The organism is Microbulbifer maximicatervae (SeqCode) (assembly GCF_052468295.1).
The window spans coordinates 2,074,406-2,189,748 of the sequence record NZ_CP174340.1 but is presented as its reverse complement, the minus strand read 5'-3'; the positions used below and the strand labels follow the sequence as shown (position 1 = coordinate 2,189,748).

Here is a 115,343-nt window from a genome sequence, read left to right as displayed (position 1 = left end):
CCGATATGTTTAAAGTCCTTGTTTTCCTTCAGTTTCACGCGGTTCAATTCTGGTATGGGAAGTTTCGCAGCAGCAACTGCTAGCTCTCCATAACTAAAGCTTCTGCCCGACTTTACATGCACAACTTTATGATTCCTGGCTTCCACTTCTCCGACAGGCACTTGCCATGAGTCTGCTGCAGCTTGTTCCAGCATGGTCCGAGCTATTGCCCCCATTTGTCGCATTTTGTCATAATGCTTACGAATACTGCGTGACCCATCGGTATTCTGGCTTCCATAGCGCTTATCGGCTAACCCTTGAATCACAACGACATGTTGCCAATCAGCCTCAAGCTCATCAGCGAGTATCTGAGGTATCCCGGTTCTAATACCTTGGCCCATCTCTGAACGATGACAGGTAAGATAGACTTTATTGTCTTCGCCAACAGCAACAAACAGGTTTAACCTCGGCTCCTTTCCTTGTGCTATGGCCATCGGACTCCAGCTTATCCCACTTGCACCTAAAGCTAAGCCCCCGCCAGTTGCTCCAAATAGTTTAAGTACATCCCGGCGGCTGAAATTTTTTACAGCTGTAAAGCTACTCATTATTAAGTTCTCTTTTTAGCGGTGTCTTGAATAGCAGCTCGAATTCGTGTGTAGGTACCACAACGGCAAATATTTCCAGCCATGGCAGAGTTAATCTCTTCATCACTTGGTGATGGGTTTTGGGTCAATAGCGCGGCAGCAGTCATAAGCTGGCCAGACTGACAATAGCCACATTGTGGAACGTTATTGTCGCTCCATGCTTGCTTCAATTCAGCAAATTGCAGCCCCTCGATGGTAGTTACTTTCTTGCCTTTGGCTTGCGAAACCGTCGTTAAACATGCTCGCGTCGGCGTTCCGTCCAAGTGGATTGTGCAAGCTCCACACAATCCAGCACCGCAACCATATTTAGTGCCTGTTAATCCAAGCAAATCTCTGATTGCCCACAAAAGTGGCATCTCTGGTGCAACATCTAGTGCGTAACTTTCGTCGTTGATGGTTAAGGTTAACTTCTTATCTGACATTACCCGCTCCTTGATAATCCCGCTAGTAATTGCGTATCGGTGGCGAAATCGCTTCTTTTCGTTAACTGGTTATGACTTGGAAATCTGACTATCGCAGAGCTAGTTTTACGGAAGTACTTATGTAAATTGATACTCTCACTAAAAACTGAAAATAAGCCCTAACTGATATTTTCCACAATCATTTGTTGCCATTTTTCTATATCAGCTCTACGATCTATATCTACGGCGACACCCTCGATCTCAACAATTGATAAAGCATCAAGATTAGATTTCTTTTTCAATAAGTGCTTTGCGCCCGTATCGCCTGTGAGAGATGCGAGATCAGTAAAATCTGAGGAGTTAAATACTGCAGGTACGCCAAAACTATTTTGATATTGGGCGCAGCAAGTTTGCCCATATGACTGCCACACAGTAATTAATTTTTGATAATCATCCAAAGTTACGCCTATGTGATCAGCCAAGGCAATTAGCAAACCATCTACCTTAAGGGCCTCGGCTTCGATAACTGCTTCTTTAATAGAGCTTGCAATACCACTTTGCCAGTTAGTGTTAAATCGTCGGTTCACATCGGAAGACAACAAATTAGCCAGCTTCTCTTGATGTGCTCCCAGAACTACCAATAACTCTACTTTTAGCCCGGTTGATGTTTTTGTGTTTAGGCTGGTTAGTTTATCAAGCGTTTGCAACAGCAGAGGCTGACTCTTAATCTTCCCATTTGAGTCAATCACATCTACTGTTGCTTGTAATTTTATACCATTAAATCTACGACTTTCTCCGGCAGCAAGCAATGCTACCAGTATCCGTTTTGAAGGTTGTCTAGCTGTCTCCCGGATAAATTTATTCACGTTGCGACCTTGTCTAGGGGTAACAATCTAGCTTGATGCAATACTCCGTGACATTGAGCCAGGATGCTCAAAGCAATGGACTCAGGTAGCTCACCACCTAATGCTAAACCTGCCGGTGCGGAAAAGACACCATAGAAATCACTTACTTTTATCCCCGCTCTATCAAGAACTTTATCACGTCTATGTGGAGGGCCGAGCAGCGCAACATAGTGTAGCTTCGTTAGGCTTACGGCTTGTAACGCCTTCGCATCCAAGTCCAAGTTGTGGTGCATCACAATCGCCGCATCAAACTGACTCAGCAGCGATGTAGTCAGCTCTGAATAGGGTTTCTTTAGAATATTTGCACCAGGGAAATCGTAATGACGTGCAAAACTTGCGCGTTCATCAATCACCGTAATGTGCCAGCCTAGTTCTTGAGCAATTTTGACTACTGGCTGAGCATCTAACCCCCCACCAAAAACAGCAATATGAAAGCGGGGTAGGCAGGGAATAATTAATCTCGGATGCAGAGTATCTGTTTTTCCATTTTGTAGTGATAGGGTAGCTTTGGTAGTGCTATCAATCTGGTAGCCCATTGCTCCTGGGGCAATAACTCTCGCAACAAGATCTCTTGAATTGGTATTTTGAATAGGTAACTCCAGTTCGTAGAAAGCGGAGTTTCCCGAGTTCAAATATTCTAAAAGGCAATGCAACTGAAGATATTGGTTCCTATGCGTGAGGGGAAATAAAATTAGTTCTACAATGCCACCACAGCCTAATTGATAGCTAGTATCCGACTCATCACTGGCATCGTAAATCACTTTAATCGAAGTATCATACTGAATAGCGCGTTGAGCGTATCGTTTTAAATCGGCCTCTAAGCAACCACCACTGACTAGACCAATACTCTTACCTAGTGGGTGAAACAACATCATCGCTCCCGCCTTACGATAAGCTGAGCCCTGAACTTTGGTGATTACGGCAAGTACCCAATCATCCTCAGGCGATGCCTGCCATTCACTTAATAGGGCTTCAATATGGTGTGACATAACTCTGTGCTCGAATACATGAAAAATGACCTACAAACCTATTTAGAACCCAGTAAACTGTAAAACACCACAATTTAGCGATACTCCAAGAATGTGAATAAAATGCAAGGTCGTTCCCAGAAAATGCGGCAGCTGTACTGTTAAGCGCGATAGTCGGAAATTGATGTGTGCTTTCTTTTAATAATGGGCTGCTTCTATAAGGGTAGAATCTGAGGCGAGGCAGTGGAGTTTTGTCCTAAATGCCCTCTATTCGATAATTTTCTATTTTGGCAGCTTCTGAAATAGTGGTGCCAGCTCACTAGCTTGTTCCGAGTCGAATCAGTAACTTACTTCCTAGTGATACTTTGGGTAAGGAAAGGCTTAGTGCGTAGAGGTTTCTATAATTGATCTTTGGTAGAAGAGTAAAACAAGGCAAAAGGGTTATGGATGTAGAATGGAAAATTACATATTAAGCTGCTAGTGCTGGGAAACCATTGGTTACGTCAATATTTATAAGGTTAACTAAACGTTAGTATTGCAATGCCAGGAAAAATTCGAGATTCATATGAATTATATCGATAGCCGGTCTTGTTTAAGCGATAAGTAGTGTTTGATTCAAAGATTGTAACAGATAAGGTTAGAATGCGGTGAATTTTAAGTCCATTTAGTTGTGTTTTGTGGTGTGCCATATAAAGATAAATTGATAAGGGTGATTATGAATGCCAAGTCGATTCTCAATTTTCTCATCGCAGGTATAATATTATTTGGTGTTTCAATTCTTACTGAAAATAGTGGTATTTTAAAGTATAGAGTATTAAAGGTGTTGGATTGTCTATTTCACCGTATCGTGAAGTTTTTTGGTTTGGATTATGTAGTTGATGGGGAGTAATTGTGAAATGTATACAGAGTTAATTTGTTAAGTCTTGCCTTGTTTTATCGTTCATTTTCTACAGTGCGGTAATTCTGGTACAGAACTATAAAATAGATTATTTGGACATTTTGATTATTGATGGAAAGGTTATCGATGGTTCAGGTAATCCATGGATACAGCAAGACATTGGAGTGGTCGATGACAAGATATTCTTTGTAGGGAATGCTGATAGTCTTAGGAGTAAGACTAAATTAACCATTAATGCTGAAGGATTATATGTTACTCCTGGGTTTATTGGCAGACATAGCCATGCAGATTTCAATGACCCGCAGGGTGAAAAAATGTTACCCCAGATCTTTCAGGGCGTTACCTCGGTAATTGTTGGTGTAGATGGATTCGGAAAAAATGATGTTCTAGAGTAATATCAAATCGCTATGGTTCCCTGAGAATTAGTTTTCTAGAAAAACACATTGCTACTCGCCTATAAATAAATGGTTGGTTAAGGCTGACCCCGAGGGTGAGCCTTGATTGTATTAATTCGGATGTTGATTGGCAGGGTGTTTTCCATATTAGTGGTAATTGGAAAGTCAGGTTTGAATTGGTACATGTAAGTATTTATAGTCTTAAATTATAGTTTGGGCTTTTGCCATATAGTCAGGATTGGCTAATTTAGAAATCCAATCTCAGGTAAGTCAGTCTCCTTGTATGAGAAGTTATTCACCAATATTTATTAGCTATAGCTCCATACGAACAGAGATTTCTCTCAACATAGGCGATAGCTTTGAGCTTTCGCAAAGTCCACTACCTAGCCTTGCAAAGCCTACATCGTCACCTATGTCTCCACTATAGTGTCTGTTTCATCTACTAAGCTCTATACCCCTTTAAAAGAGCATGGTTTTTCATACTTCATTTCGACGGCTTTTTGCTCGCGATATTGGCCGAGTAATGAGATACCTATTCCGGACATAATAATGATACCCCCAATGATTTGAGCGAAGTTGGGAACCTCTTGCAGGATAAGAAAGGCGAAGAAAGTACCGGCTACGGGGGTAATGGCTGTCGCGATTGAGATATCAGCAGAGCTCGCCCCTCCTTGGAGTCCTTTAAACCAGGTGATCTGCCCAAAGACAATAATGATTGCTCCGTATACAAGCATCCACACCCAGAGGAAAGGAGAGAAAAGATCGTCAAAGTGATGGGGGCCAAATACAGAGAGGACAATGACCGAAAAGAGTATCGCTCCCGCAAGCATGCGGAAAGTTGAAAAGACGCCAATAGGGACGCGATCAAGCAGTTTCCGGCTCGCCTGAACGGCAATGACTCCTAAGAGTGTTGCTACAGCGGTTAAAATTTCTCCAGCTTTGGGAAGGTCTTGAAGAAATTGGTTCATGGCTGGATTTCCAAGGTTCAGCATTTTCATACTCATTGGATCTTCCATCGGGGATTGGTGTAGGACAAAAATTGCAATAACACCAACCGTTACCACAAGGGCTCCCACTATTGCGAACCCAGTAGGCCTTTCCCTGAACATCAGATAAGCGAACAAAAGCCCCAAGGGAGCATCTAGAGTTGCAATTAAAACGACATTGGTCACTTCTGTGAGCATCAGAGCAATAAAGAAGAAGGCCGGGGCAAGAACTCCAGACATCAAAATAAGCACGAACATGTAAAACCAGTCTTTGAATGGATATTGCTTTAAGATGCTGAGACGCCAATCTTTCCTATAGATTATTAAAAGAGTGATACCTGCCAAGAGATTTCCAGCGAACAAAAGGTTGCAAAAAGAGATTGGGTTGTTTCCATTAATGGGGTGGCTGGCACCTAACTCCCCGATTTTTGCAACGACTGAGTTGGAGGCAGCAAAAATAAGAATCGAAATCCACAGCCAAAATCTGGTACTTTTTACGGCGTGTTGATTTTCCATCTAGTATCCCTTGAGCGCCATGGTGGGCTGTAATGAGTTTACCTCACCCAAAGCAAAGTACGCCTTTACTATCTGGCCGTTGAGGAGAGGTGATTCTGATCTGGATTAGTTTAGACCAAATCCAATAGTTGTCTGGAAAAGAGAATTTTATTGTATATAAGGATATTGGGGTTTTTATCTAGAATGGGGATGTTGTTAGGTATTATCTTTGTTTTAGCAACTTACTGGATAGGGTGTGTCTGTGCAGTTCATCCAGAGTATATGGAAGTAAGATCTTTACCTACTTTACTAACATTGAAGTTCTATAAGTTCACCATATGGTGAGCTAGATTTCGCATTTTCTGCTCTATTGGCATGTTACTATTAGGTATAAATATAGTGATGATACCTCAGCGCAATGTATCTTTTCGTAGGCAGCCATTCCATTTTTACTTGATCCTGTGAATGCCTAGTTCACTTGCGATTAGATTGTCTAAACTGAATTTTCCAGGACCTGTAATTATTAGCCATATGAATAAAATAATATATAAAACTTGAGGTAAATAGAGAAACCAGCTCATCCAATCTAATGGTCCAATATCTTTAGGGATGACACTTTCTATTTCAACGGTAATAATGGCAACAATCATCACAATAGACAGGACGACGGCGACAAGTGTTGACAGTAGGCCTACCATTAAAAGTAACCCTCCGAAGAACTCCACAGAAGCTAAAAAAAATGCCATAAACTCATGAAATGGAACTCCTATTTCATTCATTAAGTTAATAAGATCTGCATGCCTCTCAGGGATAAATAGCTTATTGTATCCTGATACCGAAAAAAACAATCCCAGTGATACTCGCGTAATTAAAATAGGCAACCACTCCCATCCGGGATTGCCGACAAGTATTTTATTAATTAGAGGAGAGGATTTTGTGAACATCTTTACGCTCCAGTAGGGTGTTTTTTGCGCCTGATATTGGATGGTCTCTATTTTTCATATAGTTACATATTGTTTATATTCCTGAGTTGTATATAAGCAGGATGTAAATGAATAGCTGAATCAGTCATTGTTACTGTACTTTTGTAAATTCTGGAGGGGGTTGAGGATTCACCGATAACAGCTGGTATAGTAGACATCCTCTTATTAACAAGCAAAGATAATGAAAGCGATGCTTTGCATGACAGTAACTCATTCATTCCTCATCCCAAATGAACCATTTGGGTTTGTGCTCATGCCGGAATACCATGCGCTAGCGAGATATTTAAAACAAAAGCTACGATATCCAGATAACTAAAACATATTAGCTTACTTACACGCCAAGGCAAGCGAATTGATACGTGACCATAGTAATTACGCCAAATAGATAGTCCTCGACAATTTGGTTAGCTAACTAACCGTATTTGGTAGGAGCGTAAGATGACTTTCTAGATATTTTATAGCGACATATGACGTTAATACTACCCAAAATTTGTATTTATACCAACTCATTAAGTGCTTTTTCATTCTATTCGTAGTGGCATCTATACCATAAGAGCTTAAGTCCACAGTAATGAGGTATGTGTGTCTTTTGATAGGATATACCTAGAAGATTTTCTTGTTCGGAACAGAGGCTATCAACCTGTAAAAAGTTATAATCTGCAAGCCCGGCTATAGAGTCTTGTATTCATTTGTTATCAAGCTTTTCTGAAGTAGGGTATCATCATGTTGTTAAAGGTGAGTTGGGGTGGAAAGGAATCTGTACATGAGGAAAGCTAGCGGTTTTTCTGGAGTTCTTGACAAGAAGGCAGTTCAACTTGGCTGGATTTTTCATTTGTCAGATGTACATGGCTTCTCTGTCGTCTCACAGTTACGATAACAAAAAAGCTGTAGTTATCACGGCGTTGGCAAACAAGGATTGAGGTAGTATTTAGTTTGGAAGATAGAATTATTGGATCTCTCGTAGGGTTAGCTTGCGGAGATGCTGTAGGTACTACGCTGGAGTTTGAGGTACGAGGTACGTTCGAGCCAATTAAAGATATGGTTGGAGGCGGCCCTTTTAGGCTACAACGTGGAGAATGGACAGATGACACATCTATGGCTCTTTGCCTTGCTCATAGCCTCTTAAGCAAACTCGACTTTGATCCAGAAGACCAAATGAATCGCTACTGTAATTGGTATCAATACGGGTATATGAGTAGTAACGGACGATGTTTTGATATCGGAATTACAGTATCCAAGTCCTTAGAGCAATACCTTCAAACTAGAGACCCATTTTCTGGAAGTATAGATATACGGTCATCTGGGAATGGATCGCTAATGAGGCTGGCACCAATACCTATTTTCTTCAGTAAGAGCGAAGAGCTTTGTATCAAATATGCTGGAGAAAGCTCAAGGACAACACATGGGTCTTATCTTTGCATAAGCTCTTGCCGGATGCTTTCATTGTTGATTTATCGAGCCTTTAGGGCGGGAAGTAAAGATGAAGTTTTTGATGGGTTAGATCCAACTGATTATTGCGAGGAACTTCGATCACTAACCAACAAGGATTTCTCCGCACTTGGCTATAAAGAGATAAATGGCAGTGGATATGTGATAGAGAGTTTGATTGCGGCTGCTTGGTGCTTTTATCATGGAAATAGTTTTCGCGAGTGTATCCTTTTGGCTGCAAATCTCGGTAATGATGCAGATACAACTGCGGCTATTTGCGGGCAGATGGCAGGTGCTTTTTATGGGTACTCCAACATTCCAGTTAATTGGCGAGAGGGGATTGTAATGTCAGCTGAGATAAGAAAGTTGGCGATTGACCTATATCATGCAGGTAGGACCATCTAACCAGGATATAAATCTCGTTTTTTGGCCACTTGTTTGGCTTTCAACGGGTCTGCGATATACTATACGTTATGCTAATGATGGTGGGGTGAGTACGGTAAATACACTTATATGTTGCTACCTAAAAGGGTAGTGGCGCTTCCTTAGAGTTTGGCCCTCTATTCGGCTTGATGCTTTGGATAATCGACTACCCGCTTTCATTCCGTGTAGCTCCTTCCTTCGTGGGGGATGTGAGAATTGAGGGTATAAATGCCTATCTTGACTTGATTGCCATTCGCTTTTAGGAAGAGAAACCTAGTTGTTTATCACTGAAACTCTGGATATGAGTATTCATTCTTTGAAGAATGCCTTGGGAGCTGGTTCTTGTGGACTGAATAAACTGGAGGTGCGGAGGTCGACAGTTTGGTGGCCTTTAGAATTATAGGGAACCGTGATATATAGTCGCTACTTGTGAGTGAACTGTTATATTTTAGAAGTAGATTAAGGAGTATTAATGTGGATGGAAATATCTATGAACAGCCCACATCTGAGCTTGAACGAAACCTAGTATTTTGTAGAGACTGCGGGTCCCAGATTTCAAGAACGGCACCCTCTTGCCCAAGTTGTGTGCGGCTCAGCAGGTAGGCGGGAAAGGAAAGGTGGCTGCAGGGTTGCTGGCTATATTCTTAGGTGGCTTTGGTATTCATCGATTCTATCTAGGGCAGTGGTGGGGATTGTTCTATCTTCTATTCTGCTGGACGGGAATTCCAGGACTAATCTCCTTTATCGAAGGAATTGTGTTCTTATGCACGTCTGACGAGAGGTGGTTAGATAAATATGGGCATAAAAATGGAGGTTCTGCATTAGTTTTAGTGCTTATACTCTTCTTTGTAGTAATACCTGTAATTGGAATCTTAGCTGCGGTTTCAATTCCTGCATATCAAGACTATGTTGAGCGCGTTCAGCTACAACAATTAGAATCTCGTTAGCTTTTAATAACTTAATGACGGTCTCTCTTAGTGAAGTCGTCATTAAGGCTCAATAGGGTTACATAAATAGATTTAGATCTTGGAATTCAAATGTTTTCACGACCTTAAATTCCTATAGGGTTCAACACTTTGGCTCACTCTGGGAGTGGCTCGGTAAAATACAGTTAAGAACAGTATTACATTAAGCATATGGCAGTAAATGTGAAGATCACAACTAGAGATGAACTTGTTGATTTTGTAAATCAAGGCAATAGGGTGAAGTATATCTTTTTCTGGGGGCACCAGGAAAAAGGAAGCCAAGTATCAAAGAGCTGTTTTAGTCAGTGGTATGAGTCAAAGTTCGTAGAAGATGGAAATAGATTTATCACTGCAGAGCATTACATGATGTACCATAAGGCGAAGTTATTTGGTGATGACAGTGCGTGCAAGAAAGTTCTCCTTGCGGGCACTCCTGGAGAGGCTAAGGCAATTGGTCGCGGGGTACTTGGGTTCCAGCAAGAAATATGGAATGAGAAACGATTTGAGATTGTAGTAAATGCTAATCTGGCCAAGTTCTCTCAAAATTCTGAGCTAAAGCAGTTTTTGCTTAATACAGAAGACAGAGTATTAGTTGAGGCTAGTCCAGTAGATAGAATATGGGGGATTGGTCTGGCCCAAGATAATTCTTCATCAGAAAACCCTAACGATTGGAAAGGCCTTAATCTTTTAGGGTTCGCACTTATGGAAGTGAGAGCCAGGCTAGCAGGCTCCTAAAAATGCTTGTGGGTATAGAATAGGCAAAAGTGGATGCCGAGCTGTCAGTACGAGGTAACTCCTCGCATCACACAAATGTATAGTGCCAAAATTAATTTAGTGCTCTAGTTTCTAATTCTTCGCTCAGAGCGGGATATCCAAGTCGTGAACCTCTAAAGCCAAATCACCATAAGAAGTTCACGATAACCAGCCCAAGTAGCTTTAGATCCGTGGCAACCACATTCCCATCGTAGCGGCAAAAATACCAATGGCCATAAACACGGTCAGCGGCACTAGTGTACTGACAAACGCAATCTGGGTACCCTGTGCGGCTCCACGCTTTTGACAGTGAAAATACCATTCCAGCATTGCCAGCGGGAGCAGGTATTGACCGAAGCCCAGTGCATACAGGAATGGCCCGGTAAAAGATTCCCAGTCGACCCCCCAGCCGCCGGTGAGCATTGCCCAACCCATCAAGGCCACGCGGAAGAACCACACCGCACTGGCAGCCATAAATAGGCGCAGGGCCCAACGACGGTGCGCAGCAAAGCGCCTGGCCATCGCGGTACGCACCGCCAGAAAGGCAAACACCAAAATTAGTATGCCGTCCATGGTGATACTGATCTGCGATACCAGATTACCAATAGTGTGCCGTGTCCAGGTCATGTAGAGCCCCGCAATACTCGCGATGACAGCGGTCAGCAGATAGCTGCGTCCCAGCCAGCGGTGGAAGTTAGGGGCATGGCGCCGCACCGAAGGGATCAGCTGAAGTGGACCACCGCCAATGACAATCGCGGCCAATAGCACGTGGCTCACCGAAGCCAGGTTGCCTAATATATCTCCCTCGCGGAAGCCTGCCGGTAGGTGCAGCCCTTTCAAACCATGCACTCCTGATTCGGCAATGGGTGGGTAGAAGACGGCCAGGATATAGGCGAAGAAGATCGCATGGCCGATAGCTGCGATGCAGAACCAGGTTTTTACCGACAGGTTAACTGCCCGCCGGGTGTCGAATGGTCGCGGTAGTGTTTGGCTGAGTGCAGCGTCGTTCATGGGGTTCTCCAGGCGATTATGGTCCGTATTGGGTCTGAATGTGCTTGCCGGACATGTTCTGCTTTTTCAGACCTACGCACATCGGCCGCAGGCAGGAATCGAACTCCCCCAAAAGGTGGAGAGTTTGCCGTATCCATCTCCCCCGAAAGTCCCATGACAGCTGGTTGCCCCTGGTTTAGCATGCGGAAATGAAATCTTCGTCCCTAAATACGCCTGCGCCGAATCCGCCCAATGCCAGCACGGAACTACCCAAACTCCCTATGTGGCGGCCCTTACGTGGGCCGTTTGAGCGATGGCCGCACCTGACCGACTTGTTTATTGTGTTGCTTATGTTCTTGCTGACGCTTCTGATGTGGTCGCGCAACGGCTCCCCCGAAGTGCTATCCATGCAGAGCCTGTGGGATGTTGTTGCTTTCCAGTGTGCATTCGTTGGCTCTTTCGCTCTGTTGTGGCGTCGCACCCACCCTTGGCAGGTACAGGCCGTTATTCTCGGCGCAACAATATTGCTGGAGCTGGGTTTGCCGGCAGATGGCATCGTGGCTATGGCGATTTCGCTGTATAGCCTCGGTCGTTACGAGGCCAATACCCGGGCTAGCTTTTTTGGCGTTATCACGACGCTGGTTTTTGTGGCGCTTGACCAGGGTATTCCGGTTCAGCCAACTGCGGCAGGCACAGTAACGGTGATGCTGGTATGGGCGCTGTGGTATATCGGCCGCCGGCTGCGCTTTCGCGGCGAATATCTGCGCTTGTTGGAAGAGAGGGCCAAGTATTTGGAGCGCGAGCGCAATGCCGAATCCGAGCGCGCAGTTGTAGCCGAGCGCACTCGAATCGCCCGTGAGATGCATGATGTGGTGGCGCACCAAGTGAGTCTTATGACTGTGCAGGCCGGTGCCGCCAGAGCTATCAGCCGCAATAACCCGCAAGCTGCCAATGAGGCTATGGCTTCTGTAGAGGCGGCTGGCCGTCAGGCCATGGCAGAAATGCGTCATTTACTCGGTGTACTGCGACCGACTAATAACGACACTGCGCTCACTCCGCAACCAGAACTCGGCGATTTGCCAGATCTGATTGAAAAGGTCCGACAGGTGTTAACCCAGGTTGACTACGAGGCCAACGGCGCACTGGAGAAAGTGCCAACCAGTGTCGCGCTCGCCGCCTATCGCATTGTTCAGGAATCCCTCACAAACGCCATCAAGCACGTCGGTGCCGCAGTGCGGGTGCAAGTGAGTGTGCGCGCAGACCACGGCACTCTCACAATTCGAGTGCGCGATGATGGAAATACTCACGGCGAGCGGCCCATGAGGGAAATAGCTATTGATGGGCAGCCAGGCGGTGGGCACGGCATCGCGGGAATGCGCGAGCGCGCGGAACTGCTCGGTGGCTATCTGTATGCGGGTGTAGTCGATGGTGGCGGTTTTGAGGTATATGCACAACTACCTACAGGAATGGTGAAAACATAATGTTGCGAGTGATGGTAGTGGACGACCAGGCTTTGGTGCGACGCGGTTTTGCCCTGATTCTGGATAACCAGCCCGATATCGAAGTGGTCGCCGAGGCCGGTACCGGTGTCGAGGCAATTGAAGCCGCGCGAGTGTACCAGCCGGATATCATCCTAATGGATATCCGTATGCCGGAGATGGACGGGCTGGAATCCACAGCGCGCATCCTGGAAGCTAGTGATGCAACTTGCCGTGTCATTATTTTGACTACGTTCGATCCTGATGAATACGTGTTTCGTGCGCTGCGGGCTGGCGCCAGTGGCTTTGTGCTCAAGGATATTCCCCCAGAGGCGCTGGTACAGGCAGTGCGCACCGTAGCAGAGGGCGGTGCCATGCTTGCACCGGGCATCACCCAACGCCTGATTAGCCAGTTCGCACAGAAATTGGGAACAGGTCGCAACCTGGCAAAACGCCTGGAGCGCCTGACCACCCGGGAGCGTGAAGTGTTGGAGGCCATAGCCGCAGGCAAGAGTAATGCAGAGATTGCCGAGACCCTGTTTATTGGCCCAGCTACCGTGAAAACCCACGTTTCCAGTTTGCTGTCAAAATTAGAACTGCGCGATCGTGCGCAGGCAGTCGTATTCGCTTACGAATGTGGCCTAGCCACCGTGGGGGAGCGCGATGTTGGCTTCTAGATCAAAGCCCGCTTTGCAACGCAATGCACTTTATCGCCTTGCCGCCTGTGGCACTGTGGTTCTGGGGCTGTTTCTCTTCCTTGGAGCCCAGGGCCACTTTGTTGCCATCTGGCCTTTGGTAACCAGCGATGGGACTGGTTTAGCCCGTCGTTTGATGTTGATGTTACCCGGTGTGATGCTCGCCGGCACGGCGGTGTTGAACCTCCTGCTTTGTAAACTACTTTGGCAAGAGCGTCGCTATGCCCTCAACGTTACTCTCGCGGGTAATTTACTTACTACGAGCTATTTGTTTTACCTAATGATACACGGGGTTCCCAATCACCCTATTGGTATATTTCTCGCATTGGAGATGTCTTTTGTATTATTGCTCCTAGTAACAAGAACTGGACTGGTATGGCCTGTGTCAGCAGAACCGTCGGTTGAGATGGACATTTAGCAGCACAAGCGCTCGGCGAGTTTCGCTAACATTCAACACCATAAACCTCAAGGTGTTTTAATCAAAAACAACTCCATCGGTTAAAGTGCTTTTGGTGGAGCATCACTTTTTAAGACCCATTTCAAGTAGACTTGAAGCGAACCCTTCCGATAACTTCATGGCTGTTTCGTCGCAGCTCATTTGATAGCTTTCCGAGAAAATTCTCCAGAAGCAACGTATGGCTTCTTTTCAGTTCCAGTTCTGCGACTGAGAGATTTGTTCTAATTTGTAGGTAAACTAGCTCTTTGGGGCGGAGTAGGTGGGCGCGGGATTAGATGATATGAAAGGGCCAGCGGATCAAGTGCTTAATTACCCGAGGGAGGAGAGTGGAAGCAGTTTTGGTGGCTATACTTTATTATGTATAGCAGCTATTTCAATAGCTCGTTAACCTAAACTAGAATCTCTAAAAAATATAGAAAATGGAAAGGGTAGAATTATAGCGGGTCTTGTCCAATGTCTGACTTGAACATCCGTATCAGTTACAGCGGGCTTTTAATTCTCAGAACTTTTTGTGTAATTCGACTTATGAGCTATGAAACTAGATAAAAGCGTGATATATAAGTTTCTGATGGATTAACTATTATACATCGGAGTGTATTTGAGTATCAAGCGAATAAATCTACTTTCTTGTGCTGCTTTTATTTTAGCTGGTTGTAGTACCGGGCCATACTTAAAACCGAGTGCTCCAATAGGATGGCACAGCACCGAAAACCCGGCATGTTATGGGGCTGAAAAAGTACTAGAGTTCAGTCTTCCTGATTACGATTGGCTGATATTTAGAGTCTTGGCCAAACAACCTACAAAGCGCCACCCAGAAGGTACAAAGTTAATTGCCTATGTAAGGCCTGTCTTGTATAGACATCCTGAGTCAAATGGCACTTGGTCATTATTTCCCTCAGAGCAAGAAAAGAAGACTAAAGAGAGCTTAATCGCCGAACGCAAATCCCAACATATCGAGATCTCATTCTCAAGTGCTGTAGCTACTATCATTTTTCTTGATGGTAGTGAATCCCAAGTTGAGCTGCCATTTTTTCAACAGCCATACCAAATACCATCTGATGAGTCTTATGGGTTCTGGGGACCTGAGGTAGTAATATCTCCTGAAAATCTGGAGTATTTTACGGTAAAACTGCCGCCTCTATTTGTAAATGGTGAAGAAGTTACAATCCCGCCAATCGAATTTAAAGTCAGCGAAAGTACATATGTTCCAGTGCTAAATTGTTAAAGAATAGCGCTTGATAAGTAAAAGTAGAAAATTCTCTACACTGCTACCTTGAGGGTAAATAGATATAAGTAATGAGCTTCCAATTTAAAATATTAGTGTTAATTATATTCTTCCTGTTTGGGGGAATTATGGTGTATGTCGACTCCTGAACTATGATAAGGGATGGATTGAATCTATTGAGCAACTAGAGCACTACAAAGACTAAAGTCTGTTACAGTACTATGTCTTCCAGGTATAAAAGCAGCTGTTTACATACCTAATGGATTCCAGCCCAAAAGCTACTGCTTGTGCCATGCTGGGTACACATTGTTTCGCCTGGATAAAGGCTTAATGTTAAGGTTTTGAAAGAGTTCAGAGCTTGATAAATGGAAAAATTCAACGAAAAAACTTTTGTTCTTATTAATCAATTCGCAGGAAAAAGTGACATTTTAGATGCTGCTTTAATAGCTGTAGCAGAGGTCATGCCTTATATTTTTATGCTTGTGATGCTCTATCTATGGTTTGATCCTAGTATAGAAAGAAAAAGGTCCAGCCTGAATTGCGGTTTGTCTGTGATGCTCGGTATGTTAATGAGCTATATTATTTCTATTTTTTATTATAATTCTCGTCCATTTGTAAATAATCTAGGCACGCAATTAGTAGAACATGCGCCTGACTCTTCATTTCCTTCAGACCATACTACGTTTATTTTTTCGATAGCTATAGTGCTTCTATTTAACAAATCAACCAGGTTAATCGGTGCTGTTTTGTGCCTGTTAAGCGTTGTTAGTGGCTTATCCAGAGTTTTTGTTGGTGTTCACTATCCTTTAGATATACTAGGTGCCATTTTGGTAGCAATTTTCTCATCAGTTGTCGTATTTAAAATACAATATAAAACTCAATTCCTTTTAAATTTTTTGGTTAAAAAGTTACCTGGGAAGAGAGTCGGTTAGAACTAAAAGTAGTTGATGCTTCTCTTGCATTTATAATATTTACTTTCTATTTTATATACCATACATTGGGTTAGGGGGCTGTCATTTATAGTGAAGAAATAGAAGTGGAGTTTTCATTGTTCCTCTCGATTAATGGTATGCTGAACTGGATTGATGGAAGCGATGAGATCGTGCGAACCTCAGGTAGGAAATCATAAGGGTTTGTGTTTCTGAAGCTTGGTTAACAGTCGGTTGATATGGATTCCTCCATTTTTTTGGTTTTTAATCCCAGCCGCTTTCCAAGTTAGTACGGCTGAGTGGTACACATAACTTGTTCTTACTTAATTTTAACATCCATAGGGGAGGTCTGCTTTAGCTCCTTAAGAAAGATATGTATCTTACTTGTTTACTCTCAAAGTAAAGAGTGGGCATGTGTAAAAATTGGAGAGGAATAGTTTTTTTGTTGGTAAACATAGGTGCCAACTTAATACGATTCCTTTATCTATCGCTCTTTTTTCTGTAGGGACGAGAAGCTTTAGAATTATAGGTAGGCATGGTATATAGATACTGCTTTTTAGTTAATAGTTGTAAGAGGATCGCATGAATAAGGAATTTCTAGACCACATAATTTCGTATATATATTTCCCGTCTTTAGGAGCGTTGCTGTTAGCTACGCTTTTTGCTCCGATAGGACTGAATGGATTGTCAAAATTCTCTAAATTCGCCCGTTTTTCGGTTGGTGTTTATTTAAGTATCACAATTGCCGCTTGTTCTGCTTTGCTCGCATTTTCATATGGAGGTTGCTTCGAGAACTGTTCTGAGGGCGTAGACGATGAGATTGGTATTTTTATTGCTAGTATAATCAATTTTATAGGTGCAGTATTTGTATTTCGCTTCCTTTCAAAGAACTGGCCTAATAAGCAAAAGCAAGGTGCTGCATAAATGTACTCTGGCTTAAGACATTAGCTGTATAAGGTAAGCTATCGCTGCGTTACTACTTGTGTTTGTGATTCATGTCGCTATTGAACTCATGTATGGTAAATGCTTGCCGTGTTTCTTTTTCAAGTTGTAAGTGGTTTTATAATCCAGCGCTATACTCGCTTCCGGCATATTCGTGCCTATATAGCTGAGATTGGCGTTATTCGGCACAAATTATTCATCTCTTTCGCGAGAATCAACCAATGAGAAACTTAGCCATATTAGTATTTCAAACACTTGACGGAGTAATGCAAGCACCGAGTTTGCCTGAGGAAGATTTTTCAGGTGGCTTTAGTCATGGAGGCTGGGCCAAGGATTATTGGGATGAAGTCATGGAGCAAGTCGGAAGGGAGGCCATGGCGGAACCTTATGATCTGCTATTAGGACGTAATACGTACAATTTATTTGCCACAAGTTTTTCAAATGCCAAACCTGGAAATCCAGCTGCAGACAAACTTAATCAAGCAAAAAAGTATGTCGTAACATCAGGTAGTGATGATCTCACATGGAATAATTCATTCAAGCTAAAGGGGGCAGATGCGGTCGTCGAGATAACCAAAATTAAGAAAATGAATGGGCCTTTACTACAAGTTCATGGAAGTTGGCAGTTGGTGCAGTCACTTCTAAAGCATAACTTGGTAGATGAGCTTAGGCTTTGGACGTTTCCAGTAGTTGTTGGAGAAGGAAAGCGACTGTTCGAAAGTGGTGAAATTTCATCAAAATACAAACTCATCAATTTTGCGAAGTGCCCCTCAGGGGCTTTTATGCATTTTTATAAATCACTAGATGGCAGGGCTATTTAAAGAGCGTTGTTAAATAGAAAACTCACTCATGCGACTCTCCTTACTGAGATTGTTGTTGAAATAAAAGCAATATTATCGAATTTACTGAGAATTTATCAAAATGATTAGGTTATATAACCGTAACGATCTGCCTACTATATTGGATATTTGGTTGCAAGCTTCTATTCAAGCTCATGATTTCATACCTTCAGATTTCTGGGAGGCACAGTTAAGTGATATGAGAGATGTTTACATTCCTACATCGGAGACATATGTTTATGAGATGGAAAGTAAAGCAGTAGGCTTTTACTCACTTAGTGGCGATACGCTTGCAGCTATATTTGTTTCTCCCTCTCTACAGGGAAGAGGAGTAGGCAAACAGCTCCTTAACCATGCAAAGTCAAAAAGAGATAGGCTGATACTTTCTGTTTACAAAGAGAACGTTTCTAGCTATCAGTTTTACTTGTCTCAAGAATTTAAAGTAGTAAAAGAACAAAGAGATGAGCATACTGGTCACCCAGAATACTTAATGAGTACAAAAATATAAAAAGGAGTTCAAGTCGGCTTAGCTTCTGTCGTCTAGCGCGACGTTATGCATAAGGCGAGAATAAGATATCTCAAATATGAAACCTGAAGAGAAGAATTGTATAGAGAAAAGAGTCAGGAATAGGATCATAGAGGTTCTAGAACTTTTCTCAGATGAATTTAGATTTGATGTTGCAATCGCTAACCTTGAGTTCTGGAGTGATTGGTTTGATGCTAATTCAATAATTCAATTTGATAAAGAGGTATTTGTGAGAGAAGAAATTGAATCTTTATTAGCTGTAAATAAATTCTGGGAGAGAGTTCAGCCAGATTCGAAACCGTCCTCTCAAGAGTGGTGTGATCTGCTATTTGAGTCAAAGCATGCTTTAAATATATTTCTCAAACGTGGTAAATTTTATGAGTAATCCTTTTAGTTTATTGTTGCTAACGTCAGTCATACAGCTTACTTAAGGTTAAAGTAATAATACATAAAATATATACTAGCTTTATTCGCTTTGGCAATTTCACTTGATGCCTATTCTACGAGTTGTTGGACATCATTCCATGACAAGGCAGTTTCACGTGAAAGAGGTACTTCTGAAATAGAGTTTGTTGTTGATAGAAGCAGAATAATTTTTATAGGTAGCGCTGAGAGTATTGGAAAAGAAGTAATCGTTGAGGGTAGTGGTAAGGGCGGACATGTTTTAGAAGTAGTCACTTTGTTCGATGTTGAAGAGTCAATAAAGGGAAAAATCGCAGGTAAGAAGCTAGTTACTTCTGGTAATATTTGCTCTTGTAAATATGATTTTGAGGCTGGAGTGAGCTATTTAATCTTTTCTACTGATAGAAAGGGGATCCTGTACCTGGACAGTTGTGTCTAGCAATACTTAGTCTCTAGCCTGGTCTCGACTACATCCTTATATATGACATCTGTTCACAGATGCCTCGTGTTAGCTATTATTTGGTCTCATTTGGTACATTCGCAGATATCTTCACTTTGGACCAGCAGGGAATTGTGCGGCGTGGTTGTATACTATTACTTGATTTCTATTCACTTTCTGCTCTATGACAGATACATTTGTGCCGACTCTTCAGCTTTTACTAGTTCGCTGCTTTGTACCAAAGTATTCGATACCGGATGCTGCTCCAGCATACAATTGATCTTGCTTTGACAGGCAAGCTTGGTACGTATGCAATAGGTGTACCTGGAAGATAGTAAGCGGAGAATAGGGAGGTCCCATTTCGAAATCGCTACTAAGGCGTTTTTGATGGTCGTGATCCGGGCGATTTTATTGTGTGCGATTGGGCAGGCATATTTTGTAATTGTTGATAATCGTGCTATATAAACTCTGCTTTTGAATTTACTATTAGGCGCTCAATCAACTTATGCATGAACTTAAGCAATTAGCAAAGCAGATACTAAAGGAGAGTAAGAACTTACCTTTTTCAGTATATTCCTCATATAGAGAACAAAATATTTTCAGTGTTCCTATTGTTAATCCGACCTTGATATGTGTGCTTGATGGATGCAAAGAGCTGGGTGGTGACAGGCAAAAGAGTTGCTCAACAGGGGAGTTTATATTTTTATCTAATAGCCCTAAAATTGATATGCGAAATATCCCAGGTGATTCAGAATACTTCGCATTGCTTATTGAGTTTGAATACAATGATTTCGATAGATTAACGCTTGCAAGAAACAAAGAAGAAAAATATTTTACGGGAGATATAGATTCTACTTTAGAGTTAGCCCTTCATCAGTTTATGGAGTGGAGTTCTTCCGTTCCTTTTGATCTATGGCATATTCGAAGACAGGAAATATTACAAACACTACTCCATTTGGGATACCAGGAAGTAGCTTCTGTTTTTGAATCGACAAGTGTAAGCCAAAAATCATATAAAATTATCAGTGAAAACCCAGCTGCGGACTTAAGAGTGGATATGTTGGCTTCAAAATTGTCAATGAGTGAGTCAACATTAAGAAGAAAGTTAAATAGCGAAGGTACGAGCATTAAAGTCATTATAGATGACATCAGGCTTGGATTGGGGTTGCACTTACTTCAAACGACTTTTGAGCCAGTAGGCCGTATATCAGAAAGATGTGGCTATAAATCCCAGTCTAGATTTTCAGATAAGTTTAAAAGATCTTTTGGTATAACTCCTATAGAGCTGAGAAAAACACGAGTGAACGTTTGAGGCGAAAGTTTGCCTGTTTTTGATATATTACTCTGAACATAATGCTCCTATGATAAGTAATCATTTTTAATATGTTTGGAGTAAATATGTTTAGCCTAATTAGTAAAATTAAATGTGCCGTCTTTACAGTGCTTATATCCGGCGTAGCCTCTGCAGAATCATTTTTGCTCTCGAGTAATGATATAGATACTGGAAAGTATATGAGTAAAGAGCATGAGTTCCAGGGGTTCGGTTGCACTGGTAATAATATTTCACCCCAATTATCTTGGGCAAATGCCCCAAAGGGGACAGAAGCTTTTGCTGTTTTTGCATATGATCCTGATGCACCAACAGGCAGTGGTTGGTGGCATTGGCAAATTGTAAATATTCCCAAAAATATAAGTTCACTGGAAGCTGGCGCAGGAAACTCAGAAAAAAATCGCACTCCACAAGGTAGTGTACAAATAGTAAATGATTATGGAGTAAGAGGTTATGGTGGTGCTTGCCCACCGAAAGGGCATGGTGCGCATCGGTATCAGTTTACCGTTTTTGCGCTATCAAAGAAACTAGATTTACCAAGCGATGCATCAGGGGCACTAACTGGCTATATAGTTAAGGCTAACTCTTTGGGGGAAAGTACTATTGAAGCTTTATACATGCGGGAGTGACTCTCCAGCAAGCAAATTCAGATGAGGCTTTGGCGGATCTGATCTGTGCGAGAGCGAAATAATCGAAGCTCGTTGTTACTTGTTATCGCATAAAGTTACCTAATTACCACTTATGCTAAGCCAATTTTTAGCAACCTTTCTGGCATCGGTGGTGTCCGAAGAGAGACGTAAATCAATCTTGGAATGAGTGCCGACAAATCAAACCTCCGATTAAAGCGATATTGAAATTCTGCCAAATAGCGCTGTGCATATTTCGGCCTAATAGCATGGTAAGTGCTACGTAGCGCACTCTTTAAATTACCAAGTACTGTATTTACCCAATAGAACTCAGGCTCTTCAACAGAAGCTCGGCCACCACCACAAACAATTTTGTCATGTACACAACCGGCCTCCTTAATGGCATTGAAGCATGGAAGACCATCTGAGATGACTGTGCTGCCACTGCAAAGGTACTTTTTACTCCAGGTTGAAATTTCACTGCTTTTGAAGCCCTTGATAATTGAGAGCTTAATACGGGTTGGGCGTCCCTCCTTGGTTGTTTCAACGGCCGCCACAAAGGGAGTTTTACCCTTGGCTCCGCGCCCGGGCTTGCATCCAGTACGCTCACCACCGAGATAGGCATCATCTAGTTCAATAAAACCGGACAGTTTGTATCGTTGGTCTCGCTCCATCATCACTTGCATGAGTTTCTGCTTCATACGCCATGCTGCGTTGTAAGAGATACCTAGATGTCGAGATAGCTCCATAGAGGAAATGCCCTTCTTATCCTGAGTAATCAGGAAAATACCGAGAAACCAGGTGGTGAGGGGGAGCTTCGTGGAGTCAAAAATTGTACGAGAGGTAATCGATGTCTGACGCCGACAATGGTTACATTGCTTAAGCTTGCGATAAGCGAGGTCGCAATGCTTGTCATGCCCGCAGTGAGGACAACTAAAGCCATCGGGCCAACGCCACTGCGACAGTGCATCGAAGCACTGTTCCTCGCTGCCGTACATTTTGAGGAATTGGGTCAAACTAATACCCTTCTGAAACTGTACCTTGTTGCGAGCCATGGCGTATTCCCTTGCAGATCAACGAGATAGCTGTATTTATATACAGTTACGCATAACTTAGCAAGAGTGGTAATTAGGTAAAGTTAAACCTCTTAAGAAAAAGCTGCACTAGGCCTCCTTTGGTGAGGCTGTTCCCTTAATACTTCATTTATATGTGCAGTAAGATTCTATCCGTTTGATGACGGTGGTGAAGCGTGGATGCCTATCTTTAATTGGCATCCATCCACCAATAGTACTTTGATTGACAGATTGATTCCAAATCTTAGATTTCGTGAGTTCGGATCTCTTAGGTCAGCATATTTTTTTACTGATATGCAATCTATGGGTACAGAATCTTTGAAAGACAAGCTTAGAAGGCGGCTTTTGGAAACGGAGTAGCTGGGTTTACCGGTGTGGATTAGAGGGGGGCTAAAATACCTCAAAAATATGGGTAAAAGCTGTTTCGTTGATTACGCTACGATATGAATATCAAAATTCAATAGATGCTGCTTTACATCTTACTTTGATTATTAGTGCCACCTAGCGGTAGCTTCTTTATCATTTGTCTCTTTTTTTCCGATCAGGCTGATAAGCTTAGGAAATATAGAGAAGTGTGATATATAGGTGTTACTTGTCGATTGATTATTAGATCTTTAAGGTTAGACCATGGAAGTATCACTTCGTCAGATTACCAGGGCTGTCCCATATAAATCAGTCTAAATGGTGGCTGTAATTATCTTGTCCAAGGTTTCATTATCCCAGCCAGCCTTTTTCCGAAGCCTTTTAATGCTCATGTCTTTTTTAAAGCTGGGCTTTGCCGCTTGCAACTGATTGAGTGCCGAATGCCTCAAGATCGCCATGTTTTCTGGTGCATTTCCTGATCTGAAGCGACTATCATCCTCACGAAAAACCACATCTAAAATCCAGTGTAACGAGTTTTCAACACCCCAGTGAGAGCGAATAATATGATTGAGTTCTGCTGAGCACGGCTCTAAACTACTGATATAGTAGCGCGTTTCGCAACTAGTTCGCCCATCTACAGTTCGTTTCGCCTGGACTGCGATAACACTTCTTAGACCGTGCCATTGCTCTTTACCTTCGAGCCAATCAATACTGTTAGTAGAGAGACATTTTCTGGATTCTATTCGGCCTCGGCTCACCTCTTCCACACAATCAGTATCGACATGCTTGTGGTGCTGCATATCGAACAAATTATTAAAATGCGTGGTAATTTGCTGGTGCAGTTTGTCCTGGTTGCCCTTCACAGCAATCACATAATCGCCGCCTCGTTCGATAATTTTCTGAGTGATCGTTTTCTGGCAGCCCATGGCGTCAAGCGTAATAATCGCACCATTAAGATCAAGAATCTCCAGTAACTTCGGTATGGCCGTAATCTCATTCGACTTTTCTTCTACCTTTTGCTGAGCAAGGACAAGTCGCGCCTCGGACGCAAAAGCACTCACCATATGTATAGGAGATCGTTTACTGGCCTGATCGAAGCTGCGCCTTAGCGTCTTGCCATCGATCGCAATCACGTTACCGAGTTCTTGCTGAATACCTTGGACCCACTGCAGAAAGCAGCGCTTAAATTGTTCGGGGTCTAAGCTTGAAATAACACGGCTAAAAGTGTTTTTTGAGGGTATTCCGCTATTTAGCGGGGTGAATCGTTTTAGGTAATCTATCTTAGATTCTGCGAAATCGACAAAATCTCTACAGCTTTCAGCACCACAAATAACACCGCAAAACATGATAAGTAAAATATCGGGCAGGGCGTGCAGCTTGTGCCGATCAACTCGAGGATCTTCCATGTCGTCAAAGTGATGTAAAAGGCTAACGCTATCCATTTTGTCTGAAAAACACTCTATTTATCAAAAAAGATAGCTATTCTAGGTCTATTTTGTTCGTTTTTACACCGATTTATATGGGACAGCCCTGGTCAGATTACCAAACAGAATTATGAAGCAGTATGTGATCTTGATGTTGCATCGGATCAAGAAGATTACATTGCCTGCAATATGTGGTCACTAGTTGAATCGATGTTTAACGAAGGCTATGAAACTCGTGCTATTTACTTGGACAATGAAGCCGTTGGATTTCTAATGTGGGTACAAGAAAGCTTAGAAAAAATCTCAATCTGGCGGTTTATGATTGATCAAAATTACCAACAAAAAGGTATTGGTCGCATAGCTCTGGATCTTGCTTTAGGAGAAATTCGGGACGTCCCGGGACTTCAAGAGATTGAAATTTGTTATAACCCTAATAATCCCGTTGCAAAAGTTTTTTATTCTAGTTTCGGCTTTGTTGAGGTCGGAATGGATGATGATGGAGAAGATATGCTCGCCGTAATTGACTTAACCAAATCTAACGGCAGTCACGAGATGAGAAAAAGAGCAGCTTTTCTGTAAGTGTTTAATAAAATTATAAAACGATAGATTGTAGTTCTATTATTTTTTTCTGATATCGGGTTTACTGAATAGCAGCCTCCAAATCTGGTATATGAGATAATCTTAATGGGGTGGTTTAGTAGGTGATTCTTGGTTACGGAATAGGAAAGGAATTCATATTTGAAGTGCTAAAAGACGTCTTTTAGGTGGTTTTACTACCTAGGCAGCAGCAAAGAATACAGTCGACTCTTGAAAAAATGATTTCACAAGTTTTCTATTTTTCTTGATGCTCTGCAAATCTGCATTTGCACGACTCAGTAGTGTCTCACCTTTTTTCAGCGGCCTCTTTGAAGCCCCTATATTTCTCATATGATTCCAGACCAACTCATCTGGATTTAGGTTTGGTGCATATGGCGGTAAGAACACCATTTCAAGCTTTCCATCCTGTGAATCGACATACTCCAATACCTTTTTCGATTTGTGTACTGGGTGCCCATCAACAATGAGAATCACTGGTCTTTTCTGACTTCTCTGGAAATTTTTGAAGCATTCTACGCACTTTTCTGCCGTGAACTTTCCACTATAAATATGATACCAGAAGCCACCTCTATTCGATAAAGCTGAGATCGCATTGATTGACTGTCTTTGACCACTCGTTTTTACCACTGGAGTTTTTCCTTTTTCTCCCCATGTCCTTTGGAGTGGATCGTCTGATCTGATACTAGCCTCGTCCAGCCAAAATATTTCTGCACCAGTTTTTTTCGCATAAGATTTAATCTTTGGATAGACTTCCTTTACCCATTTATTCACCGCCTTCTCATCTCTCTCGTAAGCTCTTCGTAGAGGCTTTTGTGGCGTCAGGCCCAGTCGATGTAGAAGTGTGCCGACACTAGAAACGCTAAGTTCAATTTTGAATCTCTCAAAAATCAAATCCGATACGATCTGACGTGTCCACAATCCGAAATCAAAGCCATATTGCCTTGGATCGCCACCAATAATCCATCGTTTGACTTCCTCTTCTTCAATAGCTGACAGTTTTCTACCGCGTCCAGGTCTAATTTTTGGAGATAGCGCTTCAATACCTTTCTCCCGAGCAGTCCTTAACCATGGGAAAATAGTTCTGCTCCCCAGCCCTAAGCTACGACTAACCTCCGCCGCAGATTCTCCATCAAATACTCGCTGAACAGCAATTTTACGTATGAGGTGCTGCTCCTCAGTACTAAGTTTTCTGGCATCGTATTTCATGCAGTTTATATTACCAGGGTGTACTGATTATTTCTGCCCCGCTAGTATCATCAGAATATAAGCGCAGCTACCGTTGTTTCTTGGATAGGACGAGTCTTTCCATAACTCGTGGAGCGTCATCATAAGATATAAAGTAGGGCGGTCTCAGGATTATGGATGTCTCAATCTGTATTTTGTATTGAACATTTGTACCAGTTAAAGGCTATTCTTTGCTCCTCTTGATTTTATCTCACTGGACTAGCTTTGGAATTCTAGAGAAGCGTGATATATAGATGCTGTACTTGAATTAACTATTAAGAGTTAATAATTGCCACCTAAGGATTACAAATGACAAAGTACTTGATAGTTATAATTGCGATACTTGTTACAGGTTGCGCTACTGTAGCTACATCTCATCGACCAAGCGATTACTATAAGGCTGGGGGTAATGAAGCGAATAATGAGCCTCTATTTGGCTCCACTGGTGAATCGTTAGGGGATATAGACATAGACCGCATCCTCAACTATGAGTTAAAGCTTCCTGCACAAAATAGAATTGCAATACTCAAGTTGTCCAATGATAGCTACTGGCGCCATTACTCTAATGATTTTACGCAACTAAATGAAACTATTGCTAGGGACTTTGTAGGGCAGTTGAGAGAGTCTGAAAGGGTTTACGATGCTTCATTCTTACCAAGTATGCTCGTTCCAGAGCAACGTACTGTGCCTTATCTTCGAGAAGCTGCTGCACGCTACCAAGCTGATTTACTATTAGCCTACCGTTCAAGTTGCCGTACTTTTGAGAAGTATAAGTTTACCTAATTACCACTTATGCTAAGCCAATTTTTAGCAACCTTTCTGGCATCGGTGGTGTCCGAAGAGAGACGTAAATCAATCTTGGAATGAGTGCCGACAAATCAAACCTCCGATTAAAGCGATATTGAAATTCTGCCAAATAGCGCTGTGCATATTTCGGCCTAATAGCATGGTAAGTGCTACGTAGCGCACTCTTTAAATTACCAAGTACTGTATTTACCCAATAGAACTCAGGCTCTTCAACAGAAGCTCGGCCACCACCACAAACAATTTTGTCATGTACACAACCGGCCTCCTTAATGGCATTGAAGCATGGAAGACCATCTGAGATGACTGTGCTGCCACTGCAAAGGTACTTTTTACTCCAGGTTGAAATTTCACTGCTTTTGAAGCCCTTGATAATTGAGAGCTTAATACGGGTTGGGCGTCCCTCCTTGGTTGTTTCAACGGCCGCCACAAAGGGAGTTTTACCCTTGGCTCCGCGCCCGGGCTTGCATCCAGTACGCTCACCACCGAGATAGGCATCATCTAGTTCAATAAAACCGGACAGTTTGTATCGTTGGTCTCGCTCCATCATCACTTGCATGAGTTTCTGCTTCATACGCCATGCTGCGTTGTAAGAGATACCTAGATGTCGAGATAGCTCCATAGAGGAAATGCCCTTCTTATCCTGAGTAATCAGGAAAATACCGAGAAACCAGGTGGTGAGGGGGAGCTTCGTGGAGTCAAAAATTGTACGAGAGGTAATCGATGTCTGACGCCGACAATGGTTACATTGCTTAAGCTTGCGATAAGCGAGGTCGCAATGCTTGTCATGCCCGCAGTGAGGACAACTAAAGCCATTGGGCCAACGCCACTGCGACAGTGCATCGAAGCACTGTTCCTCGCTGCCGTACATTTTGAGGAATTGGGTCAAACTAATACCCTTCTGAAACTGTACCTTGTTGCGAGCCATGGCGTATTCCCTTGCAGATCAACGAGATAGCTGTATTTATATACAGTTACGCATAACTTAGCAAGAGTGGTAATTAGGTAAGTTTATTGATCCGAATGAAACAAAGGCATACTGTTCAGTGGAAGTAGTCTTACTTGATGTTCGGTCAGGTATAGTGCCATTTACGGTTGTGTCAAGTAACGAGTTCTCTGCCCGCAAAGAACTCGGTGATACTAATTTCAATGAAACCATAAAGAAGGCAGAGATCGCTGCCGTAGCCGAGTCATTAAAGGATTCCGCAACTCAGCTAACGTCATTTTTAAGCAGTATTGGCACACTGGAGCAAGAACTCTAACTACTATATTCAGGTGGCGCCAGCTTCGCACCTGAAATAAAGATTAGGACTTTCGTCGTATACGAGAGCCAAAGGATAATTACTGATGGATAATACACAATCATCACTTAGCCTATATGCGAAGCATCTAGGTGCTGCATACTTAATTTATATCGTTTTAGGGATGCTCAATTCATTACTTGTCAAGAAAGGAATATATGATTTTGGGGCTTTTGCTGAGACAGAGGTGAGATTCAGGTTCGCTCAGATTATAGATATAATTATGTTTATCGCTGTTATTTGGGCATCTTGGGCGCAGTACTTGGTTACAAAAACAATCAACAAAAATGTTGCTTTTTTGGCATTGCTTTTCAGGTTTGGAGAAGGGCTTCTTGGCTTTGTAGCAACAATTATTACATTGACGGTTATAGTAGTTTTAAGAAACCAGGAATATTCGAATACATTTCAAGAAGAGCAGCTACATGCGTTAGCGAGTATATTTGTGAATATGAGTGGTTCGATGTGGGATGTTCTTTTAATCATAATGGGCATAGGCGCTACTATTTTCATGTACTTATTTTACGTTTCAAATTACGTGCCTAGGTGGTTAGTTCTTTGGGGGGCTTTCACGTATATGTCGATGGTGGTTTATGGGTTTTCAAATATTTTGTTACTCGAGCCGCCCCAAATATTGAAACACTTCATGCTTCCAGGTGCGTTTTTTGAAATCACATTTGGCCTATGGCTGTTAATCAAAGGAATTAACATCAAACCTAGTTCAGTCGATGCTCCAGGTTTATACAAAAGTAATGTCTGAGTAAGCACTAATGCATGACCGACAAGGCTGTGCAGTTTTTGTACAGTAATCGTATCTTGTTACCAAGCAAAGTTTAATGTCACCAGAGAGGGTTTGGCTAGGGCCTCCTCTCTTGGGGAACTTGCCTTTAACGTCCCATTGTCTAATATTTAGTCGATTCTGATATGGGCATAGATCTCTTTTCTTTGGACGCGGAGGGGTTTGGGGATGCCAAGCCTAACGTGACTTCTTTTCATCTCTATTGTCTTGACTGAGGCATGCTCTCAAACTGTTAGACGTGCGCCGGTAGTGCTCTTTGGGATTAAGCTATTTGTTTCCTACTGATATTTGAGCGTAGGTGAGTATTCCCGAATGGGAAAGACTGATGAGTTAAGCTTGATGGAGGGATGGGGTACGGGGCGCAGAATAGGAAAAAGCAAATACCAAGCTGCAAGAGACTTGGGAATCCCTCTATTTGCTAACTTCTGTGGGTCATCGGGCTGACTAACTTTTAAGTTATAGGAAAGTGTGATGTTTAGATTGTGCTATTGAACAAACTGCTATCACTTATAGTGTCTAAATACTGGGATTCAGCTTATGTTTCATTTACTGGATCAAGTCCAATGGCTGTATGAAAAACGGACTGCGAATTGCCCTCACTGTGGAGCTGCACACGAGGAGCGTAGATTTGATTGCCATATTTGCGGTACTGATTTCAGCAGCGAAGAAATTGAAACAATGGATGAGCAAAGGATAGCAAATTTCAGGCGTTCGGAAATTTTTGGTTTGCTATTCTTTCCTATATTTATTGCTTTCTTGATTTTATTTTTATTGAATTACCAGTAGCTTGTGATATTAAGTTCACTTAGACTCGTTCCTGGAAAAATTGAGATTCCTATCAGGCAGTCTATTTTTGTTCCGGCTGCTGTTTATTAAAGCTTTGGGTGTTTATAGCAATGGCACAGGTAAGTCGGTCTAAAGCTACGTTGAGATTGATTGGAGATAAATTGCAACCACAAGAGATTTCAGTGCTATTGGGGTGTGAGGGTACAACTATGTACTCCAAAGGTGACTTAAAGGTTGTAAAAAGAAGTGGTAGAGAATATGTGTGTAAAAGTGGGCACTGGTCTTTGGCAGCAAAGGAATGCAAACCTGAAGATTTAGATGGACAAGTGAAGGAAACTCTTGATCGTTTGACAGATAATATTGCCATTTGGGAGGACCTTTCACAAAAATATAGTATTGACCTTTTCTGTGGCATATTTATGGATAAGGGCAATGAGGGTATGAATGTTTCTTCTAAAACACTGTTGGAACTTGGTAGTCGTGGGATAGTGCTTTCACTTGATATTTACGATGGTGCTGATTAGCCCATGCCTAACAAGTGTTTCAAAAATTATGTTTGGCGAGGCATCTTAAGTAGGCCCTATAATTGTAGGGAAAAAGATGGTAATTTCTGAAGAGGTTGTTAAGAGTATCATCAAAGAAACAATGGGTTATGCAAATTATCCATACGATAAAAGTATCAGGCGTGAGTTTTTAATATTGAAAACGTAGTAAATAATAGAGGAAAATAGTTTCAGGAAAGCCGTTGATTTTGTCATGGAGTTTTATAAAAAGTATGACCAGGAAGCTCCGTTTTTGTCCGTTCGCCACTCTTAATTGATCGCTATACAGGGCCCTATTGGGGTAATTAAAATCTAACATCTAATTAAGTTAAGCTCGCACCGAGCGTATGGGCCACCTTCCTTCGTTATAGAACCAATTAGTATCCCCTTGAACTGGCTACTTTTCTTCTCTCCTGATGCGCACGTTGGTCACTTCGCAGTGGAGATGGGGGGGGGACCTGGGGACGCAGATGCCTATCTTTACTTGGTTGCCGTTCATTTTCAGCACTGTGATTAAGATATTCGTACCGATCCCCAGCTTTTTGGCGGTTTTGTGCTCAATATTCAACCTGCTTACTGATAACAAAGCTGGGCTCACGGCTCAATTTTTGTGCGTGGCATAATTGCCGCAGAATTGTTATGGGGTGGTGCTCTAGGGTTAACCTATCTGTTTTTTACTGACACTTAAGCCGCAGATAGGTATTCCTTGAAGGAGAAGTTCGGTGGCGACTGGGGTTGAGCCCAGAGCAAAGAAAGGTGGGTGCTGGCTTCCTAGAATTTAGAGCATCACTCCAAGCATGTTGAATGCACCTTTAATTTGTGACGTTCATTTCATTAGTAAAATTGGCTCCCTTTATTTGTTTAACGCTTCGATTCAACCACTTATTTTGGGCAGGTTATACTTATTTGGTGTGTGTCCAGTATTACTGACAGAATTTACGGAAAAGGTACAGTTGAACAATGTAGTTGTCTTGTGTTATTGATTTAGTACATATCTCTCGTTTGTAGCTAAGGGACTTCTAGCAGTGGGAAGTGCTTCTCAGAAATAACAGGAAACCGATTACATATGATTACACTCTGGCGGTAGATAGCTGCTTGTTTTTTGGCCAAAAAGCAATTTAAGTAAAATTCCACTCTGGCACCAATTTTACAGCCCGCAAAATCTTGCTGCTATGACCGATCGGTCTAAATGTTGACAAAATATAATCGATTTTTAGTGATCTCTCTCAAAATGTACTTAGAATGGTCTCACTGGTAAATTGAGGCGCAAATTACCAGGCAGAATATCTTTATGTGACTCACTTCACAGGAGAAACTGCGTCTACTGAATAAGGATGATCAATGAACTCTTTACCTTCATCAGCTGCCAGCTTGGGACTTAAAACCTTTGGTCAATCTGGTTCTGGTCGTTCGATAGTGGCTAATGACCAGCTCCATCAAATGCTGGAAGGGTTTCAGGAACTCAGCCGTGTCCCTAGTAGTGAGGGGTATCACGCATTAGCGTTGACTAATGCTGTGAACGGGTTGAGAGGCGGGGCTGTACCGGTTAACTCATATTTGAAGAATGGCAGTGCAACTCGCCGCTGTATTGTTGGAGGTGGTTTTGAGATTGAATATGAGTTAATCAATTACTATGGTGGGCCGCAGACTGATGTTGTGATTCTTGATATTCGATTAGTAGAGCAACAAGCAGCAGAGAAACGACGAGCCGCCCTTTGGGGGGTCGATTGGGACGCAGGTGATGATGGCGGGGAGTGGTCCCCAAAGGTTCAGCCAGATATGTGTTTACGCACTAATGGCACTGTAACGGGCAAGGAAGATTCACGGTTAAAAATCGGTGTTAATGGATATTGTGAAAACTTGGCTCATGCGGCAAAAATGATGCCTTCGCATATAACCCGAGGGGATGAAGGGGCGCTTGAAAAATTGAAAGGGAATGGATATACCCTCTTTTACGTTCCTCAGCATGGAGCTCTTAAATCAGGCTGGCGATGTGTGAGAAATTTAGGAAGAAGTTCCACTAGAGAGGATATGGAGGCTGCAAGGATTCTTGCTGGATACATGAAAGAAGCCCATGATAAAGGGTTATATGTAGAGTGGACTAGCCATCGGGGTGGTTCAAAAGTTCTAACAAAGGCAATGGAACAACTTGCGCTACGACAAATAAATCTTGATGGCAAGCAAACAATATTTTTGAGTGATGCTACATCCAGTCACTATTTGGCAGATGACGCACGACGTAAAATTGGAATGAATACTAATGATTCGACATGGTACAAGGCCACTCCGGGTATTGCACAATTGGCTGGTGGATCGGTTATTGGTACAGCAAAACCTGTGATGTCAGTGAATACATTTATAAAGTATACATCGAAGGAAGATCGTACTAATAAACTAATTGATACTGGATATCACACTTTGAAGTTTATCAAAGGGGCTAAAAAAGTGGCAATGGGAGGATTTTCTATTTGCGGAATGGCAACGGCTGCTACAGCTATGGGTATTTCATTCAGTACAGCTAAATTACTTCTTGGAGTAATGACTGTAAAGGGTGTACAGATTGCAGCTGAAACAAGTTTAGCAAGTATTCCTAGTTTAAACGAGGGTTACCATAGTAGTCCAACAGATCCATTCAAGCAGTTGGTTCAGCGAACTCGTCTAAGAAATAGGTAATATTATGAAATTGCTAAAGGACGCTTTTCCGCGAGCTCCCAGTTTTCGTCGAGCAAGAAGAATTGAGAAAAACTTATCCGGCTCTAAACTTACCTTTATGGTCCCTCCTCCAGCGGACCCATTTTCCTCTGCTCAAAAATGGGAGGCAGAGCCAGAGGAGTTTGATATTTTTGAGGCTAATAATTTTTGCCCAATTTCTTACCGTTCGAGTGATAACTTGGACGATAAAATCAAATTTCCAGATATTACGTATCTAAGAGTGTTCTCAAGCTGTTGGGGATTTAAGGGGGTACCCATTATAGGGGGGTATGGTGGCGATATTAGGCTGATTGTCGCTGTTACTTCAGTAGAAGATCTCCCTGTTAATGAGAGTGTATTTGATACAAGAGTGCTGGCAAAAGAAGTATATCGCCGATATGAATTGGGAGATCTTCATAATTTTGACCCGGGTTTGAAAAGTGACCCGTTTGATTTGACTCAATATCGGTGGCCCAGCTACTTGGGGCCAGTTAATTGCCAATGGATAAAGCAGGCTAATAAGAGTTGGTTGTACTTTGAAAGTCAGCCTTTGAGGGATAGATTTGATAGAATCAGTTGGCATGTTGCATTAACAGATAAACATTACTTGAGCTTTAGATTCAATATTACTCGCGCACCCTCGAATACTGGTAATGCATATCGAGTTGCTCAATGCACATCATTGGATAATTATGTTGGCTTTGCGCAGAACATTGTAGATTCTATAAGTTTAGATCTTACTTCTGGTTTGTCTGATCGCCTTAGCCAAGTTCAGGAACAACCCGGAGCTAAAGACAAGCCCATCTTATCTTTTACATCCCAGCAGGTTAATGATGCAAAGTATGTAATGAGAATGTGGAGTGGTTCTGGATACGTAGCTTCTGGAAATGGAATGGGTGAAGATAATAAAGCCTCTGCTGATGAAGTTTCTAGTTTTATGGATAAGCGAATTCAGCCCAGGCCTTTACATAATAGCTATCCTTTGGGGGAAAAAATAGAAGTTGTATCAAGGATTCCCGCAGAACATATTCGTCAACCTTTAATTTATCAAGGATGATGAATTAAATAGCTTTTGTAAGCCATTATAACACTTCTTTAGGTTCCAAGTTGTATTCTGCGGGGTAATACTCCGTAGATGAGCTGCTCTATTATTGCAATATCTTGCCTTGATCGCATTGCTTTGAAGATTAGTTTCATATGAATTTTTTGAAAGATGTTTTCCCTCATGGGCCAAGCTTCCGTAGTGCGAGAAAGATAGAGAAAACTTTATCCGGCTCTAAGCTTTCTTTTATAGTGCCTCCTCCAGCAGATCCATTTTCCTCTATTCAAAAGTGGGAAGTAGAACCTGACGAATTTGATATTTTTGCGGCTGAGAATTTTCGCCCAATTTCATACCGATCGAGTAAGAATTTAGATGATAAAATCAAGTTTCCAGGTGTAACATATTTAAGGATTTTCTCTAGTTGTTGGGGATTTAAGGGCGTGCCTATTATAGGAGGGTACAATGGTAATATTAAGCTGATTGTAGATGTCAATTCAGTTGAAGATCTGCCTGTAAATAAGAGTTTGTTTGATGCAAGGGTATTGGCAAAAGAAGTTTATCGTAAGTACGAGTTAGAAGATCTCCATGATTTCCATAAAGGATTAAAGGATGATCCATTTGATTTAACCCAGTATCGTTGGCCTAACTATTTGGGACCTGTTAATTGTCAGTGGATCAAGCAGGCCAATAAGTGTTGGTTGTACTTTGAAAGTCAGCCCTTGCGAAGAAAGTTTGACAAGCTTAGCTGGTATACCCCGTTGACAGATAAGCATTTTTTAAGTTTTAAGTTTAATATTACACGATCAGCTTCGAATGCCGGTAATGCATACAGAATAAATCAGCGCGTATCATGGAAAAATTACATTAGCTTTGCACAACGTATTGTAGATTCTTTAGATTTGCATCTCACTTCTGATTTGTCTGAACGCCTTGTTCAATTTCAGACGCAGCCTGTAGCTAAAGAAAAGCCTATTTTGTGTTTCTCTTCTAAGCAAGTTAAAGATGCAAAGTATGTGATGAGAATGTGGAGTGATTCGGGATATACAGCTCCAGGTAAAGGGGAGAATGAGGGTCATAGAGCTTCTATTGATGAAGTTTCTAATTTTATCGACAAACGTATTCAGCATAGACCTTTACATAATAGCTATCCTTTGGGGGATAAAATAGAAATTGTGTCAAGAATTTGCACGGAGTATCTTCGTCAACCTTTGATCCATCACGAATAACAAGTTAAGTCCCTGCGGGCTCTCAGATTGAGCTACGCTCCGCAAACAGCTTCTTGGTAGGTCTCTATATCTTTGTGGATACACATCTTGATGTGTGTCACTCTGAAAATAGGTTTTTTATGAGTTTTTTGAAAGACGTTACTACCTGTGGGTCGAAGTTCCGTAGTGGGAGAAGGGTTGAGAACTATTATGATCAAGTCCCATCGGACACCTGTTTAAACACATTTCTCAAATTCGATAAGGGTTACATTACGGTTAGGGAACGGCCGTAGTGGTGGAGAATAGGGAAGTCTGGGCGCCAACCTTCCTATGACAATTTGGTGCTTCACGAGCATTTAGAGAAGCTCGGTTAGGCTAGTTTTGGAGTTGAAGAAGTGATCATTATAAGCTTTATCAGTTGAGTTTAAGCCTACCTAAGAGTGCGCAATGGCTGAAAAATGATCATGGGAATCCTTTTCAGAGTTCTTTATGTTGAATGGGACTAGCTTAAGATGAAGAGGGATTGTTGTGGTCAACTCCAACCGGACACTTCTTCAAGCACATTTCTCAAATTCGATAGGGGCTAGGTCTCCCAGTGTTGTGTGTATTCTGCGTGAGTTGTAATAAGCAATATAGGCTCTTACATCCGCTACCGCATCCTCCCTTGTCGGATAAAGGTTTCCTGTTACCCACTCCCGCTTCAGGCTGCTGAAGAAACGTTCAGTCGGTGCGTTGTCCCAACAATTTCCCTTACGGCTCATTGAACACACCATCCCATGCTGACTCAATAACGTTTGGTAGGTATGGCTGGCATACTGACTGCCACGATCAGAGTGATGCAGGAGACCTTTTGGAGGCGAACGCAAATTGACAGCCATCATCAACGCACGAGTTACCAGGGCCGTTTCCATCTTCCGATCTAGATGCCAACCAATAATCCGGCGCGAATAGAGATCAATCACTACCGCCAAGTACAACCAGCCCTGCGAAGTCCAAATATATGTAATATCAGTCGTCCAAACTTGATTTTTAGCACTCGGTGAGAACTCCCTATTCAGAAGGTTCTCTGCGACCGGTAGGTGATGTTTACTGTCTGTCGTTATTGTAAATCGCTTCTTACGCTTTACTGCCAAGCCTAGCTTTTTCATGAGCTTGCGGACTCGATAGCGCCCGACTTCAAAACCTTCTTTACGTAACAGCTTCATTAACCGACGACTTCCGAGGCTCTGTCTAGATTCTGCAAATAGGGCCTTCAAACGATGGCATAGTTGCCATGTTTGAGCATCTATTGAGCTACTACCACGGCAACACCAATCGTAATAGCCAGTCTTACTTACCTGCATTACCCGGCAGAGCACCCTAACAGGAAAGCTGCCTTGCTGTTTTTCAATAAAGCTGTACTTTATTTCATTTCTTTCGCAAAGAAGGCGCTGGCCTTTTTTAGGATTTCTTTCTCCATCCGCAACTGCTTATTTTCACGTCGTAATCGCTCTAATTCTGCGCGCTCACCTACATCCAACCTTACACCGTCTTCTTCCTGCTTCAGTTCCTTTATCCAGCGTCGCAGGTTATTGGCTGTTGTTCCTACAGCCTCTGCTGCTTTAGAAATTGAATACCCTTGCTCAGAGACTAGCGCTACGGCGTCTTTCTTAAATTCCGGCTTGAAATACCGGCGTGTACCTTTTGTTGTCATACTTCACCTCGCTTGGTAGTTTTACCATCTTAGCGAAGTGTCCGGAAGGATTAGACCACTACAGATTGATGTTTAACGCTTAGATGACCTTATATGTTGCGCTCATCCCTGAGCTTATTATCTATAGACTTTTCAAGCCGGCCGATGTTGCAAAGGAATAGTTAGTTACTCAAGAAGCGCCAATAAATAAAGTAAAAGCTAAAACCTATCATTAGGCATAGGCAGGCATAAGTGTAAACTAGGTACCATCCCTTTAAGTGATGTTCTCTTGGTACCCATTTCCCGTTCATAACAAGAATGTTGAGTAAAGCAAAGATTGGAGCACAAACGAAAGATAGAGTAGTTACAAAGTCGATTAAGTTCTTTAGCTGGTTGGCAAATAGGGAAATAATAAACCAGCTTATGAGGCTTAGTATAATAAGAGTGGATACGTAGACTCTATTTTCGGGAATCTTAATACTACTCGATGACCTCAAGGCACTTCGCCAAACTTGAGGAAACCCATCGGAGACTGCAAAGGTAGTTGAGAAAAGCGCAATAAAGCAGATAATACTGATTGTTAAATGGCTCCAGTCACCTAGAGATTCGGTATAAATATTGATTAGCTGACCAGCAAATATGCCTGCAGATTGAGATAGTTCAATATCTTTCCCAAACATTACTAATGCGCCTAGCCATACAAATACAATAGCTAATATCAAGCTGGTGAAATAACCAACCTTAAAGTCAAATACGAGAGATTTCTTGGCAAAGCCTCTATCCGGTCTCTCCTTTATCCTTCGCTCCGACCAAATAGAGTGCCAAACAGAAACTTCAATTGAAGTTGGCATCCAGCCGACTAAGGCGACAACAAATGCGATGCTCACAGCTGGTGCTATATCAGCTGTTAAATAGGATTTAGAGGGAAGAAGCCCATATTGACTTATTGCGGCAATGAGAGTGATCAAGCTGGCAATAGCCAGAATGAGGACCATCCACTTTAAGCTTTCATTCAGCCATTTAAATTGGCCAGCAATCAATATTGCACATGTAATGACCAAAATGATGGCAGACCACTCTGAAACATTTAAGATATCGCCAAATAAGTTGAGAGCTAAAGCAGCTGTGACAATCGTAACCGCAGCTTGAACAAAGAACATTGTTAGAAATGTCAGAGCCATATAACTATAAAAACCAAGTCGACTGTGTTTTTTATAGCCTTCCAATAAACTCTCGCCGGTGACAGCAGCGTACTCTGGACCGATTTTGAAAAAAGGGTATTTGACTAAATGAGCCAGGAAAATAAAACCAATCAAAGCGAAAGCGTAATCTGCACCTGCGCGAGTTGACTGCACGATATGAGATACGCCAATACTGCTTGCAGCCCAAATGATACCAGGGCCTAGATTTGAGAAAGTACGTTTGAATACATCCATTGAATCAGAACTGCTCGGAATGATTTTGCTCAAAATAGCTCTTAGCCACATCGATAAAGGTTTTAACCTTCAGGGAAAGTTCGCAGCGATGAGGGTAGAGCGCAAAAATAGTTAGTGGCTTTATTGTGAATCTAGGTAGAATCTCAGTGAGATGGCCAGAGTCGACATAAGATTTGACAGAGTAAAAAGGGGCTTGGATTATTCCTTGTCCTTCAGCAGCCGCCTCATTTAATAGCCTCCCATTGTTAGATTGCCAGGCCCAGGGAAGTTTTATTTTTTTTGTTTCTTTTTTGTCTTGAAATAGCCAATGATCCCCTCGAATACTGTGGTTAAAGAAGAGTAATTGATGCTTCTTTAATGACTCTATGCTTTCAGGGAGCCCATTCTTCTCTATGTAAGAGTCACTTGCCCAGAGTGCTAGCTTAGTTTTTGCGATAGATTGGACGATATAGCTAGAGTCTGGCAATTCTGGTGCGATTCTAAAAACGAGATCGATTTTATTGTCGAGTAAATCGAGTGGGTCATTGCTGAGATGAAAATCCAAGAATACCTGAGGGTATAGACTACGGTAATTGGCAATCAATCCTGAAAAATATTGACTGCCTAGCTCTATGCTAGTCGATATCGATAGTCTGCCTCTAGGCTCTTGATTGTATTCTGACATCGCCTGGTCGACGGAGTGGAGTTTTTTTAGTATTGGTGAAACCTGTTTATAGTAATTTTCGCCCGCTTCGGTTATGGATACTTTGCGTGTATTGCGCATCACCAATAGGCAGCCCAGCTCCTCTTCTAACTGCTTAATGTACTTACCGACCATTGCTGCTGAAATGCCGAGCTCGCGAGCAGTAGCTGCAAAATTTTGCTTTTCGCACACTAAACAGTATGCCTCAAGGGCGTGTAACTTGTTCATTGACTCCCCTGATGGCTAATCCGCTTCTCTTCTTACGGTGGGCATTAGCTGGAGTATACAGACAAACATAATAAACAAATAGTTTATACACTATAAACCTAAATTACATTTAAAGTGCATCCTAAATGACGCAAAATTTTGCTAGTAGATTAAAAGTCCCACGGTCTCACATTAGATAAGTACATGAAAATAAAACAAATTTTTATTCTGGCGGTTCTACACATTGCTACCAGCGGCGTTGTATCAGCAGAGGATGGAAAGCTAGAGCAAGTTTTGCTCATTAACGCCAATATAGTGGACGTTAAAGCGCTTAAAGTTGATGAAAACCAGTCGATTCTTATCGAAGGCGATAAGATAAAGAGAATTTCTTCAACGAAAAATATCTCCAAGGTGAGGGGGGCCAGTGTTGTCGATTTAAAAGGGAAGTTTGTAATCCCCGGCTTGATAGATGCGCATGTCCACCATGCGACAGATCCGGATAGCTGGGATAAGTTGTCTATCACTACTGAGCGACTTCGATACCTGCTTCGTGGTGGTGTCACATCTGTGAGAGATATGGGCGGTGATGCACGAGCATTGGCCTACTTAAAACGTCAAGCAGAGGTCGACTCCATCGCTTCGCCAGACATCTACTTTTCAGTCATTATTGGTGGAGAATCCTTCTTCTCGGACCCGAGAACCATTGCCTCAGCTAAAGGGCGTACTCCAGGTCACACAACATGGATGAGAGCGGTAGATCAAAATTCAGATATGGATTCAATAATGCTCCAGGCCATAGGCGCTGGTGCAACAGGCATCAAGATATATGCTGATGTTGAGGCCGAGACGGTGCCATTACTCGCAAGTGCAGCCAAGAAACATGGTTTAAAAGTCTGGTCGCATGCTTATATAGGCCCCTCCAAACCTTTGGATATTGTCAATGCTGGTGTTGAGACTATTTCACATGCCTCAGATATGTCTGCTCAGCTAGTTGATAACTTCAAGGCGTGGCGCAGAAAAACTGCTGAGTTCGATGATTCAACCTGGGAAAAAATGCTGCAAAAGGATAGCTATTTAGACCTTTTTGATGCAATGAAAGAGAAAGGTACAATTTTAGATGCGACGCTTACAGTATTTGAAAGAAGGAATACCTTAAACGAAAAGTACAGGAAACTTGATCAGCTCAGTACACAAATGACACAATTTGCCTATCAAAACGGCATCACTATTGCTGCTGGCACGGATGCATTTAGTGACCTTGAAAATGACACTACACCGATGATTCATCATGAGCTTAAGCTGCTCGTAGATGAAATTGGTATGACACCTCTTGAGGCAATTCAAGCTGCAACTATAAATGCAGCGAAAGTGATAGGGATAGAAGGTTCTGTTGGTAGTATTGAAGAGGGAAAGAAAGCAAATATTGTTGTACTTTCAGAAAGTCCAGAAAAGAATATCGAAAATAGCCAGTCGATAGCTCATGTGGTTAAGAACGGTCGCTTTATTTTTATTGGCGACGATCCACAGTTGCCTTTCTCCTCTTCACGTGAAGTGAATGGAACCATTTGGTTATCTGGGCAGATCGGTAATCATCCTTCAACTTTAACCATGGCAGGTGAAAGTCTGGAAGCTCAGATGCATCAAACAATGAAGAATATTGGCCAAGTTCTCGAAAGCAAAAACCTGGATTTTGACGATGTGGTTAAGTGTACTTTGATGCTCGCTGATATTGATGATTGGCCTGCGGCGAACGAAGTCTACCTCCAGTACTTCAACGGAAAGAAACCTGCGAGGAGTGCTTTTGCTGCGAGCGGCCTGGCACTTGATGCCAAAGCTGAGGTGGAGTGTATAGCTTCACGAAGCGCTGATTAATTCTGGAGTAGGGGACTTATGAACGATATAAATAGAAGAGCACTGATTAAATCTCTAGTATCAGGTAGTGTTGGTTCATACTTGGCTATTAACTCGGGTATATTAAATGCCTTTTCCGGGGTTAACGCAGGTAAAGCAACGTGGAATCCATACAGTTCATCGATTGTAATTGATGGCCTCAGCGGAGCATTCTCACTCAGGGAGCCAGTCTCTGAAGAAGTCCTGGGAATATTCAAGAACTCGGGGATTAGTGCCTTGAATATGACAGTCCCCTATCCAGGTGATGACTACACAGAGACTTTAAAGAAGGTTGAAAAAACCAAATCTATCATCGAGCAGAACTCAAACTACTTGAGCTTAATTCATTCTGCATCAGATATCCTGAAAGCGAAGCAGGAGAGTAAGCTCGGTATCATAATGGGTTTCCAATCAACTGAAATGTTTGATGAGTCACTTTCAGGTATTTCAGAATTCGCCAAAATGGGCGTCAAGATAATGCAGGTATCCTACAATGGGCCCTCTATCCTTGGCAGCGGCGGTCTCGTAAAGGAAGATTCAGGGATAACTTCCCTTGGCAAGAAAGCCATAGAGATCATGGAGGCGGAGAAGGTTTTGATCGACCTCTCGCATTCTGGAAAGAAGACAGTGTCTAGTGCAATCAGTCAATCAAAAAGACCGATTGTGATCTCTCATACTGGCTGCAACGCAATTTATTACCACCCTAGAAATAATGACGATACCGAATTAAAAGCTGCAGCAGACACCGGTGGCTTGGTTGGAATCTATTTAATGCCATTTTTGGAGGGTGGGGAGCATGAAATAAAGGCCGATGTGGTGATAGAACATATACTGCATGCCTATAAAGTATGTGGTGAAGATCATATTGCAATAGGTAGTGACCAAGGCGTAGTACCGGTCAATGATGGCCCTGAGTATCGAGAAAGTATCCGTAAGGAAGTTGAGCGTCGTATTGCGGCTGGAATTTCCGCGCCCGGAGAAACACCAAATCGTCCACCGTTTATTCCTGAACTGAACTCCGAGATGCGGATGGAGCTTATTGCCTATAGGTTAAGCCAAAAAGGAATTCCTGATCGAGTGGTAGAAAAAATAATTGGTAAAAACTGGTTGCGTGTTTTTGCTTCGGTATGGAATTAAAGGAAAGTAAGATTAAATGGATAATTATCTAAGGCTTGATGGCGTTCTAGTTCGATTGGTTGCTTGTGTTACTCTCCTCTTTTCACCTTTGCTTTTTGCTGAAGGACTTAGTACTTATTCCGAATTCCCAAAGAGTTCAAAGACTGAAGTGATTCCTTTCCCGATCGAATTTGCTTCGGATATTACCTTGAATGGTGTTGAAGAGCTTGTGTTTTTGCCTGGCATGTATAAACAAGAAAAAGCGGATTTCTTTAGTTATGCTTTTTCATGGACTCACAAGCCAGAGAAGAACCAAGTTTTTGGGAAGGTCGAAATCCAGGATTTTATAGCCTCCTACTATAGGGGGTTGTACAAGGCCGTCACTCAAGGCAAAGAATATGAGCCGGCTATTACAATTGAGTGGGATGATGGCAAGTATACTGGTCAGATAAAGTGGATTGAGCCATTTGTAACCAAAAAAGAGCAGACCCTCTACTTTAAAGGGAATCAAGTTAACTGTGAAAAAACTGATGAGCTTCGTTGGTACTTTATTGTTTCTCCACAAAATTCCTCTCACCCCGTATGGGTGGAACTCCAGTCGATAAAACCCAAAAACTGTTAGTGATAGAATCCAGTTGCTCTCAACTCGGAAGCCTTACCATTCAACTTAAAATTATCACAAGTCCTAAATCAATCTGTTTGAATAAGTATCAGTCCTGTGCCTGCTACATTAGGTGAGTGTCCAGAATTTCTGTTAACTGTCAGATCAATCCTGAACCACTTCACTTAAAAAGAGGTCATATCCAATCGATATGCTTAGTTTTAGTAGGCACGTATGCTTTCCCAGGCATCTTCAAAACCATTAATAAGCATATAGCCAGAAAGTTTGTTAAAGAGTTAATGGATATTGGCATTGTCCTGTATGTGGTAGTCCTGAGTTAGGATCTCCTGCTTACTTAGAGGATGGTAGTGGCTCTTTTCAGATATGTAGCTGTGGATTTGAGTTTGGTTTCGATGATGAACCATCGGCATCCGGTACAAAAACTGACTCTGTCATTGGTAATTGGGAAGTTAAAAGGCATCGTAAGTTACGATACTTATCTTCCAAGTCCGATCAATATAAAGAACTGCTAACAAATTTAAGATGTATCGGTATTGAGCTAAGCACATAGTAAAAGCATGTATCTCTGCCCCCATCGGGTGATTCCGGCGATGTGTATCTTAACTGGTCCTGCATTTCATCTAAAATAGAAAGTGGGGAAGACCTTTAACGTTTGTGTTCAGTAACTTGAAACGAGCTATGCAGCTTATCGAAGCAATAGTTGAATACATAGGTATATATCACGATATAAATCACCATGACTATCTCAAGCATAAATGCTTCTAGGATAGTCAGATTAAAGCCCCAGGCGATTACTGGCAACGTCAGTACCAACATACCCCCTTCAAACAATAACGCATGCATGGCTCTAACGATAAATGTCTTCTCCGGGTTTTTACGTATATTCAATAAGTACCAGTCAAAAGCTTGATTGAAAACCATATTCCAGACCAGCGCAAACAGTGATAGTCCAGCCGCAAGTACTAGCGATTGGTGTACCTCCAGATCAAACACTGGCACCACCAGTAAGCCACCTGTCAGCAGCAGAAAAAACTCGTAGGAAACCGCATGGAATAAACGATTCTTCAATGATTTAGTCATCAGCCATACTCACTCTGGTTGAGAAAATATGCCTGAATGATATATAGTTATTTTAGGTGGGATAAGTTAGATACTATACCTTAAACAGATAGGTTGGGCGCGTGGCAGTTTCTATTGAGCAACTGGAAGCATTTGTAGCAACCGAGCAGGCTGGCTCGTTCTCAGCGGCTGCACGTAAATGTGGAAAGGCACAGTCGGTAATCAGCTCACTGGTATCGAATCTGGAGGTTGACTTGGGAGTCAATCTATTTGATCGAAGTCAACGATACCCGCGATTGACGGACGCAGGTGAGTCACTGCTGGAACGCGCACGGAATCTTATCGAGCAACGCGAGCGTTTGATGGCGATCGCACAGGGGTTGTCTCTGGATGTCGAGGCCCGGTTGACGTTAGCTATTGCCCAGCATGTGCGGATTAAAAACCTGGGTGGACTCTTTCAAGAGTTTCAGACCAAATATCCAAATGTTCAAATTACGCTCAGAGCGGGAAGTGTTCAGGATGTACAGACCTGGGTCGAACGGGAGGTTGCCCAACTCGGGATTATTACGCAGCAAGAAGATGTGCCCACTGGGTACGATTTCAGAGCCCTGGGCCATCTGAAGCTCACTGGCGTCGCCTGTGCTGAGCACCCGATAGCACAACTTACTGAAGTTACCTGGGAAGACCTGAAACAGTACCGGCAAATCTTATTGCAGGAGTTTGAGATATCCAGCCAAACTCGCTGGCTCGTGTCTCCCGACGTGTGGAGTGTGTCACGTGTCGATGATGCACTTGACCTTGTCAACGCCAATTTGGGCTGGGCAGTATTGCCACTACACGTGGTTGCGAAAGGGATAGCGGCGAAAAAACTGATACAGCTCCCGCTAGTATTTGAGCAGGAGAAAGAGTTGTCACACGGTGTAGATATTATCTGGTCCAGTAAGCGTCCACTGGGTCCCGCTGCCACTGACTTGATGAAGCGGTTGAGCACAGAGGACGCAATACTGAACAAGGATCAGTCGCTATGAAGCGTTTGACAGACCTCGGGCAAAATCTGTGATAGTTGTATCTGGCTTACCTAACACCTGCCAAGTTTTTTGACTCACTGGTTGCTCCTTTAGCTGTTCTACGTAAGTCAGCATATGTTCCATAAATACTGCCTGCTCCTCGGGCAGGCCCATTTCTGCAATGGCCGCGATAGGGCGAACGGCAATTTCTGTTCCCGGAGAGTATGCCTCTACAAATGTTCTGGCCGCCTCTGGTAAAGACATCCCCTCAGTACCCTGAACTGAAAAACTCTGGTTGTAGGCCATCTCATTCCCGATAGCATTACCGATCATCTCTGCCAGATCTGTTGTATTGGTGTAGTAGATAGGGTGGACATGATCGCCGATGATAGAAAATTGGCCGTTCTCGATGAATGTGGGGAAAGAATCCAGGAAGAATGAACAGAAGAAGAATGTGAAATCAATGCCCGAACTTTTAATGGCCTCTATCCCTGGCTTACGGATTACATTGGTTTTGTACTCAAGTCCCTTGTCCGCAAACTCTGGGTGGAGATAATCAATACCAGCAATCTGCATGATGTGTTGCACACCATTGACCTTTGCAGCCTCCACGATATTAATCACACCTTCACGCTCACTATGAAAGGGTAAAGTCGGGTCGAGTGACGTGGTATTCAGGGTGATATAAAGTGTTTTGGTACCAACTAGTGCAGACACCAGGCTCTCTTTATCCGAGATATCTGCTTCGACAAGCTGGATACTCTCTGGGAGGATAGTGCGAGCACTAACCGCGTCCCTCACGATCGCAGTTACCTTTACACCTTTATGATCCAGTTTTTGTGCTACCTGACGACCTAAATGGCCTGTGGCGCCAATAATCGTAATAGTTTTCTGCATGGTTCAACCTTTAAAGCAATGAATGAGGTAGCCCATACTTTGCCCAAGAGATAGAAACTCTTACAGTTATGTACCATCTATCAAACAGATACTACAGCAAGGCTCTCTAGTCCTACTTTTTGTTCATGTTTGATGCGCACGTAGATGTCTCCTCGATAGATGACAAGGGGTTATGGGTGGGAGGCATAACTTAAGATGCTCAAAGAATTGTCGATTTTGCTCCGTTTTTAAGGTATTGATGACAGTTTACTTCTATGAGCACTAAAGTCTTATTCGCTTCTCCATTTGGTGAGTATTCAGAATTATCACGATAAGTAAGACTCTAGTATCAATTTTTAGTCTAGGGATAGAAATACCCTTCGGCTACTCCTTTTTGTCCTTCAGAAGCCACACCTGTAAAGTTGATAATGTTGGATAAGTCAACTAATGATTTTCAAATCTCTAAAAGGAAAGCATGTGAGTCTTTAAACAGAGGTCTGAATTAGTGATATATTCAATAGTTGAGAGACGCCCTTGTGCGACTATTCTCCAAAAAATCGAAAAAAATAAGAGGTAACATGAAAAAGTTAATATTCGGTGTGGTTCTGTCAGCTTTTAGTTTAAATGTATCATTTGCAGATATGTTGGAAGTTGAACAAAAAAATTATGAAACTATTTTGGCAGAAAATATTGATATAGATGAGCCTGGCGTGGCCGTTATTGTTAGTAAAGATGGACGAGTGGTTTTCAAGGGGGCTCGTGGCCTTGCAAACTTAGAGCACAATATACCTTTAACAACTAACAGTATTTTTCGCTTGGGGTCTTTAACTAAGCAGTTTACTGCAGCAGCAATAATGATACTGCAAGAGCAAAATAAACTTTCATTAAAGGATAATATTCACAAATATGTACCGGATTTTCCAACCGAAGGTAATGATGTAACTATTGAGCACCTATTGACTCATACTTCTGGTATTGCAAATTATACTGAAGATGAGGAGATTTTTGCTAAAGAAATACAGGTGCCGACCACCATAGATGATATGTTGATTCGGTTTTCCAAGCACCCAATGAAGTTTAAACCAGGCGAGCAAATGCGTTATTCGAATACGGGCTACGTTCTTCTGGGGAAAATCATCGAAGTTGCTAGTGGGCAGTCATATGCTGATTTTATCAATGAAAATATTTTTAAGAAAATCGGTATGAAATCTAGTCACTATGGTGGATCTAAGATTATTCATAATAGAGCTAATGGCTATGATATGTCGCCCAGTGGTGTAGTTAATGCCATGTATATTGACATGATGTGGCCTCATGCCGCAGGAGCTCTTTTGTCTACTGTGGAAGATCTGAATGTGTGGTTTACAGCACTTCGTAATGGTGTGCTTGTATCAAATGCTAGCTATCAAAAAATGATTGAGCCGTTTAAATTAAGCGATGGCTCAGTATCAAATTATGGTTATGGATTAGGCATCGGAAAGATTAACCAACATGTTATTATTGCACACAGTGGCGGTATTCCTGGTTTTGCTACCGATGCATTTTATATTCCATCAGAAGATCTATATATTGCTGTTTTAAGTAATTTCAGCGGCACTAATCCAAACTTAATTAGTAAGCTTTTGGCAGCTGAAGTGCTTGATATACACGTTCCCAAGTTTGAGCCATTCAAATTAAATGAAAGAAAAGTTAAGAGCTTCTTGGGAGATTACAAGGTGGATGAAAGCACCGTCCGAACCTTATCTATGGAAAATGAAAAAGTTTATTATCAATGGAATGACGGGCCAAAATTTGAAATTATTCCGATGTCTGAGAATAGCTTCTATTTTGAAAACACATTGACTTATATTGTCATTGATGAGGATGAAGAAGGTAAGCAGCTAATGAAATTTTATAGCGATCTTGCTGTATCTCCACAACACGCAACCAAGCTATAGTAGTTTTTTACACCCTTTCTCAGGTGAGTGAAGAGAGGGTGTAGTTATTTCAAAGTAGATCTTAATAACGGAAAGTTTACTTTGGAGGTCTTAGAAATTCTGTGATGGTTCTAGATATCCCAGCAAATGATACCTGAGATCTCCATAGCGACATTATGGTGATATTCAGGAGCTGTCTAATAAGATCTCACCTTGTATTGATGTGAAGCCTCGGAATTACCTGGGGCCGCTTCTCGAATAATCTGAACCAACGCCTTCCGCAGCCTGTATTTTGTACAATTTTGATGCACATATAGATCCTCTTACTAGGATTGAGAGAGGGTTGGGAGTGTATGTATCTATCTTTACTCGATTGCCTTCTACTACCAGTACTCTGATTGGGGCACTTGTTCCAATTCTTGGGTTTGGCTGTTTCAATGCTTTGTGGTTAACCTATTTGCTTCATGTTGATTCCCAGGCCGTGGGTGGTATTCCTTAATGGACGAGTTTGGTAAGTGACGCTTTTCGGATTGAGAAGGTCTGTGGCGGAGCAGAATAGGGGGCTAGTCCCCCGGAGTTAGTGAACCGAATTAACTTGTTGAACTTACATCGTCTTGTTAGTTTCAATACCAATTCTCTCATATGGCTAATGCTGTCCTTCTCGCCACTCTATTAGGTGGGGGGGCAGAATTGTTGACCTTAACTTTGAGGGATAATAGGGATTCCCAACTGCCACGTATGCCGCAGGCAAGTATTTTGTGGTGGCAGGTTTTAATAAGTGATTTTTGTGGATAAATATCAGATTGTAGATTAAAAATACGTACTTCTAAATTGATAAATCTATACCAATAAAAAGAGAGAATCTATATGAGTAATAAAGTTTATTTGTATGTCGCAAGCCTATTTTTCTTTATGTTGGTAGGCTGCGCTGCCCCCACCTATAAACCGAATTTAAATGAAGCTGGGGAAATATCAGACGATATCGCCCTCGTAGTGTTAACTCATGGAAGAAAGGACAAAGGAATAGGGGGTGTTTTTGTGAGCTATGATTTACTCCGCCTTGATGACAATAATCAGCTAGAAAAGGTGGCTTTCCTTCAAGCCGAAAAAGTTCGCCTATATAGACCCACGGGTGATTTAGATAAAGGCTACTATGGCTTTATGCATATATTGGAAGTTCCTGAAGGAATTTATTACTTATCGGGTCGTAGTGGACGCGGTTATAACTCAATGGTCGCGGGAGGCGGGATGTTTGTTTCGCTCCCAGACAGCAATGAAGAGACCCCAATTATGATGAAAATAGAGCTGGAGGGAGGAAAGCTAAACTACCTAGGAGAAATCGTAGCTCTGGATAAGCCATTGATTAATGAGAATGTAGTACTTGCTAATAGATGGGATAGGGACGTCAACACTGCGAAAAAAATGATTCCAGGACTAGAAGAGTTTGAAGTTGTCTACTACCAACCCCTGAAAGTGGATGCAGATAAAACGAAGAGCCCCTAGTTTTACCTTGAGTTCTACCTTGCGTTCGCATGAAGTTCCCCATTCAGGTAGAGGCTGAGCAACGCATTAGAGCGATGACCACAGATGTACATTTCACCACCCAAAAGGTCGGCTACCACAGGAGTGATTGCACAGGTGGTAGCCTCCTTCCTTTGAGAGCCTATCCTCAACGCCTTCAATTGCCTACTTTGTGTTCTCTATTAATACGCACATAGATCTCTTCACGATGGACGGGAAGGGATTTGGGGGCGCGAATGCCTATCTTTACTTGATTTCCTCTCACTTCCAGCACTGTGACTGAGACATTGGTTCCAATTCTCAGGTTCTCGCCTGTTCGGCGCTTTAGGATCAACATGTTTTCTTCCTACCGATACTCAAGCCGTGGGTGAGCATTCCTTGGTAGGGAAGCTTTGTAAGTGATGATTGTTGGAAGAGTGGTGTGGGGCGCCGGAGAGGTGAGCGCAGAATAGGAAATAGGCTACCAAGCTTAAAGAATAGCTTCCAGCTGATGACTTTATATATCATCGGGTTGACGCGCTTTGGAATCATAGAGAAGCGTGATATATAGATGTTGCTTTTGAATTAATTGTTGGGCGCATAGGAGATACAATTGACTGAAATAGCGAATGGTTCCTGTAACTGCGGATCAGTAAATTTCAGAATTAGCGTAATCCCTGAAGATGTATATATATGTCATTGCTCTATTTGTCGCAAAGCTACAGGTGGAGGCGGAATAGCCGTAACGGTGATTGCTAATGAAAGTTTTGAGTGGGGTTCTGGTCAAGACCATATAAAAACATGGATAAAGCCAAATCATGATTGGCAAACAAGTTTTTGTTCAGAATGTGGATCATCCTTACCTGGGAAGAACGATGATAAGGCTATGTACGTTCCTGTAAGCTTGCTTGACACTGGCTTTGAGAGGCTAAAAGTAAAGCAGCATTTATTTTTGGATTCAAAAGCAGTTTGGGAAGAGGTTGATGAAAACAGCTCTGCCTAACAAATTGCTGCTTTATTCGACAATACTTCGCGCACTTTGTGTTGTACGCTAAGCTAACACAAAGCAGCGTCATTTAGATGGCAGCTGAGCAATACACGAGGCAAACCCATGAAAAGAATTCTTATACTGCTAAGGAACCTCTGATCAATGAATTATTTTTCTAGAATTAAGCTGAATTATTTAAAAAATTCACTTTTCTACGAAAAAACGCTTAATTTTCACGTAATAGCTCCCTAATTTTTTACCTAAAATCCCCGGTAGGGGGATTTCAGACGCACCACCCCTAGGTGGCCAAGTATTTTCTCCCTATTAGTAAGTTAGTAAAGCCTGCTAGCAAGCACAGCCGCTCAGTATTCTTTAACAGTCCCCGATAGCGGACCTTGCTATAACCAAATACCCGTTTAATGTAGCGAAAGGGGTGCTCAACCTTCGCTCTTATCTGCGCCTTGATCTTTTCCGCTTTACGGAGTGCATTACGCCCAGGAAGAGTTTTCAGCTTGCTCGGCTTCATTGCTATGTACCAATCCACCTCCCGCTCTTTCAACTCTTCACGCTTCTCCGCACCAATGTATCCGGAGTCACCCCAGACTCTTCCTTCCTCCCCGTGGAGGACCCGCTCTGTGGCTGTGACATCATGCGAATTCGCTGCTGTTGTATCTACGCTGTGTATTACTCCGAGCACATCATCAACCCCGATATGCATCTTCATTCCAAAGTGCCACTGATTGCCTTTCTTTGTTTGATGCATTTCTGGATCACGCTCTTTCTTTTTATTCTTAGTTGAAGTTGGCGCAGAGATAATAGTGGCATCTACAATGGTGCCTTCACGCAGTGCCATGCCATTCTCAGCAAGATGTTTATTGATTTCCTCGAATAGAACCTTACTCAGATGATTCGCCTCTAATAAGTGACGGAAGTTAAGGATCGTCGTTTCGTCGGGAATTGGACCAACTAAAGTCAATCCGGCGAAATTGCGCATAGACTCAATTTCATAGAGTGCATCTTCCATGGCTGGATCACTGAGATTGTAAAACAACTGCATACAATGAATGCGCAGCATGACGCTCAAAAGATATGGCTGTCGGCCACGCTTACCTTGTGGATAATAAGGTTCAATTCGAGCCTCTAGCCGTAGCCATGGAATGAGAGTATCCATCTGAGAAAGAAACTTCTCTCGGCGAGTTATGCGGCGTTTTAGATTGTATTCTGCTTCGGCAAAGGTGACTTGGTGCATGATCTAACGTAGTCTTGACGGATAAATGAATACTACCAAATTAGCCTGGAATTATTCAGAGGTTCCCTAATTTTCATTGAATGCTCAATTTTGGGTTGTGCTTCCAAAGTGCAGAAATATCCTGAAGTGGAAGAAGAAGAGCTTTCACCAGCAGTGATTGTTGCTGTTCCTTTAAAGGGTAGATACTTGCAGCAGTTTGAAGAGTGTACGAAGGAGAATGTTATATGCCTCGATCCTCCGCCACAAGTAATTAGTTATGTGGTTATTGATCAAATCTTTGGAGAAGAGTTGCCGCAAAGAATTGAGGTGGCAACAACAGGGCATTTTGGGCTACAGAGCTTTGATTTCAGGTCACACAAACCTGAAATCATACTTATTGGCTCCCAGTCTAATTCACATATATTACCTAGATATCACCGTATGCCATTAGCCAAGCTTATTAACGGCGACCTTGCAATTCCAGTGTACGAAAAGGAAGACCTGTGGTGGTTTCCTTGCTCTATTTATGAACAGATAAGGCCGTTAAAGTATCAGGAAAAATATCGAGAGCTAGCTATACCACTAGAGGATACGTATCCTAAGATTCGAGAATCAAAATATGTAAGACTTGAGGGAGGATTCTATTTTCCTACTCACGGTGTACCGATCTCTAGCTTAAAAACTTATTTCGAAACCAATAAGTTTGAATTTAGAGAATTTAAGTGTGAGGGTGTCTAATACTTGCTAAGGCATTTAAGACCGACATCCTGTTGGCCCGTTAAGTGCGCGGTAGCTGGATAAGAATATATTAATTGTAACTTACTATGAAGCGAATATCTATTGGAATTATAATCTTGTCGTTATTGAGTGTTGCTTACTCATTTTCTATTCCTGCATATACCAATGAGGAAGAGTATCACAGAAAGTATATGGCACTTGATTGGCAGGAACTAGGTGGTAGAAATGCGTCAAATCAGTTTTATAATTTACGAAACGAGTATCTTTCTCCGAAATACCGGTATCAAGATTACGGGTTTACTTTTCTTATACTAGGCATAGCTATTTTTACTCTTTTTAGAAAGGGAAAACTAATTAATGCACCATCTTCTAAAGGAAGAATAGCGCTAATTGGTTTTTGTGCGGCTACTTTAACCGTAGGGGCGAGTATTGGTGATGTCTTCCTTGAGTTTTATCGTGGTTCATATCCTTGGTGGGCTGACTCGATAGGAATACCGCTTATGAGTATCCCTTTCCTGGCAATTATATTGTTTGGCTGGACATTACTTAACTTACTAGCCATGAATGGAAAATTCAAAGTGGGCGGAATAATTTCATTCAAGAAAATTAAGGGTTCTAATTATTTTTACTTGTTCTTGCTGGGTATGACCGCGGTCATCGTTGCTCTGTGCGTTGCTGAAGCTTACTTTTGGATGGTTCTACCCAGCTTATTGTGGTTATATTTTTACACTTCACTATGGGCGGGGAGATATGCAGCTAACAGGTTAAATCAGTAGGACGCCGAAACCAGATTCTCAACTTAAATAAGTTAGTACGATAACCGCGGCGTAAAATACTGTTGCCTAATAAGGCGGATCTTCTATCGAGGTTGGGGCTCTGTTGGGGCCTCTTTCTTTTGAGAATATGTCCTTAGTGCTTTCCACTGCATATTTTTTGTTCTCTTTCGATGTGTACAATGATCTCTCACAATGAACTGAGTGGTATTAGAGAGCGTGGGTACCTATCTTTGCTTGGTTGTTACTGATGCTTAAGCTATGGGTGGGTATTTCTAGGGGAGAAGCTTGTATAAGGATGGGGGCGCGGCAACGGTGGGGGCAGAATAGAAATATGCCGCGCTAGGTACCTTTAACTAGCTATCTCATTGTTTTATACATTGAAAAGAGGCTGAATTAGATGAAAATAGATCTATCCGATGAAGAAATCTCTACGCTACGTGAGGTCACCAAACAATTGGTGGTGAAGAAGCGTACTGGAGAAGTGGGTATAATGCATGGTATGAATCGCTTCGTTTCGACGCGAGTGGTTCTAAAGAAGAAGGGCCGTGAGAATCTATCTTCAGCCTTTAAGAAGCTGGGTTTGGCTGGTTTTCCTAAGGAGGTAGATGTGTAGTTCAAAGTAATACATAGTCTGATAGGTATTCGTCTAGACCAAATCTCTATAAAGGAGGGTTGGCTCGAGCCTCTTCCCATAGAAAACTCCTCTCATTGCCTGCTTTTTGTCGCATTTTAAATGCGAGTAACGATTTCTTCGCGATGAACGGGCGCGGACCAGGGGATGCATTTTCGGGTACAATTCATGCAAAGAAAGTAGTCAACATGCTAGGAAACTCTAGCCTCTAAACAAAGTAGAGTACATGGGAGTTGCCAAGTACAAGAGTAGTTATTTCCAAAATACTGACAGACCAAGGGGGTGTGGGAAAGCCTATACTCCTTTAAATTGGAGCAAGGCAATACCAGGTTTTAATTAGCACGTATCTTGCTTGATGTATTTTCCCAAACTTCTTCAAAACCATTAATAAGCATGTAGCCAGAAAATTTGTTAAAGAGTTTATGCATCCAGAACTCTATATCAGTAATTCCCTCTATGACTTTTTGCTCTTCATTATCTTTGATTGCTAAGTCTGTCATTTTCCAAAATGATTCTGTTAATGAAGCTGCCTTTTCGTTCGAATTAATTTTTACTTTTGAATTGATAAAATCTTCAAGAAGTTCATCATTCATTTCTTTAGCGTAATGTAAAGCGAGGCTTTTAGCATCAGACTCAGACTCTTTAAATTTAAGCACTTTTATAAGCCTCCAGTTGTAGGTCTGTCATGATGGCCATTCTATCGGATATAGGTCAAAGTTTGAAAACGAGTTCATCAACTTGCATACGTTCTGTCACTGCCCGTAAATAATGAGCAGGGTTATCAGGGGCTTATACAAATTTCATCCCGGAAGGGATATGCTGACTGTCTTCTATAATCCAATAGTCCCAGTTAACTTTAGTTCTCTTTTCTTAAAATCTGCCTAGAAATCCCATTGTTGAGACAGCATGCTTAACCGTTGAAGAGAAAGACAAACCGTGCTCGTCACGGGGTTCAATCCACATAGGATCTGAATTTGAGAATTTGTCGTCACAATGCCTAACCCCTTTACTTATCCCGCCTCTACCATGTGAGCCTTCCTTATGTAATAGCTTCATTCGGATCTATGACAGTTCTAAAGAATGCTCTCTCCTTTCACTCCAGTGCTTCTAAATAGATTCTGGATATGCGGTCAGTAATGTCTTGTACAGTTTTTAGCTGATGTTTGAAAGGTATCTTCTTTTTACCTATTTTTGAATTCCATTTCGATGGTATTGATTGTAAAAGCATAATATTTGCCATTCGGACAAGCAGCTTATTGCGGGTTTATCACACTCAATAGAAACATTCGTACCAGATTCTAGGTTTTCGCCGGCTTACTGGCTCATGGTCAAAATGCTCCCCCCCTCGCGCTGGCTCTCAAGCTGTGTGTAGGCATTCCTTGGTAGAGAAGCTTGATAAGTGAAGCCCTTAGAGGAATGGGGTGGGTGAGGAGGTGGTAGGTCCAGAGTAAGAATATGCGAAGCTAGGCCTCTAGAGCCAGCTGTCCCACGGTGCTTTATTTGAGTCTACTCTTCAGTCTGATAGCTCTTGCGGTTTATACTTTCAATTTAGTGGGTACCCAGAATTGCACAAATATGGAAGTAAAATTAGAAGCATTAATAGAGTTGCCAATATCAGATCAGGCTAACGATCTTAGGAAAGAATGCAGCTCGACTGCAAGAGACGAGCTACTTACAGTTAGTGGATATCGAGACTTGGTCGGGTATTCAGCTGATCATCAATTTCATTCATTAAGTAAGCTTGATGACAACAATTTGGCGCGCGCAATTGAACTGCATATATCAGATTTTGAAGTCAAAGATTGTTGCGCCTTCTTTGGCGGCTTTGCTCTAGTCATAAATGGAGTTAATAAATTATTTCCCCAATGTTGTGGGACTATAGCTGATCTTGAGTCCTGGGTGCGATTGAGGTCGGAATCCGATCTCTACATAGCCATTGAGGGGCATCCAAGTTCGCGTGCGTTTAGAAAGGGCGATAAAGTAATAATTGAGTGCATTGATGACGAGCCATTCATCCCCGCCACAGATAGAAAAATTGAGGTTGATTATCAGGCTGTGTATGAAGCGATAGGGGTGGCCGAGTCAGAGATTACCATGGTGGCTAATCGTATAGATGGTTTGGCAAGCTCAATGGGGTTGCCAAAAAATACATCTATTCACTTGCTAAGAGAGATGGCGTAGGGCATGTAATAAGAAAATACAGCGGAACTGAAACTCCGCTGATTTGGGCGTTAGTGCGTCAAGCTAAGCTTGATGCTTCTTGCAGGGTGGAAGTCCCTGTCGGGTAAGGCCTAACCAGCCACCTGTATCGAGTGTTGCGCGTAGGGCGGAACAGAAGGGAAAGAAAATATAATTATCTTTTTTTTTTCAACTGTGAACAAACTATGTGAAGCGTACACAGAGAATTCTATAGGCCATAGGGATTATCGTGATCCTGAAGTGCTGGTATCGCTCCGATAATAAAGTGAGCTCCGATTGACGAGATGTGTAACGCCATCGAAGTCCAGGCAATGCAACCGTAATGGTAAGGTTGTTGCGGATCGGCGGGGTTATTAAGCCGTGGCATGTAGAAAGAGAAGTATTGAGAACTTGAGAGATCCGAGCAGGTTCCTGAAGGAGCAGGTAGAGACGTTAAGCCTAATGGCGAAACCAACGAAGACCACTCGGAAGTCGGATCAGCTCATAGTAGTCCGAGAGCGGGAAAGCCGCTTACATGGCGAAGGGGCTGACAGTAATATCGGTGTGCAACAGAAACATAGTCCGGACAAAGTAGGGCTGGAGACACTATGACAACCGCCTTGCACGCCATCGCATTTAAAGCACAGAGCCACCCCAGACACAGGTTTCAGAATTTATACGGACTGCTAAATTCCAACCTGCTGTATCAAAGCTGGGGCCAGCTCAATAAGCAGGCCCGCCCCGGTATCGACGGAGTAACTACCGAAGTTTACCGGCAAAGACTGCCGCAAAATATTCAATGCCTACATCAACGGCTGTGTGACAAACGCTACCGCACCCAGGCGATTAAGCGGGTATTGATTCCCAAAGGCAACGGCAAGCAGCGCCCACTGGGGCTGCCTACGGTGGAAGACAAACTGGTGCAGCAGAGCGTAGCGCAGCTACTGCAAAGTATCTGGGAGCAGGATTTTCTGCCCTTCAGCTACGGTTACCGTCCCAGGAAAAGCGCCCACCAAGCCGTACACAGTCTTGGCTTAAATCTGCAATTCAAAGGCTACGGCTACATCGTTGAAGCCGATATTAAAGGCTTCTTTGATCAGCTGGATCACGACTGGTTACTGCGGATGCTAGCCCTTCGTATCGACGACAAAGCCCTGCTGACACTGATTAAGCAGTGGCTGAAAGTACGCGTGCAAACTCCAGATGGTAAGTTCAGTAAAGCGGCAGCAGGCACCCCGCAAGGAGGTGTGGTCAGTCCGGTACTGGCGAACATCTATCTGCACTACGTCCTGGATTTGTGGTTCGAGAAGAAAGTTAAGCCGCGTATGCGTGGCAGAGCCATGCTAATCCGGTACGCCGATGATTATGTAGTGGCTTTCCAATTGAAAACGGATGCAGAGCGCTTTTACCGGGTACTACCGCAACGGCTGAACAAGTTTGGCCTGCAGTTAGCCCCCGAGAAAACGCACCTGAAGCGCTTTAGCCGCTTCCATCCGGGCCGAAAACGGCAGTTCCAGTTTCTGGGTTTTGAGTTCTACTGGAGCTTGGACGTCAACAAACGCCCCAGGCTCAGGCGCCGGACTGCCGCACAGAAACAGAAGGGCGCAATGGAAGCGCTCTACCACTGGATCAAAGCCAAGCGCAGTGAGCGTCTGAGAGAATGGCTGCCCACACTGAAGCGCAAGCTACAGGGGTTCCAGAACTACTTCGGTCTACCAGACAACAGTCGAAGCTTGTCCCGTTTGTACAGCTATGTTTTACACAGCATACACAAATGGCTCAACCGGCGGAGTCAGCGCAAGAGTTACAACTGGAATGGTCTAAAGGAAATGCTGGGATATTTTGGGCTAAAGCCACCGCGAGTATACAAACGCAGTATACTTGTGGACTGGTATTAGGGTTCGTGCTTTACACGAGCGAATATATTACTGAAGAGCCGGATGCGGTAGTTCCGCACGTCCGGATCTGCGTGGGGGCAGTTAGGGTAACCGGCTGTCCTACCACTACTCAAGCAGTGAAATAGGTGCAACAGTTGAAGATGATGGAAGAGAAAGTTATTTTAGCAGTTAAGGACTTTGCGAACTCGATAAATTCGGGGAGCAAGGTTGTAGCTGATATGTCTGCATTAGTTGATGTGACGAGTCAGTTATCTCTTTCCAGTTTTGACTACTGGGAACGGTTTATACGCACTGAGTTCTCTTCAGCACTAAGAGAATCCACGCCTTCCAAGTGGAAGCTTTGGTCAAAACCTAAGGAGCTGACAACTTGGCTTGACCTAATAAGTTGGGATGGTTACAAAAGAGAGAAAGCTCTACGAGCTCTTTCGGGAGGAGCGCCAAATACATTCTTTTTTTCGCTTGCCGTTCGTAGGCTGAATGATTGGGTGCCTCAAGTGCGTGAGGTTGCAAGAGAAAAGCTTCCTGAGATAGCAAAATTAACTGATCCAAAATGTGTAGTTGAAGCACTATGTATTGCACTATCAAATTGGAACTCATGGGGTAGAATCAAGGAAGAAGACAAGCAGATTCTTCTTCAAGTCATTTGTGAAAAAGATATAGCAGAGTCGCTTCGGCGTAAGTTAATTTCGTCTGCGTCTGGGCCCATGCCATCACTTTTTTCCCAGCTTGGGCGCACACCTATTCTTGATGAGAATTTAGAGGAAATAGCGAGATTAGCTATTCAACCTTCGGTTAGAGCTAAGGCATATCGTAGTTTATTTGAAGGCCGTATTGTATGGATGGAGGGCCGGAAATGGGAATGGACAGATATACGCTATTGTGAAGGTAGGGTAAGGCCCATCGTAGGTGAACGAAAACTAGACATCAAGCTCCCCTATACTCGATTTTTTGAAATTATCATCTACTGATCGCTCGTCTATCGTTAGACGAGTTTCAGCTGAGATTTTGATACGAGAGCTGGGTAAAATTGAAGCAGTTATTGCTAAGGAGTTAGCTAACAAGTTTGCTTCAGATGAGTCTCACCCTGTATCAGAAAGGGGTAAGTTTGCGAAAAGAAAACTAGAGGAAATGGCATCTGTCAATGAGTCTTAACGAGTGTATATTGATAGACTCGCTTTTAGTTTTGCTCCAACAAGAAGGCTGTATTACTAAATGGGTAGCCATACATACAAGGTAACTTGCTATGTTTAAAGTATTCTATAATTTTAATGTAAAAATAATAGTTTTCATGGTATTGACAGTTTGTTCCCACATTGCAAGCGCCTGCTTGTGTTCACATGAACTAGCTCTTGAAAAAGGGGTTTCCGAAATTGCTACAAAGTTTCCGGCCAAAAGCGCAAAAGTTGGGGACTACAAGTTGATTGTTGATGGCAGTTTCTATTTAGTGATTCCGAAGGAAGAATCAAAGTATAGACGTGGCGGTGGTCAGCCGACTGTGAAACTACACCGTGAAAACTGTCAGGTAGTCGATATTTCACACGCTCGTTAGTTGCATTGCTTGCTTGATTTATAAGCTCCGCCTCAGGTTCATTCGTTAACTATATTAACCTTAATTTGTTGATAGAAATTTCATGAAGCGCCAACCAAGGTACGAGAAAGTAAAAAGGAATGCTGAAGGGAGAGCAAAAGAGTTGTTCAAGCCACTTCCTGAAGATATCAAGAAAGAGCTTGAAAAAGACAGTACCTTGGGTTCACCAGAAAACCTAATAGATCGTATTGATGAGGAGGAGTAGGTTGAAAAACGATCAAAGTCTTCTGCTGAGTAGCTAGGTTACTTGTTCACTCTAACTTGTACTGTCTTTTCTGCTTTGTAGAGAGGTAATTCCTTGTAGGTGTGAAAAGGATTCTATGAGCATACCGCCCGTTACCTGAAAGATAGCTAGCTATCAATAGCGCCTCTCTGGAGCCCTATTGGGGTAGAGTCTCCTTCCTTGGAGAATTCCTTCTATTGCCTACCTTTCGATTCGCACATAGATCCCTTTACGATGGGCTGAGGGGATTTGGGGGGCGTGGATGCCTATCTTTACTTGATTTCCCTTCACTTCCAGTACTGTGATTGAGACATTTGTTCCAATTCTTAGGTTCTCGCCTGTTCGGCGCTTTAGGATCAACATATTTGTATCCTAGTGATACTCAAGCCGTGGGTGGGCATTCCTTGGTGGGGAAACTTGATAAGTGATACTTGATGGAAGAGTGGGGTGGGGCGCGGGGCGCAGAATAGGAAAAGTCGGGTGCTAGGCGCCCAGAACTTGGGGAGTCGATCCAAGCTGATAAATGTACCTTATCGCCATAGTGTCTATGGCATTTTAAGTAGCTAACTCCTATTATTTTGTTTGACCCTCCTCTTCATCAATGCCAATTTTCTTATCCGGCTACTGTTGCTCTGCTCGCTATTCTACTTGGTGGGTGTCCAGAATTGACCTTTCCAGAATTGCCCTTAGAGGTAAAAAGCTTAATATTGTCGAATAAGAGATCGTAAATACCAAATTTTTGTATAATTATCCTCTTCAGCCAATAGCCTTAGCGGTTTATACTTTTGTTCGGTGTGGGGCCAGGATTAATTCAGTATCTTGAAAAGGAGATCATCATGTTCCCAAAGGAATTCTTCATTGTTCCAGAGGAGCTATTTAGGCTCGGTAATTCAACAAGCCCAAAGTTATCAAATGTTAGACCAAAGGATGTTGATACAATGGAGGTCAATGGCATTCGAGTAATTATCGCTAACGGCAAGGGTATAAGTGTTTTTGATCGGGAAGGGATTAATGAATCCCCGATGACGGGTTGGGTTTGGAGATTTCAACCAAATACTAAACCACCAATGGGCCTCAAGATGGTTCAAGATAAGGCCCATCACTATTGCATATCTCCCACCCAGAATATGCCGGTTGATAAATTTAAAGGACTTCTCGAAGAAATGGCCCTTAGCGCCACAAGAGTTTTTAAGAAAGAAGGTAGAGTGGTATGAATGACTTTCAATTAAGCCTAGTAGAATCAGAGCTCAAGATTATCCTGGAAGCGCTGATAGAAATGGAACAAAAAATGTCCAATATTTGCGAAACATCGGATAATGAAGATGAGATCGCGGATGTTGGTAATGATCTTATTGAAGTAAGGCTCCTACTAAAGCCTCTTAAAGAAAAGGCAGTTGAAAAATACGGAAAAAATATAGTTAATTTTTCACGCGAACTACTATGAGTTTACTAGGGTATTACAGTCGGCGATCAACGTTATGCGCCTCTTTATGGCGATAGTACGGTAACCAAAGTTTGATACACCAAAGTTAAATCTCTATAGAGGAAGCACGAGTGGGTGATTCCTCATAATCAGATGGGACTCAGCTTTTCGGCAAACTGGCAGCACCTCAAATCAATATATAAGCTTAAAGCATCTAAAAACCCTGGGAAAAATGTCGACGTATTTTGGGTTTTGGAGAAGTCAGATTTGCCGCCTGATCTGAAATTTGTGCAAGATCAGAAAGATAATAGACACTACTTCCTAACCATAACGAGGAAAATGACGGTTTCTCAACTAGTCCAAAAGCTCCAGATGGTTGCTGATCGTATGAGTGTAATAAGAGATGGTACGAAGGTGATAGGATGATTAATTATAAATTGCCCGAGGAGAGAGAGTTTCTTTTGCATTATGCAGAGCTACTCAATGATAAAAAAAGCCTTGAGATTATCAATTCAGGATCTTTGGCTAGTAAAGAAGAGGCTATTCACTTCGCTGAGTTTTTCTGGAGAACTGTCAGTGAGTCTAATAAGCAAGATGAAAAGCAAGGAGAGAGTAGTGAATATATCCTTGAGAAAATCATCATTACGCTGATGGCCTATTTTCGTTCAGCCGGTTATGAAGATGAATGGGAAGAGGTAACTGATAAAAATTAGTGTGAACAGATTGCAGCAATGCTAGCTATGTCTTGAACTCAGTTGATCTCCCCAGTTAGTGTCGATTTTCACTTATAGAGTGTGTGCAGCTGTTTTCTAATACATTTGGAAGTAACTGTATGGCTGTGACATTTCTCATCATAGAAATAGTGTGCGCTCAAAGGTGCCACTATGATGATGAAAGAGGGGAGGAGATTTGGGTGGGATTCCCTCCATTGTGAATCTGCTCCCACCGCACTTTCAGTGCCTACTTTTTGTTCTCTTTTGATGCGCACATAGATCTTTCCACTATGGGCTGATAGAGATTACTGTTCACTCCCAGTATGTTACTTGATACATTTGTTCTATCTCTTGGGCTCTCGCCGTTTCGATGCTTTAGGCTCAATATATTTGTTTCCTGATGATATTCAAGTGGTGGGTGGGTATTCCTTGGCGCATTGTTTTTTCTCATGAGGAAGTTGGTACAAAGGCTATTTTCAAATCAGCTTTTAATATTTTTACCTGTGCTTTTTGTACAGATATCCTTAAAAAGTCTATTCAATAAAATCATCTTACTGGTGTGCGGTTTGAACATCGCTTAGCTTAACTCTTGAGGGGGCTCATTTTATTAATTAAGGGGCCCCGCGATTCTCAAGATTAATAGGCCCTATGGTGGCAGGGCCCCAGTCATCTTTTCCTATCAAAATACACGAAGATCTTCTCCCTGTGAATGAGGTGAGATTTGGGTATTGTAGATACCACGCTTTACATGGTTGCCGGTTACGTCCAGTAATGCAACAGAGACATTTGTACCGATTTTAATGCTCTCACCTTTAGGAAGCTCTAAGATCATAATTTTTTAGTGCCAATACTTAAGGTTGTGGCTGGGCATTCCCTGCTTCAGAAGTTGCAGGTAGAACGGAGTAGAGTGTGAATGGCACAGGCGCTAAGTTCCTATAGTTTGAGGAATCACTACAAGTGGTTGAATTCACAAAGCTTTTACAGTTTTGTGTTATTTTGCTTACTAGGCCACAACAATATTGAACGGTGCTTTATTTTAAGAGTTTCTAAAATTGGTTTTTAAATAATGATTTACTGGCGGACGCACCGGGTATTATGCTCCATAATAACGACCTAAAGAACCATCAATATCTATATTTAGGGAGGACCGTAGAAATTGAACATGATATCAGAAAGGATTTGGTCACTAAGAACGTTAGACTGGAACAGGGTTCGTCGAAAACGACTGATCAATGTTAAACGCAACAGTGTCTCTTCTAAAGGAAAGTTTAATTTAGGTACTAGCGTTAGAAAGGGACCAACCCCACAGCTATTTTTTCTTGGTTTCTATACAGAGAGCGGGATAATCCAATACTAAACAGATCCTTCCAAGACTTCCGTGTACAAGTATCTCCTTGCTCGATGTTAATACAGGGAGTCGGTATGCTCGGTTGCTAGCTTGGAATCTCATAGTAACTTTTAACTAAACACTCTCATTAGGGGAACATTCATGAAGCTACCAACACTTATTTTCTCTTTGGCCCTGGTTTCTATCGTGAGCGGATGTGCGTCTAATCAGCATGTCTACTCATCAGACGGTAAATGTCTTACCTGCTGGAATAATCCGGTTACTGGCGACCCCATCAATCACGATGGAAATACTCGCCAGCAACAAGCTGCACAGGAATCCCAGATGGAGCAGACAAGCGCTACCGACAATACTGCGGTGAATACATCTGCCAATAAGCCTACTAATCATAAAATCGCATTTACCGTGCCTGTGAATGTGGACGTGGTGTTCATGAAAATTAAAAGAGAATTTGAATACCAATCAACCAGTGAAATCCAGCAAGAATTCGGTAGCTTGGCAAGTACAAAGATGCAAAATTTTGAGTATCACTACGATATTATGCCATCTATGTATTATCACATGAGGGATACTCGTATGCATAACGGTGTGATTACAGTAATTGATTTTAGGGTCGAAAAGGTCGCTGATAAGGAAAGCTCTATAGAAATTACTTACTGGCCACAAGCCAAGTCAGTTAATGCCATTCAGTTCGGGGAATCTCTGAAAGATCGTACACGAAAGGCATTAAATATCTAATGGAAGGAAAGGGACACCAATCTGTTTTTATATTGTCTGAATGGCCTTTTTTCAGAGCGCTGCCGGAGAGTCTAATAGGCAAGATGAGAAGAAGGGTGAGAATAGTGAGTAGACCCCTGAGTAAATTATGAATCCTCTGATGGTTTATTTTGTTCATTGGGTTTTGAGGATTAAAGGGAGGAGGTAACTGATGTACGTTAGTCTAAGCAGATTGTATTAACGCTAGCAATGTATAGAGCTCAGCTGATCGTCCCAGTTAGAGTCGATTTTTGGCTTATAGAAGAGCGGGGGAACCTTTCTTATACATGTTAAGATAGCTTTGAAATAGCGACGTATCTATCTTAGAGTTGTTGTGTCCTTATGGGCGCGATTACTATGAGCAAAAGCTGGATGCTAGGATGGGAGATTCTCCTCCTATTAAGAATCTATTTTCAAAGCCCTCTATTCTTTAATTTTTTCTATTTTGAGATCCACGTAGATTTTTTCATTGTAGTGGCAAGGGAGTTCGGGAATGGATACCTATCTTTACTCGATCACCTTTCACTTCCAGTGGTTCTACCAGAATATGTGCCCAAATAAGTGGGCTCTCATGTATTTGGTGCTTTAGGACGATCGTGTTTGTTTTCTGCTGATGCCAATGACGTGGGAGAGTATTCCTTGCTGATGATGGTTAAAAAGATGATGTTTATTGGACGAGGGTTCTATTTTACGGGTCTCCCTTCTTGTAGGAGCTTTAAGAGTGATGCTACGCAGGTGAGGAGCGCCCATAGTGGTGCTGAATAGGGAGGGTGCTAGTCTTCTGAGTTGGAATTCCAGTATAGCTTGTTGAATTTATATGTTTTTTTATATTTTAAATGTTGATTTCCGTGTCTGTCTTCTGCTGCCATCCTAGTCAATCTATTTAGCGGGTGTCCAGGATGATTTTTTGGTAGTAACTTAATGACTGAATGTATATAAGGGATAATGTAAATATGAAATACAAAGGAAGTTTTGTAATTCTGGTTTTAATGTTGTGTGCGTCACAAAATTTTGCTGCTGAAAATTTATTTGAAATTGATCGAAAATTTAATGCAGGTGTTTCTCTTTTTTCAGATCTTGACAAATGGTTGTCTAATGTTGATGGCGTTTCGTTAGATGTGAGGGATAATTACGTTACTTATAGTGTAAATATTCAATATTATACCAAGCAAGGGTTTTGGGATGTACATCCTAGACCCTATTTTCACGAGGAGAAAGATAGCAAGAAGGCGTTCAAACATCTGTGCAAAAAGCATGGTGGCATAGATGTGACCGCAGTTGAATATGTAGATAAAAGATATAGGTTTCCATATAAGAAGTATTATCAGTTTTTCAGGAGCCGCTATCAAGCATCTTCAATTAGAAAGCCTTTCTATGAAGCATGTGAAGTCAATGGTCAGCATGTAATATTCCAGTTTGGATATTATAAAGTTGATAATATTTTTTGGGTTAAGCTAATTGATAATGAATCATATATGGCTAATAGGAAGGCGGACTTTGAAGGATGGCAGAAAGCAATGGCTTCTGCTAGAAAACAAAAAATGGAAGAGGAATTGAAAGAAAAAGCTAGAATTAGAAAAATGGAAGAGAATTATCAGAAAAAGGTTGCCTTGGATAGGGTCAAGAGGGCAGCTGGGTTTAGGAGAAGTTTAGAAGTTGGAGACATGACAAGTATAGGAATGGTAGTAGACATTAGAAAGCCGATTGCAAAAATACAACTGCAATCTAACGGCGATGAACGTTGGTACAAAATTGATGAGCTTTATCCAGAGTAAGTTGATTGACAATCTTAAGGAATATTGCCTTGATGAAAGGATGATTAGTCTTTTTGAGGGCAAAGACGTTATGAGCAAAACCTGGTTATTCACGCGAGCATTAGTAGAAAGTAAAAGTGAGCTCTGCGTGTACTTAATAATTGGTGTGGCGTCGATTTTAGGTATGCCGCTTGTTCGCTCTAATTTACGTTGCCTTTTATCTTCTGTCGGGAGGTGATTTGTTGTAGTTGTGGAGAGGGTTTTATAAGTATGCCGTTCTCGACCTCGAAGATGACTAACTAACAATAGTGTCGCTATGGAGCCTCTTTTCTAAGAGAATCTGCTCTCAACGCTTTTCTTTACCTACTTTTCGATATAAATAAAGGTCTCTTTACGACGGGTTGAGCAAGATTTGGGGGCGCGAGCACACATCTTTTCTTGATTGCTTCTCACTTCCAGTACAGCAACTAGGACGTTTGTTCTAGTTTGAAGGCTTTAGCTGGATTGGTGCTTTACGGTCAACCTATTTGCTTCCTAGTGGCAATCAACCCGTGGGTAGGTATTCCTTGGTAGGGGAGTTTGGTAAGTAATGCTTTTCGAGAAGGGAGTGGCCGCAGTGGTGCAGAATAGGGAAGGGTGGGGGCTAGTCTTCCTGAGTTGGTATTTCACTATAACCTGTTGAATTTAAATTATTTTTGTAGGACCAATGTCAATTTTCTAGTCTGGCTTCTGCTATGCTACTCGCCACTCTATTTGATGGGTGTTCAGAGTTGTTGCGGTGGGCGGGGAGGGAATTGAGGGAGTCTTTATTTGATAGCCTTTCACTTTCAGTACTGTAAGTGAGGCCTAAGTGCCTATCTGCAGTTTTCGCCAGTTCGGCGCTCTAGGGTTAACATATTTATTTCATACTGACACTCAAGACGTAGGTGGGTATTCCTTGGCAGGGAAGCATAGTGGGTGAGTGGGGTTGGATGCAGAATAAGGAAAGGCTAGTGTCGGGTTCTCAGAGTTTGGGGGCTCGCACCAATCTCTTGAACACACATCTCGTTCGTGACGTCCATATTAATTAGGTAAGTTGGCCTCTAGTGTTTTGATTAACCCTCCTATTCAAACACCTTTTTTGGCGGGTTATACTTTTGTTTGGTGGGTGTCCAGGATTACTGCACACTACGAACTCCACCGAATAGTTCACGCTTTGTAGGGCCATCTGCAGATCATGGCTTTAGAATATTGAGTTAGGGTTCATGGAAAAAGAAGTAGATCCAAAAATATATGGTGTAACAACAGCTTTATTTAATGAATGGCGTTCACCTCGATTGGGTGATAATAATCCTCAAAGGGTGCGCTCAAATGTTTGGGAGTGGCTTTTTCATTCAAGGCTCAGCGGTTATGCGTCGACTAAAAAAATGAATGGTCCTTCGCCATTTGATGAAGGCCCAACTTGGAGTTTTGATCGATTTGGGCAATCGATAAATAAGTTACCTGATGGTCGCATTGTATACATAGGTGGTGAGCATGAGGATCATTATGATCCTGACTTTTACATTTATAACGATGTTGTCGTTGAAACGCCCGAAGGTAGAGTTGAGTTCTATTGTTACAGGAATACAGATTTTCCGCCAACAGACTTTCATTCTGCCACCCTAGTTGACGAAAAAATTTTCATCATAGGCAATCTTGGCTATCCTGCAGAAAGAAGGCTTAACGATACCCAAGTGTATGTCCTCGATATAAATAATTTTAAGATTAATAAAGTTGAAACCTTAGGTGAATCTCCGGGTTGGATTCATCAGCATAATGCTGTTCTCAGCTTAGATAAAAAATCGATTACCATTACTAATGGATTAATTGATCGGGGTGATGAGTATTCTTTACGTGAGAATATAGACGACTGGAGGCTGAATTTAGAGAATTCAACGTGGGAACGACTTACGGAAAGAAAATGGCCTCGATGGGAATTACGTAGAGAGGATAAGTCGAATAATCATATCTACGACATCAGGCAGGCATTGTGGAGCTACGAAGCCAAGTGGCAAGATAGTTATGACAAAGCGATGCAGCAACTTGAAAGTGAAATGGGTTTTAAGGTTGATGTTAGGCTAGTTAAAAACCTTTACGAATTTGATATTGAGCATGAGCCTATTGAGAGGGATGAGGAAGAATACAATGTCTATTGGCTCTATGTTGAGGGTGTAAGAATTCGGTTCATCGAAGAATGGCATTGTATACAGGTAGTGATTGAAGGGAGTATTCCAGATACAAAATTGCTATCAATTAAAGAACAGCTGATATCTAAATTAACTCATTTAGAAAAAGCGTATTGGATATTGGAAGAATACTAAGTCTTAATAAAATCACATACAGGTGGAAAAATAGCAAAGTTAGAGAACCTCTGAACTACTACAGCTGAAAGGCTGCCGACTATATTTACCTTTTTATGTAGCTCTTTACGCTCGTATAATCATAAAAAAGCGCATATAGCGGGCCGCTCAGAGCCTGGTGTTAATGTGATAATGTCATATCAGATATGTTATCGAATCCAACTGAGGCTCCTAGTTTTGCTTTGAGTTCTGGCTTGCGTTCGCATGAAGCCTCCATCCAGGTAGAAGCTGAGCAGTGCATTGGTGCGATGACTAATACATATCTCCGCCCAAAAGGTTGGCTACTGCAGAAGTGATAGCACAGGTGGTAGTCTCAATCCGTGGAGAGCCTTCCCTCAACGCCTTCCATTACTTAGTTTTTGTTCATTTTTAGCGCACATAGATCCCGTTCGCGATGAATGGGAAGGGATTTAGGGGGGGGCGTGGATGCCCGGGTTTCTTGATTGCTTTTCAGTTTCAGTACAGTAGCTGGTACATTTGTATCAATGTGTGGGCTTTCGCCAGCACGGAGCTTCAGGGTCAACTTATTTACTTTCTAGTCGTATTCAACCCGTGGGTGGGTACCTCTTGGTGGGCGAGCTTGGCAGATGGGAAGCGGCTGTAGTGGTACAGGATGGGTGCTTGTCTTTCTGAGTTGGTGATTTACGATAAGTTGTTGAAGTTAAAACATTTTTATAGTTTCAATGCCAATTTTCTCATCTGGCTTCTGCAGCCCTGCGGCTATTTTATTTAGTGGGTGTCCAGAATCTCCGCTCGTTTGCAGGCTTTCGCCAGCTCGGTGCTCTAAGGTCAACCTATTTGCTTCCTAGTAGTATTAAGTCGTGATGGGTACTCTGTGATGGGAGATTTGATAGGTAATGCTTGGTGGCAGACAGGGGTTGGAGTGCTGGGCGGTGCGTTCAGAATGGGAAACGCTATTTATGCTGCATAGCAGTCGAAAATTCTTTATGTCGTCATAATTTTACCTCTAACCGCTTTAAATAGAAGTGAATATTTAGTATTTTCGCGTTCAGGCAACTAGTTAGGAGTAAGGTCAATGTCTAGGTTTTGGGTTGTTGATACAAAAGCCAAAATTTCTCCAGAAAGCACATATGAGCAAGATGGTAGTAAATGGTACTACGGTCGTTCAATAGTCCCTGCTAAATCAGCAGAAGAAGCCATTGAGATTCTAAAAATGGCACTACGAGACAAGCATGTTGAAGTCGATGCGATCCTTGCAGTTGTTGATTACAGCCATAAGAGCTGGGACTCGGATGATGATGATCTCTATGAAACTTTAGAATCCTATGAGAAGTCAAAAGCAACTAACGAAGTAGTTACTGGGGTTTTTGCATCAGGCATGTATTTGGAGAGTGAATAACTATGTCAAAGGGAGCAATGACATTAGCGGAAGGAAGCCAGAAGAATAAATTTAAAACTGACGCTACTCTGGTTTTGAATGGCAATCAAGAGCGAGAGTACGTTTTAAGGACTGCATATGACAAATTGTCCGTTTGGAAGGCAAAGTATGCAGTAAGTGTTTCTCCATTTTATCCTAGATTAAAAACAACGATTAAAGAAGCCGCATTAATTGATAATGAGATCTGGGTATTTGGTGTTGATGGTACCAATGTTAGCCATATTATTGACGCGGTAACAATTGCTACGCAGTTCTATCAGGTCAAGCCTAAAGATATCCTTAGTAATATCTATATTAAAAACTTGAATGCTGAAGGCCAACATGAAGGTAATATGCCGCTACTTGTAAAGTTAAACATGGCTTTATACGAAAATACAGCTAGAGCTTTGACCGAGGCCTGTAAGTACTTTGGAATTCAGTCAGGTTTTAATATTCACGTATACAGCTCAAATGTGAATCCAAAAATTTCAAGATCTGAATTACACCAGGCTCTAAAGGCTGGAGGTGCTAAAACTGTTGCAACTGATAGCAGGAAAATTCGCCACAAAGTAGGTAGTAATAATGGTGAAGATTCCGTTCCGCTTGTTAGTAATCTTCATGTGGCTTCGATGGGTTTTTAAATTTAATTAAAAATTTCAGATCTGTTGATGAAATCTCAGGAGGTACCCAGAGAAATAGAGTTCATAGAGATACAAATTTGAACTTAGCTTCCTCTTCACTCAATAGTCTTGGAAGTTTATACTCTATTTGTTGGGGATTCCGGACTATATTAATAAGTGAATCTCAAATTTCCCTATCGAGAAAGAGATGTTCAACCTTTGATCCAGGCGAAATAGCCACATGGATGTAGGTTGTTGGACCGGTTTTCTGCTGTGTTCCAAACCTGTAGTAATAGTGAACCTTATTTATTAAACGAGAGCTAGGAATGAAAGCAACTCTAAAAACTAAATCAGGGATGTTGTACGAAGTTTGGCTGGAGGATATTAGTGTCTTACCAGGTATGAATGCTTTCCCCGGTCAGGGAATAGTAGAATTAGATCCGATTGCTATTGATCAGCTGGCTGATGATGCTAAGACGTATGGTTCTTGGCGGAGTGCAATGGAAGTCAGTCTTTCTCTATATGTTAATGGAGAACTCTGTGCATTTGAAATCCTTTTGGAGGACATCCCAGTTCAGGAAAAAGTAAAATTTGTAACAACCAAAGTATTGGAAATAGTATAAAAAGTTGAGTCTGTTTATTTCGACCCTGGGGGCTCTTATCGATAGCTTTTACTTCCCTGATCTCCACTCTAATTAGTGGGTATTCAGAATTGCTATGTTACTTGATTTCCTTTCGCTTTTACCACTATGGTTGAGACGGTTATCTTGATTCTAGGGTTTACACCGGCTGGGAGCTTTAGGGTCAACCTGGCTGCTTCTTACTGATATTCAAGCTATGGGTGGGTTGGGACACTTGGTAAGTAATACTTTTCGGGTCGGGAGTGGCTTTAGTGGTGCAGAATAGAGAAGGGTGGGCGCTTGTCTTCCTGAGTTGGTATTTCACTATAACTTGTTGAATTTAAATCATTTTTGCAGGAGTAATATCAACTTTCCAATCTGGCTTCTACTGCTCCGCTCGCCACTCTATTTGGTGCTCTCTATTTGGTGGGTGTCCAGGATTACTGGCCGTAATGGTGTAGAACAGGGAAGGGGAGTAGTCTTCCTGAGTTGGTATTTCACTATAACCTATTGAATTTAAATCACTTTTATAGGCCAAATGCCAATGTTCCCATTTGGGTTCCCTGCTCGCACTCTGTTCTGGTTGGGTGTCCAGAATTGTTACTGCTCGCCACCCTATTTGGTAGGTATCCAGAATTATCCTTGCTTTTGAGTTCTCTAGAGTTTTATCTTTGACATTGAGCGTACCAAGAGCATTAAGCACCTTAAGGAGTTAGGCATGAATATTACGATAGGTGAATTAAAAGAAATGTTGGAAGTTTGGCCTGATGACACTGAACTTAATTTCAGTGGCTTAGATTTCTATAGGCTGAAACAGCGTGGCCCTAAGCTTATTCAAGTCGAATTTAATCAGCTTGTCTATAAGGATAAAGGGATCGGGAAGGTTATAGTCGAAAATTTGGAGTAGGGTAGTTGATATTTAAGTGCGAAAAGTTGGCAAGTCATAGAAAATAAGCCAAGCCGAAATGGGAGGTCCAACAAGAGAGTGTGAGGGATTTTTACTAAGATTTCCACAAAATAAATCTACTCCAATTTGGTGCTGTACCCTTAAGTTTTAGGACCGCTTTTTATTTTATAAAAGGAATACAAACTTGCTTTGCTGGTGAGCAGGGGAGTGCCTTGTGAAAACAAAGTAGGGTAATTTATGAAATCAAAATGGCTAGATTTTGTACTGATTCTACTCACCATAGTTACAAAGCCAGGTTATGCAGGCTTGATCGTGATTGGTTCCATTTCAGGCTTGCAGTTTAACTGGGCCGGTAAGGGAATTAGCATCTACTGGGATAATCGTTGGGTGCTCATAAGTGGACTTTTTGACCCTGAGGTTCCAATTATTACGATGGACGATGGACGATGGATTTGGGGGCGTGGATGCCTGTGTTTACTTGATAGCCTTTCACTTCCAGTACAGCGGCTGGGACATTTGTTCCAACTTGTGAGCTTTCGCCGGCTCGGTCCTTTATGTTCAACCTATTTGCTTCCTAATGGTATTCAAGCCGTTGGTGGGTATCCCTTGTTGGGGGAGTTTGGCAAGTGATGCTTTTGTGGGTGTGGAGCGGCCGTAGTGGTACAGGATAGGGAAGGGGGGTACTCCTCCTGAGTTGGTATTTCACTATAACCTGTTGAATTTAAATCATTTCTGGAGCGCTAATGTCAATTTTCTAATCTGGCTAATATTGTCTTGCTTACCGCTCTATTTGGTGGGCGTCCAGAATTGTTTGCAATTTGCAAAAGGATCACGGCAAAAAAGGGTCGACCTAATTTGACTTTAGAAAAAACAGATTTAGAGGAAGTTCTAAATGAATACTTCAGTGAGTTAATGAAGTTATCAGGGAAATCAATTAAACAATTTCCAACTGTGGCGGGTGACTAGTGGAGTAGGTCTAAAAGGGAGATTGTAGTGTGAATCAGTATCGGAAAAGTGAATGGAGGTCTTTCCGGGATGAGATCATCGAACTAGATGGACGTGCTTGCGTTGTTTGCAGTCGTACAGAAGATAATGGGATTGTTCTCCAAGTGCATCACAAAGAATATATTTCAGGAAAGTTACCCTGGGAGTATCCTTACAATCTATGTGAGACTCTATGTAAAGGTTGTCATGCTGCTGAGCACGGCATTATCCCACCAAAAAATGGCTGGGAATATGGTGGAGATGATGACTTGGGCGATTTATGTGGTACGTGCGAATTATGCGGAAGTGCTATTAGATATGTGTTTTATGTTTCACATGAAAATTGGCCTACGATGGAGGTTGGAACTGTATGTTGTGATAATCTCACAGGGACTGAAACTGCATCAGCGCTGAGAAGAAAAGAAGATCGGAGAGCAAAATTTATTAACTCTCCACGCTGGAAGGAATCCGGAGGTGAATTGCATATAAGACAGAAAAAAATTGATGTGATAGTGTTTTCCTGTGGAGCTGGCTACCGGTTAAGAATGAATGGCGTATCAGGGAAGTCTAAATATTTGACCGCTGAGGAGGCTAAAGCTAAAGTTTTTGAGTTTATCGATAGCGGGGAGGCTGAAGATTTTTTTAGAATACGTAGCTACACTAAACGATAGTTTGACTTTTGAGTCTTAAATTAGAATTGATAATTAAATCGTATGCTAAATGCTAAATTTTAAGGAGTACGAGTGCGTAAGTATGTTATTGATTTTTCTGCACTTCTAGTTGCATGCATAGCCCTTGGGTTAACAATCTGGCAAGGACGAACTCAGATCGAACATAACCATATAACGTTAGAGCCTAGAATAAATTCATATTTTTCAAATAATAGTAAGGAAGGTCAATGGGGTATCTATCTAGTAAACAATGGTATGGGAACAGGATTTGTATCCGATCTTATAGTTTTGGTGGATGGAGTTGAAGTTCCTGAAAATGAGCGAGGTAAATTTTTTTCGGCACTAATAGCGTTAAACTTGAATCCTCTCTGCTTTATGGTTGGTGCGCCTAGGCCAAATGACTCTATTCAGGTTGGGGATGAAAAATTTATAGTTGAGGCTACTGAAGAAGGCTTACTTATACCTCAAAGTTGCCCAAGGGAACGCCTGCGTTTAATGGAATATCAGCGGAATAGACTAGATTATATTCTGAAAATAAAGTCTATCTATGGCGATGAATTCATGTACCAGTATTCGAAGAATGAACAGGTTAGAATATAACAAGTGGCTATTGTTGTCTGTTGAAGAAAAGTAATTAGACCGGCCCTGCAAGTATCTCCGATTCTCTTATTTTGGATTTAATTTACTTTCTCGTGTGTCCCATGCGGTTTTATAAGAAGGTTTTACCTACTTCGTGGATAGCTATCTGTTAGTCAAGTCTTGCGGATATCTGTTCTCTTTCCTTGTAGGAATTATCTGTAGTGGGCGCAGAATAGGAAATGGCGGGCGCTAGGCTCCCAGAGCTCAGAGGGTCGCTCTAAGCTGACAAATGTACTTTTATATCAGAGTCTTTATGCCAGTTTAGTATGCCCCTCGATGAATTCAAGGGGCTACTTTCAAAACTGGCATTGAAATGTCAGAAGGTATTCAAAAAGCAGATTGCGTTATGACACATATAAAAGAAATGAACTCATCACTAAGTGATTGGGAAGCCCGGATAATACTTGAAGCAATAACTCATGAAGCTGAGGGTTTAAAGTCTATTTGTGAAACATCTGAAAATGAGGATGATGTGGCAGATGCTGGGAATGACTATCTAGAAGTTATTGGCCTCAAGGAACGTTTAGAAAATCAGGCAATAGAAGTTTTTGGTCAACAAATTACCAATTTCAGTAGAGAGCCACTTTAGCTCTAACAAGTTATTGTGCTGATGTATTGCCCTCAATGTTGCTTGACCGAGCAAGCAGTGGCAAAACTCAAGCCCTAAATATTTGGTTGCGGCTCAGCAAAGAGCTAGATTTGTTAACTAAAGGAAGGAGGATCGTCTGGAGCCTCCTTCCTTGCAGAACCTTCCCTCAACACCTTCAATTGCCTACTTTGTGTTCTTTTTTAATGCGCACATAGATCTCTTCACGATGAACAGGAAGGGATTTAGGGGCTCGGATTCCTATCTTCACTTGATTTCCCTTCACTTCCAACACTGTGACTGAGACATTGGTTCCAATTCTTAGGTTCTCGCCTGTTCGGCGCTTTAGGATCAACATGTTTTCTTCCTAGCGATACTCAAACTGTGGGTGGGCATTTCTTGGTGGGAAAGCTTGGTAAGTGATGCTTGATGGAAGAGTGGGGTGGGGCGCGGGGGCGGTGGGCGCAGAATAGGAAAAGGCGGGCGCTAGGCTCCCAAAGCTTGGGGAGTCGCTCCAAGCTGCTGATTGTGCTCCACTTTATTGAAGACGAGCGGGTTTCTAGCGTAGTATGCATACAGCCATCTTGATAGTGTCCTTATCAATTTGGTTAGCTGGCCCCTGGTGTTGCAGCACCTTGGGTCAGCGCCTTTTCTCTATTCTTACTTCACGCTACTGTTTTACCTACAAAAGACTGCCTATTTTAGGAAGCTCCCAGAGATTTCTTACGATATGAGCTTTCAAGAAGATTATTTTACTACAGCCCACGATTTTGATAGTTGTTTGTTGATTCTACGCAGCTTTGATCTGAGAAAAAACCTAATAAATTCTGATAAGATAATTTGGGCGCCTATATTTTTTGTTCGATTCGCCCAAAAGAGTCTCGTCTTTTAAGTGTCTAGATAGCAACATCTGACAATCTAAAGGAAATTCTCATTAAAAAGATAAAAAAGTTAAAGTATTATCTTTTATAAACAGAGTTGGGTCATAATCATCATCGATGATAGTCAGATATAAGCTCATCCTTACCTTCCATTATTTTTATCAATTTTAAGGGAGAGTCATGGCTCGAAGAGGAAGTGGATTCGGGACTGTAATTAAGATTGCAAAGGCAATTGACAAAGCAGGTAGACAGTCTGCAAGAGCAGCAGAAAGGAGGCGTAAACAACAAGAGAGAGATTATTTACGTCAACAAAGAGAAAGGGAGAAGTTAGCTAGGCAAGAAGAAAGGGAGCTTTCTCGGCAGCAAAGAGAGCGTGAGAGGCAGGTTAGGCAAGAAAAGAGTGATAAGCAAAGGCAAGCCAAACAAAAAGAGAAAGAGCATAGACTTAGAGAAAAAGGAAGAATAGCCGCTGAGAAAGAAATGCTTAGGAAAGAGCTGGAAAATGCCAAGGTCGACTTTGAAAGTAGGTGTTCGGCTCGGCAGGCTCTTAGATATAAATTCATTAATGCAGCGATTAGGTAATAAAATGGAAGTGAAATTTATAATTGCTTTATTGATTGTAATCGTCTTTTCAGTCGTTATTACTTATTTTTTTGTCAGGCAAAGAGAAAATAGAAAAATTTTAGAGTATAGGACTGTTGAAGAAGCGTTAAAGTCAGCAAAAGAAGATCTTTCCTTGATAGGGCGGGAGATGACCGATTCAAGGTTGAAAATTGAAAAGGCAGATGCTGAGTTGGCTAGAATTAACGCTGACACAAAAAAATTACAAGTGCTAAAGCAAAATTCTGAAAAAATTAATTCACAGTTAGTTAAAGGTAAAGAGGCTTTAGAAAGGCGTAAGTTAAGTTTGCATAAATTAACTCAGCTAATAAGCCATAAAGAAAGTGAGCTTCATAAGCTGGTTTCCAAGATTGATATTTATAATAGAATTGATGAGTTTGTAGATAGCGGCCACTACGAGACACCTGAGTATCTTTTTGAGACATCAGCAAGATTTTCTGAAGAAATAAAAAGAATTAGGTCAAGCCAAAAAGAAATGATCAAGCAAAAGACTGCAATAACCTACCCTGATTCGGTCGTAGTTAGTGATAATAAGTCACACAATAAGAAGATAATGGATGGCCAGGTTAAGCTTATGCTTGTAGCATTTAATATAGAGTGTGACTCGATAATAGGCAAAGTTAAACCCAGTACTTATTCTCGAACTTTAGAGCGTATTGAAAACCTCGCAGGCAATTTGGAAAAATCGGCGGCAACACTAAGGTGTGGCTTTAATCTTAAGTATATTGAATCTAAATATGAAGAATGTAAGATTCAATATCAATATACTATTAAAAAACAGGAAGAGGTAGAAGAACAGAGGCTTATTAGGGAGCAAATTAGAGAAGAGCAGAAGGCAATAAAGGAATATGAAAAAGCAGTTGCTCAGGCGGAAAAAGAAGAAAAAATGTATCGAGATATGCTCGTTAGGGCAAGAGAGGAGTTGGATAAAGTTTCTGCTGAAGAGCGTATTCTAGCTGAAAAAAGAATAGAAGAATTAGAGCGTCAGCTTGCCGAGGCTGAGGCTAAAGAAGAACGAGCTAAAAGTATGGCAGAACAAACCAGGAAAGGGCATGTGTATGTCATTAGTAATATCGGATCTTTTGGTAAGGATGTATACAAAATTGGCCTAACCAGAAGGCTGGAACCCATGGATCGAGTCAAGGAACTAGGAGATGCTAGTGTACCTTTTTCATTCGACGTTCATGCGATGATTTATGTCGATGATGCGCCTGCACTGGAGGCAGCGCTTCATAAAGAGTTTACAAGGGTAAGAGTTAACGCAGTTAATTTGAGAAAGGAATTCTTTAGGATTGATTTGCAATCGATTAAAAAAGCAGTTAATCGAATTGCAGGAACTGAAGCAGAATTTAAGATGACTGCTGCGGCAGAAGATTACTATGAGACGAGACGCTTACAGACTGCTGATACACAAGTAGCATAGTCTTTAGTAAAGTCATAAGTGATACTCGAAGGTGTCTAAGGTGCGATCGAGTAAAGCTTATGACTATTTCACATTGTCAACGAAGCACGAGCGATGGGAAAATATAAAGGTTAGGCACAGTGTTGAAGATGGCTTATCTCTTGACACTTTGTAGGAAGTGCAGGTACCAGCCCTGCACCATGCCTAGCGTACTCTAATCCAACTCCACCAACCTCTGCATCAACGGAAAATACAAAGCACACCGAATATTCCGCTCTCCCCGCGCATAAAAGAGCTTCCGATAATTCTCCAGCTGATTCCGGTACTGCTCCAGCTGAGCCGCAATAAACTCTTCCTGGCTTTCCTCACCACTGGGCTCAGCCGTTTTGTAATCGACAATCCAGCGGGTACCTTCGTTATCGATAAAGGTACGGTCCACAATAGAGCGCCGTAACTGTCGGCCGCCGCTGTGGAGTTCCAGTTCGCAGGCGGATTCCCTTAGTGAGCCATCCAATAGCCAACGGCCCGTGGGGCAGTTGAGGCTGTTGCGTACGGCGATCTCCACTTTCTCGGTGGCGCGGTCCAGGCCGGTGGCGGATAGCCCCAATTGTTTCAGGCGCAGTTGCCATAGAGGGCGTTGGGCTTCCAGTTTGCTGGGTGTCCAGTCGTTGATATTGGTCTCGGCAATAGTGGCGAGGGTTTCGTGGGCTACGGTGCCGGCGTGTTTTAACCAGCGCAGGGCTACCTGGCCCAGTTCGGGAATATTGTCTTCTTCCTCAGTTTTGGGTTGGTAGTCTGGCATGCGGTATTGGGCCAGCCATTCCTGCCGGGGCATAGCTTGGGGTTGCCATTGGTGGGGCAGGCGCAGCAGGTAGTCGTGATCTCTGCTGGCTTCGTCCTGGTTTAGCAGGGCTTCTTCCGCTTCCAGCCAATGGCACCAGTCGCTTTCCTGGTGGTGCAAAACACTGGGCCAGATGCCGGCGAGTAGGGCGGCGCTGCCGGGGCTTTTTAGGTGGCCCTTTTTTTCATCCCGGTTGATGCAGGCCAAAAGATGCAGCGAGCGGATGGCGCGGGTGCAGCCTACATACAACAGGCGGGTGCCTTCCAGGCGTTCGCGCTCGCTGTTGTCGTGCTTCAGGTATTCAAACACCGGGTCCTGGCCGCCGCGTGCATTTTTGGGGGCGAGGAGGAAGCGGCTTTCGCCTTCGCGGTTGAGCCATTCGCTCCAGCGCAGCAGTTGGTCGCTGCCGGGTTTTCCGCCCTGATCCAGGCCTGGGATCAGTACGTGTTCGAACTCCAGCCCTTTGGATTTGTGAATGGTCATCACCTGCACTTTGGCATCCTGGGCGGGGCGGGCGTAGAGCTGTTCCAGGGCCAGGGTGAACTGTTGCCAGTCGGTAATGGCGCCGCCGGTATCGAAGGCTTCTAATAATTGCAGAAAATCCTGCACATTATTCAGGTCAGATTTTTGTGCAACGGTAGCGGGGCCGCCCAGTTCCAGCCAGAGGCCTTCAATCCAGGTGCGCAGGGGTTTGCGGCCGCGCTGTTGCCAGGCGTGCAGCAGTTTGGGGGCCACTTGGGCAAGCCGCGCGCGCCCTTCGTCACTGAGCAGGGCGATATCTTCCACTTCCTGCAAGGCCATTAATAATGGGCGTGCGCTGGTATCGGTTACGGTGATATCCCCATTGCCCCAGTTGGCCAGGGTGTAAAGGTCTGGCAGTTGCAGTCCGCACCAGGGAGCGCGGAGTACGGCCAGCCAGCTGATTCGGTCGCTGGGGTCGAGCAGGGCGCGGGTGAGGCTGAGTAAATCCAGCACCACCATTTTACTGGCGAGTGGCGCTAGCTCTGGGGCCTGGAAGGCGATATTGGCAGTACTTAGGGCCGGCAGAATTTTTTGCAGGTGTTTTTTCTTGCGCACCAGAATGGCGATGCGGCTTTCTGGATCTTGCGCTTGTAATTGCTGCACCAGTTCAACCGCTTGGGTGGCTTCGCGGTTGCGGTCTTCGTCACCAATGCAGCCGTAAAAATTCACCGAGGGCTCGGCCCATTTGCTGCCTTTAAACGCTTCGGATTGCAGATAGCGCACGGCGCCGCGACCGATATTGTCCGCTTGCGGAAAGGCCCTTTGGAAAGTCTCGTTGACCCAGTTCACCACTGCGCTTTCGGAGCGGAAATTAACCTGGAGGTCGAGGGCTTCCAGGGAGACTTCACCGATACCGCGATTGCGCGCATCCAGGAAAATACCCACGTTGGCATTGCGGAAGCCGTAACAGGACTGCATGCCATCGCCGACAATAAATAGGGTGCGGCCGTCTCCCTGCTGCCAGCCGGCAGTGAGTTTTTCCAACAGTTGTAGCTGGGTGTGGGAGGTGTCCTGGAACTCGTCCACCAGAATATGCTGGGTTTGCAGATCCAGTTTCAGGGCCAGGTCTGTGGGGTTATCGCTATCGCCCAGGGCGATCAGTGCGGCTTGGGCCACTTCGGTATAGTCGGTGGCGCCCAGCTGTTGGAAGACCAGCTTTAATTCGGCGACCAATTTGGGCAGTACCTGGGCGAGCCCTTGCAGTAGTTGCCATTGGCTCTGTTGCAGTCCGCTGGGGAGCTTGCCCACTTCCCGCAGTGCGGATAACAGCGGTTCGTTGCCGGCCAGTTCTGCCAGCAGGTCTTTCATGCGCTGTTTGTATTCTTCGGCGATGGGGCGCTCGGGGTCTTTTTTATCCGGCAGGCCAAAACCGAGTTTTTTATTGATGCCGCCGCCTTTGCGCAGATCACCGGTGGTGGTGAGGAGCAGGCTGCAGAGGGCGAGCCAGGCGGGCAGGCCGCTGCTGTCTGCGCTGGGGAAATCGTCCAGTTCGGCGAAGAGGCACAGGCCGTGGCTGGGGTTTTCCTTTTGTAAATTGCCGCCGGCATAACTGGCCAGCTCCAGCAGTTCCCCGGCATAACTGCCGAGGGCTGTGGTGAGGTCTTGCAGCTTTTCTGCCACCAGTTCGTCGATAACAAAATGGAAATAATCCTGGGCGCCGTCGAAGTTAACGCTCAAAAGTGGGCCGAGCCATTGCTCGCGCTTGTCCAACAAAATACGCAGCAGCTTATTGAGTTGGCCGAGATCGTTGTCCAGGTGGAGCAGTAGCTGCTGTAGGTCTGCGTCTGGGGTTTCGCCATCGAGATGTTTGAGCAGGTTCACTACGGCCAGTTCGAAGGCGATTTGGGTGCGTTCCAGGGGTTCGCCCGGTGCGCCCAGGCCGCTCTCGATCGGCAGTTGGCTGGCGAGGCTGCGGCAGAGGCCGTCGATGGTTTGAATGCGTAGGCGCTGGGGAGTTTGCAGCAGTTCCCATTCCAGTTCGCGATCCCGCTCCAGCAGGGCGCGGGCTAAATCCCAGGTGATGGCATCGTGGGGGTTGTCTGGCCGGGCTTGGTCGCGGGCGCTGTGCAGGGCGTCGATGAGGCGCTCGCGCATTTCACCGGCGGCTTTGCGGGTGAAGGTAATGGCCAGCACCTCTTCCGGTTGCTGGCAGGCGGCGAGCAACTTTAATACGCGCTGGGTGAGCAGGCCGGTTTTACCGGAGCCCGCCGGGGCAGACACGGCAAAGCTACGGCTGATATCCAGGGCTTGGCTACGGGCGTCAGCATCGATGGGGCGGCGCAGGGCGGGAGTGGTCACGACTTCGTTCATTCGGTTATTTGCTCCCTTTCCGGCCAGCGGTTTAGGGGCCAGAGTTCACTGTTGTTATCGGTGGGGCGATCAAAGTCGAGGGTGGCTACACCACTGCGATATTCGGTGGCGAGGGATTCCAGGCTGTAGCGCCAGTGCTCCACCAGATTGCTCCAGGTGCCGTAGGGGGATTCCTTTTCGGTATCGCCCACGGCTTTTATGCCGGCGATGGGGTGCTCCAAATCTCCACAGCCATTCCATTTGCAGTCGCCGTTGCGCACTTGGCCGAAGGCGATGGCATGGGCATCTGGTTGGAATAGGGCGTAGAGGGGCAGCTGGGGTTCACGGATGCGCTGGGTAAGCCAGTCGCGAATACTGGGGACGCCGGTTTTGTAATCGATCACCAGTTGCTCGCCGCTGGCGAGTTGGTCCAGCCGGTCCAGGCGCAGGTTAAAGTGCAGCCCGCCGATTTCCACGGCTTGTTCCCATTCGACTTTTTCTACGGAGAAATTGGGCCTGTCCAGTTCGACGGACAGCCATTGTTGCAGCAGGCGCTCCAGGCGCTGCTTTTCCATGGCCCAAAATCCGATCGGCAGGTGATTGTATTTTTTGCGCACACTGCCGAGGGAGCGCTCTACTGCGCGTTCGATTTGCGCTTGGCGTTGCTCATCGTCCATAGCTTGCAGTTGTGCGAGGGTGCCGCACTGTTGCCAGAATTCCGCCAGTACCTGGTGCACCACATTACCGCGCTCGGCGGGGCCGAGGCCGATATCCGGTTGGGTAAAACTGGTGGCGCCGAGGCGGAAGCGCAATTGCGCATTTAACGGGGACAGGGCCTGGGCCTTGAGCACCGAGGCACCGCCGCGCACCCGTTCGCATTCGGCGGGGGTGAGTGGCGGTAGCTTTTTGTCTTCGATTTTTTCCAGCTGACAGGCTTGCGCCAGTTGGCTGTAGTGAATGTGCAGGGCGCCTTCGGCAAAGTGTTGGGCTTGTTGTGGGCTTTCAAACAAGCTGCTCAGTCCCTGCTGCACACCGTCTTCTTCACAGGTGTAACTCACGACGATATCGCCGCTGGCATTCTGCAGGTCGGCGGTGAGTTCGCGGGCCAGTTCCAGTTCCCGCTCGGCGCTGGCGCGGGGCATTTTCCAGTGTTTTTGCCATTGAATCGGCAGCAGCGGATTGGGTGCCGGTGCCGGCGGCCACTGCTGTTGGCCGAAGCCGACCAGGCGCAGGTGATCGAAAGCGAGGCCGCCGGCTTCCAGTACCCCGAGAATTTGTAAGGGGCCATCGCGGGTTTCCGCCTGGAAGGGGGTGCGGCTTGCAATTTGACGCAGCAATTGCAGGGCCTGGGTGAGAGTAAGGTTGCCACCGCAGGCACTGAGTGCGGCGAACTCCTCCAGGATGGATTCCCACTGCATCAGCTGCTGGTATTCCTGGCTGTCCGGGTTGCGATTGCCGGGCCAATTTAATGCTGTCAGTGTTTCGGAAAAACGCGCGGCCCAAATTTCAGTGGGCGCTCGCTGCCAGCGCCGGGCGCGTTCGGCCATTTGTTCCAGCTGGCGGGGCAGTTGCGGTGATTCCAAGTGGAGGACTTCTGCGCTGCGCTCGGCCCAGTAGCGCAGGGTTGCGCCGTCGATGCGTCGCAGTTCCAGTTTTTGTAAGCGGCGGAACAGGGCACTGCGCAGCCAGGTTTCACTGTCGTCACCCCAGAAGGGGCTGAACAGGATATTTTGCAATTGGGGGTAATCCCATTCGTCTTGCAGTAGCGATAGCAATTGCAGGGCGGCGCTGCCGACTGGTGTCTGTGCCAGGGGCGTACCGGCGGAGAAGTTAAACGGCAGTGTGTAGCGCGGTTGCTGCGGGTCCAGGTATTGGGGTTCGAGCACGCGGGAAAATACCGCTTCCACCTGAGCGCGGCACTGGCCCAGATTATTCACCACTATGCCAACGCTGTGGCCGGGGTTTTCGGCGAGCTTTTGTCCGGCCCAAAGAGCTGCTTGGTAGAGCTCTTCATCCAAATCGGCGCAGGCGGATACGGATAGTTCACTCTGCTGGGTGAGTCCCGGCCTTTCATTTACAGCTGCGGCACCTGCGTGAATCAGGGCATTGGCGAGGGGCGAAATCTGGGCAAAGCCGGCGGTATCAATTTGCGCGACGGGTTCCAGAATGCCTTCTTGGAATGCACGCAGGATCAATTGATCGCGCTGGTCTGGCGTGATGGCGCTGTGGGCCTGAAGTTCAGTGGCAAAGGCCTTGATCATGGCGCACAGCGGCAGTTCGTCGCTGCGCATAGAGAGTGCGAACTGTTCCAGTAGGGGAGTTAGCGCTTCATCTATTTGCGAGAGATCGGAAATCAGCTGCCATTGGAGCAGCTGCGCCAGGGCGCTATCGGCATCCCGGCACAACTGCTGGCTGTTGAGCAGTTGCCGGTCCAGGGATTCATCCAGGGCGCGCTGCCAGAGTAATTGCCGTTGCTCGCGATTCAATACCTGTTGCAAGGCGGGCTGCCAGTTGCGCTGTTGCAGTTGGAACCAGAGCTTGTCCAGCCAGCTGCGCAGGGACTCCACCGGCGGCGGCATCCAGCAGGCACCGGGCGACTGCTGCGCGGCAAACACCTGTTGGCAGCGGTTGCGCAAACGGTTGTTGGGGGTGAGCAGCAGTCCGCCAGGGGGCAGCTGCGCAAATATTTCGAGAGCGGGAAATGCCGGCTTCAGCATGAATTCGGGTACCGGTTAGGGCTTGTTATTCGGGGAACGGTCGCGGTTTGTGACGGAGCTGTCAACTCTGTTGCGCGGTTCTCATCATTTAATGGCTTGTTGTTAGGGGTTAGGTGCGAGGGGTTCGGCAACTGGGGCGAACTCGCGGAAGGCCCGTTCTATATTGCCGGTTAGGTCCACCGTGCTGGTGATCAGACGGCCAGTGTTTGGAGCATCCGGCAGCATCAGCTCAAGTTCTTCCAGCCACCAGCGCACGCGCCTGGCGATGGCTTCACCGGAATCCAGCCATTGGATTGAGCGGGGGGCGAACTGGTCCAGTTCTTCTCGCAGCAGGGGAAAGTGAGTGCAGGCCAATACGGCAATATCCACTTGGTCGCCACCGGCGGTGTGGAATACGCGGTGCAAGACCGGCTCCAAATCCTCTGCGGTGATGGCTTCGCCGCGCAGTTTGCTTTCCGCCAGATGCACCAACTCCGGTGCGGGGACATTAATTACCCGGTTGCCGTTGGCAAATTGCTCGATCAGCTCGCGGGTATAGCGGCGATTGACGGTGCCTTCGGTGGCAATCAGGGCAATAGTGCGGGAACGGCTGGCGGCAGCGGCGGGTTTCACCGCGGGCACAACGCCCACTACGGGTTTCTTCAGTGATTCGCGCAGCTGGGGTAGGGCCAGGGTGCTGGCGGTGTTGCAGCCCACCACTAAAATATCGGCACCGCAGTGCTCCATCATGGCCTGGGCCTGCTGGACGATCCGCGGGCGCAGTTCCTCTTCGCTTTTATTACCGTAGGGGTAAAAGCCGTTGTCCACACCCAGGTGCAAGGTCAGGCCCGGCATCAGGCGGCGGATTTCCCGTGCAATGCTGACGGCGCCCACGCCGGAATCAAAGATCAGGGCGCTGGGGGCTGGGCTATCTGGGTGGGCGCTGTGTTTGTGCATGCGTTCTGGAGTACCAACATCGAAACCAATCCTCCAAGAATACCTAAAACCCCGTAAAAATTCCCGCTGGGTCTTCTCGGGCGCAAACCTATCCCTTGATACTGAGGTTATCGGCCGGGCTGGCGCGGGGTACTTTCCAGGGGCAAGCTGGTAGAATGGCGCTTTCGCCTGGGCGGTTTCCCGGGCAGCCAGTGGGCGAGGCTCCTGGCAAAATCCTGATTTATCCACCTCTTTCCAGGTCTGGGAGTACTACTCTATGCCAGCGTTCCCGCTGCAATTGAATGCCGATCATGCGGTGATGGCGGCTGTTGCCATCTTGTTTCTGTTGGGCTTGGTGTTTTGGTTGGCACGAGCCAGTAGCCGCCGCGCTTTATTGCAAAGCGAAGCCGCTTTGCAGGTGGCTCAGGCGCGTATTGATAGCAGCCGCGAGCGGGAATCCCAACTTGGGGTTGAGGTGGAATCCCTGCGTACCGAGTTGGCGGACAAGCTGCAACAGCTCACGAGAAGCCAAGTGTTGGTAGAAAAAGGGGAGGCGGCCCTGGCGGAGCAGCGCAAGCTGATGGAGCAAATGCGTATTGCCATGGGTGAGCAGTTCGAGAATCTGGCCAACCGGATTTTTGAAGAGAAGCAGCAGAGCTTCGTGCGCCGCAGTGAGGACAGCCTGCGCAAAAGTCTCGATCCGTTGGAGCGTCAGCTTGGGGATTTCCGTAAACGAGTAGAGCATGTCTACGATCGCGAAAATGCCGAGCGCAACAGCCTGCTGGGGCAGATTAAAGCGTTGCGCGAGCAAACCCAGCGCATCAGTGATGAGGCCCTGAACCTGACTTCAGCCCTAAAAGGTGACCGCAAGATTCAGGGTAACTGGGGGGAAGTAGTGCTGGAGCGCTTGCTGGAGGAGTCCGGCTTGCAGAAGGGTCGCGAGTACGAAACCCAGGTAACGCTGACGAGCGATGGCCGCAGGCGCCAGCCGGATGTGATTGTGCGCCTGCCGGAAAACAAAGACCTGATTATCGATTCCAAGGTCTCCCTGGTGGACTACGAGCGCTACAGCTCGGCGGAAACCGATGAGGAGCGCACCCAAGCCCTGAAACAGCATGTGAATTCCCTGCGCGCCCATATCACCGGCCTTAACAAGAAAGCCTACGAGCAGCTGGAGGGTGTGCGCACCCTGGATTTCGTCTTTATTTTCGTGCCCATTGAAGCTGCGTATATGTTGGCTATGCAAGCGGACCCGGACCTGTTCCGTTTCGCGTATGAGAAGCAAATTGTCCTGGTGAGCCCCACCAGCCTGATGGCGACCCTGCGCACCGTCGAGAATATCTGGCGCTACGAGAAACAAAACAAGAACGCGGAAAAAATCGCTGACGAAGCCGGCAAGCTGCACGATCAGTTTGCTATGGTGCTGGAGTCACTGGATGTTCTTGGTGACCGCCTGCGCCAAGCGGATGACGCCTACCAGCAGACCTACAAGCGACTGGCGACAGGGCGTGGTAATGCGGTGAAGCGTATCGACAGCTTGCGTAAGTTGGGTGCTAAAACCCGTAAACAGATCTCTGCGGACTTAAGGGAGCGAGCGGATCAGCCTGAGGTAAAGGGATTGCCACAGGCTGAGGAAACTGCTGCGGAAGAATAACTTTTTATGGAAAATCTTGTATTCGCGCTATCAGTCACAGGGCCGATTTTCCTGATGATTATTGGCGGATACCTGCTCAAGTATAAAGGGATAGTTCGGGACAGCTTTATTGATGATGCTTCAAGGCTTGTTTTCCACGTAGCCTTGCCTGCATTGCTTTTTATTAATATCTATTCCTCGGATACCAGCCCCGCGCAAGAAATAGACCTACTGGTAGCAGGGGTTCTCGGCACTTTTGTAATGCTCCCGTTGGCATGGTTGCTGGCACGGCCGGTAGCGCCAATGGATCGCAGTGCATTTATCCAGGGAGCCTTTCGTGGAAATGTGGCGATTGTCGGCCTTGCCTGGATCGAAAAAGCCTACGGAAGTGAGGGTGTTTCCAATTCCGCAGGGTTGGTAGCGGCACTTACGATTCAGTTTAATGTTATCGCCGTCGCTCTTTTCGTGCTTTACAATAAGGACAGAAAATTTGGCTGGCGGGTGATGCTGTGGGAGCTGGTCAAGAACCCTCTTATCCTCGGTGTAATCGCAGCCATTGTGTGCCGTTTGTTGGCTGTAAGGTTGCCGGAGGTGCTGCACGATACCATTCAGTATCTTGCATCTGTGGGCTTGCCATTGGGGCTTATTTGTATTGGTGCCAGCATGAAAATGCGAACACTGATGCGCAGTTCCCCTACGGCGCTGGCGGCCTCATTACTTAAACTGGTTGTTGCCCCGATTGTCTGCCTGTTGATTGGTTTGGCATTGGGCATGAGCCCTGAGTACTTGGGATATTTGATCCTGATGACGGGTGCTCCCTGTGCGATCTCGGCTTTTGTAATGGCCCATGCGATGGGCGGGAATAGCCAGCTTACGGCGAATATTGTGGGGCTCAGCACATTGCTTTCTGTTGTTACTGCCAGTATCGGGCTGGCATTGCTTAAGGTGTACTTTTAATGACCGTTTTCCCAACCTGGTTGCTTATTCTTGCAGCAGTAATCATTTTTGCTCTCGCTATTGTGGCTGGCTACTATCTGCGCAAACTATCAGTAGCGCAAAAGAAACAGGCCGAACAACTGGCGGAGCTAGAGCAAGCTGCCGAAGATCAGCGCGAAAGAGTAAACGACAGCATCCAGATTATTGCCCGCACCCTGTTGGATGATGGAGTAGGGCTTACCGAAGCTTCGATTCGTATTCGCGTTCTATTGGATGCGCTTCAGGTGGAAGATAAAGTCCGTGAAGAGTTTGTGGCCTTCTACACCATCGCAGAGAAAACCAGTCATATCCCAATTCTCAAAGACTGGAAAGAACTGCCGCGTAAAGAACAGTTCAAATATGAGTTGGAGATGGCGCAAGTAGAGGCGGACTATAAGGATTTTGCGATGGATGCTGCCAAGCGGATTTTGGGGCGTTCTTTTTGAATCTGGAAACTGAAAAGTGACTCATTAGACTTGAGTATTTATGTATGTTTCAACGAGCAGAAATCTGCTCGTTGAAATCAGGTGAAGTATTCCCTCCTAATCAATCTGCTGCCGGAACCAGATTGCTTTTTTATAAAATATCTAATTCATAAAAATATATTCCAATTAATTCACCAGCCATCAGCTGTAAACGCCAGCATCGACTACATCTCCATATTTTTATAGGTTGACATCAAGCTAGGTTTTTAGCCTAATCCGCTCAAGATACCTAAAGCCAAAACCAACTTCATTGGTTTGCACTATTTTGAAATTGGCTAACTCATTGATTTTCAATGAAGTTTGCAGGTTTTCTAAGGTGGGGGAAGTGGGTAGGTGTCGAGCCGATGTTATCTATCTGCCCTGTGACTCTATCGTCAATATCTTCTATTTATTAAAGCCTCTATTTTCTGAGGCTTAACCAGGTATGAAATGTAGGGCGTGATGAGATTTGGGTGCCCATATAATTTTATCGGTGGGTGCGGTTATTGAAAAGTATGTGGTCGAAGTTTTAAGTTAAATGTCAAATGAATAAAGTTATTAAGAATATATTTCTATTCTGCCTGTGTATACCGGGGGTAGGTTTTTCTCAATCAAGTGAAGATTTGGCTCGAGAAATATTTATCGATGATGTCGCCAAAAAAGAATCTGCAGACCTCAAAGAACTCTTCGATGAACAAAGAGAGGACTTTATAAAGTTATATGAGCCTCTCTATGGGGTTAGTGAAGTGTCGCCGGAAATTGTTGCCATGGAAGAACAGTTGTACATGGATGTGGTGTCTTCCAATGTATTTAAGTTCGACCCCAAGGAGCTTGAGGAATTACTAGTTAATAATATTGTTTCAATGCTCACTTATGAAGAGTTGCTGGAGTTAAGGGAGATTAATCAAAGGCCAGTTTTTAAAAAGCTAGATCGTATAAATGAAGTGACGATGAAAGCAACACAGCTGCATATGGATGCGTGGCAAAAAGATAATTTAAAGTTAATAGAGTACTTCGTGGAAAGGAATGAAAGGAAGTTGATGAGATTGGAGGAGTTAATAGAACTCCGCAAGAAGGATAGAGACAAGTCCGGATTATAACAGGGTAGAGCATTTTGAGTGCTCAGGCTAATGGTGCAGCGTGAGTTTGATCGCTGGTGGTTGATTATCTTCCGCAAAAGTCAAAAATTTCTCAAATGTAATTCGGCTTCCCAATTTGGGAGGGCCGTGATTGATAATGTATCGGTTGTGAGCCTTGTTGTAGGATGCCAAATATGTATTTTGCATTGTAGATTCATTGCAATCGGCACGCATAAAGTTTCCAGAATAGACCGCCGCTGCTCACGATATTAGGAGCATAAATTAACCTAATTACCACTCTTGCTAAGTTATGCGTAACTGTATATAAATACAGCTATCTCGTTGATCTGCAAGGGAATACGCCATGGCTCGCAACAAGGTACAGTTTCAGAAGGGTATTAGTTTGACCCAATTCCTCAAAATGTACGGCAGCGAGGAACAGTGCTTCGATGCACTGTCGCAGTGGCGTTGGCCCAATGGCTTTAGTTGTCCTCACTGCGGGCATGACAAGCATTGCGACCTCGCTTATCGCAAGCTTAAGCAATGTAACCATTGTCGGCGTCAGACATCGATTACCTCTCGTACAATTTTTGACTCCACGAAGCTCCCCCTCACCACCTGGTTTCTCGGTATTTTCCTGATTACTCAGGATAAGAAGGGCATTTCCTCTATGGAGCTATCTCGACATCTAGGTATCTCTTACAACGCAGCATGGCGTATGAAGCAGAAACTCATGCAAGTGATGATGGAGCGAGACCAACGATACAAACTGTCCGGTTTTATTGAACTAGATGATGCCTATCTCGGTGGTGAGCGTACTGGATGCAAGCCCGGGCGCGGAGCCAAGGGTAAAACTCCCTTTGTGGCGGCCGTTGAAACAACCAAGGAGGGACGCCCAACCCGTATTAAGCTCTCAATTATCAAGGGCTTCAAAAGCAGTGAAATTTCAACCTGGAGTAAAAAGTACCTTTGCAGTGGCAGCACAGTCATCTCAGATGGTCTTCCATGCTTCAATGCCATTAAGGAGGCCGGTTGTGTACATGACAAAATTGTTTGTGGTGGTGGCCGAGCTTCTGTTGAAGAGCCTGAGTTCTATTGGGTAAATACAGTACTTGGTAATTTAAAGAGTGCGCTACGTAGCACTTACCATGCTATTAGGCCGAAATATGCACAGCGCTATTTGGCAGAATTTCAATATCGCTTTAATCGGAGGTTTGATTTGTCGGCACTCATTCCAAGATTGATTTACGTCTCTCTTCGGACACCACCGATGCCAGAAAGGTTGCTAAAAATTGGCTTAGCATAAGTGGTAATTAGGTAAATTAATGATCTTTAAAGCTATACAATTACTTATTCCTGCGGTTATGATTTTATTTGGGTTTTTCCAGACGGTTGTGTATCTGAGGATGCGAAAAACATTCGGCAATTGGCCTGTGGTAGTTGGAGAGATCACTCACTCCCGATTGCTGAATCAATTGGATTCCAATGGAAAAAAGGTAACTGAAGCAATAATTGCCTTCAATTATAAATTTAGAGGAAGAGAGTATAAATCCGAAACGCCAGTTTTGCGAGGTTATGATCTGTTTCCGAGTTTGGAATATGAATCTTACCTTACCAAAAAATACCGGCCAGGAGATGTTGTTGACGTTCGGGTTAACCCAAAAGTCAGTGGTCTTGCATATTTAGAGGTGGCACCGTTCAGTCGACTAAGTGCCATTTTGGTGCCTTTGTTGCCAGTTTTGGGTGTTGCTCTAATTGTTTTATTTAAGAGTAGCTATTTCGTAGATTTATACGGATATTTATTGTTGCAGTATGATTTATCGATGTACCAGTTGCGAACTCGCTAAGAAAAGTTACATCTTGAGAGCCTGATCTTTAAATTAATTTGGGATGCTGCGTTGAGATAGTCGGGGCGGTTGGTTTTTTGTAAGCGCCTGAGCTCGGTTTTATGTGTAGTTCGTGTGAACATCCTGTTTTTCCTGAAGCTAGATTTATGCTTCCAGTTTTTTTCAAGGAATGTATGTGTTGTTAAGTAGGGGGCTGGAAATGCTGTAAAGAGCTATTTGGAGAGTCGATGTGAAATGTTTATGATTTAGAGGGTATCTTCCGGGTCGATTGTAAAATATCCAAAACCCCGGCCACCCTTATATAGAGTGTTATGGTTGCTACCGTATTTAGTATGAGAAAAATTGAAACTTACACTATTCAAGAGTTACAAGAAGCCATTGATGGAATGGACCAGGGAAAATATCCAGAAAGGCATGGTAATCTGAAAGCTGAACTTTCTAAGAAAAAGATGGAAGTCCAAGAGCTGAATAATAGGATTGCAGGGCTGTCAGGATCAATTCCCCGGCAAGGAGCGATTGATGAAAGCCGAAATCAATTTACGTTTAAACGTTGCTTTTTAGCATGCTGTTGCAGCATCGGGTTATTATGGTTGGTTCTCGGAGTTCTTGGTTTTTTTGGCTTTGGAACTGTCACTGCAAACGGTGAGCAGGTGCAGGGTGTTAGTGCATTAGTTACCTCAGTGCTGGGTGGCGGCATGAGCTGCTTAATGGTAGGTACCGTAGTTTGGCTGGGTGAGAAGGCCCTACGAGTTTTTGAAGATGCATAAAAGTTAGGCAGCTAAAGTGGTAATTCGTTAAGCTTTAACAGAAAAAACTGACATTGAAGTGAAAGTATTGGGTATGTTAGCGAGTTAGGTAAAAAATAGTGAAGATAGAAGTAAGGCAAATGTTTCGGTCAAATGGATTGATTGATGATCTTGTCTTAAGTGCGAAGTCAGAAGATTACTTGCTGTTCGCTGATGCTGTTGGAAAAGCCATTGGGAAAAATGAGTCAGTGCTAGTGATATCTGAGTCAGAAATATCAATCGAGATTATTTGTGATGAGACAAAAGAGGAGCTTTTCACGGCTCTTCAGAACAAAGCTAACGATTACTTTTCAATGGATGATTGGAATAGCCGGAATATTTTAAGGGTGTACGGAAGTGCTGGCATCCTTGCTAGCTTTCAGCGGTTTCTGGTCAAGCTAGCTGGGCGTGGCCCAGGTTACAGCTATATTAGTGAATACTCAGAGGATTATAGTTACTCAATTTTTTCACCTGAGTGGAGGCTTCATATAGAACCCTCTTGAAGATCAATACACTTTACAATTGTAGCCTGATAGTTTATGCCGTATTGTGCTACTTCTCTGTAAAGGGTGGTTGAGGTGTTGTGAGTGAATTAAGTGATGACTGCTATTTTTTTTTGGGGTGGTTTTATTTGTTCTTCTTATCTTGGGGCTGCTTGGAGTCATTTTCTTGATTCCATTGTGGGTAAAGATGTCAACCGAGTCAGAAGGAGATCCGAATCATATTTATAGTATTTTTTGGGGTGAGGCTGGCTTTCAAGGAGACAAAATTATATCAGCTTCAGGGTGCCTTTTTCCATTCCTGATTTTGGCTAGCCCCAATTTCGATATTGAGGGGTTGGTTTTTTGTATTGCCGTTTCTGTAATTTTTGGGCTATATCATTCATCTGTTTATAGAGGTTATGCAGTAATTACTAGGAAAATGAAATGGGCTGCGTTAGTAGCTCTATGTATGCTTGCTGCAGTCGGCTTTCTTGTAAGATTTCAAATCTTATCTGATTTTTATATGGTTTTCTGTATTGCTTCAACAGGTGCTGCTTGGGGTGGTTATGCGGTCTATAGGCGGGCTTATCTAATACGTACTGAAAGATTGGCTAGCAGATAAATTACATAAAGTTACCTAATTACCACTCTTGCTAAGTTATGCGTAACTGTATATAAATACAGCTATCTCGTTGATCTGCAAGGGAATACGCCATGGCTCGCAACAAGGTACAGTTTCAGAAGGGTATTAGTTTGACCCAATTCCTCAAAATGTACGGCAGCGAGGAACAGTGCTTCGATGCACTGTCGCAGTGGCGTTGGCCCAATGGCTTTAGTTGTCCTCACTGCGGGCATGACAAGCATTGCGACCTCGCTTATCGCAAGCTTAAGCAATGTAACCATTGTCGGCGTCAGACATCGATTACCTCTCGTACAATTTTTGACTCCACGAAGCTCCCCCTCACCACCTGGTTTCTCGGTATTTTCCTGATTACTCAGGATAAGAAGGGCATTTCCTCTATGGAGCTATCTCGACATCTAGGTATCTCTTACAACGCAGCATGGCGTATGAAGCAGAAACTCATGCAAGTGATGATGGAGCGAGACCAACGATACAAACTGTCCGGTTTTATTGAACTAGATGATGCCTATCTCGGTGGTGAGCGTACTGGATGCAAGCCCGGGCGCGGAGCCAAGGGTAAAACTCCCTTTGTGGCGGCCGTTGAAACAACCAAGGAGGGACGCCCAACCCGTATTAAGCTCTCAATTATCAAGGGCTTCAAAAGCAGTGAAATTTCAACCTGGAGTAAAAAGTACCTTTGCAGTGGCAGCACAGTCATCTCAGATGGTCTTCCATGCTTCAATGCCATTAAGGAGGCCGGTTGTGTACATGACAAAATTGTTTGTGGTGGTGGCCGAGCTTCTGTTGAAGAGCCTGAGTTCTATTGGGTAAATACAGTACTTGGTAATTTAAAGAGTGCGCTACGTAGCACTTACCATGCTATTAGGCCGAAATATGCACAGCGCTATTTGGCAGAATTTCAATATCGCTTTAATCGGAGGTTTGATTTGTCGGCACTCATTCCAAGATTGATTTACGTCTCTCTTCGGACACCACCGATGCCAGAAAGGTTGCTAAAAATTGGCTTAGCATAAGTGGTAATTAGGTAAAGTTAAATGGCTTTATATGCTAAATGGCAATACTTGCTATTGATTATGCCATTAGTAATGGATTGGGAAGTTTAGAGTTGGCGCTTAGAGATCATGAGGAGGCAAATTTCATTCGTTACATATAGGTCCTAGACTACTTTATGTTTCTGAGGGGCAGGCTGTTATCGTACTAGGTTGGTCGCACAAGTTAGCCTTTGGATGTTAAAGCACCCGATTGATATGTCTTACTCATAAAGCAAGCCTGCGGCTGAATACCTTTCCTGCAAAACTATGTCTGCACACGAAAATTTCAATGATTTTGGGGGCAGAATTATGAGTATACCACCAAACCCCCTCTATTTATTGTGTTCGTAGTAGCATGATCGAAGCATTTTGATCCTCCCCGTCAACTACGGACACTCCACTATGCGACTAGTTGTTTCTCAAGCGCCTTAGGGTTGAGATAGCCATTGGCGCTGTGTAGGCGATTTCGATTGTAGTTTATCTCCATATACTCAAATACGGTTTCTCTCATGGGGCACCTTGTGGGAAAGCGGTTACCATGAATTGCTTCTACTTTAAGTGAGCTGAAGACAAGTGGCAGCGGGTCACCTTGAGCCAGGTACAGCTAGCCAGCTATATTGCCAATTACTCAGATATTCTCTCTCTGTGTGAGGAAATCAAACGAAAAATTAGAAAAATTTTGATCTCATGGCCTTCCATGAGGAGTTTCTAAGTTTTGGTAATGCGCCAGTGCCAATTATCAGAGAGTTAACGCTGGCAAGATTACAGGAAGAAGATCAAGATCAAAGGCAGAACCTAGTGCGTAATAAGGTACAAGTAATCTACAAACTATCAGTCGCGAAAATCGTCAAAGGAATCCTGAGGCTCCCAATAGAAAGTGCCTAATAAAAGGTCGAATAGCGGAAAAGTTAAATTGAAATTATAAATTTTCATTAGTTTACGGTGATGGTGAATTCTGTGTAAGTGGGCTAACTCACGAAATACTGGCACTTTATGAAACCAGTGACTCTTGGGTTGGTGATAACCGATATGCATTAGCTCATAAGCCAGGTGATTTAATATCATGGTTGCCGCTGTGATATATCCCATATTACCTGAAGCCACCCAGGATAGAAAAAAACCACAAAGTGGAGCCAGAAAAAAAGTGATAACAGCTGTTAGATAGATTGGAAACAGCACTATACGCCAATCACGAGTTGATTCAAAAGACAGCAATGGTGCAGAAAAGAAACTGTGGTGATCGCCAGTATGCCTCTTATAAAACAGTTTGGTAAATCTCAACTTATTATGCCCAGACCAGCGATGGGCGGCATACTCTACAGCGTTGTAAGCAAGAATTCCCAGTGGAATTATTAGCAGTTCATGCGCCCTCAGCTCACTTATTTGAAAAATACAGTAAATAGCACCGATTAGGCTGATCAGTAGAATACTCCCTAAATGGAGACAGCCGCTATAGCGGCTATGGGCATAGGCTCTATATTGCTCTCTGAAAGCCGCCGTATCATGCATGTTCGACATATTTCACCTGACTTTTTATAGTATTTACGGTTTTTCATGCTATTGACGATAAATATAATCAGGGACATCATGTATCGTCTAATAAATAATTATTAAATGCATTATTCATCAGGTTGATAATGTCTACGCACCTTAGATCACTGGATTTAAATCTGCTTCCCGTTTTTGAAGCACTTATGATTGAGCGAAACCTGACCAGAGCTGCAGTAAAACTGCATATGAGCCAACCGGCCGTTAGTGCTGCCCTCAAGCGGTTGAGAGCTACTTATGAAGATGAGCTTTTTATACGGACCGCTAGGGGATTGCGCCCCACTGAACGCGCACTGGTACTGCACCCCTCTATTCATCAGGCACTCAACACCGTCCGTTCAGGCTTCCAGCAAACGTCTTTTGACTACCGCAAAGCAGAGCAGGAATTCTCCGTCGTTATGCCCGATGTGGTGGAAACTCTGATGATCCCCGGCTTCTGTAAATGGCTTCGAGAATTTGCACCCGGCATAAGGCTTACTGTACTCCCCGATGAGTCAGAAATGACAGCCAGAATGGTGAGTAATGGGGAAGTAGACTTAATCATTGACTACCTACCTGTCAATTCCCCCAGCTATGTTAACCAGCCTATCGCAGAAGAAGAGCTTGTGGTTATTGTCAGCAAACATAATAAAAATGTGGGTGAGACAATCAGTGAAAAAAAATTCCAATCGCTGCCACAAGTATCCCTATTAAGAGGAAACCCTATGGGCTCTCCAATGGAAAGGCTAGCCAGGCCCAGAAAGTTACAGCGTAATATTTGTTTACGAGTCCCACACCTCTCGTCTTTCCCCTATGTGGTTTGCACAACCGATTTAATTGGCGTTGTACCAGCAAGAATGATGATTTCAAGCTATTATAAAGAGCTTCCCATACGTATGCTCAAACTGCCAATGGCATTTCCAAAGGTAGTACTTCAGCTCACCTGGCATAAGTCGCAGACAACAAACCCAGCTCATCGATGGCTAAGGGAAAAAATTTTGGAGCTTTATCCGAGTTTATAAACGCTGTGTAATACGAGTACCCTTTGATATTTATGGCTCCCTTTTTTAGTACGGATGTGCTGCAAATAGGGTAATCCTTTTCGAACGTTCTGATAAGGGTAATGTCCCACCTAATGAAAGCTAAAGGCTGATTTTTTAGTTTTCAGAGGTTCTGTTATTTCTGAGTGATCAGTTTTAAGTGGTGCGTTGCCCTGGGAAAGGAGTTTAGGGAATGAGCAGGTTTAGTTTTAAGGGTGCGGTAAGAAACAACCGCGGTGCAATATTGTTTCTATTTCTTATGTACTTTTTCAAGTCAGCGTATGCCGATTGGTCTCCAGTACCAAGTGGGTCTATGGAGCCTACTATTCATCCTGGTGACTTTTTGTGGGTAGATAAGACGAGCTATGGGCCAACTTTATTTTTCTTCAATAAGCAGGTTGCACAATGGGGGAACCCTTCCAGGGGAGATGTTATTACCTTTTTGCCACCTCACACTGATCAACTATATGTGAAGCGTGTAATAGGCGTCCCTGGTGATAGCTTACGTATTGAAGGGGTGAATGTGTTTGTTAATGGGGCTCAGCTTGAGTATCGCCTGGAAAGTGGGGTGGGTTCGGACATCCTGGGCAGGGAAGTCATTGATGGCAGGGAACATCAGTTCAAGCTTAGTGGTAATAAGAAATTGCCATACATTGGGAAGACTATTGAGATCCCAGAAGGTAAGTACTTTGTCATGGGAGATCATCGCAACGATAGCTTGGATTCGAGATATTGGGGTTTGGTTGATCGTGATAGGGTTATGGGCAAAGTTACATCTTTAGCGTTTTCCTTCTCTAAGGAGAGAGATTTCTTTAGTAGTGTGGCGATGCCTCTCAAGTAGGTAGTCAATAACATTTCTTTAAAAGGGTGTAGCTGTTCACTGGCAATACTTGTGTTACCAGAGAATAGAGGGGGGATAAGTACTTCTCCTTCACGGTTAAGGATTTCAATAGCAGGGAGTTGCTAGCATGAAAGTGATTGATGTTTGGGCCCAGCATCCTACAGAACGTTTTCTTGCTGAACCTTTCTTTGACACTTTGAAGCGCTGGATGGGGCAGGATTTTAAAGAAGTGCCCCTTGAGTGGACCCTGTCAGCTATGGATATGGCAGATGTGTCCAAGGCATTGATTTCTGCTTGGCATGGGCCGAGCGGAGCCTTGATAAGCAATGATGAAGTACTGGATCTTACTTTAACTCATCCTGACAGGTTTTGCGGTCTGGCATCAGTGGACTTGCGAAAGCCAGTAGAGGCTGTGCAAACCCTGCGCAAGTACGTTTTGGAACATGACTTTAAAGGGCTGCGTATTGTGCAGTGGCTCTGGGAGTTGCCTTGTACTCACCCTTTGTATTATCCGCTATATGCGGCTTGTGTTGAGCTGGATGTGCCAGTTTGTTTGCAAGTGGGTCTTACCGGGCCGTTGCGCAGCTCTGATTCTGGCCGTCCTGCTCATATTGAGCGGATTGCTCTCGATTTTCCGGATCTAAAGATTGTCTGCGGCCATATTGGGTACCCTTGGCACAATGAAATGATCGCTTTTGCGACCAAGTTTCCCAATGTCTACATAGATACTTCTGCTTATAAGCCAAAAAGATACCCCCGCGAGTTGGTTTCATTTATCAAGTCTCACGGTAAGAATAAGGTGATGTTCGGGACTAATTATCCCATGCTGACACCGGAGATGTGTTTAAAGGAAATGCACCTTCTGGAGTTGGGTGATGAGGTTGCGGAACTCTTCTTGTATAAGAATGCAGAGAGAGTGTTTAAGCTTTGATCGGCTGTCTGTCACTGTGGTTGATTCTGGCGGTTAACTTAACTGCTCAATTGGAAGAGGCTAAGAGGTTTAGTCTCTTCGTAACTCATCCTTGATTGCTATGGGGTTGGGAAAGTTCATCACCACAATGTAAGACGACACCAGGAATGTAAGAATCGCGGTTGCCTGGATTAAATGTGATGCTGCGCTGCCAATCAGGTTTTGCGTATAAGCGAGCAGAGCGATTAACAGGGAAAATTCACTAATTTGCCCAAGTCGAAATCCAATATCCCACGAGAGCACTTTGTGTTCACTGCGGTTTCCAAGCAGGAAGTGAAATACAACGGGTTTTATTACCAGAACTGCGGCGGCTGTGACCAGGGCAGGAAGTAGAATTTCGGGCAGCATGGCCAGCTTGAATTGCGCTCCGAGGCTGAAAAAGAACAGGATCAGGAAGAAGTCTCGCAGAGGTTTAAGGCTGAGGGCGATGTACTGTGAAATCCGGCTGGCAGCCAGCGTGATACCACCAATAAATGCGCCGATCTCTCTTGAAAGGCCAACAACTTCCGCCAGCTCTGCCATTCCCATGCACCATCCAAGTGCCATTAAGAATACGTATTCGTGAAAGCGGTCAAAGCGGGTAAAAAGTGGTAATAAAATATATTTTACTATTAGCCAGGCAAAAAGTATCAGCAGTGGTAGCGATCCAAAAGAGAGAGCCAATTGCCAGATCTGTTCGTCACCGGTGTTATCACTCAGCAGTACCATTAGGCAGACTATTGCCACAAAGTCCTGAAAAAGAAGAAGTCCCACCATAAGTTCACCCAAGTGCTTGTGGTGAAGTACGGTCGTGGGAAGCAGTTTGATACCGATAATGGTGCTAGAGAACATCAGCGCCATGCCGATTACCCAGGATTCAACGGTAGTAAATCCAAACAGCAAGCCTATGCCAAAGCCAAGGCCGAGGAAGATCGCACAGCTTACAACCCCCACAAATGTAGCTTTGCGCAATACAGCTACCAGCGCTTGAGGCTGCATATCCAGCCCCAACAGGAAGAGCAGGAAGATAATCCCAACGCTGGACATATCGGATAGAAGTCGCAGGTTGTCGATTACTGCAAAGCCGGATGGGCCGAGTAAAACACCGAGAGCGATGTAAGCGACCAGAAGTGGTTGTCGTCCAAAAAGAGCCAGTGAGGCAACAATTGCTGCGCCACTAAAGATCAAGAAAAATGATTGGAAAAGGGAGCTGTCCGCCACAGGCCATCCTTGTGTGTGAGCGAGATTTAACCATTATCCATAGATGTGCGAACAGCTGAAAGGGCTATGTGCCTACCAAGTGGTTGCGCTGAGACTTTACTCACCGGATGGAATCGGTAACTCGGTAGTGCTTTTGATCTGTTCCAAGGCAAAGTTGGAGACAATATCGCTGATGCCGACATGCCGGATTAACTCCTTGTAAAAACGGTCGTAGGCCGTGATATCGCTTACTACCACTCGCAACAGGTAATCGTAGTCGCCAGCCATACGGTAGCAAGCCACAACCTCTGGCAACTGTGCCATATGTTCGGCAAAGTTGTCGGCCCACTCAGGTGTGTGCTGGTCAGTTTTAACCTGGGCAAACACTGAGACCGGAAGTCCTAAAATCTCGGCACTAAGCAAGGCGACTTTGCGTCGAATGATGCCGCTCTTTTCCAGTTTCTGCACCCTGCGCCAGCATGGGGTTTTTGTCAGGCCCACACGCTCCGCCAGCTCCTCGATCGAAAGGCTGACGTCAGATTGCAGAATCGCAAGAAGTTTTCTATCAATCGCGTCAAGTGAGGACATAGTGCTATGCGCTCCCTATAAGGTAGGGGTTTTGTGTCCTTGCGCTGATTGCATTGCCTCCCTGGCTACCCCTAACGGTATTTGGGCGAGTGGGTGTGGGGGCTATTGGATGAAAGTCATCGAACTACCATCACACCTACTGCAGATACGATAGGCTCAGGGGGAGAGTGCTGGTAGTGGAATTTCCCTAGATGTGCAACGCTTCTGGGGGAGCTTTTTAGTAGAGGTGAGATTGGGCGGAAGTTGGCCGCCCAATCTTGAATGCAGATCAGGCTGCGTCTTTGGGCGGGAAGCGGGGTTCGAATAGTCCCAGCTCAATGGCCTCGCGGACCTTGGCCATCAGGTCAATTTCTGTCAGTTCCTGCAGCTGTTGCAAGCTGTTGAGAACATAGTAAATGGGTTGAACAATATCGATGCGATATGGGGTGCGCAGTGCGGTAACCGCGTCTAAATCGTAGCGCTCTGGTTGGTGACTCAGTGCGTAGAGTGTCTCTTTCGGGGAAGACAGAATGCCGCCACCGTAAATGCGCAAACCATCGTCGGTGTTCAGCAGGCCGAACTCCACTGTAAACCAATAGAGGCGGGCTAAATAGGCGCGCTCTTTAGGCGAGGCTTTAAGGCCCAGTTGTCCGTATTTTTGCGTGAAGTTTGCAAATGCTGGGTTGGTGAGCATGGCGCAGTGGCCAAAAATTTCGTGGAAGATGTCTGGTTCTTGCAGATAATCAAATTCTTCGGGAGTGCGTATAAAGGTAGCAACTGGGAATTTGCGATCCGCTAGAAGACCGAAAAAGGTTTCGAAGCCGATAAGGGCGGGAACCCGGGCGACTTCCCAGCCAGTTTCCCTGCGCAGCACGCTGGAGATTTCCTCGAGCTGGGGGATACGGTCTTTCGGTAGGTCCAACAGCTCCAGGCCGTGCATATATTCATCGCAGGCGCGGCCAGGTAAGACATCCAGTTGGCGTTCAATCAGACGCTGCCAAGTTTGGTGTTCAAGGTCGGTATACTCGATAAAGCCGTCTTCATTGGGCTCACGGGCAACGTACTTGCTTGCCTTCTTTGCTTCTTTCTTCATGAATGTCTCTCCTGCGGCTCGGTAGCTCTCGCTGATTCCCAGTGCCCAGCACCTGCCGCTGAACCTGTTGTTGTTATGTTTCGACCTCTATTTTTAGCCAGGCGTGCCCTTGGTGGGGAGAGGTAGCGGCGAGCTATTGCGCCTTCCGGGGAGTTCAAATTACACTTTCTGTAAACATTTCTTTACAGGTGGAGCTGTGCGGGTAGAGATTACTTGTGCAAATCGTGTTGGTATTTTGCACGAAATAATGCAAATTTTCGGTAAATATCGGATAAATGTGACCTCTGGTGAGCTCGGGGGGGACAGTGGAGATAAGGTCTATCTGATAGCGCCCGGGATGCTTGCCACTCAATACCAGACTATCGAGAAGTCCCTGCACCAGGTTCCTGGAGTTAAGCGGGTGCGGAGGATCTCTCTATTGCCCCTGGAGCGACGTCATTTCGAGTTGGACACTTTGCTGAGTCATGTGACTGATCCGGTTCTTAGTGTGGATCGCGAGGGCAGGGTGGTCGCTGCCAATCTGGCAGCGGCAAGGGCCTTCGGTGTGAGCTTGGACAAGGTGCCTGGTCTACAGCTGCAGAGATTCCTGCCGCTTATGCAGGTCGCAGAATTACTGCGGGATTTTGCAGTGCCTCGCTACGGACTGCCTCTGGTGGTTAGGGGGCAGAGTTTTCGTGTGGACTGGTCCCCAATCACTCTGGAGGGAAATCCCGGAGCGGTTGACTCACTGGCTGGGGCGGTACTGCGTTTACAGCCTTGGGATAGCAGCGAGTTTGTCACTGAGCTGCCAAGACCGATGGTGTTGTGGGATTTTGATTTGCGTCGAAGGAGTTGCCTCCAGTTACAGGACTTATCTGAACTCAGCGCACCTCTGTTGATACTGGGTGAGCGGGGCACAGGAAAGACAACGTTTGCCTGTGCGGTGCATTACCTCTCCCCGTCGGCCTCAAGGGCTGATTGCTATCGAATTATCCCACGTGATGGGACTATGCAACTGCCTTCACATCTTCGTCGAACGGGTACTTTGATTCTTGAGGATTTACATACTCTCAAAACAGAAGCTCAAGTTGATTTATTGAGAAAACTCCGCAATTTGCCGGCATCGCTGAGATTGGTGGCCACCGCTATTGATAGGGAATCTATTGCGCCACCACTTGCGCAGCTCTTTTCGTCGTTAGCGATGTCCTTGCCCCCGTTGCGAAATATGCGACCGGCTCTGCCGCGCTATGCCAGTACTTTAATGCGCCAGGAGTCTCCAGAGGCTAGTGAGCTCAATTTTGATTGCGAGGTGGTGGAGTTGATCAAACTCCACGATTGGCCGGATAACTTCAACGGCCTCAGGGACTATTTAATGGCCGCGTCCAGTCAATGTCTGATTCGAGGGGCGGCGTCGATCAGTTGTGCAGATGTGCCGGATTTAATGCTTAAGGCGGAACTTCCCTGGCGGGACTGGGGCCGTGGACTTACCTATAAGGAAATGATGGAGCAGCTGGAGAGGGCGTTGTTGGCGGATATTATCAAGGGTCACTCCTCAACCAGGGAGCTGGCTAAGGAGTTGGGTATTTCTCATACCGCTGTGGCCAACAAATTGCGGAAATACGGTTTGTCGGCCAATAAAAAATAGTTTGTTTAGCGTTCGATTCGCCCGATCAGCATATCTTTAAACATAACAAAGTCTCCGATAAAACTGTAGAACGGATACTTAAAGGTTGCCGGGCGGTTGTTTTCAAAGAAAAAGTGCCCGATCCATGCAAACCCGTAGCCTGCGACAGGAGTAACTGCCAGCCACAACATATTGGAAGTTACTACAGCCGCAATTATTGTCGCGAACACCAGACTGGTACCAAAGAAGTGCAGCCGACGACAGGTGAGGTTGCTATGTTCCTGTAAGTAGAATGGATAAAACTCGCGAAAAGATTCAAATTTTTGCGCTTCTATTGCGGCCATGCTGTGCCTCCTTATTTTTATTGCACAATCAGGGAAGCCGCTGAACAAATCCGTAACATCTCTGCGTTGCGAATTCTTGCAAGGTCCAGGCATTGCTGCGAGGCCGCGCCTTAACTATGAATCGCTCCGTAAGCTAGACGTATCGCGGGTTTATTCAGAGACTCCTAAGTTTAAGACGAATATCTACAGACGCCAATCAGGGCGCGGGCACAAATTATCTGTTAGGCTGCCGCAAAAATATGCGGTTAACCCGCAAGTAAGCGATATGAGGAAGTTATGGCAGGTCCACTCGCACACTTAAAGGTACTCGATTTAAGTCGTATTCTCGCCGGACCCTGGGCTGGGCAGGTATTTGCAGATTTTGGGGCTGAGGTTATTAAAGTAGAGCGGCCGGAACGAGGGGATGATACTCGCCACTGGGGCCCTCCCTACCTAAAAGATGAGAAGGGAAATGACACGGCTGATGCTGCTTACTACCTAAGTGCCAATCGCGGAAAAAAATCAGTTACTGTTGATATCACTACTGAAGATGGCCAGGCCTTGATCAAGGAGATGGCAGCCCGATGCGATATTCTTCTTGAAAACTACAAAGTAGATGGGCTGAAAAAGTACGGCCTGGATTATGAGTCCATCAAGGCGATCAATCCTGGTGTTATCTACTGCTCGATCACAGGTTTTGGGCAAACTGGCCCGTACAAAAATCGAGCAGGCTATGATGCGATGATCCAGGGGATGGGTGGTCTGATGAGTATTACCGGTGTGCCGGAAGGGCAACCGGGTGCGGGCCCGCAAAAGGTAGGGGTGGCCGTAGCGGACCTGATGACAGGGATGTACGCGGTATCTTCTGTATTGGCAGCTATTGTTCACCGGCAGCATACGGGCGTTGGCCAGCATATCGACCTCGCCTTATTGGATACCCAGGTTTCATGGTTGGCTAACCAAGCCCAAAATTACCTTACCTCTGGTAAAAGCCCTGAGCGACAGGGTACCGGCCATCCCAATATAGTCCCCTACCAGGCAGTCCCTTCAAAAGATGGCTATTTTATGTTGGCAGTGGGTAATGATGACCAGTTTAAACGCTTCTGCGGAATCGCAGGTGTAGAAGAACTGGCAGAAAATCCTGCCTACGGGACTAACTCAGCGCGGGTAATGGCCCGTGAAGAATTGGTGCCGCAGATTGAAGCTGCGACTCGTAAGCACGAATCCGCTTGGTGGCTCCAGCATCTTAGTGATGCTCATGTTCCCTGTGGGCCTATCAATACATTGGAGGAGGTTTTTGCTGATCCTCAAGTACAGGCCCGGGGTATGGTGGTTGAGCAGGATCATCCGGAAGCTGGAAAGGTGAAGACCGTGCGCAACCCTGTAATCTTCTCCGAGTCCGCACTCGACTACACCCAGGCGCCGCCAGTATTGGGTGAGCACACTGAGGAAGTATTGCGAGATTTGCTTGGTAAAAGTGACGAGCAAGTAGAAGAGTTGCGGAACAAGAGTATTGTGTAAGTTATAGATAGATAACTTGCTGATAATCAGGCACAAGGATGTGCCTTGTAAGTTAGGGAAAACAGATGGAACTCGACCACGTCAATATTACTGCTCCTATGGAAACCCTAAAGCGGGTACGGGACTTCTATGCCCAGGTTCTCGGTCTGACCGAGGGTGAGAGGCCAAATTTCAAGCGTAATGGATTTTGGCTCTATGGCAGTGGTAGGGCTATTTTGCATTTAATAGACGGTGAGGTGAGTGGTGACCAGCCTGAGAAACCCTACCTGGATCACATAGCTTTCCGTACAGATGCGCTTGAGCCGGTTAAGCAGCGTCTGGATGCGTTGGGAGTCGCCAATCACTTAATGGATGTGCCCGGACGCAATGTACGGCAATTGGTATTTTTTGATCCAGTAGGGAATAAGGTGGAAGTTAACGCGGTGGTGTAACAACTTCTTGAGAGGTCTAGACATTCCTGCGAAGCAGCGCCTTGACTGTACCGCTCTGCATGCCAGAGGTATCACGAAGTTGTTCAGTGGCTCCTTAAGTTGTTTTATTCCTTTCTGAGGCTTTTGAGTCTCTTAGGTTTAGAAGATTCTTTGTAGAGCATGTTCTTTATAGTCCCTGGATTTAACTTGGTCCCCTGTCAGAGAAGCTATGGCAATCACTTCTGATTGGTCGTTTTCTCTGATTGAAAAGTTGATATGCTTCATGTTTTATTGCAAATGACTAGGTCCCTGATAAAGATAATAATTTATGCCAGATAGTGAAGAATCAGTTGTATTTAAAATACAAGGGAAAATGGTAATTGGTCAGCGTAAATTCAGGGCACCGTTAAGTTATCAAGACCGTTTGGTTGATGAGGCAAGGTTGGTTTACGTTATCAGTGGCTGTTCAACCCTGGTTTGCGGTGATGAAACCCTTACCTTGAGCCCAGGTGCCACTGTGCTAATGAAGACAGATAATTTTATTAATCAGTGGCATGAAGATGGACTAAACAATGAAATTAATTTCATCGGTTTTCGGCTAACGTCAGAGCTATTACAGCGACTCTACCCAAGTGGTATGCCTGATGCCTTTGGTAATAATGGCGAAAGTAGGGCTTCTGTTAAGGCGGATAATAAGTCCAATAATCAGCCCCCCTCGGCTGAGCGCCTGCAGGAATCTGTACTGTTCTCCAATTATATGCGTAGCATAATTGACTATATCCAGCAGCCAGAAGTATTCAGTGAGCCACTGGTGGTATTAAAGGTTCGAGAATTAGTAGAGCTCATCCCCAGGCTCGATAGCAGTGGAAGAGTTGCGAAGATGTTGGGGCAGTTGTTCATCAGGCAACAACCTAAACTACAGGAAGTGGTGCAAGCTCACTTATACACCCCTCTGAAACTGGCGGATCTAGCTTTTCTATGCCATATGAGCGAGTCAACATTTACTCGTAAATTTAAGCAAGTCTATGGCATTAGTGCTACGAAATATATTACCGCAAAACGGATGGAGAAAGCACAACAGTTGATTCTCAATAGCGATCTTAGCCTGACTGAGGTTGCTTTGGAGTGTGGTTTTGACGAGCTCAGTTACTTCTCCCGGGTGTTCAAACAGCACTATCAAGTAGCCCCTTCCCAAATGCGTAAAAAGGCGATTTGACGGATTTGTACAAATCCTTGACTGGATGTTCCAAGTAAAGTGTTGGCTTGCTGGTTAATCTAGTCCTTGTCTTAACAGCGTACTTTTCTCACGATATGTCGTTATATTTAAACCCTCTTGTTACTGAGGGGCTAAAGAATGAATACATGCTCATTGCTGGTGCTAATGGTGATGTTGGTTTTGCGTTTAGCCCGACGAGCATTAGTTATCGTCCTGGTGGTTTGATTAGAACCCTCCTAGGGCGAACTATAGCTGATACCGCTGAAGACTATAAACCAGTCACTTTTCATTACTTGCTGATGTTTGCTGGAAGCCTGAAGGCTAATCACTCTGCCCCCTGTGCAATCAAAAATAGTGAAACTTGATACAGTCAATTAGTAGCACTGCCTTGGTCTGTTATCCGAGCTAAGGGCCTGTTGAGGTCTCGCAGAGATGATAAGGAATTTCTTAGAGATCTTTGAGTTCTCATTCTGTTCATTTAATCAACCAAATGGAATATTTAATATGATTCGTTTCGCACAATTTCTTTCCGGTATATTTGTACTTATATTGGGTTCGGCTGGCTTAGTGACCATGCTTTTCCCTGAAGTTATTAATGGTCCAGCAGGGTTTGATGCCACAACTAACTACGGTTTCACTAACCTACGTACTCTCGGTGCCCCCACGCTTAGCTTAGCGATCATTACGGCAATTGGTGCCTTTCGCAAAGAGTGGTTATTAATACTTCCTGCCTCGATGTACTTTCTATTTAATGGTTCTTCGCGGCTTATTTCTGTATTGGTTGAGGGCTACGAGCCAGTAATGCTGACTGGCTTGGTAGTGACATTTACACTATTTATTCTGTCTCAGGTGGCTGTGTACAACTTCCGTCGTGCAGCTTTGACGTAGGTTTAGAAAATGTAGGGTGTTGGCGGTGTTTACTGTAAATGTCACACCGCCTCTCTTTCAGAACGTCGCTGAAATGAGGTTGACGCTATGGTAATTGTGTACTTGATTGATGGTGAGGTAAGTGGTGTGTTGCTCCCGCAGGTTTTGTATTCTATTTCCTGAAACGAAAGCAACCAGTTTTAAATTGAAAAATGTTTCTAGTTTTTAGGGGCTTTGTCTGAAAACAGCTTTCCAAACGCATCGTAAACAGCAAGATGCAGAGTGTCACCATGGTCTAGTTGTTCAAAGTAGCCGAAGTGTATTTTTGTGTTGCTCTTCTTATTATCTAGCTTGTTGTATAGTGTTCGCGCTAGGCGCTCCATCACTTCCCCCTCTTTTCCAACTCCAATATAGATCTGTTTGTCCTCACAGCAGTCTTCAGGGATGCTTGTCAGAAGAGATTCTCCACTCCACCATAAGCTTGGGCTGATAATAATATAGTTGTCGAAAAGGTCCGTATGCTTTATCAGGATTTCTGTAGCTACAAGTCCTCCCAGAGACTGACCTATCAGTGTGGAATTTTCTTTTGTACGGAAATTGCTCGCAATAATGGGTTGAACCTCTTTGTCCAAAAAATCAATAAATTCCTTTGATCCGCCTGATGATGGAAATTCTTTTTGATCTAAAGCTATTTTGGATGGAAATGTATAGTCGCGTTTTCTATCAATATTTTCTATGCCTACAAGAATGGATTCTGGAAGCATATTAATCCATGAGAATGAGCCGAATTGGAGCACTCCCGCTATATGGATAAAGTCTTCGGATAAGGAGCCATCTAAAAGATAGATTACGGGGTAGTTTCTTTCAGGTTCACGATGGTAGCTCTCGGGTAAGTAGACATTTAAGGTGCGCTTTTCCTTTAATATCTTTGACTGAAAACTAATTGAGTCGCCAATTACCAGGGGAGAACTCTTAAGGTCTGTAGCCTTTGCGAAAGTAGCCATAAGAAAAAATGAGATGAGAGCCAAATACTTGACCATAAGTTATATGCCCTTTGAAGGTTAAATTATTCTTGAAATAGATAGGGTCTGTAGAATATTCATATTGAAACGGCCTAATACTAACATTGAGGAGGGTGTTGGTTGTAGTAATGCTTTATTTAAAGCTTAAAATTATTCATCACTCATCATTTATACAGAAAGTCTTGTTGGGATTGGCGTTCGGATATGGAAGAGGATGAGATTGCGACGTTTTTCTTCTGCTCTAGCTGAATGGCTTTCCTGGTTTCGCATTCAGGCCGCTTTAAGTAGAAATTTGGATATTTGGCCTGAAAATGTACCAATCTAAGTGGTTGGAATTTTCCCGGTAAGTACTGCTGAATTTAGTAAAGGTGGCCACTTGCAGGAGGTCAATTTTACAACCTATTTTGCTAGCCCCGTCAAACCCTTGATCATTGGCACGTATTGCGTCCCGAGATGCTTAGCTTGTGAATCAGAAATTAACCCGGCACAACCTGACTGACTGGTCGGATTTTGGGGTTGTTGCATGGGTGTAATTCCTATTTAATTAATCAACTGATTAATTAAGGATAAATGCCTGTGACTGACAATCCATCCACTCGAGGCCGCGGGCGCCCAAAAGATCCTGAGCGTGAATCCCAGGTGCGTGAGGCACTTATGCACTCAGCCTACTCTCTACTTCGGAATAAGGCCTTCCGTGATATTTCGATTCGGGAGATTGCTCAGGGAGCAGGGGTGAATTCTGCGATGATCAGTTACCACTTTGGCGGTAAGGAGGGGCTAATTATCGAGGTGGTTCGGAGCCAAATCATGCAGTATGGCCCCGCGTTTGTTAGTGCAGGGCTGGATGGAGGGGAGCCCTCTTTAGAGTTGCTGAAAGAAGCAATGAGTCGAATGATACGCCTATACATCAAGGAGCCCTGGATTCCGCGCCTGATTGCTGATGAAGTGGCTTCCAAATCTGGTCGAATGCGCGAACTCTTTGTTGACAGGTTAGCCTCACAACTGGTGCCAAAGCTGCGCGGGTTGCTGGGAATTCTCCAATCCAGCGGCCAGTTGCGAGAGGACCTGGATATTGACCTGATGCCAGTCTCTTTTATCAGTCTGATTGCCTTTCCCTTCATCGCTGGCGACCCCTTGAAGGAGGGGTTTGGCTTTGCTCTGGGGGAGGAAAACCGGGAGAGATGGATTAACCATACTGTTCAACTTTTGCTCCGTGGCGTTTCTAATAAATCTGTGACCGAAGGCGAGGATGTCGGCAATGGAAATTAAGACTCATATGAAAGCACTGATGAATCGCCGGCTGGCATTACCGGCCCTGATTGCGGCAGGGCTAGTTGTATCTATGGCCCTGGTTGCCACTAAAGGTGAGCCTAAACACGATGCTATAGAGGCTCCCATAACGATGGTAGATGCAATAAAGGTGCAGGAGTTACCGTTGCGAGCCCAAGCCATTGCATATGGGGAGGTGAAACCCAGTACTTTCCTGGAAGCCAATGCAGAAGTCAGTGGTAGGGTGGTGTATACAGCTCCGGAATTGGAGCGGGGAAATATTATCTCTGCGGGTACATTGGTGCTGAAGATCGATGATAGCAGCTACCAGCTTGCCCTGGCGCAGGCTGAAAGTGACTTGGCGGCAAATCGCGCTAACTTGCAAGAGCTGGACGTGGAAGAGGCCAATAGTAAACGCTCTTTGGACATCGCCGAGCGCACCCTCAAATTGGGTGAGAAAGAACTCGCTCGCAAACAAAAGTTAGTTGCTAAGGGAACCGTCTCCCGCTCGACCGTAGATACTGAAGAGCAAAATATGCTGCGCTTGCGCCAGGAAGTGCAGAACCAGAGCAGCCAGCTCTCCCTTTTCCCGACCCGCCGCAAAGTGATTGAAGCCCAGATAGCTCGCTCAGAAGCTCAGGTACGAGACAGTAAATACAATCTGGAGCGCACCCAGGTGATCCTGCCATTTACTGCTCGTATTGGCGAAGTTCATGTTGAAGAAAACCAATATGTTGCTGGCAATGCCCGTTTATTTGATGCAAGCGGCCTTGCCCAAGTAGAAATTGCAGCAGAGCTCCCTATGGTTCATGTGGCTCCACTTTTGCGCAATTTAAGGCCTGGCATAGATTCCAATCCGACTCCTGATGATCTACCCAAGATGTTGTTGGGGCTGGAAGCTCGGATCACCCTGGTGGGTGGCCCGGGGAATAGTGAGTGGCAGGGGAGGGTAGTGCGTTTGGGTGGAACCCTGGATAGCACCAGTCGAACACTCTCCGTTGTTGTAGCTGTGGATGACCCCTACGGCAAAGCGGTGACCGGTGAAAAACCACCGCTATTTCGCGGTATGTATGCTCGTGTAGAGTTATTGGCTCCCGCCGCACCAGCACTCGCCATACCCCGCCGTGCCCTCCATGAAGGCAAGGTTTATCTGGTAGAAAATGGTCAACTAAGAGTGCGCCCCGTACAGATTGACTACCACCAAGGCGACACCACTGTGATTCGCGAGGGATTGAATCCCGGAGAGCAGGTTATTGTGACTGATGTAATCCCTGCGATTAATGGAATGGCAGTTTCCGTTGTCAGCGCAGAACAATCCGTCGCGGCGAGTGCTAGAGGTACCCAGCAGTGATTCGTTATTTTGCCGGTCACCCAACGGCGGCCAATTTATTGATGGTTGCGCTGATGCTAAGCGGGCTTTTTGTTCTGCCTGGTATGAAGCGTGAAACGATGCCGGAAATCGATAAGTTTGAGGTTCAGGTTTCGGTACCATATGCCGGAGCTGCGGCAGCCGAAGTGGAAGATAGTATTTGTCTTCCCTTGGAGGAGGCCACCGATGGCATCAGCTTTATTGATGAGCGACTGTGTGAGGCAAAAGATAACCTGGGCCTGATGATCCTCAAGATGCAAGAAGCGGGTGATATGGACCAGTTTGTTGCTGATGTGGAGTCCGCAGTAGACAGTATCGATTCGCTTCCTGCAGAAAGCGAGCGCCCGGTGATTGAAGAGCTGGGCCGCACTCAGGGGGTGGTTAGTATTGCTATCAGTGCTGACCTTCCTTTGCCCCAATTAAACCAGCTGGCAGAGCATTATCGCCGAGAATTACTTCGCGATCCCGCTATTCCTATTGTGCGCATTTCCGGTTTTTCTGACCACCAGCTTCAGATTGAAGTTTCAGATTTTAACTTGCGCCAGTACGGCCTCAGTGTGATGGATCTGGCCAATATTATTGACCAGCAAGCGATCGACATGCCCGCCGGCAAGGTATCCACGCCGGATCGAGAGTACCAGGTGCGCTTTACTGAAGAGCGCCGCACGGTGGCAGAGTTGGAAAACCTTGTGGTGATTAAAGGTGGTGATGGAGCGGAAGTCCGACTTGGGGATATTGCAAAAATTTACGATGACTTTGAGCTGGCTGAAGACAAAATTACTTTTGACGGTCATCGTGCAGCGCTTCTCAATGTCGAGAAGAATAGTGTGGATGATAGCTTGCGTGTGCTTGAAGCCGTACGCGACTTTGTCGACCGTGAAAATGAAAATCTGCCTGAGGGTATGAAACTCACTCTAACCCAAGACAGCGCCTCTATCGTTGCGGATCGCTTGCAGATGATTATGGCTAACGCCTGGCAGGGCCTGATTTTGGTAGCGCTGGCTCTCTATCTGTTTTTCAGTGGCCGCTACGTCTTTTGGGTGGTCATGGGCTTGCCGGTTTCATTCCTGGGTTCGTTTGCACTGATCACGGCCATGGGCGTGTCCATTAATATGATCAGTCTGGTAGGACTGCTGGTTGCCATTGGTATCCTGATGGATGACGCCATTGTGTTATCGGAGAGTATTGCCAGTGAACACCGTGAGGGAAGGTCGCCGTTGGAAGCGGTTATCAATGGCACCAAGCGAGTGGCTCGTGGAGTACTGTCTTCATTCGCAACTACGGTAATGGTGTTTGGAGGACTGGTCTTTATTAAGGGGGATATGGGGCAGGTCCTCAAGGTGCTCCCGATTGTATTGATTTCTGTATTGCTCATTAGTCTGATCGAGGCTTTCCTGATTTTGCCGGCACACTTGCGCCATGCCCTTGAGCATAAAAGTCGCCCCCCCGCCTGGAAGCAGGCTTTTGCCAAACGTTTTGATGGTTGGCGAGAAAATATGGGGCGCGCAGCGGATTGGGCTGTTAAATATCGCTATGCCTTTGTCGGGGGTGTATTTGGCTTGTTCCTGGTCACTATTAGTTTGATGACATCGGGAATCGTCAAATTTCAGGGTTTCCCCACCTTGGAGGGCGATTTATTGCAAGCCCGGATCTTGATGCCCCAAGGCACGTCTTTGGTCGATATGGAGAATTTAGTCGATAAGCAGTTGAAGGCGTTGGATCAAGTTGCCTCAGAACTTTCTGAAAGTGAAAGAGCGCCTCTGGTGAACCATACGAGTGTCACTTTTGGTGTTAACGGAGATGCTTTTGAATCGGGGCCCCATGTGGCCACTATTAATGTCGATCTGCTCGCCGCTGAAGGTCGCAATACCAGCATGGATGAGTTGCGCCATGCTTGGCGTGAGGCTGCCGGCGACACGCCAGGGGCAATCGCTATTCTTTATAAGGAGCCCGCCTTAGGCCCTGCCGGCCGTGCTATCCACTTGCGCCTTGCCGGTTTGGAGCTGGATCAACTAAAGGCAGCGTCCATTCGCTTGCAGAATTGGTTGCGTGGATACGACGGCGTAGTGAATGTGGTGGATGACTTGCGTCCCGGCAAGCCGCAACTCACCGTCAAAATGCGTGAAGGCGCCTATGCCTCTGGCCTGGATGCCAGCAATGTTGCCAATCAGTTGCGAGCTGCTTACCAGGGGATGGAGATAGATGAAATTCAATATCGGGGGGAGACCTACGAGATACAGGTTCGTATGGATGCAGATTCCCGCGGAGCGCTGAGCCGTTTCGATGAATTGGTCATTATCCATCCATCTACCAAGCAACGGGTTCCGCTGATTGCCGTTGCCGATATAGAAATGAATCGGGAGTATGCGCGAATTCAACGTATTGACGGCGAGCGGGTAGTGAGTGTGTTTGCTGATGTCTTCACTGAGAAAGCGAATGCTGGACAGGTACTTGGCGATACCCAGGAGAAGTTCCTGTCTGAGCTTACCCGTGAGTTCCCGGGATTGCGCGTTGATATGCAAGGGGAAATGAAAAATAGTGAGGTTACCGGTAAGTCCATTGGTCGAGCCCTGTTAATAGGTGCCATTGGTATCTACCTTCTCCTATCCATGCAATTCCGTAGCTACGTGGAGCCTCTGATCGTATTGGTGGCTATTCCCCTGGCACTGATTGGTGTTATTTGGGGGCATCTGATCATGGGGCAGAATATGTCTATGCCCAGTATGATGGGTTTTGTCTCTCTCGCCGGAATTGTGGTCAATGACTCAATTTTGCTCGTGGAGTTTGTGAAGCGGCGAGTGCGTGAGGGAATGGATGTACATAGCGCGGCAAGTCAGGCCAGTCGCGATCGTTTCCGGGCAATCTTCCTTACCTCACTGACTACAATTGTCGGTCTGTTGCCACTGCTATTTGAAACCAGCTTGCAGGCACAAGTGTTGGTACCTCTGGTCACCAGTATTGTGTTTGGTATTAGCAGCTCTACTATTCTGATCCTTCTGGTGCTACCGGCGCTCTACGGAATACTGGAGGATTTTGGGTTTACTGAACCTCAAGAAGAGAGTGATGGCGAAGACGTATTAGTACCGGCGCCTATGGTAACTGCGCCAAGTAGTTAATACTTTTCTTCGAATTACTCAGAATAATGCCTAGCTTAGTGCACCCAAAGTGGTAGTAATAAGCTAGGCAATGTACTTTGGGTTAGTCTTTCCAAAGCCTACGATTAATAGTTTTGCCAATCTTAGTAAGGTAAAAGCAGGGGGCTTCTAACAGTTCATAGTCTCCAAAATGATTTTGGGGGCATCATCATATCGACAGATTGGTTAAACTTTTGAAAATTGCGTAGCCCCGATTTTTCAAGGGATTGAATTTCGTTCTCGACAGACTTGACAAGGCATATTTCTATGCTTTTCAGGATGAATTGAGCAACTTATTTAAACAGATCAAAGGTGCCAGAATTGTATTGATTAGTTGTAGCTCTAAATTAAAGTACTAAGTCGTGCTCGGGTGAGATAGCCTCCCGGACAAAATATATAATTTGGTCGCCTCTTCTGCTAGAAAATTTTTGTATTCCATAGCTAATCTACTGAACTCTTCCAGTTTTTGGGAGCTTGAATGTCTGCCAAAATAAGGGGAATAAATATTGCCACTTTTCAGAAGGAGCGCCTTCACCAGGAGAGTAATAAGCTCGAGTCTTACTGTCTAGTCAGTGTTCGTAATGAGCTGCTTCAAGCAAGTTAGGACGACTTTCTGGTCTCCCTAAAACTGCAATAAATTCTATTCCTCCGATGTCAGAATTCCATAAAAGAAGACCCTCATATTTATAGTATTCTTCTGCTGGTAAGGTGCCCCAGGCATTATTTGCAACTTTTAAAAGTTCTCATGAGAGTATATGTTTATATCAAAATCCAGAGGTAGATCAGAATCTGTCGGGCATGGAAATCTTGCTGAGGAGGGCAGAAAACGAAGTTCTGTACCGGGAAACTTACAAATTACCGGTACAGACTTGTTTAAGTTTGGTCCCTGGGGTTCGGTGTGCTGCTGAATAAAATTTACAATTCACACCAGTAAACAGATACTAGCGGGGCAGAAATAATCAGTACACCCTGGTAATATAAACTGCATGAAATACGATGCCAGAAAACTTAGTACTGAGGAGCAGCACCTCATACGTAAAATTGCTGTTCAGCGAGTATTTGATGGAGAATCTGCGGCGGAGGTTAGTCGTAGCTTAGGGCTGGGGAGCAGAACTATTTTCCCATGGTTAAGGACTGCTCGGGAGAAAGGTATTGAAGCGCTATCTCCAAAAATTAGACCTGGACGCGGTAGAAAACTGTCAGCTATTGAAGAAGAGGAAGTCAAACGATGGATTATTGGTGGCGATCCAAGGCAATATGGCTTTGATTTCGGATTGTGGACACGTCAGATCGTATCGGATTTGATTTTTGAGAGATTCAAAATTGAACTTAGCGTTTCTAGTGTCGGCACACTTCTACATCGACTGGGCCTGACGCCACAAAAGCCTCTACGAAGAGCTTACGAGAGAGATGAGAAGGCGGTGAATAAATGGGTAAAGGAAGTCTATCCAAAGATTAAATCTTATGCGAAAAAAACTGGTGCAGAAATATTTTGGCTGGACGAGGCTAGTATCAGATCAGACGATCCACTCCAAAGGACATGGGGAGAAAAAGGAAAAACTCCAGTGGTAAAAACGAGTGGTCAAAGACAGTCAATCAATGCGATCTCAGCTTTATCGAATAGAGGTGGCTTCTGGTATCATATTTATAGTGGAAAGTTCACGGCAGAAAAGTGCGTAGAATGCTTCAAAAATTTCCAGAGAAGTCAGAAAAGACCAGTGATTCTCATTGTTGATGGGCACCCAGTACACAAATCGAAAAAGGTATTGGAGTATGTCGATTCACAGGATGGAAAGCTTGAAATGGTGTTCTTACCGCCATATGCACCAAACCTAAATCCAGATGAGTTGGTCTGGAATCATATGAGAAATATAGGGACTTCAAAGAGGCCGCTGAAAAAAGGTGAGACACTACTGAGTCGTGCAAATGCAGATTTGCAGAGCATCAAGAAAAATAGAAAACTTGTGAAATCATTTTTTCAAGAGTCGACTGTATTCTTTGCTGCTGCCTAGGTAGTATCAAGTGGTGAAGCTACATTTTAATCAGAGAGGTAGATCTGCATGTGGGTTAGCGAAGCTTCCCAACTGACTGGCCCAACTAGGCGGTGTAATAAATGGCTTAGTCGACCCAAAGCCTACGATCAATAGTTTTGCCAATCTTAGTAAAGTAAAAATAAGGATCTTCCAGAAGTTCATAATCGCCAAAAGGATTTTTTGGTGTGTCGTCATACCTGGAGATTGGCTTTTCTTTACTGAAGTTTCGCAATCCTGACTCTTCTAATTCCGAAATCTCAACTTCAATAGAT

At 44.4% G+C, this 115,343-nt stretch carries 111 protein-coding genes (2 of these 111 running past the window's edge); 78 read left to right on the top strand and 33 right to left on the bottom strand.

Going from position 1 to position 115,343, the window contains the following annotated elements:
- From ACJJIQ_RS09980 to ACJJIQ_RS09965, 4 genes are all read right to left on the bottom strand, one after another.
- Nucleotides 1-584, bottom strand: the start of a protein-coding gene (locus tag ACJJIQ_RS09980; RefSeq protein WP_445364506.1) for a xanthine dehydrogenase family protein molybdopterin-binding subunit. It extends 1,660 nt beyond the left edge of the window; the window shows 584 of its 2,244 coding nt (coding positions 1-584); the start codon lies at nt 582-584; the stop codon falls past the left edge of the window.
- A gap of 2 nt (nt 585-586) precedes the next feature.
- The gene (locus ACJJIQ_RS09975) at nt 587-1,045 is read right to left on the bottom strand and encodes a (2Fe-2S)-binding protein (RefSeq protein ID WP_444912884.1); all 459 of its coding nucleotides are present in this window, start codon (nt 1,043-1,045) and stop codon (nt 587-589) included.
- A 158-nt stretch (nt 1,046-1,203) separates the two neighbouring features.
- A complete protein-coding gene (locus ACJJIQ_RS09970) occupies nt 1,204-1,890 on the bottom strand; it encodes a nucleotidyltransferase family protein (protein ID WP_413665547.1) in 687 nt (228 codons plus the stop codon).
- A complete protein-coding gene (locus tag ACJJIQ_RS09965; protein WP_445364505.1) occupies nt 1,887-2,918 on the bottom strand; it encodes an XdhC family protein in 1,032 nt (343 codons plus the stop codon). Before ACJJIQ_RS09965 ends, ACJJIQ_RS09970 begins: the two co-directional genes overlap by 4 nt.
- A gap of 978 nt (nt 2,919-3,896) precedes the next feature.
- Between ACJJIQ_RS09965 and ACJJIQ_RS09960 the strand changes: the two genes are divergently transcribed.
- Nucleotides 3,897-4,190 carry a hypothetical protein gene (locus ACJJIQ_RS09960; RefSeq protein ID WP_444916984.1) on the top strand — a complete coding sequence of 98 codons (294 nt, stop codon included), beginning with the start codon at nt 3,897-3,899 and terminating at the stop codon, nt 4,188-4,190.
- A gap of 449 nt (nt 4,191-4,639) precedes the next feature.
- Here the strand turns inward: ACJJIQ_RS09960 and ACJJIQ_RS09955 are convergent, their stop codons facing one another.
- Both ACJJIQ_RS09955 and ACJJIQ_RS09950 read right to left on the bottom strand, forming a co-directional pair.
- Nucleotides 4,640-5,692, bottom strand: coding sequence for a DMT family transporter (locus tag ACJJIQ_RS09955; protein WP_444957485.1), 1,053 nt, complete (start codon nt 5,690-5,692; stop codon nt 4,640-4,642).
- 428 nt (nt 5,693-6,120) lie between these two features.
- The gene (locus ACJJIQ_RS09950; RefSeq protein WP_445364504.1) at nt 6,121-6,615 is read right to left on the bottom strand and encodes a DoxX family protein; all 495 of its coding nucleotides are present in this window, start codon (nt 6,613-6,615) and stop codon (nt 6,121-6,123) included.
- A gap of 972 nt (nt 6,616-7,587) precedes the next feature.
- On the opposite strand from ACJJIQ_RS09950, the gene ACJJIQ_RS09945 reads away from it, so the two are divergent.
- The 3 genes from ACJJIQ_RS09945 (at nt 7,588) to ybiA (ending at nt 10,205) form a co-directional block, all read left to right on the top strand.
- Nucleotides 7,588-8,487 (top strand): ADP-ribosylglycohydrolase family protein, encoded by a 900-nt coding sequence (locus tag ACJJIQ_RS09945; RefSeq protein ID WP_444905477.1) that lies wholly within the window; start codon nt 7,588-7,590, stop codon nt 8,485-8,487.
- 635 nt (nt 8,488-9,122) lie between these two features.
- Nucleotides 9,123-9,452 (top strand): TM2 domain-containing protein, encoded by a 330-nt coding sequence (locus ACJJIQ_RS09940; protein ID WP_445364503.1) that lies wholly within the window; start codon nt 9,123-9,125, stop codon nt 9,450-9,452.
- Nucleotides 9,453-9,653: 201 nt separating this feature from the next.
- Entirely contained in the window at nt 9,654-10,205 is a 552-nt protein-coding gene (ybiA, locus tag ACJJIQ_RS09935; RefSeq protein WP_445364502.1) for a riboflavin biosynthesis intermediates N-glycosidase, read from the top strand.
- Nucleotides 10,206-10,406: 201 nt separating this feature from the next.
- Here ybiA and ACJJIQ_RS09930 read toward each other — a convergent pair whose 3' ends face one another.
- Nucleotides 10,407-11,234: a DUF2306 domain-containing protein gene (locus ACJJIQ_RS09930; protein ID WP_445364501.1), complete on the bottom strand. Its 828-nt coding sequence runs from the start codon at nt 11,232-11,234 to the stop codon at nt 10,407-10,409.
- A 188-nt stretch (nt 11,235-11,422) separates the two neighbouring features.
- Between ACJJIQ_RS09930 and ACJJIQ_RS09925 the strand changes: the two genes are divergently transcribed.
- The 12 genes from ACJJIQ_RS09925 (at nt 11,423) to ACJJIQ_RS09870 (ending at nt 21,104) form a co-directional block, all read left to right on the top strand.
- Nucleotides 11,423-12,694, top strand: coding sequence for a sensor histidine kinase (locus tag ACJJIQ_RS09925; RefSeq protein WP_445364500.1), 1,272 nt, complete (start codon nt 11,423-11,425; stop codon nt 12,692-12,694).
- Nucleotides 12,694-13,368: a response regulator gene (locus ACJJIQ_RS09920; protein WP_444933020.1), complete on the top strand. Its 675-nt coding sequence runs from the start codon at nt 12,694-12,696 to the stop codon at nt 13,366-13,368. The genes ACJJIQ_RS09925 and ACJJIQ_RS09920 overlap by 1 nt, the downstream gene beginning before the upstream one ends.
- A complete protein-coding gene (locus ACJJIQ_RS09915) occupies nt 13,355-13,804 on the top strand; it encodes a hypothetical protein (protein ID WP_445364499.1) in 450 nt (149 codons plus the stop codon). The genes ACJJIQ_RS09920 and ACJJIQ_RS09915 overlap by 14 nt, the downstream gene beginning before the upstream one ends.
- A gap of 637 nt (nt 13,805-14,441) precedes the next feature.
- The gene (locus ACJJIQ_RS09910; protein ID WP_444941936.1) at nt 14,442-15,068 is read left to right on the top strand and encodes a hypothetical protein; all 627 of its coding nucleotides are present in this window, start codon (nt 14,442-14,444) and stop codon (nt 15,066-15,068) included.
- A gap of 365 nt (nt 15,069-15,433) precedes the next feature.
- Nucleotides 15,434-16,000, top strand: coding sequence for an undecaprenyl-diphosphatase (locus ACJJIQ_RS09905; RefSeq protein ID WP_445364498.1), 567 nt, complete (start codon nt 15,434-15,436; stop codon nt 15,998-16,000).
- Nucleotides 16,001-16,579: 579 nt separating this feature from the next.
- Nucleotides 16,580-16,921 carry a hypothetical protein gene (locus ACJJIQ_RS09900; protein WP_444913592.1) on the top strand — a complete coding sequence of 114 codons (342 nt, stop codon included), beginning with the start codon at nt 16,580-16,582 and terminating at the stop codon, nt 16,919-16,921.
- A gap of 239 nt (nt 16,922-17,160) precedes the next feature.
- Nucleotides 17,161-17,760, top strand: coding sequence for a dihydrofolate reductase family protein (locus tag ACJJIQ_RS09895; protein WP_444912895.1), 600 nt, complete (start codon nt 17,161-17,163; stop codon nt 17,758-17,760).
- Nucleotides 17,761-17,911: 151 nt separating this feature from the next.
- Nucleotides 17,912-18,286 (top strand): GNAT family N-acetyltransferase, encoded by a 375-nt coding sequence (locus ACJJIQ_RS09890; RefSeq protein ID WP_445364497.1) that lies wholly within the window; start codon nt 17,912-17,914, stop codon nt 18,284-18,286.
- 76 nt (nt 18,287-18,362) lie between these two features.
- Nucleotides 18,363-18,689 (top strand): hypothetical protein, encoded by a 327-nt coding sequence (locus ACJJIQ_RS09885; RefSeq protein ID WP_444897070.1) that lies wholly within the window; start codon nt 18,363-18,365, stop codon nt 18,687-18,689.
- Between the two features lie 90 nt (nt 18,690-18,779).
- Nucleotides 18,780-19,145, top strand: a complete 366-nt coding sequence (locus tag ACJJIQ_RS09880) for a hypothetical protein (protein WP_413665565.1) — start codon at nt 18,780-18,782, stop codon at nt 19,143-19,145.
- Between the two features lie 505 nt (nt 19,146-19,650).
- Nucleotides 19,651-20,457 carry an AraC family transcriptional regulator gene (locus ACJJIQ_RS09875; protein ID WP_445364496.1) on the top strand — a complete coding sequence of 269 codons (807 nt, stop codon included), beginning with the start codon at nt 19,651-19,653 and terminating at the stop codon, nt 20,455-20,457.
- Between the two features lie 86 nt (nt 20,458-20,543).
- The gene (locus tag ACJJIQ_RS09870; RefSeq protein ID WP_413665567.1) at nt 20,544-21,104 is read left to right on the top strand and encodes a YbhB/YbcL family Raf kinase inhibitor-like protein; all 561 of its coding nucleotides are present in this window, start codon (nt 20,544-20,546) and stop codon (nt 21,102-21,104) included.
- 110 nt (nt 21,105-21,214) lie between these two features.
- On the opposite strand, the gene ACJJIQ_RS09865 is transcribed toward ACJJIQ_RS09870, so the two are convergent.
- Both ACJJIQ_RS09865 and ACJJIQ_RS09860 read right to left on the bottom strand, forming a co-directional pair.
- Nucleotides 21,215-22,156 (bottom strand): IS1595 family transposase, encoded by a 942-nt coding sequence (locus ACJJIQ_RS09865; RefSeq protein WP_445364495.1) that lies wholly within the window; start codon nt 22,154-22,156, stop codon nt 21,215-21,217.
- A gap of 695 nt (nt 22,157-22,851) precedes the next feature.
- Nucleotides 22,852-23,979, bottom strand: coding sequence for an ISAs1 family transposase (locus ACJJIQ_RS09860; protein ID WP_445362101.1), 1,128 nt, complete (start codon nt 23,977-23,979; stop codon nt 22,852-22,854).
- A 171-nt stretch (nt 23,980-24,150) separates the two neighbouring features.
- On the opposite strand from ACJJIQ_RS09860, the gene ACJJIQ_RS09855 reads away from it, so the two are divergent.
- Nucleotides 24,151-24,540, top strand: coding sequence for a GNAT family N-acetyltransferase (locus tag ACJJIQ_RS09855; protein ID WP_445364494.1), 390 nt, complete (start codon nt 24,151-24,153; stop codon nt 24,538-24,540).
- Nucleotides 24,541-24,738: 198 nt separating this feature from the next.
- Here the strand turns inward: ACJJIQ_RS09855 and ACJJIQ_RS09850 are convergent, their stop codons facing one another.
- Nucleotides 24,739-25,764 (bottom strand): IS630 family transposase, encoded by a 1,026-nt coding sequence (locus ACJJIQ_RS09850; protein WP_445364493.1) that lies wholly within the window; start codon nt 25,762-25,764, stop codon nt 24,739-24,741.
- A gap of 327 nt (nt 25,765-26,091) precedes the next feature.
- Here ACJJIQ_RS09850 and ACJJIQ_RS09845 point away from each other — a divergent pair, with 327 nt between their 5' ends.
- Nucleotides 26,092-26,565 (top strand): hypothetical protein, encoded by a 474-nt coding sequence (locus tag ACJJIQ_RS09845; protein ID WP_445364492.1) that lies wholly within the window; start codon nt 26,092-26,094, stop codon nt 26,563-26,565.
- A 7-nt stretch (nt 26,566-26,572) separates the two neighbouring features.
- Here the strand turns inward: ACJJIQ_RS09845 and ACJJIQ_RS09840 are convergent, their stop codons facing one another.
- Nucleotides 26,573-27,514, bottom strand: a complete 942-nt coding sequence (locus tag ACJJIQ_RS09840) for an IS1595 family transposase (protein WP_445362153.1) — start codon at nt 27,512-27,514, stop codon at nt 26,573-26,575.
- Nucleotides 27,515-27,632: 118 nt separating this feature from the next.
- On the opposite strand from ACJJIQ_RS09840, the gene ACJJIQ_RS09835 reads away from it, so the two are divergent.
- The 4 genes from ACJJIQ_RS09835 (at nt 27,633) to ACJJIQ_RS09820 (ending at nt 29,993) form a co-directional block, all read left to right on the top strand.
- Nucleotides 27,633-27,848 (top strand): hypothetical protein, encoded by a 216-nt coding sequence (locus ACJJIQ_RS09835; RefSeq protein WP_445364491.1) that lies wholly within the window; start codon nt 27,633-27,635, stop codon nt 27,846-27,848.
- An 85-nt stretch (nt 27,849-27,933) separates the two neighbouring features.
- Nucleotides 27,934-28,644 (top strand): DUF4386 domain-containing protein, encoded by a 711-nt coding sequence (locus tag ACJJIQ_RS09830; protein WP_445364490.1) that lies wholly within the window; start codon nt 27,934-27,936, stop codon nt 28,642-28,644.
- 576 nt (nt 28,645-29,220) lie between these two features.
- On the top strand, nt 29,221-29,469 hold the full coding sequence (locus ACJJIQ_RS09825; RefSeq protein WP_445364489.1) for a hypothetical protein: 249 nt from the start codon (nt 29,221-29,223) through the stop codon (nt 29,467-29,469).
- A 110-nt stretch (nt 29,470-29,579) separates the two neighbouring features.
- Nucleotides 29,580-29,993, top strand: a complete 414-nt coding sequence (locus ACJJIQ_RS09820; RefSeq protein ID WP_445364488.1) for a DUF4279 domain-containing protein — start codon at nt 29,580-29,582, stop codon at nt 29,991-29,993.
- Between the two features lie 415 nt (nt 29,994-30,408).
- Here ACJJIQ_RS09820 and ACJJIQ_RS09815 read toward each other — a convergent pair whose 3' ends face one another.
- The gene (locus tag ACJJIQ_RS09815; protein WP_445364487.1) at nt 30,409-30,609 is read right to left on the bottom strand and encodes a carbon storage regulator; all 201 of its coding nucleotides are present in this window, start codon (nt 30,607-30,609) and stop codon (nt 30,409-30,411) included.
- A gap of 743 nt (nt 30,610-31,352) precedes the next feature.
- Here ACJJIQ_RS09815 and ACJJIQ_RS09810 point away from each other — a divergent pair.
- The 3 genes from ACJJIQ_RS09810 (at nt 31,353) to ACJJIQ_RS09800 (ending at nt 34,970) form a co-directional block, all read left to right on the top strand.
- Nucleotides 31,353-32,684: a hypothetical protein gene (locus ACJJIQ_RS09810; RefSeq protein ID WP_445364486.1), complete on the top strand. Its 1,332-nt coding sequence runs from the start codon at nt 31,353-31,355 to the stop codon at nt 32,682-32,684.
- Nucleotides 32,685-32,688: 4 nt separating this feature from the next.
- A complete protein-coding gene (locus ACJJIQ_RS09805; protein WP_445364485.1) occupies nt 32,689-33,759 on the top strand; it encodes a hypothetical protein in 1,071 nt (356 codons plus the stop codon).
- Nucleotides 33,760-33,899: 140 nt separating this feature from the next.
- Nucleotides 33,900-34,970, top strand: a complete 1,071-nt coding sequence (locus ACJJIQ_RS09800) for a hypothetical protein (protein WP_445364484.1) — start codon at nt 33,900-33,902, stop codon at nt 34,968-34,970.
- A 533-nt stretch (nt 34,971-35,503) separates the two neighbouring features.
- Here the strand turns inward: ACJJIQ_RS09800 and ACJJIQ_RS09795 are convergent.
- The 3 genes from ACJJIQ_RS09795 to ACJJIQ_RS09785 form a co-directional block, all read right to left on the bottom strand.
- A protein-coding gene (locus ACJJIQ_RS09795; RefSeq protein WP_445364378.1) for an IS3 family transposase occupies nt 35,504-36,642 on the bottom strand; the annotation gives its coding sequence in 2 pieces (ribosomal slippage) (nt 35,504-36,393 and nt 36,393-36,642; 1,140 coding nt in all).
- A gap of 161 nt (nt 36,643-36,803) precedes the next feature.
- The gene (locus ACJJIQ_RS09790) at nt 36,804-38,090 is read right to left on the bottom strand and encodes an NRAMP family divalent metal transporter (RefSeq protein ID WP_444905455.1); all 1,287 of its coding nucleotides are present in this window, start codon (nt 38,088-38,090) and stop codon (nt 36,804-36,806) included.
- The gene (locus ACJJIQ_RS09785) at nt 38,062-38,967 is read right to left on the bottom strand and encodes a LysR family transcriptional regulator (RefSeq protein WP_445364483.1); all 906 of its coding nucleotides are present in this window, start codon (nt 38,965-38,967) and stop codon (nt 38,062-38,064) included. The genes ACJJIQ_RS09790 and ACJJIQ_RS09785 overlap by 29 nt, the downstream gene beginning before the upstream one ends.
- 183 nt (nt 38,968-39,150) lie before the next feature.
- Between ACJJIQ_RS09785 and ACJJIQ_RS09780 the strand changes: the two genes are divergently transcribed.
- Genes ACJJIQ_RS09780 through ACJJIQ_RS09770 form a run of 3 tightly spaced genes read left to right on the top strand, consistent with a single transcriptional unit; the run spans nt 39,151 to nt 42,574 of the window.
- Entirely contained in the window at nt 39,151-40,818 is a 1,668-nt protein-coding gene (locus ACJJIQ_RS09780) for an amidohydrolase family protein (RefSeq protein ID WP_445364482.1), read from the top strand.
- Between the two features lie 18 nt (nt 40,819-40,836).
- Nucleotides 40,837-41,973 carry a dipeptidase gene (locus tag ACJJIQ_RS09775; protein ID WP_445364481.1) on the top strand — a complete coding sequence of 379 codons (1,137 nt, stop codon included), beginning with the start codon at nt 40,837-40,839 and terminating at the stop codon, nt 41,971-41,973.
- 16 nt (nt 41,974-41,989) lie between these two features.
- Nucleotides 41,990-42,574: a hypothetical protein gene (locus tag ACJJIQ_RS09770; protein ID WP_445364480.1), complete on the top strand. Its 585-nt coding sequence runs from the start codon at nt 41,990-41,992 to the stop codon at nt 42,572-42,574.
- Between the two features lie 645 nt (nt 42,575-43,219).
- Here the strand turns inward: ACJJIQ_RS09770 and ACJJIQ_RS09765 are convergent.
- A complete protein-coding gene (locus ACJJIQ_RS09765; RefSeq protein WP_445364479.1) occupies nt 43,220-43,642 on the bottom strand; it encodes a PACE efflux transporter in 423 nt (140 codons plus the stop codon).
- A 113-nt stretch (nt 43,643-43,755) separates the two neighbouring features.
- Between ACJJIQ_RS09765 and ACJJIQ_RS09760 the strand changes: the two genes are divergently transcribed.
- The gene (locus tag ACJJIQ_RS09760; protein WP_445364478.1) at nt 43,756-44,661 is read left to right on the top strand and encodes a LysR family transcriptional regulator; all 906 of its coding nucleotides are present in this window, start codon (nt 43,756-43,758) and stop codon (nt 44,659-44,661) included.
- Here the strand turns inward: ACJJIQ_RS09760 and ACJJIQ_RS09755 are convergent.
- Nucleotides 44,656-45,537, bottom strand: coding sequence for an SDR family oxidoreductase (locus ACJJIQ_RS09755; RefSeq protein WP_445364477.1), 882 nt, complete (start codon nt 45,535-45,537; stop codon nt 44,656-44,658). The two genes, ACJJIQ_RS09760 and ACJJIQ_RS09755, sit on opposite strands and share 6 nt — an antisense overlap.
- A 557-nt stretch (nt 45,538-46,094) precedes the next feature.
- On the opposite strand from ACJJIQ_RS09755, the gene ACJJIQ_RS09750 reads away from it, so the two are divergent.
- Both ACJJIQ_RS09750 and ACJJIQ_RS09745 read left to right on the top strand, forming a co-directional pair.
- On the top strand, nt 46,095-47,453 hold the full coding sequence (locus ACJJIQ_RS09750; RefSeq protein WP_445364476.1) for a serine hydrolase domain-containing protein: 1,359 nt from the start codon (nt 46,095-46,097) through the stop codon (nt 47,451-47,453).
- A gap of 846 nt (nt 47,454-48,299) precedes the next feature.
- Nucleotides 48,300-48,935 carry a hypothetical protein gene (locus ACJJIQ_RS09745; RefSeq protein WP_445364475.1) on the top strand — a complete coding sequence of 212 codons (636 nt, stop codon included), beginning with the start codon at nt 48,300-48,302 and terminating at the stop codon, nt 48,933-48,935.
- 175 nt (nt 48,936-49,110) lie between these two features.
- On the opposite strand, the gene csrA (ACJJIQ_RS09740) is transcribed toward ACJJIQ_RS09745, so the two are convergent.
- A complete protein-coding gene (gene csrA, locus ACJJIQ_RS09740; protein ID WP_445364474.1) occupies nt 49,111-49,290 on the bottom strand; it encodes a carbon storage regulator CsrA in 180 nt (59 codons plus the stop codon).
- Between the two features lie 255 nt (nt 49,291-49,545).
- Here csrA (ACJJIQ_RS09740) and ACJJIQ_RS09735 point away from each other — a divergent pair, with 255 nt between their 5' ends.
- A complete protein-coding gene (locus ACJJIQ_RS09735; RefSeq protein ID WP_445364473.1) occupies nt 49,546-49,935 on the top strand; it encodes a GFA family protein in 390 nt (129 codons plus the stop codon).
- A 283-nt stretch (nt 49,936-50,218) separates the two neighbouring features.
- Here ACJJIQ_RS09735 and ACJJIQ_RS09730 read toward each other — a convergent pair whose 3' ends face one another.
- Entirely contained in the window at nt 50,219-51,169 is a 951-nt protein-coding gene (locus ACJJIQ_RS09730; RefSeq protein ID WP_445363962.1) for an IS5 family transposase, read from the bottom strand.
- A 126-nt stretch (nt 51,170-51,295) separates the two neighbouring features.
- On the opposite strand from ACJJIQ_RS09730, the gene ACJJIQ_RS09725 reads away from it, so the two are divergent.
- The 3 genes from ACJJIQ_RS09725 (at nt 51,296) to ACJJIQ_RS09715 (ending at nt 53,275) form a co-directional block, all read left to right on the top strand.
- Complete coding sequence (locus ACJJIQ_RS09725; RefSeq protein WP_445364472.1) at nt 51,296-51,886, top strand: hypothetical protein; 591 nt, start codon at nt 51,296-51,298, stop codon at nt 51,884-51,886.
- Between the two features lie 116 nt (nt 51,887-52,002).
- Entirely contained in the window at nt 52,003-52,662 is a 660-nt protein-coding gene (locus ACJJIQ_RS09720) for a hypothetical protein (protein WP_445364471.1), read from the top strand.
- Nucleotides 52,663-53,059: 397 nt separating this feature from the next.
- Nucleotides 53,060-53,275, top strand: coding sequence for a hypothetical protein (locus tag ACJJIQ_RS09715; RefSeq protein WP_445364470.1), 216 nt, complete (start codon nt 53,060-53,062; stop codon nt 53,273-53,275).
- A gap of 350 nt (nt 53,276-53,625) precedes the next feature.
- Here the strand turns inward: ACJJIQ_RS09715 and ACJJIQ_RS09710 are convergent, their stop codons facing one another.
- Nucleotides 53,626-53,949: a hypothetical protein gene (locus ACJJIQ_RS09710; protein ID WP_445364469.1), complete on the bottom strand. Its 324-nt coding sequence runs from the start codon at nt 53,947-53,949 to the stop codon at nt 53,626-53,628.
- Between the two features lie 919 nt (nt 53,950-54,868).
- On the opposite strand from ACJJIQ_RS09710, the gene ACJJIQ_RS09705 reads away from it, so the two are divergent.
- The 5 genes from ACJJIQ_RS09705 to ACJJIQ_RS09685 all read left to right on the top strand — a co-directional run bounded on the left by ACJJIQ_RS09705 (nt 54,869) and on the right by ACJJIQ_RS09685 (nt 59,162).
- Complete coding sequence (locus tag ACJJIQ_RS09705; protein WP_444897090.1) at nt 54,869-55,474, top strand: hypothetical protein; 606 nt, start codon at nt 54,869-54,871, stop codon at nt 55,472-55,474.
- A gap of 605 nt (nt 55,475-56,079) precedes the next feature.
- Nucleotides 56,080-57,369, top strand: a complete 1,290-nt coding sequence (ltrA, locus tag ACJJIQ_RS09700; RefSeq protein ID WP_444925282.1) for a group II intron reverse transcriptase/maturase — start codon at nt 56,080-56,082, stop codon at nt 57,367-57,369.
- Nucleotides 57,370-57,494: 125 nt separating this feature from the next.
- Complete coding sequence (locus ACJJIQ_RS09695) at nt 57,495-58,337, top strand: hypothetical protein (protein WP_445364468.1); 843 nt, start codon at nt 57,495-57,497, stop codon at nt 58,335-58,337.
- Nucleotides 58,338-58,612: 275 nt separating this feature from the next.
- Nucleotides 58,613-58,918: a hypothetical protein gene (locus tag ACJJIQ_RS09690; protein WP_444917022.1), complete on the top strand. Its 306-nt coding sequence runs from the start codon at nt 58,613-58,615 to the stop codon at nt 58,916-58,918.
- An 82-nt stretch (nt 58,919-59,000) separates the two neighbouring features.
- Nucleotides 59,001-59,162, top strand: a complete 162-nt coding sequence (locus tag ACJJIQ_RS09685; protein WP_444897093.1) for a hypothetical protein — start codon at nt 59,001-59,003, stop codon at nt 59,160-59,162.
- Nucleotides 59,163-59,381: 219 nt separating this feature from the next.
- Here ACJJIQ_RS09685 and csrA (ACJJIQ_RS09680) read toward each other — a convergent pair whose 3' ends face one another.
- Nucleotides 59,382-59,543 carry a carbon storage regulator CsrA gene (gene csrA / locus ACJJIQ_RS09680; RefSeq protein WP_444897094.1) on the bottom strand — a complete coding sequence of 54 codons (162 nt, stop codon included), beginning with the start codon at nt 59,541-59,543 and terminating at the stop codon, nt 59,382-59,384.
- 473 nt (nt 59,544-60,016) lie between these two features.
- Between csrA (ACJJIQ_RS09680) and ACJJIQ_RS09675 the strand changes: the two genes are divergently transcribed.
- From ACJJIQ_RS09675 to ACJJIQ_RS09610, 14 genes are all read left to right on the top strand, one after another.
- Complete coding sequence (locus ACJJIQ_RS09675) at nt 60,017-60,394, top strand: Tse2 family ADP-ribosyltransferase toxin (protein ID WP_444897095.1); 378 nt, start codon at nt 60,017-60,019, stop codon at nt 60,392-60,394.
- Nucleotides 60,391-60,624, top strand: a complete 234-nt coding sequence (locus tag ACJJIQ_RS09670; protein WP_282953304.1) for a hypothetical protein — start codon at nt 60,391-60,393, stop codon at nt 60,622-60,624. Before ACJJIQ_RS09675 ends, ACJJIQ_RS09670 begins: the two co-directional genes overlap by 4 nt.
- A 401-nt stretch (nt 60,625-61,025) precedes the next feature.
- Nucleotides 61,026-61,316 carry a hypothetical protein gene (locus tag ACJJIQ_RS09665; RefSeq protein WP_371840690.1) on the top strand — a complete coding sequence of 97 codons (291 nt, stop codon included), beginning with the start codon at nt 61,026-61,028 and terminating at the stop codon, nt 61,314-61,316.
- Between the two features lie 1,489 nt (nt 61,317-62,805).
- On the top strand, nt 62,806-63,402 hold the full coding sequence (locus ACJJIQ_RS09660) for a hypothetical protein (RefSeq protein WP_444905441.1): 597 nt from the start codon (nt 62,806-62,808) through the stop codon (nt 63,400-63,402).
- A gap of 971 nt (nt 63,403-64,373) precedes the next feature.
- The gene (locus tag ACJJIQ_RS09655; protein ID WP_444905440.1) at nt 64,374-65,195 is read left to right on the top strand and encodes a hypothetical protein; all 822 of its coding nucleotides are present in this window, start codon (nt 64,374-64,376) and stop codon (nt 65,193-65,195) included.
- A 1,223-nt stretch (nt 65,196-66,418) separates the two neighbouring features.
- The gene (locus ACJJIQ_RS09650) at nt 66,419-67,516 is read left to right on the top strand and encodes a Kelch repeat-containing protein (protein WP_444905439.1); all 1,098 of its coding nucleotides are present in this window, start codon (nt 66,419-66,421) and stop codon (nt 67,514-67,516) included.
- Between the two features lie 1,075 nt (nt 67,517-68,591).
- On the top strand, nt 68,592-68,915 hold the full coding sequence (locus ACJJIQ_RS09645; RefSeq protein ID WP_444905438.1) for a hypothetical protein: 324 nt from the start codon (nt 68,592-68,594) through the stop codon (nt 68,913-68,915).
- A 2-nt stretch (nt 68,916-68,917) separates the two neighbouring features.
- Nucleotides 68,918-69,574, top strand: coding sequence for a hypothetical protein (locus tag ACJJIQ_RS09640; RefSeq protein WP_444905437.1), 657 nt, complete (start codon nt 68,918-68,920; stop codon nt 69,572-69,574).
- A 305-nt stretch (nt 69,575-69,879) separates the two neighbouring features.
- Complete coding sequence (locus ACJJIQ_RS09635) at nt 69,880-70,176, top strand: hypothetical protein (RefSeq protein ID WP_444905436.1); 297 nt, start codon at nt 69,880-69,882, stop codon at nt 70,174-70,176.
- Between the two features lie 715 nt (nt 70,177-70,891).
- Nucleotides 70,892-71,080: a hypothetical protein gene (locus tag ACJJIQ_RS09630; RefSeq protein WP_444905435.1), complete on the top strand. Its 189-nt coding sequence runs from the start codon at nt 70,892-70,894 to the stop codon at nt 71,078-71,080.
- 237 nt (nt 71,081-71,317) lie between these two features.
- Nucleotides 71,318-71,710: a hypothetical protein gene (locus ACJJIQ_RS09625; RefSeq protein ID WP_444905434.1), complete on the top strand. Its 393-nt coding sequence runs from the start codon at nt 71,318-71,320 to the stop codon at nt 71,708-71,710.
- 365 nt (nt 71,711-72,075) lie between these two features.
- A complete protein-coding gene (locus ACJJIQ_RS09620) occupies nt 72,076-72,735 on the top strand; it encodes an HNH endonuclease (protein WP_445364467.1) in 660 nt (219 codons plus the stop codon).
- A gap of 72 nt (nt 72,736-72,807) precedes the next feature.
- Nucleotides 72,808-73,335, top strand: coding sequence for a hypothetical protein (locus tag ACJJIQ_RS09615; RefSeq protein ID WP_444905432.1), 528 nt, complete (start codon nt 72,808-72,810; stop codon nt 73,333-73,335).
- A gap of 352 nt (nt 73,336-73,687) precedes the next feature.
- Nucleotides 73,688-73,963, top strand: coding sequence for a hypothetical protein (locus ACJJIQ_RS09610; protein WP_444905431.1), 276 nt, complete (start codon nt 73,688-73,690; stop codon nt 73,961-73,963).
- Nucleotides 73,964-74,138: 175 nt separating this feature from the next.
- Here the strand turns inward: ACJJIQ_RS09610 and csrA (ACJJIQ_RS09605) are convergent, their stop codons facing one another.
- A complete protein-coding gene (gene csrA, locus ACJJIQ_RS09605; RefSeq protein ID WP_444905430.1) occupies nt 74,139-74,318 on the bottom strand; it encodes a carbon storage regulator CsrA in 180 nt (59 codons plus the stop codon).
- Nucleotides 74,319-75,021: 703 nt separating this feature from the next.
- Between csrA (ACJJIQ_RS09605) and ACJJIQ_RS09600 the strand changes: the two genes are divergently transcribed.
- Both ACJJIQ_RS09600 and ACJJIQ_RS09595 read left to right on the top strand, forming a co-directional pair.
- A complete protein-coding gene (locus tag ACJJIQ_RS09600) occupies nt 75,022-75,423 on the top strand; it encodes a hypothetical protein (RefSeq protein ID WP_445364466.1) in 402 nt (133 codons plus the stop codon).
- Nucleotides 75,424-75,427: 4 nt separating this feature from the next.
- Nucleotides 75,428-76,885, top strand: a complete 1,458-nt coding sequence (locus ACJJIQ_RS09595; RefSeq protein ID WP_444905428.1) for an SNIPE associated domain-containing protein — start codon at nt 75,428-75,430, stop codon at nt 76,883-76,885.
- Between the two features lie 193 nt (nt 76,886-77,078).
- Here ACJJIQ_RS09595 and ACJJIQ_RS09590 read toward each other — a convergent pair whose 3' ends face one another.
- The 3 genes from ACJJIQ_RS09590 to murI form a co-directional block, all read right to left on the bottom strand.
- Nucleotides 77,079-80,537 (bottom strand): UvrD-helicase domain-containing protein, encoded by a 3,459-nt coding sequence (locus tag ACJJIQ_RS09590; protein WP_445364465.1) that lies wholly within the window; start codon nt 80,535-80,537, stop codon nt 77,079-77,081.
- Nucleotides 80,534-83,233 carry a PD-(D/E)XK nuclease family protein gene (locus ACJJIQ_RS09585; protein ID WP_445364464.1) on the bottom strand — a complete coding sequence of 900 codons (2,700 nt, stop codon included), beginning with the start codon at nt 83,231-83,233 and terminating at the stop codon, nt 80,534-80,536. The genes ACJJIQ_RS09590 and ACJJIQ_RS09585 overlap by 4 nt, the downstream gene beginning before the upstream one ends.
- Nucleotides 83,234-83,335: 102 nt before the next feature.
- Nucleotides 83,336-84,397, bottom strand: a complete 1,062-nt coding sequence (murI, locus tag ACJJIQ_RS09580) for a glutamate racemase (protein ID WP_445364463.1) — start codon at nt 84,395-84,397, stop codon at nt 83,336-83,338.
- 28 nt (nt 84,398-84,425) lie between these two features.
- On the opposite strand from murI, the gene ACJJIQ_RS09575 reads away from it, so the two are divergent.
- The 10 genes from ACJJIQ_RS09575 to ACJJIQ_RS09530 all read left to right on the top strand — a co-directional run bounded on the left by ACJJIQ_RS09575 (nt 84,426) and on the right by ACJJIQ_RS09530 (nt 93,069).
- The gene (locus tag ACJJIQ_RS09575) at nt 84,426-85,802 is read left to right on the top strand and encodes a DNA recombination protein RmuC (RefSeq protein WP_444893725.1); all 1,377 of its coding nucleotides are present in this window, start codon (nt 84,426-84,428) and stop codon (nt 85,800-85,802) included.
- A 6-nt stretch (nt 85,803-85,808) separates the two neighbouring features.
- The gene (locus tag ACJJIQ_RS09570) at nt 85,809-86,738 is read left to right on the top strand and encodes an AEC family transporter (protein WP_282932599.1); all 930 of its coding nucleotides are present in this window, start codon (nt 85,809-85,811) and stop codon (nt 86,736-86,738) included.
- Nucleotides 86,738-87,202: a DUF2489 domain-containing protein gene (locus tag ACJJIQ_RS09565; RefSeq protein WP_282932600.1), complete on the top strand. Its 465-nt coding sequence runs from the start codon at nt 86,738-86,740 to the stop codon at nt 87,200-87,202. Before ACJJIQ_RS09570 ends, ACJJIQ_RS09565 begins: the two co-directional genes overlap by 1 nt.
- A gap of 563 nt (nt 87,203-87,765) precedes the next feature.
- Nucleotides 87,766-88,320 (top strand): hypothetical protein, encoded by a 555-nt coding sequence (locus tag ACJJIQ_RS09560; protein WP_445364462.1) that lies wholly within the window; start codon nt 87,766-87,768, stop codon nt 88,318-88,320.
- Between the two features lie 343 nt (nt 88,321-88,663).
- Entirely contained in the window at nt 88,664-89,605 is a 942-nt protein-coding gene (locus tag ACJJIQ_RS09555) for an IS1595 family transposase (protein ID WP_445362153.1), read from the top strand.
- 19 nt (nt 89,606-89,624) lie between these two features.
- Nucleotides 89,625-90,146, top strand: a complete 522-nt coding sequence (locus ACJJIQ_RS09550; RefSeq protein WP_444912922.1) for a DUF3592 domain-containing protein — start codon at nt 89,625-89,627, stop codon at nt 90,144-90,146.
- Between the two features lie 311 nt (nt 90,147-90,457).
- The gene (locus ACJJIQ_RS09545; RefSeq protein ID WP_445354376.1) at nt 90,458-90,913 is read left to right on the top strand and encodes a hypothetical protein; all 456 of its coding nucleotides are present in this window, start codon (nt 90,458-90,460) and stop codon (nt 90,911-90,913) included.
- 98 nt (nt 90,914-91,011) lie between these two features.
- Nucleotides 91,012-91,434 (top strand): hypothetical protein, encoded by a 423-nt coding sequence (locus ACJJIQ_RS09540; protein WP_445364461.1) that lies wholly within the window; start codon nt 91,012-91,014, stop codon nt 91,432-91,434.
- Nucleotides 91,435-91,621: 187 nt separating this feature from the next.
- The gene (locus ACJJIQ_RS09535; RefSeq protein WP_445364460.1) at nt 91,622-92,035 is read left to right on the top strand and encodes a hypothetical protein; all 414 of its coding nucleotides are present in this window, start codon (nt 91,622-91,624) and stop codon (nt 92,033-92,035) included.
- A gap of 92 nt (nt 92,036-92,127) precedes the next feature.
- Nucleotides 92,128-93,069, top strand: coding sequence for an IS1595 family transposase (locus ACJJIQ_RS09530; RefSeq protein WP_445362153.1), 942 nt, complete (start codon nt 92,128-92,130; stop codon nt 93,067-93,069).
- A 418-nt stretch (nt 93,070-93,487) separates the two neighbouring features.
- Here ACJJIQ_RS09530 and ACJJIQ_RS09525 read toward each other — a convergent pair whose 3' ends face one another.
- Together ACJJIQ_RS09525 and ACJJIQ_RS09520 are read right to left on the bottom strand one after the other, a co-directional pair.
- Nucleotides 93,488-93,598: a hypothetical protein gene (locus ACJJIQ_RS09525; protein ID WP_444913628.1), complete on the bottom strand. Its 111-nt coding sequence runs from the start codon at nt 93,596-93,598 to the stop codon at nt 93,488-93,490.
- A gap of 320 nt (nt 93,599-93,918) precedes the next feature.
- Nucleotides 93,919-94,596: a sterol desaturase family protein gene (locus ACJJIQ_RS09520; RefSeq protein WP_445364801.1), complete on the bottom strand. Its 678-nt coding sequence runs from the start codon at nt 94,594-94,596 to the stop codon at nt 93,919-93,921.
- A gap of 185 nt (nt 94,597-94,781) precedes the next feature.
- Between ACJJIQ_RS09520 and ACJJIQ_RS09515 the strand changes: the two genes are divergently transcribed.
- From ACJJIQ_RS09515 to ACJJIQ_RS09505, 3 genes are all read left to right on the top strand, one after another.
- Nucleotides 94,782-95,636, top strand: a complete 855-nt coding sequence (locus tag ACJJIQ_RS09515) for a LysR family transcriptional regulator (protein ID WP_445364459.1) — start codon at nt 94,782-94,784, stop codon at nt 95,634-95,636.
- A 211-nt stretch (nt 95,637-95,847) separates the two neighbouring features.
- The gene (lepB, locus tag ACJJIQ_RS09510) at nt 95,848-96,495 is read left to right on the top strand and encodes a signal peptidase I (protein WP_444897118.1); all 648 of its coding nucleotides are present in this window, start codon (nt 95,848-95,850) and stop codon (nt 96,493-96,495) included.
- A 127-nt stretch (nt 96,496-96,622) separates the two neighbouring features.
- Nucleotides 96,623-97,426 carry an amidohydrolase family protein gene (locus tag ACJJIQ_RS09505; protein ID WP_445364458.1) on the top strand — a complete coding sequence of 268 codons (804 nt, stop codon included), beginning with the start codon at nt 96,623-96,625 and terminating at the stop codon, nt 97,424-97,426.
- 69 nt (nt 97,427-97,495) lie between these two features.
- Here ACJJIQ_RS09505 and ACJJIQ_RS09500 read toward each other — a convergent pair whose 3' ends face one another.
- The 3 genes from ACJJIQ_RS09500 to phhA all read right to left on the bottom strand — a co-directional run bounded on the left by ACJJIQ_RS09500 (nt 97,496) and on the right by phhA (nt 100,304).
- Nucleotides 97,496-98,665, bottom strand: coding sequence for a cation:proton antiporter domain-containing protein (locus tag ACJJIQ_RS09500; protein ID WP_444897120.1), 1,170 nt, complete (start codon nt 98,663-98,665; stop codon nt 97,496-97,498).
- 96 nt (nt 98,666-98,761) lie between these two features.
- Nucleotides 98,762-99,232: an Lrp/AsnC family transcriptional regulator gene (locus tag ACJJIQ_RS09495; RefSeq protein WP_445364457.1), complete on the bottom strand. Its 471-nt coding sequence runs from the start codon at nt 99,230-99,232 to the stop codon at nt 98,762-98,764.
- A 268-nt stretch (nt 99,233-99,500) separates the two neighbouring features.
- Nucleotides 99,501-100,304, bottom strand: coding sequence for a phenylalanine 4-monooxygenase (gene phhA, locus ACJJIQ_RS09490; RefSeq protein ID WP_108733440.1), 804 nt, complete (start codon nt 100,302-100,304; stop codon nt 99,501-99,503).
- A 196-nt stretch (nt 100,305-100,500) separates the two neighbouring features.
- On the opposite strand from phhA, the gene ACJJIQ_RS09485 reads away from it, so the two are divergent.
- A complete protein-coding gene (locus tag ACJJIQ_RS09485) occupies nt 100,501-101,928 on the top strand; it encodes a TyrR/PhhR family helix-turn-helix DNA-binding protein (protein ID WP_445364456.1) in 1,428 nt (475 codons plus the stop codon).
- Nucleotides 101,929-101,933: 5 nt separating this feature from the next.
- Here the strand turns inward: ACJJIQ_RS09485 and ACJJIQ_RS09480 are convergent, their stop codons facing one another.
- Nucleotides 101,934-102,251 carry an Mpo1-like protein gene (locus ACJJIQ_RS09480; RefSeq protein WP_444897123.1) on the bottom strand — a complete coding sequence of 106 codons (318 nt, stop codon included), beginning with the start codon at nt 102,249-102,251 and terminating at the stop codon, nt 101,934-101,936.
- Between the two features lie 276 nt (nt 102,252-102,527).
- Here ACJJIQ_RS09480 and ACJJIQ_RS09475 point away from each other — a divergent pair, with 276 nt between their 5' ends.
- The 4 genes from ACJJIQ_RS09475 to ACJJIQ_RS09460 all read left to right on the top strand — a co-directional run bounded on the left by ACJJIQ_RS09475 (nt 102,528) and on the right by ACJJIQ_RS09460 (nt 106,265).
- Nucleotides 102,528-103,751: a CaiB/BaiF CoA transferase family protein gene (locus ACJJIQ_RS09475; protein WP_445364455.1), complete on the top strand. Its 1,224-nt coding sequence runs from the start codon at nt 102,528-102,530 to the stop codon at nt 103,749-103,751.
- Between the two features lie 65 nt (nt 103,752-103,816).
- Nucleotides 103,817-104,182 (top strand): VOC family protein, encoded by a 366-nt coding sequence (locus tag ACJJIQ_RS09470; RefSeq protein ID WP_444957526.1) that lies wholly within the window; start codon nt 103,817-103,819, stop codon nt 104,180-104,182.
- A gap of 307 nt (nt 104,183-104,489) precedes the next feature.
- A complete protein-coding gene (locus tag ACJJIQ_RS09465) occupies nt 104,490-105,377 on the top strand; it encodes an AraC family transcriptional regulator (RefSeq protein WP_445364454.1) in 888 nt (295 codons plus the stop codon).
- 504 nt (nt 105,378-105,881) lie between these two features.
- Nucleotides 105,882-106,265 (top strand): hypothetical protein, encoded by a 384-nt coding sequence (locus ACJJIQ_RS09460; RefSeq protein WP_444933068.1) that lies wholly within the window; start codon nt 105,882-105,884, stop codon nt 106,263-106,265.
- Between the two features lie 197 nt (nt 106,266-106,462).
- On the opposite strand, the gene ACJJIQ_RS09455 is transcribed toward ACJJIQ_RS09460, so the two are convergent.
- Complete coding sequence (locus ACJJIQ_RS09455) at nt 106,463-107,284, bottom strand: alpha/beta hydrolase (protein WP_444913637.1); 822 nt, start codon at nt 107,282-107,284, stop codon at nt 106,463-106,465.
- 558 nt (nt 107,285-107,842) lie between these two features.
- Here ACJJIQ_RS09455 and ACJJIQ_RS09450 point away from each other — a divergent pair.
- The 4 genes from ACJJIQ_RS09450 to ACJJIQ_RS09435 all read left to right on the top strand — a co-directional run bounded on the left by ACJJIQ_RS09450 (nt 107,843) and on the right by ACJJIQ_RS09435 (nt 115,050).
- The gene (locus tag ACJJIQ_RS09450; protein ID WP_444957528.1) at nt 107,843-108,535 is read left to right on the top strand and encodes a TetR/AcrR family transcriptional regulator; all 693 of its coding nucleotides are present in this window, start codon (nt 107,843-107,845) and stop codon (nt 108,533-108,535) included.
- A complete protein-coding gene (locus ACJJIQ_RS09445) occupies nt 108,525-109,886 on the top strand; it encodes an efflux RND transporter periplasmic adaptor subunit (protein WP_445364453.1) in 1,362 nt (453 codons plus the stop codon). Before ACJJIQ_RS09450 ends, ACJJIQ_RS09445 begins: the two co-directional genes overlap by 11 nt.
- Nucleotides 109,883-113,020, top strand: a complete 3,138-nt coding sequence (locus tag ACJJIQ_RS09440; protein WP_445364452.1) for an efflux RND transporter permease subunit — start codon at nt 109,883-109,885, stop codon at nt 113,018-113,020. The genes ACJJIQ_RS09445 and ACJJIQ_RS09440 overlap by 4 nt, the downstream gene beginning before the upstream one ends.
- A gap of 1,004 nt (nt 113,021-114,024) precedes the next feature.
- Nucleotides 114,025-115,050 carry an IS630 family transposase gene (locus tag ACJJIQ_RS09435; RefSeq protein ID WP_445362554.1) on the top strand — a complete coding sequence of 342 codons (1,026 nt, stop codon included), beginning with the start codon at nt 114,025-114,027 and terminating at the stop codon, nt 115,048-115,050.
- 106 nt (nt 115,051-115,156) lie between these two features.
- Here the strand turns inward: ACJJIQ_RS09435 and ACJJIQ_RS09430 are convergent, their stop codons facing one another.
- Nucleotides 115,157-115,343 carry the 3' end of a hypothetical protein gene (locus ACJJIQ_RS09430; RefSeq protein WP_445364451.1) on the bottom strand. The gene runs 680 nt beyond the window's last position, so only the last 187 of its 867 coding nucleotides appear in the window; the start codon falls outside the window, past its right edge; it ends in the stop codon at nt 115,157-115,159.

Bases quoted from the DNA above. Each gene is read 5' to 3' on its own strand.
- ACJJIQ_RS09975 (WP_444912884.1), bottom strand. From the start codon at position 1,045: ATGTCAGATAAGAAGTTAACCTTAACCATCAACGACGAAAGTTACGCA.
- ACJJIQ_RS09465 (WP_445364454.1), top strand. From the start codon at position 104,490: ATGCCAGATAGTGAAGAATCAGTTGTATTTAAAATACAAGGGAAAATG.
- ACJJIQ_RS09575 (WP_444893725.1), top strand. From the start codon at position 84,426: ATGCCAGCGTTCCCGCTGCAATTGAATGCCGATCATGCGGTGATGGCG.
- ACJJIQ_RS09830 (WP_445364490.1), top strand. From the start codon at position 27,934: ATGGATAATACACAATCATCACTTAGCCTATATGCGAAGCATCTAGGT.
- ACJJIQ_RS09925 (WP_445364500.1), top strand. From the start codon at position 11,423: ATGAAATCTTCGTCCCTAAATACGCCTGCGCCGAATCCGCCCAATGCC.
- ACJJIQ_RS09875 (WP_445364496.1), top strand. From the start codon at position 19,651: ATGCATGAACTTAAGCAATTAGCAAAGCAGATACTAAAGGAGAGTAAG.
- ACJJIQ_RS09685 (WP_444897093.1), top strand. From the start codon at position 59,001: ATGAAGCGCCAACCAAGGTACGAGAAAGTAAAAAGGAATGCTGAAGGG.
- ACJJIQ_RS09660 (WP_444905441.1), top strand. From the start codon at position 62,806: ATGAAGCTACCAACACTTATTTTCTCTTTGGCCCTGGTTTCTATCGTG.
- ACJJIQ_RS09965 (WP_445364505.1), bottom strand. From the start codon at position 2,918: ATGTCACACCATATTGAAGCCCTATTAAGTGAATGGCAGGCATCGCCT.
- ltrA (WP_444925282.1), top strand. From the start codon at position 56,080: ATGACAACCGCCTTGCACGCCATCGCATTTAAAGCACAGAGCCACCCC.
- ACJJIQ_RS09675 (WP_444897095.1), top strand. From the start codon at position 60,017: ATGTTCCCAAAGGAATTCTTCATTGTTCCAGAGGAGCTATTTAGGCTC.
- ACJJIQ_RS09770 (WP_445364480.1), top strand. From the start codon at position 41,990: ATGGATAATTATCTAAGGCTTGATGGCGTTCTAGTTCGATTGGTTGCT.
- ACJJIQ_RS09690 (WP_444917022.1), top strand. From the start codon at position 58,613: ATGTTTAAAGTATTCTATAATTTTAATGTAAAAATAATAGTTTTCATG.
- ACJJIQ_RS09860 (WP_445362101.1), bottom strand. From the start codon at position 23,979: ATGGATAGCGTTAGCCTTTTACATCACTTTGACGACATGGAAGATCCT.
- ACJJIQ_RS09460 (WP_444933068.1), top strand. From the start codon at position 105,882: ATGATTCGTTTCGCACAATTTCTTTCCGGTATATTTGTACTTATATTG.
- ACJJIQ_RS09805 (WP_445364485.1), top strand. From the start codon at position 32,689: ATGAAATTGCTAAAGGACGCTTTTCCGCGAGCTCCCAGTTTTCGTCGA.
- ACJJIQ_RS09630 (WP_444905435.1), top strand. From the start codon at position 70,892: ATGAATATTACGATAGGTGAATTAAAAGAAATGTTGGAAGTTTGGCCT.
- ACJJIQ_RS09565 (WP_282932600.1), top strand. From the start codon at position 86,738: ATGACCGTTTTCCCAACCTGGTTGCTTATTCTTGCAGCAGTAATCATT.
- ACJJIQ_RS09645 (WP_444905438.1), top strand. From the start codon at position 68,592: ATGTCTAGGTTTTGGGTTGTTGATACAAAAGCCAAAATTTCTCCAGAA.
- ACJJIQ_RS09515 (WP_445364459.1), top strand. From the start codon at position 94,782: ATGATTGAGCGAAACCTGACCAGAGCTGCAGTAAAACTGCATATGAGC.
- ACJJIQ_RS09600 (WP_445364466.1), top strand. From the start codon at position 75,022: ATGGCTCGAAGAGGAAGTGGATTCGGGACTGTAATTAAGATTGCAAAG.
- csrA (WP_444897094.1), bottom strand. From the start codon at position 59,543: ATGTTGATCCTAAAGCGCCGAACAGGCGAGAACCTAAGAATTGGAACA.
- ACJJIQ_RS09550 (WP_444912922.1), top strand. From the start codon at position 89,625: ATGATCTTTAAAGCTATACAATTACTTATTCCTGCGGTTATGATTTTA.
- ACJJIQ_RS09850 (WP_445364493.1), bottom strand. From the start codon at position 25,764: ATGAAATACGATGCCAGAAAACTTAGTACTGAGGAGCAGCACCTCATA.
- ACJJIQ_RS09920 (WP_444933020.1), top strand. From the start codon at position 12,694: ATGTTGCGAGTGATGGTAGTGGACGACCAGGCTTTGGTGCGACGCGGT.
- ACJJIQ_RS09810 (WP_445364486.1), top strand. From the start codon at position 31,353: ATGAACTCTTTACCTTCATCAGCTGCCAGCTTGGGACTTAAAACCTTT.
- ACJJIQ_RS09895 (WP_444912895.1), top strand. From the start codon at position 17,161: ATGAGAAACTTAGCCATATTAGTATTTCAAACACTTGACGGAGTAATG.
- ACJJIQ_RS09885 (WP_444897070.1), top strand. From the start codon at position 18,363: ATGAAACCTGAAGAGAAGAATTGTATAGAGAAAAGAGTCAGGAATAGG.
- csrA (WP_444905430.1), bottom strand. From the start codon at position 74,318: ATGTTGATCCTAAAGCGCCGAACAGGCGAGAACCTAAGAATTGGAACC.
- ACJJIQ_RS09505 (WP_445364458.1), top strand. From the start codon at position 96,623: ATGAAAGTGATTGATGTTTGGGCCCAGCATCCTACAGAACGTTTTCTT.
- ACJJIQ_RS09915 (WP_445364499.1), top strand. From the start codon at position 13,355: ATGTTGGCTTCTAGATCAAAGCCCGCTTTGCAACGCAATGCACTTTAT.
- ACJJIQ_RS09950 (WP_445364504.1), bottom strand. From the start codon at position 6,615: ATGTTCACAAAATCCTCTCCTCTAATTAATAAAATACTTGTCGGCAAT.
- ACJJIQ_RS09865 (WP_445364495.1), bottom strand. From the start codon at position 22,156: ATGGCTCGCAACAAGGTACAGTTTCAGAAGGGTATTAGTTTGACCCAA.
- ACJJIQ_RS09610 (WP_444905431.1), top strand. From the start codon at position 73,688: ATGTCAGAAGGTATTCAAAAAGCAGATTGCGTTATGACACATATAAAA.
- ACJJIQ_RS09480 (WP_444897123.1), bottom strand. From the start codon at position 102,251: ATGGCCGCAATAGAAGCGCAAAAATTTGAATCTTTTCGCGAGTTTTAT.
- ACJJIQ_RS09445 (WP_445364453.1), top strand. From the start codon at position 108,525: ATGGAAATTAAGACTCATATGAAAGCACTGATGAATCGCCGGCTGGCA.
- ACJJIQ_RS09755 (WP_445364477.1), bottom strand. From the start codon at position 45,537: ATGCAGAAAACTATTACGATTATTGGCGCCACAGGCCATTTAGGTCGT.
- ACJJIQ_RS09590 (WP_445364465.1), bottom strand. From the start codon at position 80,537: ATGAACGAAGTCGTGACCACTCCCGCCCTGCGCCGCCCCATCGATGCT.
- ACJJIQ_RS09840 (WP_445362153.1), bottom strand. From the start codon at position 27,514: ATGGCTCGCAACAAGGTACAGTTTCAGAAGGGTATTAGTTTGACCCAA.
- ACJJIQ_RS09730 (WP_445363962.1), bottom strand. From the start codon at position 51,169: ATGCACCAAGTCACCTTTGCCGAAGCAGAATACAATCTAAAACGCCGC.
- ACJJIQ_RS09635 (WP_444905436.1), top strand. From the start codon at position 69,880: ATGAAAGCAACTCTAAAAACTAAATCAGGGATGTTGTACGAAGTTTGG.
- ACJJIQ_RS09750 (WP_445364476.1), top strand. From the start codon at position 46,095: ATGAAAAAGTTAATATTCGGTGTGGTTCTGTCAGCTTTTAGTTTAAAT.
- ACJJIQ_RS09625 (WP_444905434.1), top strand. From the start codon at position 71,318: ATGAAATCAAAATGGCTAGATTTTGTACTGATTCTACTCACCATAGTT.
- ACJJIQ_RS09705 (WP_444897090.1), top strand. From the start codon at position 54,869: ATGGAAGTAAAATTAGAAGCATTAATAGAGTTGCCAATATCAGATCAG.
- ACJJIQ_RS09785 (WP_445364483.1), bottom strand. From the start codon at position 38,967: ATGAACAAGTTACACGCCCTTGAGGCATACTGTTTAGTGTGCGAAAAG.
- ACJJIQ_RS09820 (WP_445364488.1), top strand. From the start codon at position 29,580: ATGGCACAGGTAAGTCGGTCTAAAGCTACGTTGAGATTGATTGGAGAT.
- ACJJIQ_RS09665 (WP_371840690.1), top strand. From the start codon at position 61,026: ATGATTAATTATAAATTGCCCGAGGAGAGAGAGTTTCTTTTGCATTAT.
- ACJJIQ_RS09670 (WP_282953304.1), top strand. From the start codon at position 60,391: ATGAATGACTTTCAATTAAGCCTAGTAGAATCAGAGCTCAAGATTATC.
- csrA (WP_445364474.1), bottom strand. From the start codon at position 49,290: ATGTTGATCCTAAAGCGCCGAACAGGCGAGAACCTGAGAATTGGAACC.
- ACJJIQ_RS09955 (WP_444957485.1), bottom strand. From the start codon at position 5,692: ATGGAAAATCAACACGCCGTAAAAAGTACCAGATTTTGGCTGTGGATT.
- ACJJIQ_RS09495 (WP_445364457.1), bottom strand. From the start codon at position 99,232: ATGTCCTCACTTGACGCGATTGATAGAAAACTTCTTGCGATTCTGCAA.
- ACJJIQ_RS09595 (WP_444905428.1), top strand. From the start codon at position 75,428: ATGGAAGTGAAATTTATAATTGCTTTATTGATTGTAATCGTCTTTTCA.
- ACJJIQ_RS09545 (WP_445354376.1), top strand. From the start codon at position 90,458: ATGGTTGCTACCGTATTTAGTATGAGAAAAATTGAAACTTACACTATT.
- ACJJIQ_RS09455 (WP_444913637.1), bottom strand. From the start codon at position 107,284: ATGGTCAAGTATTTGGCTCTCATCTCATTTTTTCTTATGGCTACTTTC.
- ACJJIQ_RS09655 (WP_444905440.1), top strand. From the start codon at position 64,374: ATGAAATACAAAGGAAGTTTTGTAATTCTGGTTTTAATGTTGTGTGCG.
- ACJJIQ_RS09470 (WP_444957526.1), top strand. From the start codon at position 103,817: ATGGAACTCGACCACGTCAATATTACTGCTCCTATGGAAACCCTAAAG.
- ACJJIQ_RS09555 (WP_445362153.1), top strand. From the start codon at position 88,664: ATGGCTCGCAACAAGGTACAGTTTCAGAAGGGTATTAGTTTGACCCAA.
- ACJJIQ_RS09585 (WP_445364464.1), bottom strand. From the start codon at position 83,233: ATGCTGAAGCCGGCATTTCCCGCTCTCGAAATATTTGCGCAGCTGCCC.
- ACJJIQ_RS09825 (WP_445364489.1), top strand. From the start codon at position 29,221: ATGTTTCATTTACTGGATCAAGTCCAATGGCTGTATGAAAAACGGACT.
- ACJJIQ_RS09535 (WP_445364460.1), top strand. From the start codon at position 91,622: ATGTCAACCGAGTCAGAAGGAGATCCGAATCATATTTATAGTATTTTT.
- ACJJIQ_RS09780 (WP_445364482.1), top strand. From the start codon at position 39,151: ATGAAAATAAAACAAATTTTTATTCTGGCGGTTCTACACATTGCTACC.
- ACJJIQ_RS09855 (WP_445364494.1), top strand. From the start codon at position 24,151: ATGTGGTCACTAGTTGAATCGATGTTTAACGAAGGCTATGAAACTCGT.
- ACJJIQ_RS09775 (WP_445364481.1), top strand. From the start codon at position 40,837: ATGAACGATATAAATAGAAGAGCACTGATTAAATCTCTAGTATCAGGT.
- ACJJIQ_RS09900 (WP_444913592.1), top strand. From the start codon at position 16,580: ATGAATAAGGAATTTCTAGACCACATAATTTCGTATATATATTTCCCG.
- ACJJIQ_RS09870 (WP_413665567.1), top strand. From the start codon at position 20,544: ATGTTTAGCCTAATTAGTAAAATTAAATGTGCCGTCTTTACAGTGCTT.
- ACJJIQ_RS09800 (WP_445364484.1), top strand. From the start codon at position 33,900: ATGAATTTTTTGAAAGATGTTTTCCCTCATGGGCCAAGCTTCCGTAGT.
- ACJJIQ_RS09930 (WP_445364501.1), bottom strand. From the start codon at position 11,234: ATGAACGACGCTGCACTCAGCCAAACACTACCGCGACCATTCGACACC.
- ACJJIQ_RS09530 (WP_445362153.1), top strand. From the start codon at position 92,128: ATGGCTCGCAACAAGGTACAGTTTCAGAAGGGTATTAGTTTGACCCAA.
- ACJJIQ_RS09475 (WP_445364455.1), top strand. From the start codon at position 102,528: ATGGCAGGTCCACTCGCACACTTAAAGGTACTCGATTTAAGTCGTATT.
- ACJJIQ_RS09905 (WP_445364498.1), top strand. From the start codon at position 15,434: ATGGAAAAATTCAACGAAAAAACTTTTGTTCTTATTAATCAATTCGCA.
- ACJJIQ_RS09650 (WP_444905439.1), top strand. From the start codon at position 66,419: ATGGAAAAAGAAGTAGATCCAAAAATATATGGTGTAACAACAGCTTTA.
- lepB (WP_444897118.1), top strand. From the start codon at position 95,848: ATGAGCAGGTTTAGTTTTAAGGGTGCGGTAAGAAACAACCGCGGTGCA.
- ACJJIQ_RS09435 (WP_445362554.1), top strand. From the start codon at position 114,025: ATGAAATACGATGCCAGAAAACTTAGTACTGAGGAGCAGCACCTCATA.
- ACJJIQ_RS09715 (WP_445364470.1), top strand. From the start codon at position 53,060: ATGAAAATAGATCTATCCGATGAAGAAATCTCTACGCTACGTGAGGTC.
- ACJJIQ_RS09845 (WP_445364492.1), top strand. From the start codon at position 26,092: ATGACAAAGTACTTGATAGTTATAATTGCGATACTTGTTACAGGTTGC.
- phhA (WP_108733440.1), bottom strand. From the start codon at position 100,304: ATGAAGAAAGAAGCAAAGAAGGCAAGCAAGTACGTTGCCCGTGAGCCC.
- ACJJIQ_RS09745 (WP_445364475.1), top strand. From the start codon at position 48,300: ATGAGTAATAAAGTTTATTTGTATGTCGCAAGCCTATTTTTCTTTATG.
- ACJJIQ_RS09560 (WP_445364462.1), top strand. From the start codon at position 87,766: ATGAATAAAGTTATTAAGAATATATTTCTATTCTGCCTGTGTATACCG.
- ACJJIQ_RS09570 (WP_282932599.1), top strand. From the start codon at position 85,809: ATGGAAAATCTTGTATTCGCGCTATCAGTCACAGGGCCGATTTTCCTG.
- ACJJIQ_RS09640 (WP_444905437.1), top strand. From the start codon at position 68,918: ATGTCAAAGGGAGCAATGACATTAGCGGAAGGAAGCCAGAAGAATAAA.
- ACJJIQ_RS09525 (WP_444913628.1), bottom strand. From the start codon at position 93,598: ATGAGAGAAACCGTATTTGAGTATATGGAGATAAACTACAATCGAAAT.
- ACJJIQ_RS09520 (WP_445364801.1), bottom strand. From the start codon at position 94,596: ATGCATGATACGGCGGCTTTCAGAGAGCAATATAGAGCCTATGCCCAT.